This is a genomic window from Pseudoxanthomonas sacheonensis (genome assembly GCF_031455975.1).
Taxonomy (GTDB): Bacteria; Pseudomonadota; Gammaproteobacteria; order Xanthomonadales; family Xanthomonadaceae; genus Pseudoxanthomonas_A; species Pseudoxanthomonas_A sacheonensis_A.
Map to the genome: position 1 here is coordinate 682,148 of NZ_JAVDTT010000002.1, position 113,649 is coordinate 795,796.

The window sequence follows — 113,649 nt, forward strand, 5'->3', positions numbered from 1 at the left end:
TCGAAGGTGTCGCCTTCGTAGAGGAACTGCACGCGGCCGGCGGACTCGTCATAGCCTTCGTAGCCATCGTTCGGACCCGGATAGGTGTTTTCCACCCAATCGTCGCGGCGCTGGTACAGCAGTGAGGCGCGCGCCGACCAACGTTCGCTCAACGCCCCGCCCATGGCGCCTTCCACATTCCACATGTTGTCGCTGCCGTAGCCGACCTTGGCGTAACCCGTGGTTTCCTGCGATGGCTTGGCGGACTCGAACTTGACCACGCCCGCTGGCGTGTTGCGGCCGAACAGCGAACCCTGCGGCCCGCGCAGCACTTCGACCTGTTCCAGATCGAACAAGGGGAAGCCCTTCAGGATGGGGTTTTCCTGGACCACGTCGTCGTACACCAACGACACCGGTTGCGAGGTGTTGAGGCGGAAGTCGGTGTTGCCGTAACCGCGGATATAGAAGCGCGGGAAGGCGCGACCGAAGGAGGATTCGATATTGAGGCTGGGCACGCGTCCGGACAGGAAGCGGATGTCGGTGCCGCCCGAAGCCAGCACGTCCAGCTGCTCGCCGCTGACGGTGCTGATGGACACGGGCACATCCTGGATGTTCTCGACGCGGCGCTGCGCGGTGACTTCGACCGCGTCCAGCGTGGTGGCTTCGCTTTGCGTAGGCGCGGCGGGCGCGGCTTCCTGGGCGAGGGCGCTGCCGAACGGCAACAAGGCGGCAATGGCGAGGGCAAGTCGGTGCGGACGCACGGACGAAGAACGGTTCGAGGACATGGTGGCTTCCGAAGGGTGGTGGAAGAAGGGCGGGCGTCTAGCACGCGCATGTTGCAGGACAGCAACTAGCGGGGCAATGGCTCAGGTCCCATTTAGCATAACCTTCGCTTAACAAATATTTGACAAAAATAACTGAATGGATATTCTGCCGACCGCCCAATGACGGGCGGGTTTTTTCAAAATGGGGAATATCTTGATGAACAAGTCTGTATTGCTGGCCTCCGCACTGGTCCTGGCCGGCCTGTCTTCCTCCGCCGCGGCCGCCGAAGGCTGGTACGTGCGCGGCGAAGCCGGCACCACCACCCTCGAAATCGACGGTTCCGAAGGCGACGACGACACCTTTAGCGCGCGCGGCGGCTACTTCTTCACCCCCAACGTGGCGGTGGAAGGCTTCTACACCAACTACGGCGACGACTCCGGCGACGGCGTTTCCATCAAGGCTTCCGGTTACGGCGTGGGCGTGGTCGGCAAGAAGAATTTCGGTCCCGATGCGCACACCGGTTTCTTCATCAGCGGCCGCGTCGGCGCGGTGCATATCGAAACCAAACTGGGCGTCGAGGGCGTGGGCAACGCCAAGGACACCTCCACCGAAGGTTACGCCGGCGTGGGCGTGGGTTACGACTTCACCAACAACTTCGGCCTGAGCCTGAACTACGACTACGCGAAGACGGACATCTTCGATGTCGACGCCAAGCTCAAGACCGCGACTCTCGGCATCGAGTACCGCTTCTGATCTTCGCAGCTCCTGCGATACCCAACGGCCATCTTCGGATGGCCGTTTTTTTTCTGGCGCACGGCGTCAAGGCCGTGACCCTGCCTTAAGCCTCCTCCTTTGCAGCGCTTTTCAACCGCCGAATGGCTGGTCAAAAGGGGGCAAAGCAAGAGCAAAAAGCGTCGCGCGCATAAGTACGCTCCTGCCGCCCGTTACCCCAAATGCCCCAGCGGCAACGCGCGGGTCTGCTTCACCGTGCGCAGGACGAAACTGGAATTCACATCGGCCACGCCGGTGGCGTTGATCAGTTTGTCCAGCAGGAAGCGGGAGAAGTGCTCCAGGTCCTGCACGACCACCTGCAACAGGTAATCCATGTCGCCGGTGAGCGCATGGCAGGCGACCACTTCATCCCAGTCGTTCACGCCCTCGATGAAGCGGTCCAGTCCCAGCTGGCCGTGCTTCTCCAGCTGCACGCGCACGAAGGCCTGCAGGCCCAGGCCGACCCGCTTGGGATCGACCATGGCCGCGTAACCGCGGATCACGCCCGAGGATTCCAGCCGCTGGATCCTGCGCAGGCAGGCCGAGGGAGACAGGTTCACCTGAGCGGCGATATCGGCATTGGTGGCGCGCCCGTCCTGCTGCAGGAGCGCCAGCAGGCGCAGGTCGATGCGGTCCAGAGAGACGGATTCGGCCATTTCATGCTCCATTTCTTATTTTCGCGCAAGAATATTGCTCTATTCGGATAGATCCTTGCAACTTCGCAACCCTGTTGCGCGGTTGCGGCGCTAACATCGAATGCCGCTTCAACCTTCTCGGAGAACCCATGAACGAGCCACGCCGCGTCGAGCGTCAACAGACCGACAAAGGCTACGTGCCGGTCTATACGACCGCCGTGGTGGAACAGCCGTGGGAGGACTACCAGGCCGAGGACCATGCCACCTGGGGCACGCTGTACCAGCGCCAGCGCGAACTGCTGGTGGGCCGGGCCAGCGATGAGTTCCTGCATGCCCAGGACGAGATGGGCATGACTCCGCATGCGATCCCGCGCTTCGATCAGTTGAACGAAGTGCTGGGCGCGGCTACCGGCTGGACCCTGATCGGGGTGGAAGGCCTGCTGCCGGAGCTGGATTTCTTCGATCATCTGGCCAACCGCCGCTTCCCGGTGACTTGGTGGATACGCCGCCCGGAGCAAATCGACTACATCGCCGAACCCGATCTCTTCCACGATCTGTTCGGCCACGTGCCGCTGTTGATGAACCCGCTGTTCGCCGACTACATGCTGGCCTACGGTCGCGGCGGGGTGAAGGCGCACGGCATCGGCCCGGAGGCGTTGGTCAACCTGACCCGTCTGTACTGGTACACGGTGGAGTTCGGTCTGATCAACACGCCGCAGGGCCTGCGCATCTACGGCAGCGGTATCGTGTCGTCGAAGGGCGAATCGCTTTACTCGCTGGAATCGGACGCGCCCAACCGCATCGGCTTCGACCTGGAGCGGGTGATGCGCACGCGCTACCGCATCGACACGTTCCAAAAAACCTACTTTGTCATCGACAGCTTCGAGCAGCTGATCGCTGCGACCGAACCGGACTTCACGCCGATCTATGCGCGACTGGCGAAGGGCGAAGCGTACCCGGCAGGCAAGGTGCTGGAAACCGATCAGGTGTTCACTCGCGGCACGGGCGAAGGTTGGGCCATGGACGCCGACGTGTAACTGGCGGTCGGCATCCGGATGAACGTAGTCGCCGCTAAAAAATAGGTCGTCATCCCGGCGAAGGCCGGGACTCAACTTTCCGTTGCTGTGGGGCTTGGGTCCCCCGCTTTCGCCAGGAGGACGATCTTTAGTTAAGAGATGCGCGATCATGGCGCATGACCGCGAAACAACTCATCCTCGTCTCGCTCGGCCTTGTCCTATGTTGCGGCAGTGCTCATGCGCAATCGACCAGCAGCGACCCCATCACCCTCGATCGCATCCACGTGCAGGCCACGCGCCTGATCGGCGTCGACGATTTCGACACGCCGGCATCGGTGAATACCGTGGAACTGCGCGACGACGACAACGGCAACGCCGTCAACGTCTCCGATGCGTTGGGCGGCGTTCCTGGCTTGCTGGCCCGCGACCGCCAGAACTACGCCCAGGACACGCAGCTTTCGATCCGTGGCTTCGGCGCGCGCTCGACCTTCGGCGTGCGCGGCGTGCGCCTGTTTTCCGACGGCATTCCCGCCTCCATGCCGGACGGACAGGGCCAGCTCTCTCATTTCAATGCGCTAGGCGGCGAACGCATCGAAATCATGCGCGGCCCATTCTCGGCGCTGTACGGAAATTCATCAGGCGGCGTGGTGCAGTTGTGGAGCGCAGAAGGGAAGGAAGGCGACCCCTGGCGGATCCGCGCCACGGCCGGCAGCGATGACGCGTACACGCTGGGCGCGCAGTTACGGGGGGCCAGCGACGATCTGGGCTACAACATTGCCGCCTCGCGTTTCGATACTCAGGGTTATCGCGACCACAGCGCGGCGCGGCGCGATTCGCTCAACGCGCGCTTCGATTTCCGCCTGGATCCCTCGCGCAAGCTGACCTTGGTGCTGAACCATATCGACCTACCCGACGCCGACGATCCGCTGGGGCTGACGCGCACGCAGTACCGGGCCGACCCGCGCCAGGCCACGTCGGTCGCCAGCCAGTTCGATACGCGCAAATCGGTGCGCCAGAGCCAGGGCGGCTTGACCTACGAACAACAGGTAGGCGACGCGCAGAGCTGGCGCGCAATGGCCTATGCGGGGCGACGCGCGGTGGAGCAGTTCCTGGCTTTACCGGTCGCGGCGCAGGCCAATCCGCTCAACGCCGGTGGCGTGATCGACCTGGACAGCGACTATGGCGGCGCGGATCTGCGCTGGAGCTGGCAGGGCGAACTGGTTTCAAAGCCGTTCGAGTTCACCGCCGGCGCCAACTTCGACCGACAGGATCAGGCACGCCGCGGCTACGAGAATTTCATCGGCGCCACTCTGGGCGTAAAAGGCGCGCTGCGGCGCAATGAGAGCGATCGCGTACGCAACATGGACCAGTTCGCGCAGGCATGGTGGCGTTTCGCGCCGCGCTGGTCGCTGCTGGCCGGCGCGCGCCATAGCGAAGTGGAATTCGACGCCCACGATCGTTACGTCACTGCGAACAATCCCGATGACAGCGGCAGCGTCCGCTATCGCGACACCACGCCGGTGGCCGGGGTGATGTTCGAGCCGAGCGAAGCTCTGCGCTTCTACCTTTCGGCAGGCCGCGGTTTCGAGACGCCGACCTTCAACGAACTGGGATACCGCGCCGACGGCGGCGCGGGCCTGGCCTTCGATCTGCAGCCCGCGATCAGCCGCAACGTCGAGCTGGGAATGAAATGGCGCGGCGAGGGCGACGCGCGCCTGGAAGCCGCGCTGTTCCGCGCCAACACCGATGACGAGCTGGCCGTGGCGCGCAATGTCGGCGGGCGCAGCAGCTTCCGCAATGTGGGACGCGCGCGGCGGCAGGGATTCGAGACTTCGTTCGAGACCGCGTTATCCGACCGATGGCGCCTGCAGCTGGCCTACACCTGGCTGGACGCGACTTTCCGCAGCGCCTACCTGGTCTGCACTGGCGCCGGTTGCACGGTGCCGTCAACGCCGGTGGCGGCCGGTTCGCGTATCCCCGGGGTGGCGCGCCAGCAGTTGTTCGGTCGCCTGCAGTGGCGCGGAAGCGCGTGGAGCGCGGCGGCGGAAGCCGAAGGCGTGAGCGAGGTGGTGGTCAACGACGTGGGCAGCGAATCGGCGCCGGGCTATTTCCTGCTGCATCTGGAAGCGGCGCGCGAATGGAGTTTCAGCGCCGGCGGCCTGCGCGCCTTCGCCCGCATCGACAATGCGCTGGATCGGAATTACATCGGCTCGGTGATCGTCAACGAAGGCAACGGGCGCTTCTACGAACCCGGACCCGGCCGCACGTTTCTGGTCGGCGCGCAGTGGACGTGGTCGCGTTGAGGACCTCAGATTCCGAAACCGTGGCGGACAAATGGATCCGTCGACGCAAATAAATCCGTTCGTGGCGAGCCTGTCGAATAACTCCGTTCGTGGTGAGCCTGTCGAACCACGCTTTTAGCGGGAAATTTATAAATGTGCTTGTAGATCTCGCCAAGAGCTTGGTTCGACAGGCTCACCACGAGCGGGAGCGGAATAGGTCTGCTGCTCGGCTGTTCCCCAACAATCACCCCTGGTGCCGCAGAGGATTACCGACCGCTTGCAAATAAGCGTCCAGATCGCGGCCGGCGATCTCGACGAATAACTCTCCCGTCGCTTCGACGCCGACGATCCTATCCGGGCGGAAATTACGGAAGTCCGCGCGCAACCGGCACCAGGCGCCCAAGGTCCAGCTTCCGCCCCAGAACGTCAGGCACAGCGGTTCCACTTCGCGCAGGGTTTCGCTGCCCGATGGATCGCAGTACCGCAAATGCAGCACCCGGCAGGTTCCGATCGCCTCATGCAGGCGGTCGATCATGCCGTTGGCTTCGACGCGGTTGTCCAGTTCCGGCGCGAAGATGCGCGTGCGATGCGAACGTTCGCGCAGATCCGGCGGCAACACCGCTTCGATCTTCAGCAACGCCGCGCTGGCGCCCAGGCCCAGGCGCTTGCCGCCGAAGGCGCGGACGAAGCGCGTGCCCACCACCAATGCTTCCAGTTCCTCGGCGTTGAACATCAGCGGCGGGATGTCCGAACCCTTGCGCAGCACGTAACCGACCCCGGCCTCGCCTTCGATCGGCACCCCGGACTGTTGCAGATCGGCGACATCGCGGTAGATGGTGCGCAGGGAAACATGCAGGGTCTCCGCCAGAGCCTGCGCGGTCAACGCCGAACGGCGGCCGCGTAGGGCATGGACGATCAGGAACAGGCGGTCGGCGCGGCGCATCCGCGCATCATCGCGCGTGCGCGCCGCGCCGCGCAAAGGTCGGTGGTCATGGTTTCAGCTGCGCAGCCACGAACGCGGCGTCGGTTGCAGCTTCAGCACTTCCGGAGGACGCGGTGCCAGACGCGCCCACGCGGCTGAGACCTGCGGCCACTGCGCGAGCTGTTCCACGTGCCGCCGGTGCGCGGCCTCGTCGGCGTGGCGCGAGAACCACAGCAGCACATGCTCGTCGGCGCGTACCGGCAAGGCCGGATAATTGTTGTCGGCGTATTCGGTGACGAAGCTCGCCAGCACCGGCGCGCCCATGCGCGACCAGACCGCCACCATCACCAGGGCGAAGAACGACAGCGCCTCGTCGCTGATCGGCGCATCGAAATACTGCACGGTGGCGAAAATGCGTCCCTCGCCCTGCGCGTTCGCCGACGACGACAGGTCGAAATTGGAGCCCGGATACGCCGGCCGCAGCAGCAGCACGTTGTCCGAATCGATCATGGTGTCGTTGGCGGCGGCACGATGCGCCTGCCATACCGGCCCACCGTAGAAATCGGCCAGCGCGCGTTTGCGCGCGGCCATGTCGGCGAAGCCGCGCAGCCACACGAAACGGTCCGGATCGTCCAGGTCGTGGAACTGGCCGATGATGCGCATGCCGGCGGCCTGCTGGCCTGCGATCAGTTCGCTTTCGAACAATTCGACCAGCTCGTCGCGGCGGCCGGGTTTCAGGGTGTACTGGCGCAGTTCGATGACGTCTTCGCTGATGGCGTTCGCTGCATTTGTATTCATGCTTGTTCCTCTCCTTCCTGTTTCGACTCGCCACGCAAGCCGGCGATGGTGGCCGAGTCCAGTTCCAGCACCAGCGAGGTGAAGCTCTCGATCAGTTCGAGCACGGATTCGCGCGGTCCGAGTTTCCATTCGTCGCTCCCATAGAATGCGTCTTGGCGTTGTTGCCTGTCTTCGAGGTTGGCGTAGGCCCGGATCAGGAAGTAACTGTCCTGGTCGTGCTCGGAAGCTCCATGGCGGACCACCTCGGTGCCCCAGCGCACCAGCATCGGCATCACCGTCTCGGCGGCGATCCGGCCGAAGCGCTCGCGCGATCCCGGTTTGAGGTTGTAGCTGCGGATTTCCACCGTTTGCTTCATGTGGGTTCCTTCCGGTTTGTCGAAGCGGATCAATCGTCGCAACGGGTCATGTACATATGCCAGTTGGTTTCCCAGCTGCGTCCATCGTCGATCGAGAATGCTTGCTGCCAGTGCGCGCTGCGCGCGCTGATCTCGGACCACAGGAAGCGCACCCGCACCGGCTGGCCCTGATGCCGGTCGTCGCCGAAGAAGACGCCTACGCCCTCCTCGAATCGGCCGAGCACCGGCGGCTCCAGCACGCCGCTGCGGTTGCCCGCCCAGTAGATGCTCCATTGCCGGGTCTGCGGATCGAACAGACGCAGGGTCATGCCGCGGAAACCATCGCCCCAGTCGGTAGCGAACTCATCGAGGTTTCCTAGACCGCCCAGGATCGGGCGGCATTCCTGCATGGCTTCGAAGGTTTCCCATTCGTCGCTGCCGCGCAGTCGCTCGCGCAAGCGCTCGTTCCGCACCTGCCAGCGGCCGTGATAGAAATCGAAATCGTGCCGGCCATCGTCGGCGATCAGGTCGGCTGCGGTCCGCGGCCGGGCGATCCCGTTGCCGTAGACGAGCTGATCGCCGCAGACGACGCTGCGGTTCACCCGATCCAGCCAGGCGTGCCACAACCGCGGCACCAGGCCATTAGATCGAACTGCGTGCTGCTGCATGAACTTATCCGCGCCGCGTGCCGATCGCACGCCGTTAGCTTGCGCGTCCGCTGCTGACAACCTGTTGTCAGCAGTCTCGGTCTATTTCGTGCCTTGCACGGGATTTGCTTGCCGCAGCGAAGAGTTTGCCCTTCTCACTGCTCTCAGCCGACTGCGAAGTGACCGTGGAAACCCAGCGGGAACGAGTACGGCAGCCACGCCTGCGCCAGTGGACCTTCGCCGACCCGTTCGGCGTCCAGCACCGCGATGCCGCTGCGCCCGCGCGCGCTGTCCAGCAGAGTGCCGACCAGCCAGCCGTCGCCCGCCCGCGAGCTGCCGGGCCGGGGCACGAACACATGCTCTTCGGCCAATATGTCGCGACCGTAGCGATGCACTTGGCGTTCGCCGCGACGGACATCCAGGGAGGCGACTGCGTTGAAGTAAGGCGCGCTGGCTTCGCCCTCGTTGGTCGGCGCGTAGAGCACGGCCGGCCTGTCGCCCCGCGTGCGTGGATCGAACAACGGGAACTCGATGCCGTCGAACCCGGTTTCCTCCCAGCGGGCGGTGCCGCCGCGCAGGTCCAGGCGCAACTCGCGCAAGCGCCCCTGTCCGCCGTGCGCTCCCGCCTGTCCCTTCATCGCTTCCTGCATGGGAGAACGCGCTTCTTCGATGTCCGGATGCTGCACCGCACGCATCACGATCTCGCCCTTGCGCTCGTAGGCGTCGCCGAAGTGGTAGATCGCGGCGAATTCGGTTTCGAACCAGCGCGCGACGGTCGGCGTGTGCTTGGCGATCACGCCCACGCGCAGCGCCTGCTGATCCTGGAAGCGCAGGCGACGGAAGAACGCGCCCTGCCCTTCTGCGAAAGCGAACGGAATCAGAGTGCAGACCAGATGCTGGTCGGTCATGGCGAAGCTGTGCAGGTAGCCGCGCACCGGAGTCTCGATGATATCGGCCGAGATCAGCTTGCCGTCCGCGCCGATATGCCAGATCAACAGCCCGGCGCCGCCCATCAGCGCGACGGAACCGAAATTCCACACCGAACCGTCGCGGTCGACCAGCGGATGCGCCGAGAACGGCAGCGAGGCCAGATCCGGACGCCAGGTCACCGGACCCAACGTGTTCAACTGGTCGGGATCGAGTTCGAAAGCGGAGCCGGCTTCGCACAGGGCGAACAGACGGCCACCGATCGTCATCACCGAGGTGTTGGCGGTATTGGCGTCGTCGTTGTTGCGTACCGCTTGCGTCTCCGGAACCGTGGTGCCGGCGGTCGGATACAGGAAGCGACCGGCTTTCCGCTCGCGGGTGAACTTGGGCGTCGCCACCATGCGTGCGCGATGGGTGACGCGGCCTTCGCCGAAGCGCCATCCGTGGACCATGCCGTCGCCGTCGAACCAGTGCTCGTAGCGGAACCCGGCGCGCTCGGTCCAGGCCGGTCCGTTGCGGTACAAGGTGCCGGCGAAACCGGTCGGCAGGCGGCCTTCCAATTCGATCGGGGTGGGTCCCAGGGATTCGGCGCCGACGCTGCGCCAACCCGCGAGCCATGGATGCTCATGGAGTCCGCGCGCGAACTCGACCGGATCGCCGGCCAGTGCCGTCTCGCTGTGCAGCAGCGAAGGGGCGATCGCCAGCGCGGCGGCGCCGGACAGCAGGTTGCACAGGAAACGGCGGCGGCTGTTGGCACTGGTGTTCATGGCGATGCTCCTGGCGTTGCGGTGGCTGGCCTGATGCGTCTCAGCGCAGGTCGATGTCGATGGCCGCGCCGGTGGCGGTGATTTCGAAGCGCGCTTCGTCCCAGGTCGGTTTGCGCATCACCTGCGGGTTGTTGCTGAAGCCGTAGCCTTCCAGCGGCATGCCCAGGACATTGGTGTCCAGCTTGCCGTTGCCGTTTTCGTCGTGAGTGATCATCACCGCATAGCTGCCGGGCTTGAGATCCTTGAAGGTGAAGCTTGCTTCGTCGGCCTGTGCAGGAACTCCATCGGCCTGGACCGGTGCCGCCTTGCCGTTCCATGCCTCCTGCGAATCGACCACGGCCGCCTTGATCAGGCCGGTCTGCGCACGCACGCCGTGCAGCTTGACGGTCAGATCGCCGGCGAAGGCGGGGCCGCCAGCCAGCAGGGCAAGCCCTATCGCGGTACGGACGAGCGAGACGATGTGCGGGGCGCGAATGCGGTTCATGGCGGTGTCCTTCGACGGGTGGGATGACGGGACCAGTGTGCGATCGGGCCACGGACGGATCAGTTGCCGTTGGTCATCGATCGAGGGTGCCGGAAGTCACTTCCTGCACCGGACGCATTGCCAGCGCGCGACGCAACACGCAGCATGGCGGCATGCAAGAATTCTTCCGCGAGCTGCGCCAACCGATGAATCTGGCTGGGTTGTTCACCTTGGCCGCGGTCGGCTTGTCGCTGCGCTTCCTGCCGCTGCCGCAGCTCATCGTCGCCGCCGCGCTGCTGGCGGCCTTCAGCGCGCTGTTTGTGGTGATCAGCGCCGGATCGGAGCGCTGGCGGCGCACGCGCCTGGTTTCGCTGCTGCTGATGCCGGCGGTGGCGTTGACGCTGACCTGGTACACGCCGCGCCTGGGGACCGCGCAGGTGCTGCTGGTCGTGTGGACCGCAGTGGCCTTCAGCGTCTGGCCGCCGAAACTGGCCGCCCCGCTCGTGCTGCTGGCCGATGTGGTCTTCTATCTGCTGCTGCGGCAGGCGGACTTGAATTCGCCGCTGACCATGGTGCTGATCAATCTGGGCTTCCAGGCCCTGGCCGGACTGTGCGTGTACTACGCACGCAATGCCGAACTGGCGCGCGATCAGCTGGCCCTGGTCAACGCCGACCTGCTCGCCACCCGCGCCTTGCTGGCCGACAGCGCGCGCGACTCCGAACGCCTGCGCGTAGCGCGCGAACTGCACGACGTGGCCGGGCATAAACTGACCGCGATGAAACTCAATCTGCGCGCGCTGGCCGCCGAACCCGATCTGGCCGAGCGCGAAGAGGTGCGCACCGCGCAACAGCTGGCGTCCGAGCTGCTGGACGATATCCGCAACGTGGTCCAGGCCTTGCGCGACTCCCGCGGATTGGATCTGCATACCGCATTGCGTGCGCTGGCCGCGCCTTTGCCCAAACCGGTCTTGAAGTTGCATATCGACGAACAAGTGAAGATCGCCGACCCGGTGCAAGCCGAGACGATCCTGCGCCTGGTGCAGGAAGCGCTGACCAATAGCGCGCGCCACGCCGACGCCGGTACGCTGTCGGTCGACATACGCCGCGAGGGCAACGACGTGCTGTTGCGCATCGAAGACGATGGCCGCCTGCAAGGCCGGCTGCGCGAAGGCAACGGCATCGCCGGCATGCGCGAGCGCATCGACGCCGTGCGGGGTTCGTTGCGGCTGGACACCACACCGCAAGGCGGATTGCGCATCGAAGCGAGGTTGCCGGCATGAGCACGCCGTCAATGAGCATGCAGCCGATGAGCGGATCTTCATTGCGCGTCGCCCTGGCCGACGACCAGGCGCTGGTGCGCGGCGGTTTGCGCGCCCTACTCGAACGCCAAGGCATCGTGGTGGTTTTCGAGGCCCTCGATGGCGGCGATCTGCTGGACAAACTGGCCAGCGAATCCGTCGACGTGGTGCTCAGCGATATCCGCATGCCCGGCGTGGACGGCATCGACGCTCTGTTGCGCCTGCGCGAGCGCGGCGACCGCACGCCGGTGCTGCTGCTGACCACTTTCGACGACAGCGACCTGCTGCTGCGGGCGACCGATGCGGGAGCGCAGGGTTTCCTGCTGAAGGACGCCGCGCCGGAAGACCTGCGCGACGCCATCGTCCGGGTGGCGGCGGGCGAGACCCTGCTGCAGCCGGTGAGCACCGATCCGGTACGTGCGCGCTTCCGCTTCCGCGACGAATCCGCGCCCACCGAAACCTTCGGCACCCGCGAGGTGGCGATCCTGCGCTTGCTGGCCGGCGGCTATTCCAACAAGGAAATCGCGCGCAGCCTGTTCCTGGCCGAAGGCACGGTGAAGAACTACGTTTCCACCATCCTGGACAAGCTCGGCACCCGCGACCGTACGCGCGCGGTGCTGAAGGCGATCACGCTGCGCATCATCTGAAGCAGTTTCCCGGCGAGGCAAGTACGTGGGAGCGGCGTCCCGCCGCGAGTTCTTGTCCGAACCGACAAGAACTGAGCACCCGCTCGCGGCGGGACGCCGCTCCCACTTAGGTTTCCGCATTAAGACCAGCCCCTCAATGCTCGAACGGACGATTCCGCGATACAGTTGCGCGCAGGTTTTGTCCGGACTCCTAATCGCACATGGATTTCATCGAAGTCATAGACGACGCCGTCGACCGCGACACCTGCGCGGCGATCGTGTCGCGCCTGCGCGGCAGCGAAGGGCTGCAACCTGGCCGGGTGGGCGGAGGCGTGTATCCGGAACTCAAACACAGCCGCGACCTGCGCATCAGCGGAAATCCGGACTGGGCCGAAGTGGATGCGCGTCTGCAGCAAGCTGTCTTTGCCGGAGTACTAGGGTATCTGCGGAAATATCCGCAAACCCTGATCTCGCCGCTGATGCTGCAACAGCCGGACACCAATGGCGGGTTGCGCCGTCTGCAGGCCGAGGATTTCGCTGCGATGGACGACAAGGCCATCGCCGAGTTGGCGCGCGTCTGCCTGCGCCCGGGCGCGATCAACCTGCAATGGTATTCGGCCGGCGAAGGCGGTTATCCATACTGGCATTGCGAGCTGTATCCGCGCGATGCCAGTGCCGAAACCCTGCACCGGCACCTGCTATGGACGCTGTATCTCAACGACGGCTTCGAGGAAGGCGAAACCGAATTCCTGTTCCAACAACGCAAGGTGAAACCGCGCACCGGCAGCCTGCTGATCGCGCCCACCGCCTTCACCCACACTCACCGCGGCAACCGCCCGCAGAACGGCGACAAGTTCATCGCCACCAGCTGGATCCTGTTCCAGCCGGCGGATAAACTCTACGCCGAGATCCGATAGCCGCAACAACGGTGGGTATGGATCAGCGGCCGATCGAACGGCTTGTCCACGGTCCCGCGCAGTACATAGATATGCGCGCGCACCTTGGCGTCGGACTGGTGGTCGTAATCGCCACCCCAAAGCGTTTCGTGCAACTGGCGTCGGGTCACCAGGTTGGGGGCGGCCTCCAGGAGCACGCGCAGGATCCGCATGCCCGTGCGGGTGACGGCCAGACGTTGGCCTTCGCGGTGGGCTTCCAGGGTGGTGAGATCGAGCTCCAGCGTGTGGACCCGCAGGGTGGTGGTGGTGGTCGCGCGGATTCGCCGCAGCAACGCATGCAGGCGCGCCTCCAGCTCCTCGCGGGCGAAAGGCCATGCCATATAGGCATCGGCGCCCGCACGGAAGGCCGCTATCGTCGCCTCGGTGCTTTCGCCCAGCATGACCAGCGGAACATCGTGGCGGAAGTCGGACCGCATCGTCTCGCAGACCTGGAAACCGTCCAGCGCTCCGCGGACGTGCGCGCAAATGATCACTGCATCGAAGCGGTGTTCTGCCGCCAACCGCAGGCCAAGCCTGCCGCTGGCGGCGTAATCCACTTGATGTCCGCCAAGTTCGAGCGAGCTGGCGACTTCCTCTGCGAAAGACCGCGTTCCGCCGATGAGCAGCAGTTGCAGCGGCCTTGCCGCTTCGCGTTTCTTTGAAGGAGCCATGCATGGAACAGCGTTGCCTGCAGAGGCGGCCGACTATAAAGGCAATCTTTCCCGCTGACCTCTCACAATTGCAGTCCCTTAATGTGAGTTCTCATTCGCCCTCTTCGTCGGTTTCGGGTCGCTCTATTCCTGCGGCGCTACACCGAGATAACTGCCTGCCGCCGCGACCGTCGACCACAGCTCGTCTTCCCGGTTGAACGAACGATCGAATAGCGCTTCTGCTGCGGCCCGATCGCCGAGCAACAGGTAATAGGCGCCGACCTCCGCCATGCCCTTGCTGTCTTTCGGGTTCTCGCGCAGCGCACGTTCGAACAGCGCTTTGGCCCGTTCCCATTCGCCTGCCTCGCGATAGATGCGGGCGATGCGGAAGAGATCGGTTCCTTCGGGATCGTTCGCCAGCACGTCGTCGAAGATCGCCTGTCCCTCTGGCTTGAAGCCCCCCAGATAATAGATCCGGCCGACCGCGATCCGCTCCCAGCTGCCTTTTCCGGCCTGTACTTTGGCCACTTCCAGCAGCGCATGAGCGGCCTGCTTGTTTTCCTTGCCCCGGTACTGGGACGGTTCGGCTTTTTGCGCCGCATGGCCGACCGAAATGCCGGAAACGAACAGCAGGGCTGCAGTTGCAATGGAACGAAGCTTCATTTGTTTCCCCTTGATGGATGAGCCAGACGAGAAGCGTCTTGGCGCTGACTGACACGGTTCAACTCGTTCGTTTCCCCGGATACGGCGCCGTCCGCGCGCAGTGCGTGGAACTTTTTGCGGCGCCGACGCTTGGAAGGGTTCCCCGCCCTTCCGCATGCCCGGCCACGAACGACAAAGCAGCGGGTCGACCAAGCTTAGCGCGACTCGCCAATCTTCGCTTTTTTACCCTTCCCGGGAGTCAGAACAACTCGCCCTGAGGCGAGGGCGCGCGCGGTGCGACGAAGCGGCTGCAATCGAGCGGACGCGGTCGTTTGGCGGGAAAACCGTAGCGCTTGAGCGCTAGCGAGAAGCGTCGTTCCAGTAGATCGGCATACACGCCTTCGCCGCGCATGCGTTTGCCGTAAGCGGAATCGTAGTCCTTGCCGCCGCGCAGCTGCTGGATCGTGCTCATCACGTGCGCGGCACGGTCCGGCGCATGGGTCTGCAACCAATCGCGGAACAGCGGCGCCACTTCATGCGGCAGCCTCAGCAGCACGTAGCCCGCCGAGCCGGCGCCGGCTTCGCGGACGGCCTCAAGCACCGCTTCCAGCTCGCTGTCGTTCACCCACGGAATCACCGGCGCCACCATCGCGCCCACCGGCACGCCGGCATCGCGCAGCGCACGGATCGCGCGTAGGCGCGAGTGCGGTGCCGAGGCGCGCGGTTCGAGCGCTGCGGAAAGGCGGTTGTCGAGCGAGGTGACCGAAAAATGCACGCTGACCAGGTTTTCGCTCGCCAGCGGCGCCAGCAGATCGATATCGCGCGTGACCAGCGCATTCTTGGTGATCAAGGAAAACGGATGCCGGGTTTCGGCCAGGACTTCGATGATGCGCCGGGTCAATTGCAATTTGCGCTCGATCGGCTGGTAGGCGTCGGTGTTGATGCCCAGCGAGATCGGGCTGACTTGGTAACCGGGTTTGGCCAGTTCACGACGCAACAGTTCCGGCGCATTTGTCTTGGCGAAGATCTTGGTTTCGAAATCCAACCCTGGCGACAGGCCCAGGTAGGCGTGCGAGGGGCGCGCGAAACAGTACGAACATCCGTGCTCGCAGCCGCGATACGGATTGAGCGATTGCGAGAAGGGGATATCCGGCGATGTGTTGCGGCTGATGATGCTGCGCGCGGTTTCCTCGCGCACCTGGGTGCGAGGCAGGACGCCGGCGAATTCCCCCTCCTCTCCGCCATGCCAGCCGTCGTCGACGGCCTGGCTGACCGTCACTTCGAAGCGGCCCGGCAGATAGCCCGTGGAACCGCGGCCTTTGATCAACTCGCCCATGCGGCCAATCCTAGCGCCGCGACGTCTCAGGACAGGCGACACGTAGGTCGGGGCTACGCCCCCGACATGCGAGGAGTCCGGGTTCCCGTGCCTCGGGGATGTAGCCCCGACCTACGTTTGGTTGAATCGACGACAGGCCCTAGTATCCGTACATGCTAGAAACCCTCCAGCACCTGTGGCACGCGTTGTGGGCGATCCCGCATCTCAAGTTGTATCTGACCCTGGCCTGGTTGCTGTACATCGTGCTGCTGTGCGGCTGGATAGTGCTGCAGAAACGCGAGCCGGTAGCGACCCTGACCTGGGTGCTTTCGCTGGCGCTGTTGCCCTATCTGGGTTACTTGATCTACTTCCTGCTGGGCCCGCAGAAGATCCATCGCCAGCGCATGCGCCGCCACCATTCGCGCAAAGGCATGGAATCGCATACGGTTTCATGGCCGGTCGATGAGGGCTGGTCGGAACTGGCTTTGCTGGGCCAGGCCACGACCGGCCTGCCGCCGTCCAGCGCGACCTCGGCGCAGCTGCTGGTGGATGGCGGCGTCACTTATGACGCGCTGATCGACGCGATCGCCGGTGCGCGCAACCATATCCATCTCGAGTACTACATCTATATGCCCGATGCGACCGGCACGCGCTTGCGCGATGCCCTGGCCGAACGCGCGCGTGCGGGGGTCAAGGTGCGCTTGCTGCTGGATGCGGTGGGTTCGTCGAAAGTCAGCCGACGCTTCTTGCAGCCGCTGCTTGAGGCAGGCGGCGAGCTGGCCTGGTTCCACCCTACCCGCTTCCGTCCGTTCACCCGCACCTGGGTCAACATGCGTACCCACCGCAAGATCGTGGTGGTGGATGGCCGGGTCGCCTTCACCGGCGGCATCAACATCACCGACGAAGAGAACGAGCGCCTGAGCGCCAATGCCTATCGCGACCTGCATCTGCGCCTGGAGGGCGACGTGGTGCGCAGCGTGCAATTGGTCTTCGTCGAGGACTGGGCTTATGCGACCGGACAGAAGCGCAAGGATTTCGAAGGCACGGCGTTGTGGCAGGCGACCGAGCCGGAAGTCCAGGGCGGCATCGCCGCGCAGGTCCTCGTCTCGGGGCCGGATTCTTCCTGGGAGGCGATCCATCGCCTGCATGTGGCCGCCATCCATGAAGCCCGCGCGCGGGTCTGGCTGGTGACGCCGTATTTCGTTCCCGGCGAGGCCGCGCGGATGGCCCTGACCTCGGCCGCGCTAGGCGGTCTGGACGTGCGCCTGATCGTGCCCAAGCTGAGCGATTCGCGCCTGGTGACTTATGCGGCGCGGTCCTATTTCGACGAGCTGCTGGCGGCCGGCGTGAAGGTATACGAATACGGCCCGCGCCTGCTCCACACCAAGGCGCTGCTTTGCGACGACGATCTGGCCATCATCGGCAGCGCCAACTTCGACCATCGCAGTTTCCGCCTCAATTTCGAGATTTCCGTGCTGTTCCGCGACCACGTGATCGCCGCCACCCTCGCCCAGCTGGTGGAGGGGGAGATCGCCGCTTCCGGCTCCGTCCACGACCTGCGCAATCGCTCGTTCTGGCGCAACCGTCTGCCCGAGGCGCTGGCCCGCCTGATGTCGCCGCTGCTATGAACCTGCGGTTTTGAGCCTGCTGTTATGAGTCTGTTGCTGTGAACGGGTTGGCGTTTCGCCGCGGCGGAAATAGTAAACTTCGCCCACTGTCTGGAGGGGACGCACAACATGCATTGGTTATTCCTGCTGCTGGCCCTGGGGGCGATGGGGATCGCATTGAAGACCTCGTCGACGGCGTTGATGCTGGTCTGCCTGCTGGCTTCGCTGGGTCTGTTCGTTGCCTGGATCATGGGCTGGTACGCGGCGCGCGTCGGCAGCAACAGCCGCGACGAAAGCCAGATGATCGATCCGGCGGAGCTGCGTCGCCTGCGCGAAATCGCAGAAGCGCGCAAGGCGGGCATGCAGCCGCCCGTCGAGCCGCCGGCGAATTCTTGAAACCGCGAGCTCTTGAAATCAGACTCTCCCCGATAGCGGACGGCGCGCGATGACGGCGCTGAGCGTCAACGTCAACAAGATCGCGGTGCTCCGCAACTCGCGTGGCGGTAACGAGCCCGACGTGGTTCGCGCCGCCCGCACCTGCCTGCAGTCGGGAGCGCATGGCATCACCGTGCACCCGCGCCCGGACCAGCGCCATATCCGCACCGACGACGTATTGGCGCTGGCCGCGTTGACCCTGGAGCACGAGGTCGAGTTCAATCTGGAAGGCAATCCTTTCGCTCCGCCGCGCGAGGGCTATCCCGGCTTCCTGGCGCTGTGCGAGCAGGTGCGTCCGGCCCAGGCCACCCTGGTGCCCGACAGCGATGGGCAGCTCACTTCCGACCACGGCTTCGATTTCGAGCGCGACGCCGAGCGCCTTCGCCCGTTGATCGCAGAGCTGAAATCCCTGGGTTGCCGGGTCAGTCTGTTCGTCGATGCCGGCGGCGCGGGGCTGGCCCTGGCCAGGGAGATCGGTGCCGACCGCATCGAGATTTACACCGGGCCCTTCGCCCAGGCGCAGGCGTCGGGTGATGCGCGTGCCGCTCTCGCCGCCTGCGTCGATACCGCACGGGAAGCGCAGACGCTGGGCCTGGGCGTGAATGCCGGCCACGACCTCAGCCAGGCCAATCTGCCTGAATTCCTGGAGGCCGTACCTCAGCTGCTGGAGGTGTCCATCGGCCACGCTCTGATCAGCGAAGCGTTGTATGTCGGTCTGCAGCGTACGGTGCACAACTATCTGCAGATCCTTTCTTCGCCACAGTGAGGCCCGCAGCGGCCCTCCTTGCGCGTCAGTGCTGCGCGCTTATTGGGACTTTCTAAATTAAGTGACAACGCTTAAGTAGGGCGGGCATTGCCCGCCACAGGAAAATCAAGAGCGGCGGGCAGTGCCCGCCCTACTCTGGTCGCCGCATTGAGGCCGGCAGCGGCCCTCCGTACGTGTCAGTGCTGCACGCTTAGGTTGGCGATGCCGCGGTTGCGCGCCTCGGCCAGTGCCGTCACCACCTGCTGGTAATCGGCTCCCGATGAGGCGTGCACTCGCAGTACAGCACGCGGGTCGGAGATCGCTGCCTCAGCCAACCGCTCCCCTACTTCGGACTGGGTCAACAAGCGTCCATCCAGGCGATAGGAGCCGTCGTCGCCGACGTCGAGCTGCATTTGCAGCGGCTTGATCGTATCCAGGCTGGGCGGGACTATCTGCGGCAATGCGGCGTCGACTGTTTTGGTCAGCAGCGGCGCCGACACCATGAAGATCACCAGCAACACCAGCATCACGTCCACCAGCGGCGTGATGTTCATTTCGGCAACAGCGGAATCACGGGCGGTAGCGGAGAAAGCCATGGCGTACTCCTTTGCGTCGGTGGGCAAGCCCACGCTACTCCCGCCTTCGACGCCCCGCAAGCGGGCGACTCGCTGTTCCATAGCCCTCAAACGACCACGCCGCCCGTAGGCGGCGTGGAAGCTTTCTTTTTGGAGCCGTCCGCAGGCATCACTCCTGCTGGACGAAACCGATCTTCTGCATCTGCGCGTTCTTGGCCGCGGCGAGCACCTTGGCCATGACGTCGTACTGCGCATCGGGATTGGCGTCGATCTGCAGCAACGGCTGGTTGGTCGGATCGCGCTGAACCTCGTTTTCCATCATGGCCTGGACCGCGGAAACCTGGACCGGATTGTTGTTCCAGGTCACCTGGCCGGACGCGTCGATCTTCAGTTCGATCGGCGGCGGCGGCTCGCGCAGCTGCGGCGGCGGGTTGATCACGCGCTGCGGCAGATCCACGTCGATCGGATAGGTCATGACCGGCGCGGTCACGATGAAGATGATCAGCAGCACCAGCATCACGTCCACGAGGGGGGTGACGTTGATGTCCGCCATCGGCTGGCCCTTGCCGGAACCGGTTGCGAATGCCATGGCTTATTGACCCCTGTCTTTGGTGGCGACGAAGCCGATATCCAGCATGCCCTGCTCCTGCGCGATCTTGGTGACCTCGTTGATGGTGCGCATCTTGGTGGTGCGATCGCCACGCAGGTTCAACGGCGGCTGCGGAGTCAGCTGGGCCGCGCTGGACAGCCGCGACTCCAGGATTTCCTTGGTGATGCGCTCGTCGTTCCAGTACAGCGTGCCATCTTCCTTGACCGCCAGGTTGATCGGCGACACACGCTTTGTCGCATCGTCGGGCTTCTGGTTCAGATTGGCTTCGGGAAGCTTGATCTGGACCTTATGCGACATCAGCGGTGCGGTGATGATGAAGATGATCAGCAGCACCAACATCACGTCCACGAGGGGCGTGACGTTGATGTCGGCCATGGGGCCGCCGCTATCGTTACCACTACTGAAGGCCATTCTCGGGCTCCGTTATTGATCTGTTCGAATTCGACGCAGGCTTAGCGGACGCGCGAGCCGGTGGCGAAGAAGTCGTGCAGGTCGTGCGCGAAGGTATCGAACTTGGCGTTGGTGGCGCTGTTGGTGCGGTTGAAGAAGTTGTACGCCAACACCGCCGGGATTGCGACGAACAGACCGAGCGCGGTCATGATCAGCGCCTCGCCCACCGGGCCGGCGACGGCGTCGATGGAAGCCTGGCCGGTCGCGCCGATGCGGATCAGGGCGCCGTAGATGCCCCACACCGTACCCAGCAGACCCACGAACGGTGCGGTCGCGCCGACGGTCGCCAGCACGGTCATGCCGGCCTGCAACTTGGAGCTCTCACGGGTGACGGCCTGGCGCAGGGCGCGGTCGACGAACTCGGAGCGGTTCAGCGATTCGGCCAGCTTGGAGCCTTCGCTACGCTGGTGGTGAGCGGCGGCCTGGGCGGCGTCAAGCGCGATCTTGGAGAACGGCTCGTTGCGCGGCTGTTCTTCCATCAGGCGGATGGCGTCCTGGGCGTTGGCCGTGTCCCAGAAGGTTCCGGTCACGCGTTCGGCCTGGCCCTTCAGGCGCATGCTCTTGATGAAGTTGATGATCGTCCAGTACCAGGCCAGGGCGGACATGATCAGCAGCGTGATCAACACGACCCAGGAAACAACATAGGAGCCGGGGGTGGCGGTCATTTCGCTAATAAGGTGCTCAAAGCCCATGTTGTTCAGGGCCTGGGCGGCGTTGTTGCCTCCAGCAGCGGCGGTGGTTTCCTGCAGCATGACGCTTACCTTTTATTTGTGATGATGAGAATGATGCGGTTTATGGATTGGTTTGGAGCTTGTGACTAAAAGCTTGCGACTAAAAGCTAATGTGGCTTAAAGCTTGTCCGCGCTTTACATCTTGAAGTCAACCGGCACGCGTACGCGGCCGGCGACGCTTTGCGTTCCCTGCTTGCCGGGATTGAAGCGCCATTTGCGCGCCGCATCCATGGCGGCACGGTCCAGGTCGCGGTTGCGGCTGGACTTCTCGACCGACACGTTGGTGACATTGCCACTGGCGTCGACGTCGATGATCAGAATCACGGTGCCCTGGATACCTGCGCGCGCGGCGGCGGGCGGGTACTTGGGCGGATTCATGTTCTTGGACGAGATGTCGACGCTGGCGCCGATGTTCTGCACCGGTGCCGGCGGCGCGGGCGGCGCGGGCGGGGTGTAGACGTCGTTCGGGCGCGGCTCAGCGATATCGATGGGCGGCGCTTCCGGCGGCGGCGGCAGCGGAGTCTGGGTCGGCGGCGCCAGGTTCTTGACCGGCGGCGGCGGGGTCTCATCCGGCGGCGGCGGCGGCGGCGGCGGCGGCGGCGGTGGCGGCGCATCGACGATGGTCACGATCGTCTTCTGCTCCTGCTCTTTTTCCGCGGGCGGTGCCACGGCGGGAATCAGCAGCAACAAGAATGCGGCTACGTGCAGCGCGATGACGAAAGCGATACCGATGATGCGCGACCAGTTCAAGCCTGGTTGCTCTTCTTCGCGGTACCTGTTGTTAATGACCAGTTGTTCAGCCATGCGCCAGTGAACTCAGTTCTTGGGCCGACAGTGCGGCACCATCAAATTTTGGGGCCCGCAACCGTTTCCGGCGCGGGGGTGTCGAGCTTATACCAATCTTCCACGCCTGTACCATCTTTTCAGGGTGCCGGAACTCTAATTCCCGGTTCCCGCAATCAGGGCAAAGCGATGATTTTCTTTGCCTCTTCGGGCTTTTTGACGCCTTTTTCCAAGGCCGACTTGGCCGCCTGCTTGGCTTCGGGAATGCGGTCTTCCTGATACAGCACCTTGGCCAGGTTCAGATAGGCTTCGCCGTCCTTTGACATCGGCGCGGCTTTCTGCCATGCGTCGATCGCCGGCGCGATCTGGTCCGAGTAGTAGTAGGACTGGGCCAGCGCCAAGTAGGTCTGCTGATCCGGCTTGAGCACGCCCTTCTGCATGCCGTCGTTGATCACGGCGATGACTTCCTTTTCCTTGCCGTCCATATTGGCGTAGGTGGTGTAGAGCTGGCGGTATTCCTTCTCGTCCGTCATCTGGCCGGAGGCGCGCAGTTTTTCGAGGATGGCCGCGGCCTGGTCGAACTTGTCGGCCTGCAGATATACGCTGGCCAGGTTCATCTGCGCCTTCTTGTCGCCGGGCGTCTTGGCGGCGATCTTCTCGGCCAACTGGGTGGCCTCGGCCGACTGGCCCGCTTCGGCGTAAGACGCCATCAGCAACTGCTGCCAGCTGTCTTTAGGTTCCGGCGAGGCTTCGATGGCCTGTTTCAGCACCGGAATGGCTTCCGCGTATTTTTCCTGCTGATAAAAGGCTTGGCCTTTCAACACCAAATCTTCGGGATTTTGCGATTTGGTTTCAGCGAAATAGCGATCGAGCGTGGCCATGCCGTCGGCGTACTGTTCTTCCTGCAGCTGAAGGCCCGCCAGCATATGCATCAGCTGGTAATGGCTGTTGTTGTCGAGGGCGTTGAGCTGCAGCGCCTGCTTCAGGTAGGCGATGGTGGCGGCGGTGTCGTCCAGGTTGTAGGCGGCCTGCGAGGCGAGCTGCGAGGCGACGGCCTTGTCGTAATCGGTGGCTGCCGGATTGGCCAGGATTTCATCGGCCTGGCTGCGGGTATTGGCGAAGTCGTCCTTGTTGTACGCCTCCACCAGCTTCTGCAGTTTCGACTGCAGCTTGGCCGCGCCCTTCGCCTTCGGCTCCTCGCGGGTGGCGTTGGGATACATGTTTTCCTGCTTGCCCTTGCTGCTGCGCTCCGTGCGCTCGCGCGTCTGCGCGTCGACGCTGACGGCGGCCGTGCCCAACAGGCTGACGATGGCCAAGGAAAGCAAGGCTTGTTTGCAATTGCGGAACAACATGGAGATCACCTCTTGGGGACTGCAAAGACCGATTCGAATGCCGCCGGCCCAGGCACGGGGGCGGCAACGCTAACAGAAACGGCTAGCGCTCGGAAACAGGGTTGGGTGGTGCAAAGCAGCAAATTCTGCATTCACCCGCATTTTGGAACGCGCCCGGAAGCGCGCGCCTGCTGATAGGTGGGCGCAAGCGTTCCGGCGCGGCTGCGCAGTTCTTGAATACGCGATTCAGGGTTGGGGTGGGTGGACAGCCATTCGGGCGGACGGCCGCCACCCGAAGCGATCATGTTCTGCCAAAGATTGACGGCCTGGGCGGGATCGAATCCGGCTTCGGCCATCAAACGCTGCCCCACCACGTCCGCTTCGGTTTCCTGCACGCGCGAACCCGGAAGCAGAAACCCCGTCTGCGCCAACAGGCTTCCGCCTTGGGTCGCCAGGCTGCCGTAGTCGCCGGCCAGTGCGCCGAGCAGTTGCACGGCGCCGGAAGCGCCCATCTGCCGGGTGATGCGTTCGTCGTGATGGCGCTCGACCACATGACCGATCTCGTGCGCCAGCACCGCCGCCAGCTGATCCTGGTTCTTGGCCACGCTGAAAATTCCGGTGTTTACGCCGACCTTGCCGCCGGGCAACGCGAAAGCATTGGGCTCTTTATTGGCGAACAGCGCCGTTTCCCAACTCGTTCCCTGGGCCTGCGGCGGCAACTGGCGGACCAGCGCATTGACCACGCAACGCACGTAGGCGTTCTGCTTGGCGTCGTTGCTCAGCGGTCCTTTGGTTTTGGCCTCAACGAAGGCCTGCGCTCCCAGCTGGTTGAGCTGCTGTTCCGAAACGCCGCCCACGTATTGCCTGCGGCCCGTGGAAGACGTTGTCGTGGCGCAGGCCGCCAGCCCGGCAACGATCGCCGCCGATAGTATCCAGTGCTTCATTCAACGCCCCTCCTGATAAGTACAGAGTGTGGCGAGTGGCGTCTTAACTTTTCGTCAAACTTCGGGCTTTCAGCTGCCTGCGGACAGGTTCAACAGGACTAGCGCTATGGCATTGTTCAGCGCGTGGGCGCCGATCGCGGCCCACAGCGTGCGTGTCCGCCAATACACGAACGCGAAGGCGGCGCCCAGGAAGCCATAGGTCAGCCAGAGCATGCTCGTCGCCTGCCAGCTGTTGCCCGTGGTGCCAGGGATTTCATGCATCAAGGCGAAGGCGGCGCTGCTCAGCAGCACGCCCAGCCAGGGACGCCCGGACGCCCACAGCCTGCCGAATAGCACCCGGCGAAACAGCAGTTCTTCGTAAGCCGGGGCGATCAGCACGCCGAACAGCAACATGAATACCGGGCTTGCGACGTAAGCCGCTTCGATCACCGCCAGATTGGTGGGTTGGGGCCTGATGCCCAAATGCTGGCCCAGGAAGCTGATCGCCGAACTGACCACGAAGGTGGCCGTGGCGGTCGCCACCACCCAGCCCCAAGTACCGATGCGCAGGACAGCCTGTCGAGAGACGGCATGTTCTTCGCGCGTGGCCCGACGGCGCCAGTAATACACCAGCAGGGCCGCACCGCCGGTGCTGACCAGGGTCATCCAGATCACCGCGATGGCGCCGGGTTCGCCCAGCAACCGTACGACGCTGGCCGGATCGAGCGCACCTCCTTGCTGCATCGCGATCTGCGCGCCCTTGAACGCGGCCCAGACTGCGCCGCAGGCGAGCGAGAGGATCAGCAGCGCGCCGATGGCGATGGCTAGATCCAGAAAGAATCCGGCGATCGGGCGTGCGGACCGCGGTGGCGGCCGCAACGCCTGCTGCAACTCCAGTGCCGGGTCCACGCTCACTTTATCGCGCTCACTTCAGACGTCGAGGTTGGAAACCTTCAACGCATTGGCATCGATGAACTCGCGCCGCGGTTCCACCACATCGCCCATCAGCGTGCTGAAGATCTGGTCGGCGGCGACCGCATCCTCGATGCGGACCTGCAGCAAGCGACGCGTATCCGGGTTCACCGTGGTATCCCACAACTGCTCCGGATTCATTTCGCCCAGGCCCTTGAAGCGCTGGATGCTGCGTCCTTTCTTGGCCTCATCGAGCAACCACGCCTGTGCTTCGGCAAAACTCGAGATCGGCTGGGTCTTGTTGCCGCGCACGATCTGCGCGCCTGCGCGGATCAATCCATGCAGCACGGCCGCGGCTTCGCGCAGCGGACGCAGCTCGCCCACTTCGAACGCCGACAGCGGCAGCACCTGGGTCAGTTCCTCGCCCATGTGCTTGCGGGTGGACAGCAATGCGGCAGGACGATGCTCGGTGGCTTCCTGCAGGGTCAACGCGTAGCGCGCGCTGCCGATGCCGCCACGGTTGAGCTTTTTCTCCAGCGAGTCGAGCTCCTGGCGCTCGTCGACGTTCTGCGCCAGATGCGCAGCGTCCAGCGGCGAAAAGTCGATCAGCGATTCCAGCAGGATCGCGTCGTAGCGATGCGCGTTGCGCGCGATCGCTTCGCGCGCGCCGGCGAAGGACAGCAGCAATTTTTCCAGCGCTTCGCCGGTGATCGGCGGCTCGCCTTCGGCGGGAATCAGGCCTGCGTTTTCCACCGCGCTGTTGGCGAGGTAGACGTTCAACGCCGCATCGTCCTTCATGTACATCTCCTGCTTGCCCTGCTTCAACTTGTAGAGCGGCGGCAGGCCGATGTAGATGTGGCCGCGCTCGATCAGCTCCGGCATCTGCCGGTAGAAGAAGGTGAGCAGCAAGGTGCGGATGTGCGAACCGTCGACGTCGGCGTCGGTCATGATGATGATGCGGTGGTAACGCAGCTTGTCCGGGTTGTATTCGTCGCGGCCGATGCCGGTGCCCAGCGCGGTGATCAGCGTACCGACTTCGGCCGAGGCCAGCATGCGATCGAAACGCGCGCGTTCGACGTTGAGGATCTTGCCGCGCAACGGCAGCACCGCCTGGTTCTTGCGATTGCGGCCCTGCTTGGCGGAACCGCCGGCGGAGTCGCCCTCGACGATGAACAGCTCCGACAAGGCCGGATCTTTTTCCTGGCAGTCGGCGAGCTTGCCGGGCAGGCCGGCGATATCCAGCGCACCCTTGCGGCGGGTCAGGTCGCGGGCCTTGCGCGCGGCCTCGCGGGCGCGGGCGGCGTCGACGATCTTGCCGGCGATGGCGCGGGCCTCGTTGGGGTGTTCTTGCAGGAACTCCTCCAAACGTGCACCGAACGTGCTCTCAACGACCGGCCTTACTTCGGAACTGACCAGCTTTTCTTTGGTTTGCGAGGAAAAGCTCGGATCGGGCACCTTGACCGACAGCACGGCGATCATGCCTTCGCGCATGTCGTCGCCGGACAAGGCGACTTTGGCCTGCTTGGCGATGCCGTTCTGTTCGATGTAATTGGTCAGCGTGCGGGTGAGCGCGGCGCGGAAACCGATGAGGTGGGTGCCGCCGTCCTTCTGTGGAATATTGTTGGTGAAGCAGAACATCGTTTCCTGATACGCGTCGGTCCACTGCAGGGCGACGTCGACGGTGATGCCATTCTGTTCGCCCGTCACCGAGATCACGTTGGGGTGCAACGGAGTCTTCAATTGCGCCAGATGTTCGACGAAGGAAGCGATGCCGCCTTCGTACTGGAATACGTCCGAACGGCCTTCGCCGCGCTCGTCGCTGAGCGTGATCTTGACGCCCGAGTTGAGGAACGACAGCTCGCGCAAACGCTTGGCCAGAATGTCGTAGTGGAACTCGACGTCGGTGAAAATCGCGGCCGCCGGCTTGAAGCGCAGCAGGGTGCCGCGTTTGTCCGAGGCTTCAAGCTGTTTGAGCGGATACAGCGGTTCGCCCAGCGAATATTCCTGCTGCCAATGGAAACCGTCGCGCCACACGTCCAGCCACAAATGCTCGGACAAGGCGTTGACCACGGAGACGCCGACGCCGTGCAGACCGCCGGAAACCTTGTAGCTGTTGTCGTCGAACTTACCGCCGGCGTGCAGCACGGTCATGATGACCTCGGCCGCGGAAACGCCTTCTTCCTTGTGGATGTCGACCGGGATGCCGCGACCGTTGTCGTACACGGCGACCGAGCCGTCTTCCAGGATTTTCACCACCACATCGTCGGCGTGGCCGGCGAGGGCTTCGTCGATGGCGTTGTCCACCACCTCGAACACCATGTGGTGCAGGCCGGTGCCGTCGTGCACGTCGCCGATATACATGCCAGGGCGCTTGCGAACGGCCTCCAGGCCGCGCAGGACGGTGATCTTGCTGGAATCGTAGTTGCCGTTGGGGGTGGGGACTGGAGTGGTTTCTTCGGTCATGCGCTTCGTATCGCCTGCTGCGCTCCTGTGCCGGCCGGGATTCGCGGATGTTTCGCGAATCTGTTGTGCCACACATTAGCTATAGGGAGTGAAGCAGAAATTATAGCATTTCGGCCTCTTCCTCTCCATGCCGCAACGGATCAGCAGCGCTGGATTTTCCCCTGTTCCACGTGGAACAAAGTGGGCGTTACGCCGAGGGTTTCCAACGCCGCAGAGGCTTCGGTACCGGTAACGAAGATCTGCGCTCCGCTGCCCAACAGGCGTTGCAAGACACGTTGCTGATGCTTGCGGTCCAGCTCCGAGGAAAGATCGTCCAGGGCTACGATCGGCCACTCGCCACGTCGCTGCGCGTAATCCTCGGCTTGTGCGAGCAGGGCGGACAGGGCCGATAGCTTGGCCTGCCCTCGCGACAGGGCTTCGCGGTTGGGATGGCCGGCGTAGTCGATCCGCCAATCGGCGCGATGCGGGCCGACCGAGGTATAGCCCAGGCTGCGGTCGCGATCCCGCGCCAGCAACAGGGCGTCGGCCAGCGATAACTCCCCGCTGCGCCATCCGGGCTGGAATTCAATAGTGCTGGCGCCAAGCGCCGGCACCAGATCCGCGGCGACCGCGGAAAGGCGGACCTGAAGCTGTTCCAGGTACTGCCGACGATGGCGGGTCAGGGGTTCGCCGGCTTCGGCCAGCTCGTGGTCCCAGGCGTCCAGCTGCTGCCCGCCGGCACCGGACTTCAGCAAGGCGTTGCGTTGTTTCAGGGCGCGGGCGTAACGGCGCCACAGCGGCAGAAAATCAGGTTCCACGTGGAACAGCCCCCAGTCCACGAACCGGCGGCGCGGCTCCCCACCACCGGTCACCAGCGCATGGCTGCCCGGTTCGAAGCTGACCACCGCCAAGGCGGCGCAGAGTTCGCCGAGCTGGGCCACGTTTTCCCCGTCCAGACGCCCGGTCCAGGTTTGGCCGGTATGGCGCAGGCCGGCGCGGCGATGGCGGGTGTCGGGACCTTCCCGCCACTCGACGAAGACCTCGACCGCGTCTGATCCCGTCCTCACCAGCCCGTCCCGTACCCGTCCGCGGAAACTGCGCCCGTAGGCCATCAGGTGCAAGGCTTCCAGCAGGCTGGTCTTGCCGGCGCCGTTGTCGCCGGTAATCAGGTTGAGGCCCGCGGCAGGCTCGATCGCCACGCTCTCGAAGCGTCGCAAGCCGGCGGCGGTAAGGCGGATCACCTGCATTTAAGCAGTCTCCCCGCACGTCCCGATCGCCGTAGGTCGGGGCTACGTCCCCGACCTACGAATGGTCGCCAGGTGCAGCCGGGCTCTATCGGAGCGCAACAGCAACAAGCGAAAAGGGTTCCCGCAAAACCAGAACGCCCGGAGAGGTCCGGGCGTTGAGGATGTTCCACGTGAAACAAGGGTGGAATCACAGGCGCAGCGGCATCACCACATGCCGGGACTTCTCGCTGCTGGCTTCACGCACCAGAGCCGAGGAATTGGCGTCCCGCAACTGGATGATGATGTGCTCGTCGCGCAGTGCGGAGAGGGCATCGAGCAGGTAATTGACGTTGAAGCCGATGGCCAGATCGCTGACCTTGGTGTCGGCTTCGATCTCTTCCTGGGCTTCTTCCTGCTCCGGGTTGTGCGCGCTGATCTTCAGTTGGCCAGGGGACACCTCGACGCGGACGCCGCGGTATTTCTCGTTGGACAGAATGGCCGCGCGCTGCAGAGCCGCACGCAGAACCTCGCGGTCCAGCTTGACCTCGCGGTCGGCACCGATCGGGATCACCGCGGCGTAATCAGGGAAACGACCGTCGATCAACTTGGAAGTGAAAGTCACATCGTCGCGCTTGACCCGAATGTGGTTGCGGCCGATTTCCAGTTCCAACTCGCGGTCGCCGTTCTCCAGCAGGCGCTGCAGTTCGGTCACGCCCTTGCGGGGCACGATGATCTGGCGTTTGGCGCCGGCAGCGCCTTCCAGCGGGGTTTCGCACAGCGCCAAGCGATGGCCGTCGGTGGCCACACAACGCAGCAGCTTGTCGCCCAGGTCGAACAGCAAGCCGTTGAGGTAGTAGCGCACGTCCTGCTGGGCCATCGCGAACGCGGTGCGTTCGATCAGTTCCTTCAGCGCGGCTTCCGGCACGTTGACCCGTTCGGTGGCTTCGACTTCGTCCACCGAGGGAAAATCATTGGCCGGCAAGGTGGCCAGGGTGAAGCGGCTGCGTCCGGCCGAGACGGTGACCTTGTCTCCGCTTTGGCTGACGGTGATTTTGCTGCCGTCGGGCAGGGCGCGGATGATCTCGAACAGCTTGCGTGCCGGGATGGTGGTTTCACCGTCCTGGGCGTCGTCGACCGCGCTGCGCGCGATCATCTCGACTTCCAGATCGGTGCCGGTGAGCGAGAGTTGCCCGCCTTGCACCTGGACGAGGAAGTTGGCGAGGACCGGCAACGTCTGCCGGCGTTCGACCACGTTGACGACTTGCGCCAACGGCTTCAGGAATGCTTCGCGTTGCAGACTGAAACGCATGTGGTGCTGGCCCCTTATGCACTGGATCTTGAAAGAGTATTAAATCAAAAACTGGTGGTGATGGTTTCGCAGATTTCGGTGGAGAAGCTACGCAACCCTTTGAATCCTATTCGTTTTTTGACGACTCGAAAGCGTGTATCAAGAACGCTGGAGCACTGGTGCAACTTGTGGATAACTTTGGAGGCGATTTTCATCCCCAACTTATCCACAGAGCCTGAGGTTAGTTACTCACTGAGCTTACGGATCAGTTTGTCCCAGTCCTCGTGCAGCTTGCCATCGGTTTCCATCAGGTTGCGGATCTGCCGGCAGGCATGCAAAACGGTGGTGTGGTCGCGACCGGCGAAGGCATCGCCGATTTCCGGCAGGCTGTGTTCGGTCAGTTCCTTGGCCAAGGCCATCGCCACCTGCCGCGGGCGCGCCAGGGAGCGCGTGCGTCGCTTGGACAGCAAATCCTTGATCTGCAGACCGTAATAGTCTGCCACGGTCTTCTGTATGTTGGGGATGCTGATGGCTTGCTGCTGCGCGCGCAACAGATCGCGCAGCGTTTCCTGGGCGAATTCGGTGGTGATGGCGCGGCCGGTGAAGTTGGCTCGCGCGGTCAGGGTGTTCAACGCGCCTTCCAGATCGCGTACGTTGGAGCGCATCTTCTTGGCCAGCAGGAAGGCGACATCGTCGGGAATCTGCGCGCCGCGCTCGCGCGCCTTGGCCAACACGATGGCCGCGCGGGTCTCGAAATCCGGCGGCTCGATCGCCACCGACAGCCCCCAAGCCAGCCGCGACTTCAAGCGCGGCTCCAGGCCTTCCACTTCGCGCGGATAGCGGTCGCAGGTCAGGATGATCTGTTGGCGGCCGTCGAACAGCGCGTTGAAGGTGTGGAAGAACTCTTCCTGGGTACGGTCCTTGCCGGCGAAGAACTGGATGTCGTCGATCAGCAGCGCGTCCACTTGCTGGAAACGCCGCTTGAACTGGTCCATCGATTTCTCGATCAAGGCCTTGGTCATCGCGCTGAAGAATTGTTCCGAACGCAGATACAGCACACGCGCATTCGGGTTCTGCCGGCGCAGTTCGTTGCCGGCGGCGAACATCAGATGGGTCTTGCCCAGACCGGTGCCGCCGTACAGCAGCAGGGGATTATGCGAACGGTCGCCGGGTTTCTGCGCGGCCTGCCAGGCGGCGGCGCGGCCGAGCTGGTTGCTGCGGCCTTCGACGAAGTTGTCGAAGCTGTAGTGCGAATCCAGATTGCCGGCGTAGGGCTCGCTGGCGGCGAAATTCGCGGCCGCTGCCGCTGCGGAAGCCGACGGTGTGGGCTCGGCGATGCGCGCCCGCGATCCGATTTCCACCGAGACGTCGCGATGGCCGGCGAAGTGGCCCAGCAGGTCCTGGATGCGCGACAGGTAGCGTTCGCGCACCTGCTCCACGATGAAGGCGTTGGGCGCGTACAGGACCATGGCGTCGAGGCGCTGTTCGGCCTGCAAGGGCTTGAGCCAGGTATGGACATCTTCGGCCGGCAGTTCGGCTTCCAGGCGTTCGAGGCAGCGGGGCCAGGCATCCATCGAGGGCGGCGATCGGTTCTTCAAGAGGGCGTGCCCGCGGCAGTCGAACGGCGCGGAACGCGGGTGAAATACAGTCGGCCACATTATCATGCGGCAGCACCTGGCATGGTAGTTATCCACAGCGTCGAAAAACGTCGCGGACCTGAATAGCCATGCGCTTCGATACCGTCCGTTTTTGACTCAAGCCCCGCCGTAGTTGACCGCGACCGGGTCGGCCCTATAGAATTTCCGGTTCTTTCCACCGCAAACCGCCCGAGGGCCCCATGGCCACCAAGCGCACTTACCAACCCAGCAACCTCAAGCGCAAGCGCGACCATGGCTTTCGCGCCCGCATGAAGACCGCCGATGGCCGCAAGATCCTGGCCCGTCGTCGTGCCAAGGGCCGCACTCGCCTGAGCGCCTGATGGTTCTGCCGCGTCTGCGGCCGAGTCCATCGATGTCTGTCTTCTGCAAAAAGTCCGCGCAACCCTTGTGCGGACTTTTTCATGTCCGCATGTTCATGTCGGCATGAGCACGCCTTCATGAGCATGATTCCATGAACGCCCACTTCCCGCCCTCTGCGCGAGTACGCACGGGGGCCGAATACGCACGCGTGTTCGAACAGGCCCGCCGCACCTCCGACCCGATCCTGAGTCTGCATTGGCTGGCCGGCGAAACGCCGGCGAAACTGGGTCTGGCGGTCTCGCGCAAGGTCGATCCCAATGCGGTGGGCCGCAACCGCATCAAACGCGTATTCCGCGATCAATTCCGAAAGCTGCGCGCGCAACTGCCCGCCGGCGAATATGTGGTGGTCGCCCGCGTAGCCGCGCGCAAAGCCGACAATGCGCAGCTGCGCGAGACTTTTCTGCGCACGCTGGTGCGTGCCGGTGCATTGCCCGCGTCGGCCGCGCCCGGCACAATGCCGCCGGTCACGAAACCTCTTCCTTCCCTTTCCCGCAACACGCCCAAACCGGACGTTTCCGCCGGTTGAGAATGCCTGCCTGATGAACCAGACCCGTGTCTTCCTGTTTTTCGCCTGGCTGATGGTGGCGACCCTGTTGTGGATGGAGTGGGGCAAGTTCAACGCGCCCAAGCCGGCCGACCTGCCGACCGCCACGACCCAGCCGCAGCCCGCAAGCCTCGGCTCGGTGCCTTCCGCCTCGCCGGTCCCGCAGCCGGCCGCCACGGTGACGAATGCGGGCGTGCCCGTGGCGCCCGCGGTCGAAGCCGCTGCCAACAAGGCCAGCGCTACTGCGGCTCCCGCACGGCAGAGCGTGGTGGTCAGCAGCGACTTGCTGCGCCTGACCATCGACGGCGGCAACGTATTGGAAGCGGTGTTGCTGAAGTATCCGCAAACCAAGGCCGCCGGCAGTCCGCCCGTGGTGTTGTTCACCCAGGATCCGGCGCACTACTACACGGCGCAGAGCGGTTGGGCCAACGGCAAGAATCCGGCGCCCAGCCACCTGGGCGGCTTTGTCCCGGAAAACGGCGCCGGCGTGGTGAATCTCGCGCCCGGGGCAGCGTCGGTGTCGGTGCCCTTCATATGGAATGGACCGGAAGGCGTCGTGATCCGCCGCACCTACACACTCAAGCGCGACGACTACGCGGTGGGCGTGCGCGATGAAGTGGTCAACAACAGCAACGCGCCCTGGGAGGGCACGATCTACCGCCAGCTGGAACGGCAGCCGCCGGTGATCAAGACCGGCATGACCAATCCGGAATCCTTCAGCTTCAGCGGCGCCACCTGGTACAGCGTGCAGAAGCAGTACGAGCGGCTGAAGTTCGCCAAGTACATGGACGATGGCAAGTTGAATCAGGATGCGAGCGGCGGTTGGATCGCAATGCTGCAGCATCATTTCTTCAGCGCATGGATTCCCGATCAGAAAGCGGACGTCAAAATACAGACCGACGAGATCAATGGCCACGCACTGATTCGCGAACTCGGCCCGAGTTTGAGCGTCGCTCCAGGTCAGAAGCAGGTTACTGAAGCAAGACTGTTCGTGGGACCGAAATTGATAGCGCAGATGCAGGCGCAGGGCGTCAACCTGAATCGCGCAGTGGATTACAGTCAGTTTCGCATTTTCGATTTCATAGGCCAGGGACTGTTCTGGATCCTCAGCCATCTGCATTCTTTATTCGGCAACTGGGGCTGGTCGATCATCGGCCTGGTGGTGCTGGTGAAGCTGGCGCTGTATCCGCTGGCCAACAAGCAGTACGAGAGCGCCAACAAGATGCGCGCGCTGGCGCCGCGCGTGGCCCAGCTCAAGGAGCGCTACGGCGACGATCGCGCCAAGCATCAAGCGGCGATGATGGAGCTGTACAAGAAGGAGAAGGTCAATCCGATGGGCGGCTGCTTGCCGATCCTGGTGACCATGCCGATCTTCCTGGCCCTGTACTGGGTGTTGGTGGAGTCGGTGGAACTGCGCCAGGCGCCGTGGTTCCTGTGGATCCACGATCTGACCGCGCGCGATCCGTACTTCATCCTGCCCGCGCTGAACATGCTGGTGATGTGGACCACGCAGAAGATGACGCCTGCCGTGGGCATGGATCCGATGCAGCAGAAGATGATGCAGTTCATGCCGCTGGTGTTCGGCGTGATGATGGCCTTCTTCCCGTCGGGCCTGGTGCTGTACTGGGTGACCAACGGCAGCCTGGGCTTGCTGCAGCAATGGTGGGTCGGCAAGAAACACGGCAAGCCGCTGGCCGCGCCTGAAGCCAAGGGCAAGGCGATAGAGAAGGGCAAGGCGATAGAAAAGAAGACGACCGAGAAGTAATCGGTCGCATCGGCAACACTAAGGAACCCGCCGGAAGGCGGGTTCCTTTTTATTGAACGAACCCGCGTTCGGGAATATGCAAGACTTCCGCCTGATGATTGCGCCCGCACCCACGATCGATCCGAATGCCGACACCATCGCCGCCGTCGCCACTGCGCCAGGTGCGGGTGGCGTCGGCATCGTGCGCTTGTCGGGTCCGCGCGCGCGCGTCATCGCCGAAAGCATATGCGGCCGCAGCTTGCGGCCACGCCACGCGCATCACGTGCGTTTTTCCGAACACAACGGGGACACCATCGACGACGGCCTCGCGCTGTCCTTTCCGGCACCCAACAGCTTCACCGGCGAAGACGTGGTCGAATTGCAGGCGCACGGCAGTCCGGTCGTGCTGCAGCAACTGGTGATGCGCGCCTGCGCGCTGGGTGCGCGGCATGCGCGTCCGGGCGAGTTCAGCGAGCGCGCCTTCCTCAACGAGCGACTGGATCTGGCCCAGGCCGAGGCCATCGCCGACCTGATCGCCGCTTCCGACACGCGTGCCGCGCGCGCGGCGCGGCGTGCGCTGGAGGGGGTGTTCTCGCAACGCGTGGAGGCCATCGCCGACAGCTTTTCGGCCTTGCGCGTGCATGTGGAAGCGGCCATCGATTTCGCCGACGAATCCATCGACACGCTCGGCGGCCAAGCCGTGCGAAAAAAACTGGCGGCGACGCAGGTCGACCTGTCGCGATTGCTGGCCGACGCCGAACGCGGACGCAAACTCCGCGACGGCCTGCATGCGGTGATCGTGGGTCCGCCCAATGCCGGCAAGAGCTCCTTGCTGAACGCGCTGGCCGGCGGCGATCGCGCCATCGTCACCGACATTCCCGGCACCACCCGCGATGTCTTGCGCGAAACCATGCGCCTGGATGGTCTGGAACTGACGCTGGTGGACACCGCCGGCTTGCGCGAGGGCGGCGATGCCATCGAACGCGAAGGCATGCGCCGCGCACGCGCCGAACTGGAAACCGCGGACCTCGCCCTGGTGGTGCTGGATGCGCGCGACCCCGCCGCTGGGCTGTCGGCGGTGGAGGGTGTACTCGCGACGGTGCCTCTGCGCCTGTTGATCCACAACAAGAGCGACCTGCTGGCCTCGCCCCCGGCCGATACCGAGACCACGGTGCATGTCTCGGCCCTCGACGGGCGAGGCCTGGAAACACTGCACGCTCGCCTGCGAGGCCTGGCCATGGGGAACACGCAGGAGGCCAGCGCCGGGGAGTTCTCCGCGCGCGGCCGCCACGTCGACGCTTTGCGCAGAGCCCAGGAACACGCGAATACGGCAAACCGTGAACTGGATCACGAAAGGCTGGAGCTAGCCGCCGAAGAATTGAGGCTGGCTCACGAAGCCTTGGGCGAAATCACCGGGAGGATTTCGCCGGATGACATGCTGGGCCGCATTTTTTCCACTTTCTGCATCGGCAAATGAGCCCGCGGAAGCCGACAAATGCCCTGGCATGCTTCATGCTTGGCTGGTATGGGGTTTTTTCCAATTGCTGCTTGTCTGGGGAGTAAACGAATGTCTGTTGTCACGATTTCAAAGAAGTCGCGCTGGATTGCGCTGTCGCTGGTGGTCGCGTTGGCGGCCTGTTCCAAGGACGAGCAGGCCGGCACCGAAGCGACCACGACAACGCCCACCGCCGCGCCCGTAACGGCTGCGCCCGCACCGGCCGTTTCGGCTCAGGTCCAGGCGATGAGCGCCGAACAGCTGCGCGCCGCGGCCACCAAGGCGCTGGGCGAGAACCGTATCTATGCCCCAGGCGGCGACAACGCCATGGAGTACTACCTGGCGCTGCGCGACAAACTGCCCAGCGACCCGGCCGTGACCAGCGCATTGACCGATCTGATGCCCTATACGCTGATCGCCACCGAACAAAGCATTGGCCGTGAGGACTTCGTCGAAGCCCAGCGTCTCTCGGCGCTGCTCGAAAAAGCCGATCCCAAGGCGCCGGCGCTGCCGCGTCTGAAGCAAACCATCGCCAACGCGCAGTTGGCGGTGGCGGCACGCGCGGAAACCGAAAAGACCAAGGAAGTCACCGACGCCGAGGCCAAGGCGCTGGAAGAAAAGCGTCTGGCCCAGCAGGCCGAACAGCAGCGCGCCGCGGCCGCGGCTCTGGCGACCCAGCAGCAGCAGGACGCCGCGCGTGCGGCCGAAGCCGAGCGTACCGCCGCCGCCCAGCGTGAAGCCGCCGCCGCCGCTCAACGTGAAGCCGCCGCACGCACCGCTGCCGCCACACCGGCCACCACCAAACCAGCTGCCAGCAGCACCTCGCTGAAGGTAGTCAGTTCGCCGTCGCCGCGTTATCCGCCTGAAGCGTTGCGTGCCGGCACCGCCGGTGAAGTGCTGGTGGAGATCACCGTGGGTACCGATGGCTCGGTGACCAACGCGCGCGTGGTGCGCGCCACCCCGCCGCGCGTCTTCGATCGCGAAGCGTTGAATGCCGTGCGTCGCTGGAAGTTCGAGCCCATCGATGCGCCGACCACCACGCGCCGTACCCTGGCTTTCAATCCGGGTTGATACACGACGCAACAGCTACGAGAAGGCCGGCGTAAGCCGGCCTTCTTTGTTTGGGTGGGGATGAGCTAAGCGTAGGCACCGCGAGCTGGGAAGCCGGATTGCAGGCAAACAAGAATACGGCCAGTGCAAAATAAAACCGTCATCCCGGAGCATGCCGGGACCCAATTCGCAGCGCTCGGGCAGACGGGTTAGCAGTGGAAAATGAAGTGCTTCGCTGCGGGATGAAGAGACATTTCAATACGATGCATGCGCTGCCACGCATCGCTCGTATGCGTCACGGGTTGGCTTCTTATGGCGCACGTTCCGACACTGCGTCAACTGAAAGTTGGGTCCCGGCATGCGCCGGGATGACGGTTATTTCTTTTCTTCAGGGAAACCATCCAAGCGATTCGTTCCCTTCTCGGCGCAGGCTCAGTCGCAGAAGGCAACTAGGCCTGCGCCTCTGACCAATGCCGCCTCGAAGAGGCTGCGCATCGCCGCAAACGCGTCCAGCGCCCCGCGGTTGCCGCCGAGTTCGCTCACGTTGGTCGTGAATATCTTCATGAGCGTGGTGATCTGGGCAGGCTGCAGAAAAGAATCTTCGAAATACTTGAGACCTGCGCCGGCCAGGCTGCCCTTGTCGAACAGAACCGCCAGCGAGCGGTGGGCATCGAGATCGATGGAGCCCGCCAGTTCAAGACCGCTGGGATCGTCGGGCATATCGGTGGTGGATGGATCTGTGTAGTAAATGTCCAGCATGGTCAATCCAAGGTTCGAACGGTTCCATCTTCGTTGACGGTGGCGCGGTAGCGTTTGTATTGTCCGCCGTACAATCTCTCGGGTTGCTTTTGTTGGAGTGGGCTCAACCAGAGATAGCCAGCCGTTCTTGTTGATACCGCCGCGTCGCCGCGAACCACAGGATCGCCGCCAATCCGAAACCGGTCGCCAAGTAGACCGCCCATTGCTGTGCGGTGATCACTTCGCCGCGCACGACTTTCAGGATCAGCTGGTTCTGCGCAAGGAAAGGCACCGCGAACTGCCACAGCTGGGTCTTCACTGGGTTCACCATCAGCACGATGGTCGGAAGCATCGGCAGCAGCATCAGCCAGGTCATGTGGCTCTGCGCTTCCTTCATGCTCTTGGCCGCAGCGGCGAGATAGGTCAGTAGGGTGGTGCCGATGAACACCATCGGCACCAGAATCAGGAGCAGTTTGGCGATGGCCATGAAGCTGACCTCCATCTGCCGGCCTACCGACGGCGACAGCAACGCTCCCAGCTTGAACGCCAGCAAGGTGAGCAGCAGCGAGATCAACGCGATCACGCACGCCGCCGCGATCTTGCCGCTGACGATGGCGCCGCGCGGTGCCGGGGTCGCCAACAGCGGCTCCAGCGATTGACGTTCGCGCTCGCCTGCCGTCGCATCAAGGATGAGCGAGACGCCGCCGAGGAACGCGCTGATGATGAGGAAGTAAGGGAGGATGAAAGAGAGTAGGCGGCCGCGTTGCGCTTCGGGCGTGGCCAGATCGGTCTGCCGCACTTGCAAAGCCGTTGCCGTGCCGGGACTGATCCCGCGTGCCAGCAGGCGCAGCGCACCGGTCTGCCCGCCGTAAGCGTCAAGCAGTCCACGCAGACGCCGCACCGGGATCTCGGCATCCTGGCGTGTGCTGTCCTGGATGATCTCCAGCGGAGCCGGCAGACTTTTCCGCCACTGCTCGGGGAATTCCGGACCGATCCGCAGGATCACGTCCTCTTCCTGGTTGGCGATGGCCGCATTGATGTCTTTCGGCGGCGTCTTGATGACGACGTTCTGGCCTTCCAGCCAGGCGACCAGGTTGGGCGCGTGCTCGCGCCCGACTACGGGCAGTTCCAAAGGCTTCTCGGTCTGGCTGCGCGCGCGGCTTTCGCCCAGCGTGCCCAGGCCGATGATCAGCAAGGGAGTCAGCAACGGGCTGAGCCCCAGCGCGAGCAGCAGGGTGCGACGGTCGCGGAAAATGTCGCGCAATTCCTTGCGCATCACGGTCATCAGAGCGCGGAGGGATTTCATGCGTGCAGTCCTTCTTCCGAGCCGATCGCTTTCACGAATGCGTCTTCCAGGTTGTCTTCGCCGGTCTGCGCGCGCAGTTCGTCGGCGGTGCCCGAGGCCACCACTTGTCCGCGCGCGACGATCACGATGCGGTCGCACAGCGCGGCGACCTCTTGCATGATGTGGCTGGAGAAGACCACGCAGCGGCCCTCGGCACGCAGTTGCTTGAGGAATTCGCGCAGGCCTCGCGTGGTCATCACGTCCAGGCCATTGGTGGGTTCGTCCAGGATCACGTTGCCGGGATCGTGGACCAGGGCGCGGGCGATCGCGGTCTTGGTGCGCTGGCCCTGCGAGAAGCCTTCGGTGCGACGGTCGATGAAGTCCTGCATGTTCAACGCCTGCACCAGGCCCTCGGTGCGAGTCGCGATCGTGGCCGCATCCAGCCCATGCAGTTCGCCGAAATAGGCGATGTTCTCGCGCGCGGTCAAACGCTTGTACACGCCGCGCGCATCGGGCAGCACGCCTAGCGCCCGCCTTACCGCTTCGGCTTCGGTCGCCGTATCGTGCCCATCGACCAGCACGCGGCCGCTGTCGGGCTTCATCAGCGTGTACAGCATGCGCAGGGTAGTGGTCTTGCCGGCGCCATTGGGGCCGAGCAGGCCGGTGATCTCGCCGTCGCGCGCTTCGAAGCTGACGCCATCGACGGCCTTGACCACCGTTTTCGCGGAGGCGAAGGATTTATGCAGAGCTTGTACGTCGATCATGGTTCCCATCCGTAAAAGCCGGTGAACGGCGGCGTATAGGCCAGCTTGGCCAGGCATTTGGCGTCGAGTTTGCCGGCATCGGCGGTGTCGATGAACTGCCCCATCAGCTTGGGCATGCAGCCGATGCCGATCACGTTGTGGCCCTGTCCGCGCAATACCAGGTGGCGCCCATTCGGTAGCGACTTGACCACCGCATCCCCATAACGCGGCGGTGTGACCGGGTCGAATTCGCCCGACAGCAGCAGCGCCGGCACCTTGGTCTTCAATGGCGCGCGGAAACCCGCCGGGCGCGTTCCCTTCGGCCAGACCGCGCACTGCGCGGCCAGGTAACGGGAGAAGTCGTTGCCGAGCAGGGTGCCTTCGTCGGCGGGATTGGCCTTGAGCTCGCCGCCGTCCTCGCTGCAGATCACCGACAGCTGCATGCCGAGGGTGATGCTGTCGGCCATCTGGTCGCCCAGCATTTTCGAAAGCGCCATCAACGCGTCGTAGCGTCCGTTGGCGGCTTCGTTCAACTGCAGCGGCAGCAGCGACGAGGCCAGCGGCATGTAGGCGTACATGCGGACCAGACCGGCCACTAGCGCAGGGGTGAGCTTTTCCTGCTTGCTTTCGCCGGTGATGCCGTCGCGATACGTCACCAGCGGCGGATCGGTCTCCAGTTTCGCCATCAACGCCCGCAGTTTCTCGCGAGGGTTGCCCATGCGCCGCACGCAGGCTGGGGTCTTGGCGCAGAGCGCGAACTGCAGATCCAACGCGTCTTCCAGATTCCGCGAAAACTCGTTGCCCAACACCAGAGAGTTGGGCGCCACACTGTCGAGCACGAGGGTGCGCGTGCTGGCCGGATACTTGGCGGCATACTGCTGGGCCACGCGTGTGCCGTAGGAAATACCGACCAGGTTGATCTGCGCGGCGCCGATCGCCTTACGCACCGCGTCCAGATCCTGGATCGCTTCGCTGGTGGTATAGAAGCGCGGGTCGGCGCGTTTGGACAGCGAGACCAGGCAGCGCTTGGTGTAGTCGCTGGCGGCCTGCGGCGTGGGCAGTTGGGTTTCGTCGAAGGGCTCCTTGCAAGTCAGCGCATTGGAGGCGCCGGTGCCGCGCTGGTCGACCAGAATGAGGTGGCGCTTTTTACGGGTCTCGGCGAATGCGCCGGCGGTCGACGGATAGCTTTCCAGCGCCGACTGTCCGGGCCCGCCGGCGAGCATGAAGACCGGATCGGGTTCGGCCGCATCGTCCTTGTCGGCGGGTATCCAGGCGATTTTCAGGCCGATCTTGCGGCCGTTCGGGGCGGCCGGATTTTCCGGCACCTGCAACGTCGCGCACTGCGCGGCCAGCGCATCGCCGGAAAACGGCGTGCTCAGCGAGCAAGTCTTGAACTCCAGGGAACCCAACTTGCGGTTCTGCGCGTTAGCGGCGCAGGCGAGAGTCAGCAGGGCAGCAGCAATCAGTATCCGACGCATGGCGTCTCCGGTGAGCGGTCTTCCAGACCCTTATGTTGTCACGACGGAGACGGGCGGCGGATGTGACCAAAGGCAGGGCAATGGTTTTTCCTTCTCCCCTCGGGAGAAGGTGCCCGCAGAGCCTGCTCCGTACTTGATACGGGGGGAGGATGAGGGTGGGAAGTAACTTGCCGATACGGTCTCAGAAAGCGCTGACGGCTTATATTCAAAGGTCCACTACAAGCTGAGAGTCCACGCCCTCATCCGTCGCGTCGCGCCACCTTCTCCCGATGGGAGAAGGGAAGCAATCATTTCGAAGAAACGTACTTCTCCCGCCGAATCTGCGGAATCGGCAGCCCATCGGCCTTCAACGATTCGAAGCAGGCGTCCACCATATTGGGATTGCCGCACAGGTAGGCGATGTCGGTTTCCGGGTTGGGCGAAAACTCGGCCAAGAACTGCTGCACGTAACCGCGGCGCACGTCGGCGTGGGGGTTCTCCGGCAATTCCCGCGAGAAGCAGGGCACGAAGCGAAACTGCGGGTGGGCGTCGGCGAAGGCGCGGAAATCGTCGCCGTACAGCAATTCTTCCGGGGTGCGCGCGCCGAACAGCAGCACCACTTCGATGCCGCGTTCGGCGATAAGTTTCTCCACCAGCGGCAGCATCGCGCGGTAAGGCGTGACCCCGGTGCCGGTGCCGATGAAGAGATAGCGCTTGTTGGCGTCGCCCGGCATCAGGCAGAAACGTCCGTACGGGCCGCTGGCATCGATACTGCCGCCGATCTCCAGGCCTTCGAACAGGGCGGTGGCCGCGCCGCCGGCCACGTAGCTGACTGCGATTTCCACGCCTTCGCCCGGACCGATGGCGTGGTCGTGGATGGTGGCCAGCGAATAGCTGCGCTTGGCGGGGGTGCCGTCGGCGTAGCTGAAATGCACCTGGATGAACTGGCCGGGGATGAAATCCAACGGCTGGCCGTCGCCGCGCGCGAACACGTAGTGACCGACGGAGGGCGCCAGCATGCGGCGTTCTACCAACTTGAGCGGGAAATGGACGATGGCCAAGGATCGGAACCGGAACAGTCTGGTGCCGGGAGTGGCCCGACGGGACGCCTATAATAAGCGCTTGCACACTCCGGGCGCCCCGTTGGCGCCGCAAGGCCTCCTCAATGGTTTCCCAAGCTGCACCCTCCGCGGCCACGCCCGCGCTCTCCGTCACCGACCTGCGCAAGACCTACGACACCGGCGTGCAAGCGCTCAAAGGCGTGTCGCTGCAAGTCGCGCCAGGCGATTTCTTCGCTCTGCTCGGCCCCAACGGCGCGGGCAAATCCACCTTGATCGGCATCGTCAGTTCGCTGGTCAACAAGACGGCCGGGGAAGTGGAGGTGTTTGGCGTCAATCTGTCCCAGGACCGCGACGGCGCCATGCGCCTGCTCGGTTTGGTGCCGCAGGAGCTGAACTTCAACATGTTCGAAAAGCCCCTGGACATCCTGGTCAACTACGCCGGTTTCTACGGCCTGCCGCGCGCCGAGGCGCTGGTTCGCGCCGAGGAGGAACTCAAGCGGGCCCAGCTCTGGGACAAGGCCACCAGCATGTCGCGCACTTTGTCCGGAGGCATGAAACGCCGACTGATGATCGCCCGGGCCATGATGACCCGTCCCCGCCTGCTGATCCTGGACGAGCCCACCGCCGGTGTGGACATCGAGATCCGGCGCGGCATGTGGAAGACGTTGAAGGAAATCAACGCCGCGGGAACCACCATCATCCTCACCACGCACTATCTCGAGGAAGCGGAAAGCCTGTGCCGCAACGTGGCGATCATCGACCGCGGCACCATCGTCGAACAGGGGCCGATGCGTGCGCTGCTGGCCAAGCTCGATGTGGAAGGCTTCGTGTTCGATATCGATGGCCCATTGCCTGCGCAATTGCCGACGATCGAAGGAACCACGCTGGTCGCCACCGACGACCATACTCTTGATTTGGACATGCCGCGGGCGATGGATCTCAACCGCGTGTTCGCGGCGCTGGGCGAGGCGGGCATCCGCGTGCGGTCGATGCGTACGAAGAGCAATCGGTTGGAGGAGCTGTTCGTGCGGCTGACAGGCGATGAAGCGGCGGCCAAGCGGGAACAGGCGGCATAGATAGAAAATCCCCTCCCTTGCGAAGCAGGGGAGGGCTAGGGAGGGGTGCTTTTGATTTTGCTGTTGTTGTTGCTTTGAGAAAAACCAAAAGCAAGATCAAAAGCCAACCCCTCCCCAACCCTCCCCTGCTTCGCAAGGGAGGGGGCCAAAAGCAGAAGCAGAAGCAAAACGAAGAGAGCGCAATGAACCAAGCCGTCACCACCACCTCGCTGCAGAAGAACTTCATCGCCCTCGGCACCATCGTGCGCCGCGAGATCATGCGCATCCTGCGCATCTGGGGCCAGACCCTGGTGCCGCCGGCGATCACCATGACCTTGTACTTCCTGATCTTCGGCGGCCTGATCGGCTCGCGCATCGGCGATATGGGCGGCTACACCTACATGGAGTTCATCGTTCCCGGTCTGGTGATGATGAGCGTCATCCAGAACAGCTACGGCAACATCTCCTCCAGTTTCTTCGGCGCCAAGTTCGGCCGCCATATCGAGGAACTGCTGGTCAGCCCGATGCCCAATTGGGTGATCCTGGGCGGCTACGTGGCCGGCGCGGTGCTGCGCGGACTCATGGTCGGCGCCATCGTGCTGGTGATCGCCATGTTCTTCACCAAGGTGCGCGTGCCGCATCCCTTCATCACCTTGACCACGGTGCTGCTGGGCGCCACCATCTTCTCGCTGGCCGGTTTCATCAACGCGGTGTACGCGAAGAAGTTCGACGATGTTGCCATCGTGCCCACTTTCATCCTCACCCCGTTGACCTACTTGGGCGGCGTGTTCTATTCGGTCAAGCTACTGCCGCCGTGGGCTGAGGCGATGACCCATGCCAACCCGATCTTTTACATGGTCAACGCTTTCCGCTACGGGTTGCTGGGCACCAGCGACGTGCCGGTATGGGTGGCTTATGCGCTGATGCTGATTTTCGTGGCGGTGCTGGGGGCGTTGGGATTGTGGCTGTTGAAGCGCGGCGTGGGTTTGAGGAGCTGAGGTCGTGAAGCGGTGGTTGCTGCCGTTGCTGCTGACCGTCGCTCCTGCTCTGGCCGAAGTGCCGCCGGAAGCCTCCGCCGAAGCATCCAGTGAAAATCCATCGGCGACGCTGTACGACCACGCCAGGAACGATGGCTCGCTCGTAGCGACGGCGCAGATCTGCGACTTCCCCAAGGACGAAGTGGAGCAAGTGCGTTCCGGCCTGGAAAAGGAGCAGCGCTACAAAGTTGAGCAGCAAGGCGAAACTTTCGATGCGGCCGGCTACGCGGAAGCCTTTGCGGCCGGAAACCGGAGCATGCATGAGCTATTGGCCTTGGTGATTCCACAACAAAGCCCGGAGCAGTACGAGGCCAATTGCGGCGAGGTGCGGGAGCAGTTCGACACCGTGCGCTGTATGGTTTCGTCGTCGATCGAGTGCAGGTAAGTGCGGCTCGGCCACGCCTGTCCGTAAAAGCCCATCAAGCAGGGGACAGTCCCAGCAATGCGAATACTGGTTCTTGGCGCCGGCGGCACCGGCGGTTACTTCGGCGGCCGCCTCGCCCAATCCGGCGCTGACGTCACTTTCCTGGTGCGGCCGGCGCGCGCCGCGCAGCTCGAACGGCACGGCTTGCAGATCCGCAGTCCGCTCGGCGACGCGGATTTTCCGGTCGCGTATGTCGTGGCCGAAGAATTGAAGACGCTGGCTGCCGAAAAGCCCTTCGACCTCGTCCTGCTCAGCTGCAAAGCCTACGACCTGGACAGCTCGCTCGACGCTATCGCTCCGGCGGTCGGCCCGCAGACCACGGTCATGCCCATCCTCAACGGCCTGCTGCATTACGCGGCGCTGGACGCGCGCTTCGGCCGCGAACGCGTGCTCGGCGGATTGTGCTTCATCAGCGCGATGAAAGGTCCCGGCGGTGAAGTGCTGCATCTCGGCAAGCCGGCATCGATCACCTTCGGCGAGCGCGAAGGCGATCCTGACAGTGCCCGCGTACGCGACTTCGCGCAGCTATGCGAACAAGCCCGACTCGATCATCTGGCTTCACCCGATATCAACCAACAACTCTGGATCAAGTACAGCTTCCTTACCGCGCTCGCTGCCGGGACCTGCCTGATGCGCGCGAGCGTGGGACGGATCGTGGCGGGAGAGGGCGGATCCGATTTCATGCGCGCGCTGTACCGCGAATGCGTGGATGTCGCCGCAGCGGCGGGAGAGCCCATTCCCGAAGCCGCGCAGACGAACGCTCTCGGCACGCTTACCCAGACCGATTCACCGGTGAAGGCGTCGATGCTCCGCGATCTAGAAGCGGGGCAACGGGTCGAAGCGGCGCACATCGTCGGCGACATGCTGCACCGCGCCCGATCCTCCGGCGTCTCTGCTCCCTTGCTCGCCGCTGCCTGGTGCCACCTGCAGGCCTACGAAGCGGGGCGGATGGACGCGAAGGTTTCGTAGGCCGACTTACGGGATTGCAGACAGCCGGAAAAAGTCGCGCGCCGTCGCCGTCGTCATCGCCGCCGTGGTCGCCACCTCCTCGCCGCGATCGCGCGCCAATTCCTCGACGATATGCGCCAGAAATCGCGGTTCGTTGCGGTGGTGCGAGGGTTTGGGCTTGACCGTGCGCGGCAACAGGTAGGGCGCGTCGGTCTCGATCATCAGTCGGTTGGCGGGGATGCTCTTCACCAGTTCACGCAGATGCAGGCCGCGGCGCTCGTCGCACAGCCAGCCGGTGATGCCGATATGCCAGTCGCGGTCCAGATAATCGAACATCTCTTCGCGAGTGCCGGTGAAGCAATGCACCACCGCCGGCCCGATCCGTCCCTCGAAACTCTTCATCACCGCCATGAAATCGGCGTGCGCGTCGCGTTGGTGCAGGAACAGCGGCTTGCCCACGCCTTCGACGGCGAGGTCCGCCGCGATCTGCAACTGCCGCTCGAAGGCCCTGCGCTGCGCCGGGCGCGGCGAGAAATCGCGGAAGTAATCCAGCCCGCATTCGCCCACCGCGACCACTTCCGGATGCGCGTGCAGGGCGCGCATCTCGGCATCGCATTCGTCCGTGTACTCCACCGCGTGGTGCGGGTGCACGCCGGCGGTGGCGAACAGGAAACCGGGATGGGCCTGGGCCAGCGCCAGCGCCTTAGGGGAATGTTCGCGGCTGGCGCCGGTGACCATCATCTGCACGATTCCGGCATCGCGCGCGCGTTGCAGCACCGCGTCACGGTCGTGGTCGAAACTGTCGTGGGTGAGGTTGGCGCCGATATCGATGAGTTGCATACGGCGAAGTTTAGAGCGTGTGGTGAACTTTGGGTCTCTCTTCCGACGATGGGAGAGAGGTAAAGATTCAGTTCTTTGCGAAAAGCCGGATCCTCACCCTGCGCTTTGCGCGTCCCTCTCCCGCAATGCGAGAGAGGGGTTTTCGGTCAGCGGCGATCAGTTCAACTGGCAGGACGCGGGCTTGCTCGAGGTGAACAGCGCCGAGGTCGCCCACTCCGGATGGTCGATGAAGGGGTTGCGGTTGCCCTGGAAGCTGTAGATCACTTCGTTGCGCTCGCGCTCGGCCGCATCCGGCGGATCGGCCTGGTGCCAGGCCAGCAAGGTGGAAAGCAGGCCCATGTAGGCGGGCGACGCGGAAGTGATCACGATCAGGCTGCGGTTGTCGGTGAGTTCCAGATCGGGTTCGGACTGGCCGTTGCCCGGATGGGTGCCGCCTTCGTAGCGGATCGCCATGTACAGCACGGCGCGGGCGATGTCGCCGCGGCGATGGCCCCAGGTTTCGAACGAACCGCTGTTGCCGTCCGGACCCTTGAACCAGTTGCCGTTGCCCGGATAGGTGCCGCTGCCGCCGCCGAAGCCGTTGTTCGCTTCGGTGGCGCGCTCGCTGCAGCCGGACGACTGCGCGCAGGCCGCGTACGGCTTGTTGCCGCGGTCGGCGTTGTAGCCGGTGTCGCTCAGGTAAAGCATGTGGGTGTCGGTATACGGCGCATACGGCAGGCCCAGATCGCCGGTGGCGCTGCCGAAGCCGAGCGAATTGGGCCAGGTGTGCTCACGGTTGTAGGTGATGCCGGTGCCGGTGCCCGCCCGCTCGCTGCCCTTCAGATAACTGCGATTGCGGTAGACGTCGAGAATGCGGCCGGCGTTGTTGGGATCTTCGTCGGCGATTTCGAGAATGGTCCAGGTGTTGGTGGTGCCGCCGCTGTACGGATACGCGGTGTGGCCTTTGATCGTGGCGTGTAGCGAGCAGCGCAATTGCGGTGCGCTGCTGGCGTTGACGTGCGAATAGTAGCTGCCGCCGCCGCTGCCGCTGGCCACGCTGAAATCGATCGCCGTGTCCTGCGCGGGATGCGCGCCGCCGGTGTCGGACACCTTGCTGGCCACCACGCGGAAAGTGCAGCTTTCGCCGGCGTAAAGCGCGGTGTTGGTGGAAACGGGGAAAGCGCTGCCCGAGCTGGCATGCGTCAGCACCACGGTGCCCGAGGTGCCACAGACCAGGGTGAAGGCGCCGCTGGTCAGGTTCACCGTTTCGCTGAAGCCGACCGAAAGATCGCCCGCGGCGGGGAAGTCGGTCGCCCCCTGCATCGGCGTGGTGGCGGTCACCACGGGTGGTGGATTGGGGGCGGAGAAGGTTTGATTGTTGTTGCAGCCGCCGAAAGTCTGCGCCGCCGAACTGCGCCAGGTGAAGTTGGCCAGACTGCCGCTGCCGCCCAGTTGCAGCGAAGTGCCGGCGGCGGTGCTGCCGGTTTCCGATACCGGCAAGTTACTGCTGGTGAGGCCCGCGGCCGGGCCGTTGCTGGCGGTGATGGCCCCTTCGTAACTCAGGAACTGGACCACGGCGCCGCTGCCGTTCACCAGCGCCATGCCGTCGTTCGGGCCATTCTGGATGCCGTTGCTGGGGTAGCTGAGCGTGGCGATGCGCACGCTGCCACCGCAGCTCACCAGGCTGCCGGCGGGCACCAGATCGTTGTCGTAAGTGGTCGCCGCGCTCGGCGAAGAACCGTTGTACAGGTAGATGCGGTAGCTGCCGAGGCTCTCGCCGGCCGTGGCGACCACCTCGATGCGTTCGCCGACATCGCCGCTGGCGGTCGCGTCGTCGTAATGCACTTCGTTGATGAAGACTTCGGCGTGGGCGTAGCCGCACAGCGGCAGCAGGGCGAGGGCGAGCAGGCGGGAACAAGCGTGCGTAGACGACATCGGCGAATCCTTTCGAAGGGGTCTGGCCGCAATCTAGCCCATGCCGATGACAGCCGCCACCGCACTCCGTCGCACTCTGATCCTGCAATGTGCGCGTGTTCCCGTTAGCCTTTGCCGATGAATTTGCCGTCTTTTCCCATCCAGGCCCTGCTGCCGCAGATCCGCACCTCGCTCGCCGCGCATACGCGCCTGGTGCTGGAAGCACCGCCCGGCGCCGGCAAGACCACCCAGGTGCCGCTGGCTCTGCTCGACGAGGCCTGGTTGGACGGACGCAAGATCGTGATGCTGGAACCGCGCCGGGTGGCCGCGCGCGCCGCTGCCGGTTTCATGGCCGGGCAACTCGGCGAAGCGATGGGCGAAACCGTGGGCTACCGGATCCGTTTCGAAAACAAGATCTCCGCCCGCACCCGCATCGAGGTGGTCACCGAAGGCATCCTCACCCGCATGCTGCAGGACGATCCCATGCTTGAGGGCGTAGGCGCCTTGCTGTTCGACGAATTCCACGAACGCCATCTGGCGGGCGATCTGGGCCTGGCGCTGGCGCTCGATGTGCAGGCGCAGCTGCGCGAGGATCTGCGCATCGTGGTCATGTCGGCCACGCTGGATGGTGAGAAGCTCGCGCGTTTCCTGGACGCGCCCAGGTTGAGCAGCGAAGGCCGCAGTTATCCGGTGACTGTCGCGCACTTCGCGGGACGACGCGACGAATCGCTCGAATCGCAGGCCAGGCGCGCGGTGGAAGAGGCGCTGGAAAAACATCCGGGTGATGTGCTGGTTTTCTTACCGGGACAGCGGGAGATAGCTCGAGTAGAAGCAGTGTTGAGCCCCTCTCCCGCCGGGAGAGGGGTTGGGGTGAGGGTGCGGCGAAGTAGCGATGGTTCGGACATGGCTGACTTCGCCGTACCTCAGCCGCTTGAGGCGGCTTCGATATCCGCCTCTTCGGGGCACCCCGTATCAAGTACGGGGCAGGCTCTTCTCCTGGAGGGAGAAGGGAAAGAGATCGTCGTCCTCCCCCTCCACGGCGAACTCTCCATCGAACAGCAATCCCAGGCCCTACGACCCGACCCGCAAAATCGCCGCCGCGTGGTGCTGGCCACCAACGTCGCCGAATCCAGCGTGACCCTGCCCGGCGTGCGCGTGGTGATCGATAGCGGCCTGGCGCGTGAGCCGCGTTACGACCCCAGCAGCGGTTTCGCACGGCTGGAGACCGTCAACATTTCGCAGGCCTCGGCCGACCAGCGTACCGGCCGCGCGGGCCGTGTCGCCGAAGGCTGGGCTTATCGCCTGTGGCCGCAATCGCAGCGGTTGGAACCGCAACGCCGTCCCGAGATCGCGCAGGTGGAATTGGCATCGCTGGCGCTGGAGCTCGCCGCCTGGGGCATCTCCGACCCCGGATCAGGTCCGGGGCAGGTTCTGCGTTTCGTCGACGCGCCGCCCGCCGGCGCGCTGTCGGCAGCGCGCGATCTATTGCGCAGGCTGGGCGCACTGGCCGATTCGAACTCGATTACCGCACTGGGCAAACGCATGCTGACGCTCGGCACGCATCCGCGCTTGGCGGCGATGCTGCTGTCGGCGCAGGGCGAAGAAGACCGGGCGCTGGCCTGCGATCTCGCCGCGCTGGTGGAAGCGCGCGATCCGCTGCGCAGCGGCGGCGACGCGCTCGCGGCGCGTTGGCGCGCGCTGTCCGCCTTTCGTCAGGGCCGCGTTGCCGGCGATGCGCATCGTTCAGGCCTGGCCGCGCTCGACGCAGCGGCCAAACAATGGCGTCGCCGATTGCGGGTCGACGGCACGGCCCCGCGCGAGATCGAAGCGCATCGCCTCGGCGATCTGCTGGCGCATGCGTTTCCGGACCGCATCGCCCATCAGCATCCGCTCGATCCGCGTCGCTATCAGTTGGCGAATGGACGCATGGCCCGCGTGTTCGACGACAGCGCGATCTTCGGCGAACCCTGGATCGTGGCCAGCGAGCTTCGCTACGAAGCCAAGGACGCACTGATCCTGCGTGCCGCGCCGGTCGACGAGGCCCGGTTGCGCCAGGAATTCCCGCAACGTTTCGTCACCGAAGATGCGGTGCGCTGGGACGCGGCAAAGCGCGCGCTATCGGCGCAGCGCGAAACCCGCTTCGACCAGATCGTGCTGGAAACCAAACCGGCCGGTCGCATCGATCCCCAGCATGCCGCCGCCGCGCTCACCGGGGCGGCGCGCGAACTCGGCCTGGAATCGTTGCCGTGGAGCGATTCGCTGGCGCAATGGCGCGAACGCGTGCGCTGCCTTCGGGATTGGCTGCCGGGGGAAGGATTCCCCGACCTGTCGGACGAAATCCTGCTCGAGACGCTGTCCGTATGGCTGCAACCGGCTTTCGTGGGCAAGACACGATTGGAAGCGTTGAGCGAAGACGAACTGGCCGATGCCTTGAAATCCCGGGTCGAATGGTCGCAGCGGCAACGCATCGACTCGCTGGCGCCGCCGCGCATCGCCGTGCCTTCCGGCATGGAGCGCAGAATCGAATACAGCCACGGCCAGTCGCCGGTGTTGGCGGTGAAATTGCAGGAACTGTTCGGTCTGGCCGACACGCCGCGTGTGGCGGAAGGGCGCATCCCGGTGACGCTGCATCTGTTGTCGCCGGGCGGCAAGCCGCTGCAGGTCACGCAGGACTTGCGCGGCTTCTGGGAGCGCACCTATCCGGAAGTGAAGAAGGAGATGAAGGGACGCTATCCGAGGCATCCGTGGCCCGAAGATCCGTGGTCGGCGACAGCCACGCATCGCGCCAAGCCCCGCGGCACTTAGCGCATCGCATTCAGCGCCCGGTCGGTCAGCGACGCAGGCGCTAACACGTCCTGAACATCCGGCGGCGGACACTGCTGTTCTCGACATGCATCTCAAGGAGCACCCGCATGAGCAAGCTCACCACCATCACCGACCGCGCCATGGACCTGGTCAGTCAGGCCGGCACCAGCCTCAAGCACGTCGGACCCAGCGCCAGCAAGCTGCTGCAAACCGGCGCCGCGTTAGGCGCGGTGAAGACCGGCGGCCGCGTGGCGGTGAAGTTCGTCCGCCGCAACCCGATCGTGGCCGTGGCCGCCGCGCTCGGTGTTGGCGTGTTGGCCTATGCCGCACATCGCAAGCGCAAGAGGGATGAGGCGAATGCACCGATCGAGGGTCGTTCCAAGCGCATCGAAGCCAAACGTGTGAACGGCACCGGCAAGGCACGCAAGACCACGACGTCGACTACTCGCGCACCGCGCGCGCGCAAGACAACGACACCTTCCGCCGAAGCCTGACCGAAGCATTGGTAGGAGCGCCCCATGAGCGCGAGCTTTACGACGGGGCCGATTCACTCCACGTCTTTAAGAGCTCGCGCCCATGGGGCGCTCCTACGTTGGCCTCCATTCGCCGGGGGCTAAGGCGCCCAGGCGGTAATCGCCTATGGAAATCCGAATCAAGCGTAGCGTCGGCAGGCCGACCGCGGCGGTCATCCGCCGCACCTGCCGGTTGCGGCCTTCGCTGATCGTTAGCTCGATCCAGGCATCCGGGACGGTTTTACGGAACCGCACCGGCGGATCGCGCGGCCACAGTTCCGTCGGCGTTTCCAGTGCGCGAGCCCGCGCCGGCAGCGTGATGCCGTCGTTCAACTGCACGCCCTCGCACAAAGCCGAAAGCTTGTCGTCGTCGACTACGCCCTCCACTTGCACCCAATAGGTCTTGGGTTGTTTGTGCCGCGGATCGGTGAGGCGATTGGCCAGCGTGCCGTCATCGGTCAACAGCAACAGGCCTTCGCTGTCGTAATCCAGGCGGCCGGCGGCGTAGACGCCGGCCGGCAAGCCGAATTCGGCCAACGTTCGCCGCGCAGGCGCGCTGCGGTCGGTGAACTGGCAAAGCACATTGAACGGCTTGTTGAAGGCAATGAGCATGGCATGGGCTTTCCTTCTCCTTCGGGAGAAGGTGGCGCGTAGCGCCGGATGAGGGCGGGAGAACTCAAGCTCACGGAAACCAACTTACAAGCTGATATCCCATTCCCTCATCCGCCCTTCGGGCACCTTCTCCCAGAGGGAGAAGGAAGATCAACCGGCCGGTTTCACGAACCGCAACGTCATGCGGTCGCTTTCGCCGATGGCCTTGTACTTGGCATCGTCCGCGGGTTCGTGGTCGTTCACCGGCGGCAAGGTCCACACGCCGTTGGGATGGTCCTTGGTGTCGCGCGGGTTGGCGTTGACTTCGCTCTTTTCCTGCAGCTTGAAGCCGGCCGCCTCGGCCATCGCGATCACCTGCGCCTGGCCCACGTAGCCGCTTTTGTCGTCGGCGGGTACGTCGGCCTTGGCACGATGTTCGACCACGCCCAGTATTCCACCCGGCTTGAGCACCGCGAAGAAGCCCTTGAACATGCCCTCGGCCTGGCCCGCGCTGCGCCAGTTGTGTACGTTGCGGAAGGTCAGCACCAGGTCCGCCGAATCGGCAGGGCCGAACACCGGCGCCTTGGGATCGTAGCCGACGATCTTCGCCTTTGCGTACTGCGCCAACGCGGCACCGAACTTGGTTTCCAGCGTGGTCTTGTTCTTCTGCTGGTAGTCGCGGCTTTTGCCTTCGGCCACGCTGGCAGGATCGACCACCGCGGCGATGTACTGGCCATTGTCGCGCAGGTACGGCGCCAGGATCTCCGAATACCAGCCGCCGCCGGGAGTGATCTCGATCACCGTCTGCGCAGGCGAAAGGCCGAAGAACGACAACGTTTCCTTCGGGTGGCGGTAACCGTCGCGCGCCACATTGGCCGGATCGCGCCAGCTGCCCGCCAGCACGGTGTCGAGGGCAGAAGCCGCAGTGGCTTCACTCTTCGCTGCAGGGGCTGCCGCGCCCTGCGCATGGGCACCAGTCACCGCGGACAAGGCTACGGCGACACCAAGAAAAAGGGAGAGACGATTCATGCAGCGGACTCCGCGTTGAAAGTGCGGCGAGCCTAGCATGCGCTCCGGTAAACGCGCGTTGCGCGCTCAGGCCAGTCGCAAGGCGTCCGGGTACGGCGGCGTGTCCGGATAGTCGCCGGCCTTCAACCGGGTTTGGAGTTCCTTCCACCACTGCACGTCGAAGATCTCCCCGTGCGCGCTCTTCAGCGCTTCCATCAAGAGAGGAGATAAGCCGAGGAACTTGGGGAACTGCTCCGGAAAGATGTCGTTGGGCGCGGCATAGAACCAACCGTCCTCCATCTCCTCCTCATGGTGGTGCGGTTGCGGGATGGCGCGGAAGTTGCACTCGGTCATCAGGCACAGCTCGTCGTAGTCGTAGAACACCGCGCGACCGTGTCCCGACACGCCGAAGTTCTTCAGCAGCAAGTCGCCAGGAAAGATGTTGTTGCGGGCCAGGTCCTTGATCGCCTGCCCGTAGTCGATCGCGGCCAGGCGCGCGGCCTCGGGCTTCTGTTCGCGCACGTACAGGTTCAGCGGGCGCATGCGCCGCTCCACGTAGCAGAGACGCACGACGATGTCTTCGCCGTCCTCGCGGATGCCGTTGGCGCAGGTTTCGCGCAATTCCTGCAGCAGGCCAGGCGCGAAACGCGCACGCGGGAAACGCAGGAACCGGTAAGGTTGCGCGTCCACCAGCCGGCCGACGCGATCGTGGTGGAAGACCAGCGAATACTTGGCTTCCACCTGCGCACGGTTCATTTCCTTCGGGTAGGCGAAACGGTCGCGTATCACCTTGAACACCAGCGGATAGCTGGGCAGGGTGAACACCGCCATGACCATGCCGCGTTCGCCTTCGGCCTGGGTCAGCTGTTCGTGGCGCTGCGCGGCGAAGTGGCGGAAGAAGGTGCGGAAGCGTTCGGTCTTGCCCTGCTTGGCGCGGCCCAGCACGGTATAGATCTCGTCGATCGGCTTGCCCGGCAGCAGCGTGCGCAGAAACACCACCGCATCGCCCACCGTGCCCAGGTCGGCATGGAAATAGCTGCGCGAATAGCTGAAGAGATGCACCACATCGGCGCGATGGGTCAACACCGCATCCACGCGCAGGCCGGCGTCGTCGTTGACCAGCGCGATCACGAACGGGGAGAACCGGTGCTCGCCGAACACGCGGCCGATCAGATAGGCGCGGCGCTCGCGATAGAACACCGTGTCCAGCAGCTCCACCGAACGCAACGGATTGGGCCCCCAGTGCGCCAGGTCGTCCTGCAGGCGTACAACGATCGCCGCCGCGCAACGGGTGCGGTGCGCGTAAGGCACGTTGAAACGGTAGTCGCCCAGCACCCGGGTGAAGGTGTCGACAGGGCGCAGTTCCGACACCGCATAGCTATGCCTTTCCACCGGATGGGTGATGGCGTCGGTGGGCTCGATGTCCAGGGCCACGAACTCCACCGTCGAATCCACGCCCTGGGTGCTGAAGAAGCGGCGAGTCAGCGTGTTGTAGAAGGTCTTGAACAGTTCGCGGTCGATCAGGCCGCCGATCAGGCGTTCGTAGGCGTCGCGTATCGAAGACCACAAGGCATGATCGTGCGCGCGCCCCTGCAACGTCGCTTCCAGGCGCAGCATGCATTCGGCGATGCATTGGTCGTACAGCTCGATGCGCTCTACCGCGTCGATACGCGCCGCCGCCCAGTCGCGCGTCTCGAAACGCAGCTTGGCCCGCCGGCTGATATCGGCGAAGCGGGCGTGATAGTCCTCGAACGCGTCGCGGATGATCGTGGCGTAGATGTCGGCGGCTTCCATGACCGCATCGTAATCTCAATCGGTCCGCAAGCAGTCGCGCGCTTACCGGGCCTGTGTCAGCGAGCCTGCATTTACCGAGCCTGCATTTACCGAGCGATAGCCGCCTGCTCCAACAACCAGGTGCGCATGGCCTGGAATCCCGAAAGGTGCAGGCTGCGCTCCGGATACACCAGGTAGTGCGCGAACTCGGCCTTGAGCCGCTTGTTGGTCAGCCGCACCAAGCGCCCGCTATCGATCAGCGGCTGGGCCAAGGTCAGTCGCGCCAGGGCGACGCCCAGTCCTTGCGCCGCGGCCTGATGCAGGGTTTCGGTATCGTCGAAAGCCGCGACATAGCGCGCCGGCGCGCTGCCGCCGAAGGCCGCGAACCAGTCCTTCCAGCGATTGGCTGGATCGCCGAGCAATGGCAGCGTCGTGATCTTGGCCAGCGCTGGTTTGCCATGCTGCTGCACGAAGGCCGGGCTGGCCACCGGCGTGATCCATTCATCGAACAGGAATTCGGCAGCGACGCCACTCCACTTGCCGGCGCCCAGGCGCAGGGCCGCATCGACCGGCTCGCGTTCGAAATCGACCACGTGCGTGCTCGCCTGCAAGCTGAGGCCCAGTTCCGGGTGGCGCGACAGGAATCCGGGTAATCGCGGCACCAGCCATGCCGTGGCCATCGACGGAATCAGGCTGAGCGTCAGTAGGTTGTCGGTGCGTGCGCTGAGCCGGCGCAAGGCGTGCTCGATGGCATCGATGGGTTCGGCGACCGCATCGAACAGGCGCTGTCCTTGCGGGGTCAGCACCACGCCGCGCGGGCCGCGCGCCAACAGCTGCTGGCCCACGCGTTCCTCCAGCAGGCGCATGCGATGGCTGAGGGCGCTGACGGTCAGGTGCATCGCCTCGGCCGCTCGGGTCAGGTTGCCGAGACGGGCGGCGATGACGAAGGCATCTATCTGGTCCAGGGGAGGCCGGCTCATCTTGAATATACCTCAAGTCTAACTTGCTGAAGTTTCGCTTTTTCAAGGCAAAGAATGAGCCTAACTTGGCTGTCATTCAAGCCGGATAGGCCGGCGGAGGAGAAGACCATGGCTAGCAGCTTGTACAAATCCTGGTGGCGGGAAATGGGCGCCATTAGCCGCGGAATGATGTTCATCGAAGGCAATCTCGCCGATCCGGCTTCGCAGGATCGTACCGTGCCGGCCGCAAGCCAGGCCGGGGCAACGGAGGGCCGCCCGCTGACGATCTCTGCCGGGCTTCGGAAACAAGCCAATCGCGCGTACCGGAATTTCCTGCTGTTGGGCGGACGTCCGGTAACGCCCGGCCATAACGACGACATCGACGAACCCTTCCCGCAGATCGACGACGACGAACCTGCGCCGCAGCACTTGGATTACGTCCCCCCGTCTACCCCGTTCCGATACGGGAAGATCCCCCAATCGCAAACCTGCGCGACCTGCTGAGCAAGCGGCAGACCGCCATGCAGGAATGCATGGAGTCCACACCATGAATACCAACCTCGTCATTCCACTCGCCGCGTTGACGGTGCTGGCAGTGGCCACGGCCGCCGCCAGTCGCATAAGCTTCCCGACGGAGGCGCCGGTCGAAGGCCGCGTCGTCGATCTGCCTGCCGTCACCGTGCACGCGTCGCCGCAGGACGTCGCCTATTTCCGGGCGCACCGCATCGTAGACCTCCCCCGGATCACGGTGTACCCGGAATCGACCGACCTGGCGCTGTTCCTGGCGAGCAACACCGTGCGCATCGTTCACTCGCCGGTCTCTCCGCCGCAAACTTCGGCGCTGGACCGACAGCTGGCCGCTGCCTCCTTCGATGCGCTGGCAGCGCGCTGAGGTTCGGTCGTGATCGCGCGTCTCTGGCATGGCGTCACCCTCGCGGAAAAATCCGCGGAATACCTCGCCTTTCTGCAGGCACGCGCCGTTCCCGACTATCGCTCCACACCGGGCAATGTATCGGTGGAAATCCTGCATCGCAGCGCGGGCTATGTGACGCATTTTCTGGTCGTCACCCATTGGGAATCGACCGAAGCCATCGCCGCGTTCGCCGGCAGCGACATCGCCCTGGCCAAGTACTATCCCGAGGACCGCGACTTTCTGCTCGAGTTCGAGCCGCGAGTAGAGCATTACGCCCTGCACGAGTCGTAGGAGCGACGTTCCCCAAGGGGACTTCCTTCGGGGCGTGAGTCGCGAATGAAGCGACCTGCCATCGCGACTTACGTCGCTCCTACGCGCGTGGCGAACAAAAAAAGCCCGGGCATGCCCGGGCTTCTCTTTGCGACGCTGCGATCTTCAGAGGTGCTTGATGATCTCGTCGGCGAACTCGCTGCACTTCACTTCGGTGGCGCCTTCCATCAGGCGGGCGAAGTCGTAAGTGACGCGCTTGCTGGCGATGGCCTTGTTGACGCCTTCGATAATGGCGTCGGCCGCTTCAGTCCAGCCCAGGTAGCGAAGCATCATTTCGCCCGACAGGATCACCGAGCCCGGGTTGACCTTGTCCAGGTCGGCGTACTTGGGCGCGGTACCATGGGTAGCTTCGAACACCGCATGGCCGGTGACGTAGTTGATGTTGGCGCCCGGGGCGATGCCGATGCCGCCGACCTGCGCGGCCAGCGCATCGCTCAGGTAGTCGCCGTTGAGGTTCAGCGTCGCCGAAACGTCGTATTCCTTCGGACGCAGCAGGATCTGCTGCAGGAAGGCATCGGCGATGGCGTCCTTGATGATCAGGCCGGCACCCGGCTTGCCTTCCGGGATGATCATCCACGGACCGCCGTCCAGTTCCACCGCGCCGTAGAAATCGCGCGCCACCTGGTAGCCCCAGTCGCGGAAGCCGCCCTCGGTGTACTTCATGATGTTGCCCTTGTGCACCAGGGTCACCGACTTGCGCTTGTTGGCGATCGCGTAACCGATGGCGCTGTGCACCAGGCGCTCCGTACCCAGACGGCTGACCGGCTTGATGCCGATGCCGACTTCCACGGTCATGTCGCGATGCGGCGCGCCGATGCTTTCCAGCGCTTTCTGCCATTCGTCGACCTTTTCCTGGGTGCCGAAACGGATCTTGCCGAACGGTTGCGGAAATTCCTTGGCGATGAAGTCCAACACCTTCTGCGACTCGGCGCTGCCGCCGGCCCATTCGATGCCGGCGTAGATGTCCTCGGTGTTCTCGCGGAAGATCACCATGTCCACGTCGCCCGGCTTCTTCACCGGCGAAGGCACGCCTTCGAACCAGCGCACCGGCCGCAGGCACACGTACAGGTCCAGCATCTGTCGCAGCGCCACGTTGAGCGAACGGATGCCGCCGCCGACCGGCGTGGTCAGCGGACCCTTGATGCTCACCAGATAGTCGCGGCAGGCCTGCACGGTGGATTCCGGCAACCAGGTGCCGTAGTTGTTGTTAGCCTTTTCGCCGGCGAACACTTCCAGCCAGTGGATCTTCTTCGCGCCGCCGTAGGCTTTTTCTACCGCCGCATCGAGCACGCGCACCGAAGCGCGCCAGATGTCGGGGCCGGTGCCGTCGCCCTCGATGAAGGGGATGATGGGGTGGTTGGGCACATTGAGCTTGCCGCCCGATATGGTGATCGTCTCGCCGCCGGCGGGCGGGGTAAGCACTGGTTCTGCCATGGAGTTGCTCCCGGGGAGTTGGAACGGTGCGCGCCGCGTGGGTCGGCGCGCAATGCGGGTGAAAATACGTGTGAAGCGGACCGGCATTGTCGCGCTTAGCGGCGCGCAGGGCAAAGCCGACTTTTGTCGCGGACAAAAAAAGGCGCGGATTGCTCCGCGCCCGAGCTTGCCGCCCTGGAGAGAGGGCGGTTTACTTGACCTCGATTTCCTGGGTCATGCCAGCGGGCTGACCGTTGACAGTCACATCGACCTTGTACTTGCCGGCCGGCCACGGAGTAGCCTTGGTGAATTCGACATTGGTGGTGCCGGCGTCTTCTGCCTTGACGTTGGCGGTCTGCTGCCCGGCGACCTGGCCGTCCTGATAGGTCAGCTTGGCATCGATGGCGGCGTTGGCCGCTGTGGCGGCGTCGGTCTTGACCGAAACGATGATCTTGTCCTTGACGCCGAAGGTGCTGACGGCCGCAACCGACTTGTCGGCGGCGGCGGTGTTGCCGACGGTGACGCTGGTGGCGCTGACCGGAGCCGGTGCCGGCTCAACGGGGGCGGGAGCCGGTGCGGGCTCGGTCACGACCGGTGCCGGCGCGACGGCCTCTTCCTTCTTCTTGCAGCCGGCCAGGGCAACGGTGCCGGCCAAAGCGACGATCAGAGCGTAGGAGATGCGATTGAGTTTCATGAGGTCGGTCCTTGAATGGTTTGATTGGGAGAGAGAAGCAGGATCAGGCGGTCGTATCGGTGCCGGGCGGCAACTTGATCACCTGTCCCGGGAAAATGCGGTCGGGATCGTCCAGCACATCGCGGTTGGCTTCGAAGATCTGTTTCCACGCACTTGCGTGACCAAGCTGTTCCTTGGCGATCTTGGAAAGGGTGTCGCCTTTCTCGATGGTGTAGGTGCGCTCGCCGATGATCTGCTCGGTGCTGTCGACCTTGGCGGTGACATCGGAAAAATCAGCCGCTTTCTGCTCGGTGCTGTCGACCTTAGCGGTGACATCGGAAAAATCAGCTTTCTTCTCGGTGCTCATGCGGGGCTCCTCCCTGAGGGAGTTGATGTGCTGGGGACGCCAAATCTACACATGCATTGTTAAGAATTCATCGCCTGCGGGTGAAACCACAATTTCGCGGTTCATAACGCTATTGGCGGGCCTCGCGCAGAGCGATAGGCGAAGCGGAACCGTGCGTCGCGCGCCAGGGGTTTATGTCGAGTCCGCCGCGGCGCGTATAACGCGCTTCTACCGACAGCCGGTTGGGCCGGCAATGCGTCGAAACCTCTTGAAATATACGTTCCACGCACTGTTCGTGGAATCCGGCGTGTTCGCGGAAACTCACCAGGTAACGCAGCAGTCCGCTGCGTTCGATACGCGGCCCGCGGTAGGCCAGCACCACGCTGCCCCAGTCCGGCTGGCCGGTGACCGGGCAGTTGGATTTGAGCAAATGTGAGACAAGTACCTCTTCAACGATTTGCGCTTCATCCGACGAAAGGTAGGAGGGGTTCGGTGGACCGTAGTCGGTAATTTCGATGTCCTGGGCGTCGATGGATTCGCCGTCGTCCGCCGCCGACATTTCCGGCAAGCCGAATGCGACCATCACGTCCGCGCCAGCGCGCGCAGACAGATCGATGGCGATGCGTTCGCGCGCGGCCTCATCGCTGTTGAAACGTTCCGAGTTCAACGAGTTGAGGTAGAGCTTCAGCGATTTGGATTCCACCAGATTCGGCGAATCGCAAGGCACGGTGAAAGTGGCGGTGGCCACACACGGCTTGCCGCGCGCATCCAACCAGCTGAGCTCGTAGGCCTGCCAGCGGTCATGGCCGATGAAGGGCAGAGCGTCGCCGGCGATGCCGATCTCCGCGCGGCCAGCGGCGCGCGGGATCGGGAACAGCAAAGCAGCGTCGTACTGCGATGGGTAAACGACTTCCTGGCCCAGACTGGAATCTTGTGGGGTATTCATGGCTTCATTTTACGGGCGCGCCGGTAAGGTCAGGTGTATAAAACGGCGAACTCCGCCCTCCGCCACAGGATCCAGTCATGTCCTTAAAGCCGCATGCCATCGTCCTTCTCGCCTGTGCCATGGCGTTGCCCGGATGCGCCACGGAGCCGGGCGACAAGACCGAAGCCGACGGAACTTCCGAGAACGCATCGGACGCCGTCGTGGTCGACGCGCAGGCAGACGGCGAAACCCGCCTGCGGCGCGGCCAGCTGCTGGCCATCGCGCTCGACAGCAACGCCAGCACGGGCTACGCCTGGGAAATCATCGAGGATGGCCGCCCGGTGCTGGAATCGGCGCCGGTGCCCGCAAGCGCCGCACCGGCGGTTCCGCCCATGCCGGGAGCCGGCGGGATCTCGCGTTGGCGTTACCGCGCCGCGCAGACCGGAACGGCAACCCTGCGCCTGGTGTACCGGCGATCCTGGGAACAGGGAGTCGAGCCGGTTCGAACCGCGACCTACCGGGTGGTGGTGGAATAACGCCGCATCGTCAGCCGTTTTCGCCGTGCAGGTAGTCCAGCGTCACTTCCATCAGCGCGCGGAAACCTATGTCCAGCGAGGATTCGTCCAGCAGGAATTTCGGCGAATGATTGCTGGGCGCGGTGGCGGGATCGATGCCTTTGGAGGTCGAGCCGACGAAGAAGAACATCGACGGCACTTCCAGCGCGTATAGCGAGAAATCCTCCGAGCCCATCTGCAGCGGCGGCTCGTACACATTGTCCTTGCCGACCACGGCCTGCAGGCTGGGCAACATCCTTGCGGTCAGCGCGGGATCGTTGACGGTGGGTGGATTGCCGTCCTTCTCGTAGATGTCGGTCTGCGCGGTGGCGCCATGCGCGGCGGCGGTGTGCTCGGCCACGTTGCGCAGATCGGCGAAGACCTGCTGGCGCATCTTCGGGTCGAAGGTGCGGATGGTGCCGACCATTTCCACGTCGTCGGGAATGATGTTGTAACGGATGCCGCCCTTGATGGCGCCGAAGGTCACCACCGCCGGCAGCTTGGCGATATTGGTGCGGCGGCTGACGATGGTCTGCGCGGTGCCGATCATGTCGGCGGCGGCCACGATGGGATCGATGCCGTTCCACGGCGCCGAGCCGTGCGTCTGCCGGCCGGTCACCTTGATGGAGAACCGGTCCGACGCTGCCATCAGAGGCCCCTGCCGCACCGCGATCTGTCCCGCCTGCACGCTGGAGAACACGTGCAGCCCGAACACCGCTTCCGGCTTGAAGTCTTTGAACAGCCCTTCCTTCAGCATCAGCGAAGCGCCGCCTTCCTCCGGCGGCGGCGCGCCTTCCTCGGCCGGCTGGAAAATAAGCATCACCGAGCCGGGCAGGTCCTTGCGCATGGCCACCAGCGCTTCGGCCACGCCCATCAGGATGCCGGTGTGCGCGTCGTGACCGCAGGCGTGCATCACGCCGACGTTCTCGCCGCGATAAGTAGAAGTCGCTTTCGACGCGAACGGCAGGCCGGTTTGCTCGGTCACCGGCAGCGCGTCCATGTCCGCGCGCAGGGCGATCTTCGGTCCCGGCTTGCCACCGGCGATTATTGCCACCACACCGTGGCCGGCCATGATCTTCGGCTGCAAGCCAAGCGCGCGCAGGTGTTCGGCTACCTTGGCCGAAGTGCGCTCCTCGCGATTGGAAAGTTCCGGATGGGCGTGGAAGTTGCGACGCCAGGCGACGATCTTCGCATCGAGTTTACTTGCCGCGGCGGAGACCTCCGCGCGCTGGGTGGGCGACTCCTGCGCATTCGCATGGAAGGCGAAGGCCATCGCGGCAAACAGCGGGACGATCCGGGCGGGGAAGGGCATCGACATACTCCTGTGGGGTTGCGCGATGCTAACCCGCGTGGAGGGCGATGGAATATCATCGGTTTCGCATTCGGTGCCAGCACGGGCGCCAACGTCCCGTTTCCCATCGCCGGATGATCCCTTGGAAGAGCTTGGCCTGTTGATCCTGCTGTTGTTGTTCATGGCCGCCTTGCTCGCGGGATTCATCGATGCCATCGCCGGCGGCGGCGGCATGGTCACTATTCCGGCGATGCTGCTCGCCGGCATTCCGCCGCTGCAGGTGCTGGGCACCAACAAGCTGCAATCGCTATTCGGTTCCGGTTCGGCCAGTCTGTCTTATGCGCGGCACGGCCACGTCGACTTGCGCGCCCAATTGCCGATGGCGCTGACGGCGGCGTTGGGTGCGGTGGCAGGGGCGCTGCTGGCGACGGTGGTGCCGGCCGAAGCTTTGAAAACAGTCCTGCCGTTCCTTCTCATCGGCATCGCCCTCTACTTCGGGTTCAAGCCGGATGTCGGAGAACTGGATCGTCATCGGCGCTTGAGCGCCACGGCCTTCGCGCTGACCTTCGTGCCGGCGATCGGTTTCTACGACGGGGTGTTCGGCCCCGGCACCGGTTCGTTCCTGATGCTGGGCTTCATCGCACTGGCGGGTTACGGCGTGCTCAAGGCCACGGCGCACACAAAATTCTTGAACTTCGGCTCCAACGTCGGCGCCTTTGCCGTGTTCCTGGCGCACGGAGCGATCCTGTGGAAGGTCGGACTGGTCATGGGCGCTGGGCAGTTCCTCGGCGCGCAGTTGGGTTCGCGCTATGCAATGAAGAAGGGCGCCAGGATCATCAAACCGCTGCTGGTGATCGTGTCGGTCGCGCTCGCGATCCGCCTGCTCGCCGATCCCACCCATCCGTTGCGGGCGTGGCTGGGCATCTAGATTTCCAGTGGGGCTCAGATCATCTCGTCGAAGCGGATCCGGTTGCCGAACGGGTCGATGACTTCCATCTGGAGGGAGTCGTGGAAAGTGGGCTGCACGCCCGGGCGAAGGTATCCATAGCCTTTGGCGCTGATTTCGGCGTGGTAATCGCGCAGCCCCGACACGCGTACGAACACGGTGGAGCCCGGACAGGCATCGCCGTGATGCTCGGTAAGGTGCAACACCAGTCCCGCACGCGATACCTGCAGGTAGACCGGCGCGACCTCCTCGAAGCGGTGCTCCCAGTCGACGGCGAAGCCCAGGAAATCCACGTAGAACTCCTTCGCTTTCTCGACATTGAAGATGCGCAGGGTGGGAATCGTCTGCTGCACGGCAAGAGTCATGGGGCTGTCCTCACTGGGTCGGCTGATTCAGGTAATCCAGCGCCACCTGCAGCATCGCCTTGCTGCCGACCTGCAACGACTGCTCGTCGAGCAGGAACTGCGGCGAATGGTTGATCGGCGCGGTGGCGGGGTCGGTGCCGAGGGCAGTCGATCCGACGAAGAAAAAGAAAGTCGGCGCGGCGGTGGCGTACTGCGAGAAGTCCTCGGCCACGGTGACCAGCGGCATCTCCACCACGTTGCCTGCGCCCAGCGCATTCTCCAGCGAAGCGCGGCCGCGTTGCGCCAGCGCCGGGTCGTTGATGGTGGCCGGTGCGTTGTTCACCACCTGCAGTTCCGCCTTGCCGCCGCCGGCATGGGCGAAGTCTTCGGCGGTGCGGCGGAAGCGATCGATCACGTCCTGGCGCACTACCGGATCGAAGGTGCGCAGGGTGCCCACCAGCTTGGCCTCGTCGGGAATGATGTTGAAGCGCACGCCGCTCTGGAACTGTCCGGCGGTCAGCACCACCGGCGTGGCCGCGATGTTGACCTGGCGCGCGATGATCGATTGGGTGCCCAGCAGGATCTGCGCGCCGATGGTGATCGGGTCCACGCCATCCCAAGGTCGCGAACCATGGGTCTGCTTGCCGTGCACGGTCAGCGTCCACTCGTCGGCGCTGGCCATCAGCGCGCCACTGCGGGTGCCGACTTTTCCGACCGGCAGACCGGCCCAGACGTGCAGCCCGAACACCGCGTCGGGTTTGAAGTCGGCGAAGATGCCTTGTTTCAACATCAATGCGGCGCCGAACTCCTCGCCTGCGTTGGGCGGACCTTCCTCGGCGGGCTGGAACACGAACATCACCTCGCCCGGTAACTGGTCCTTCATCGCCGCCAGCGCCGAAGCCACGCCCAGCAGCATCGCCACGTGCGCGTCGTGGCCGCAGGCGTGCATGATGCCGACCAGCTGGCCGCGATACTCGCCGGTCACCTTCGACGCGAAGGGCAGACCGGTCTGCTCGGTCACCGGCAACGCGTCCATGTCGGCGCGAATGGCGATGCGCGGGCCCGGCTTGCCGCCTTTGAGGATCGCGATGACGCCGGTTTGGGCGATGCCGGTTCTCGGCTGCAGGCCCAAGGCGCGCAGCTGGTCGGCGACCAGTTTGGCGGTGCGGACTTCATGGGTGCCGAGCTCGGGATGTTCGTGCAGGTCGCGACGCCATTCGACGATCCGGGGTTGAACACGTTGCAGCTCTTTGGCGGCAGCAGAGTCCTGCGCCTGTGCGGAAACTGCGACCGTGAGCAGCAGGGAAGAGAGAAGTGCGCTTGCGGCAATACGTCCGGAAAAAGGCATGCAGGTCTCCAGGTCGAGAGAGGGCCATGGTATCGCGACCCTCGGGTCTTGTAGGAGCTGCGTAAGCTGCGACGGTAACCCTTCGGGGACGTGAGGATCGTTTCCGATAGCAGAGAATTCGCAATCGCAGCTTACGCAGCTCCTACATGACGTGATCGCATATCCATAATCCGGACACGGCTCGCAATCCCTGGGCCGGCATGCGACGCTGCGCCCGGCCCGACCGAGAATATCCATGAGCACCGATCCGAACTCCAACAAGCCGCTGGAAGGCGATGCCGCGCTGATCCGCGCGGTCGGCTCGTTCGCCTTGGCTGCCGCGGTGATGAACATCATCGTCGGCGGCGGCATTTTCCGCATGCCCGCTGCACTGTCCGCGCAGTTGGGCACCGCCGCACCGCTGGCGCTGATCGCCGGTGCGCTGGCCATCGTTCCGGTCGCCTTGTGCTTCGCCGCCATCGGCAGCCGCGCGGTCGCCACCGGCGGCCCGATCAGCTATCTGGGCGCTACCTTCGGCAGCTTCGCCGGTTTCATCGCCGGCTCGTTGATGTGGATCAGCAACGTGGCTTCGAGCGCGGGCGTGGCCGCCGCATTCGCCGTGCAGATGGCCAACCTGGTGCCGTGGTTCGCGCAACCGCTGCCGCGCGTAGGTTTGCTGACGGCCCTCTATCTGCTGCTGTTCGCCTTGAACGCGTTCGGGGTGAAGTTGGGCGCTCGCGCCATTACCACGCTGGCCGCTTTGAAACTGACGCCTTTGTTCCTGCTGGCGGGGATCGGCCTGTTCTTCGTGGATTGGACACAGGTGAGTTTCGCGGTCGGCGATCTTCCGTCATGGACCGCGCTGGGCACCGGCATGGTGCTGGTGATGTTCGCGTACTCGGGCATGGAAACCGCACTGGTGCCTTCGGGCGAAGTGCGCGATCCCTCGCGCAGCGTGCCGCGCGCGACCATGGTGGCGATCCTGCTGGTGGTGCTGCTGTACATGGGACTGCAGATCGTCAGTCAGGGCTTGCTGGGGCCGGCGTTGGCCGGCAGCGGCGTGCCCATCGCCGATACGGCCGGCGTGCTGTGGAAGACGGGCCGCATCGTGTTGCTGGTCACCGCCTGCATTTCGATGGCCGGGTTTCTGCTCGGCAACCTGCTCGGATCGTCGCGACTGTTGTTCGCATTGGGACGCGACGGGTACCTGCCGCACGCCTACGGCCGCGTCAGCGCCACCCATCGCGTGCCCTTGCTGGCGCTGGCCACGCACGCGGGATTGGCGTGGCTGCTGGCGCTGGGCGGCACCTTCGATGCGCTGGCGCTGATTTCCGGCGGCGCGATCTGTCTGGTCTATGCGTTGGTGAGCCTTGCGGCCTGGCGTGGGCAGAGCACCGGTTTGCGCGAACGCGGCGAGCCCTTCGTGTTGTGGGGCGGACCGCTGGTGCCGCTGCTGGCGGTGGTGGCGATGCTGCTGATCGTGACCACCCTGACCGGCAAGGAATGGTTGGCGATCGGCATTGCCCTGGTGGCGTTGGTCGCTACCTACGGGTTGCTTCGCGTCGTCCGTCGCTGAGACGCGCGGCACAGTTGCCTTCCAAATCCGCTGCTGCCTGCTGCAGCGCACATTGAACCGCCCCCTGGAACCCGTATAACCGGCTTTGCCATTCGGGAAGCAGGGATCTGCGGGTGTGCCCATCCACGTCGTCCAGCCGGCCGCAATTCGCCGCGCCGACCGACGTGTCCATGACCATAAGGAAGGGGAAGGCATCATGTCCAAGGCAATGAAGCTGTCGCTGTTGTTCGCGTTATCGCTGTCCGCGTCCGTGGCCCAGGCCCAGACCGCATTGATTCCCAAGCAGTTGTCCGGCCCGCCAGAAGAGTTCGCGCAGATGCGCGCGCCCGATCCGGCGCAGTCGGCGGTGATCTCCAAGAGCGCGCTGTTGCCGATCGAGTTAAGCGGCAAGAGCGGTGCGGCGATCAGCCTGCCGGTAGAGAACGGCAAATTGCGTTTCGCGCTGTTCTCCGGCGGCGCCGATTGGCAACCGGAATTGGCTTCGCCTTCCGGTCGTCCGTTGATCGCGCAGAAGATGGCCGGCGGCGCCAAGGCCACCCGCCTGGGTCTGGACGGCAACGCGTATCCCGCCACTCAATACAGCTTGGAAGGGCTGCAGCGCGGTCAATGGACGCTGACCCTGCGGCCCGCTAACCGTCTGGCCAAGAGCAGCCAAGCGCAACGCGGTTATGTGTTGATGGAAGGCGAGGCGAGTACCGAACTGGCTTCGTATCCCACGCATCGACGCCAATGGGTCGGCAACAGCCTAGGCTTCACCGCGGTGCTCAGCGGCAGCGCGCAGAAGAGCACGGTGCTGGGTGCGGCGGCCGGTCGCATTCAACGCGGCAGCCTGCGGGTGATCGCACCGGATGGAAGCGAGAGCCGGTGGCCGATGGCCGACGATGGACGTCGTGGCGATGCGGTCGCGCACGATGGGATTTATGGCGGCACGTTCACGCCGGGCGCAACCGGCACTTACATCGTCCAAGTGGTGGCGCAAGGCATCGACCGCGATGGTGCGGCGTTCGTGCGCACCGCCGAGCATGTGGTGCCGGTGATCGCGCCCGGATTGAAGCTCGGCGCAGCGAAGGTCGGCGCGGTGCCGGCCGGCGGCACGCGCATCAGCCTGGGTATTCCGGTTACGGGAAATTTGGATCCCGCGCGTCGCTACCGCGTGTTCGCCGAGGTCTGGGGTCGGGGCGCGAACGGCAGGCAGGTGCCGGTGGCTTGGATCGGCGGCATGGCTTCGACGAAGGGCCGGCAACTGCCGCTGGGTCTCGACCAGCGCTGGATCCAGCGCGCCGGCGCGCGCGCGCCGTTCTCGCTGCGTAACCTACGCGTCGAGGATGCCGATTACTTCATTCCCGTGGCCAACGCTGCAAGCCTGAGTCTCGTTCTGCCGGACAACGTCGCGACGCTGGCTAAGCGCAGCGCGATTGTCGACGAATCGATGGTAATGGGCCCGCGCCCGGCCGCCCTCGTACAGACCAAGGCAGGCACCGGCTCGCGCTTGATCCTGGTGCATGGCTATTGTTCCGGCGGGGTCTGGCCGCAATCGCAGTTCACCAATGCCTCCTCGTTCCTGGATACCAACCAGAACCGCAGCCACGACCAGTTCGCACAGCTGCTGAAAAACTACGGCAGCGCCTGGAACTCGTTCGGCACGGTGGCCCACAGCCAGGGCGGCGCGGCGGCGTTGCATCTGTACGCCTACTACTGGAGTGGCCTGGATAACGCCACCGGCAACCGTTTGATGCAGTCCGTGGGCACGCCTTATCAGGGCACCAACCTGTCCGGCATCATCGCCACGGTCGGATCGTGGTTCGGCGTGGCCTGCGGTTCCAACTACGACATGACCTACGACGGCGCCTCGGCATGGCTGGCGGGCATCCCGAGTTGGGCGCGGGCCAAGGTGAACTACTACACCACCTCGTTCAAGAGCACCAACTGGTGGACCAACGATTACTGCAATTTCGCCTCCGACCTGGTGCTCTCCGATCCGGAGGACGGCACCACCGAGAAGGCTTACGGGCAGTTGCCCGGGGCGGTGAACCAGGGGCATGTGACCGGGCAATGCCACACCACCGGCATGCGCGATCCGGCCCAGTACCTGGATGCCGGCCGCAACGGAGCGATGAATAGCAATGCCGCGCGTTAGCGTTCGCCGCATTCGCACATGAGTCGGTCGCGGGCAGGGTCATCGGCCTTGCCCGCGGCTGGGCCTCACTCCAGCCGCATCACTCCGCGCCGCGGCGGCGAGGTTCCCAGCGTTTCCGCGCTGACCGGCGCGCCCAGTTCCCTCAGCATTTTGCGCTGCTCCGGCAGCGGCGTGCGCAGCGAACGCTCTTCCAGTTCGCCAAGTTTGCCGAACGCGGGCAATGCCCAGGTTCTTTCCAACAGCGCCGCCGTCCGCGGCCAGCGCTGCGCATCCACCGCGTAGCGCACGAAGGCGGCGTTGCGGAAGAAACTGGCGATGCTGATGTCGGCCACGCTGATTTCTCCGAACAGGAAACCTTCGGCCGGCATCTGCGATTCCAGATAGTCCAGCGCAACGGGAAGTTGCTCGTCGCGCGCGCGGGCGATGACCGCTTCGTCCGGCTCTTCGCCGAACAGGTAACGCTTGACGCCCTTCTGGTAGAACATGCCCCAGATCACCACGTCGCCCAACCACGAATCGCAGTACTCCTCGAGCCACCGCGCCTGCGCGCGGTCGCCGATATCGGCCGGATACAGAGAAGGTCGCGGATGGAGTTCGTCCAGGTATTGGCAGATCACGGAAGAATCGTTGATCACGCGCTCGCCGTCGATCAGCACCGGGATGCGGCGCAGCGGGCTCAATTCGCTGAAGCGCTCGTTGCCCACGAAAGGAGCGATGGGGTCGATGGTGTAGTGCAAGCTTTTCAGCTCCATGCACACCAATACCTTACGTACGTAGGGAGAAATGTAATTGCCGATGATGTGGTAGTCGGTGGTCATATCGGTGTTCCCCACAGAGTAGTGAAATCCCCGTCCGTCATCCCAGCGAACGCTGGGATCCATCTTGACTTTTGCTTTAGCCCTTCACGCCAAGAGCAAGATCAAAATGGATCCCAGCGTTCGCTGGGATGACGACGTCTCTTTATTATTCGTCTTACCTGAACACCACCGTGCGATGCCCGTTCAAAAGAATCCGATGCTCCACATGCCGCCGCACCGCGCGCGCCAGCACCTGCGACTCGGTATCGCTGCCCACCCGCACCAGTTCCCTGGGCGTCATCGCATGATCCACCCGCGCCACGTCCTGTTCGATGATCGGGCCTTCGTCGAGATCGCGGGTCACGTAGTGCGCGGTGGCGCCGATGATCTTGACTCCGCGCTGGTGCGCTTGATGGTAGGGCTTGGCGCCCTTGAAGCTGGGCAGAAAGCTGTGATGGATGTTGATGGCGCGTCCGGCCAGCGCATCGCATAGCTCCGGCGACAGGATCTGCATGTAACGCGCCAGCACCACCAGATCGATGCCTTCGTCTTCCACCAGACTGGCGATCCGTTGCTCTTGGGTGGTCTTCGTCGCCGCGGTTACCGGCATGTAGTGGAAAGGAACGCCGTAGGACGCAGCCAGCGCCGCGAAGTCCTCGTGATTGGAGACGATGCCAGCGATATCGACCGGCAGCTGCCGGCTGTGCGCACGGAACAGCAGATCGTTGAGGCAGTGTCCCTGGCGGCTGACCAGCACCAGCAGCCGCGCGCGTCGGCGCGCGTCGTGGATCTGCCAGACCATGCCGAAACTCTCCGCCAGCGAGCGGAAATTCTCCCGCAGCAGTTCCGCATCGGCCGCCTCGGGTAGATCGAAGTGCACCCGCAGGAAGAAACGCCGGGTCTCTTCGTCGCCGAACTGCTGCGCGTCCTGGATATTGCAGCCGAGTTCGTACAACAGACCGGTGACGCGATAGACGATTCCGGTGCGGTCGGGACAGGACAGGGTGAGGATGTAGTCGGGGCGCATGGAGCAATACTACCGCTCCGTGTTCCGTGTTCCGCATCGGGCTCTCTGAAAGGCGTCCGTCGGCCCGGACTCGAGACATCGTCATCCCAGCGAAAGCTGGGATCCACTTTGATTTTGCTTCAAAGACGAGGGCGTTGCAGCCAAATCAAGATCAAGATGGATCCCAGCTTTCGCTGGGATGACGATTTTTCTGATTTGTCCCTACAGGTCGTAGGACAGCAGGTCGTACCCCGTCGCCGCGCGCACCACGCGCTGATGCACGAAAGAGCCGCTGCCGCCGTTGGTCAGCACCACGATGCCGCGTCGTCGCTGCGCATCGCCGACCGCGAAGTTCTTGAAGATGTCGCCGTTGCTGCCCGAGTGGTAGAACACCGGCCCGTCGCGGGTCGCCTCCATGTTCCAGCCCAGCCCTTTCTCCGTCCAGCGTCCCGGAATTTTGATCTGCGGAGTGAGCATCGCTTGCCGCGTGGTCTCGCTGATCTCCCAGCTCGCGCGCTGCCGGCGCGTCATCGCCAGGGCCAGGAAGGTCGCGTAGTCCTGCACCGTGGTGCGCAGACTGGCCGCCGAGTTGGCCACGATGTCGCCCGGCCAGGTCACCAGCCCGGCCGGCGCCAGCGCCATCACTTCCGGCAACGCACGCGCCGCGTCGTCGTACTTCCACGAAGAAAGCGGCTTGCCCCAGCGCTCGGCGACCTGCTCGGCGATGGTCCATTGTTCGCGGAACATCTGCGGCGGCATGTCGGTTCCGGGCTGGTCGTGTCTGCGGTGGCCGTAGACCGAACGCGCGGCCAAGTCCGCATTCCAGGTGTAGCTGCTGTCCTTCATGCCCGCCGGGCCGAACAGATGCGCCTGCATCGACTCGTCCAGGCTCTGGCCGGTGATCGTTTCCACCGCGAGCTGCAGCCAGAACAGAGCTTCTCCCGAATAGTCGATGCGCGTCCCCGGCTTGACCATCGGCGCCAGTTTTTCCGTCGCCGGCGACTTGCGCCAGTTCGGCAGACCGGTGGAATGACGCAACACGTCGCGCGTGGTGATCAGCTCGATCCAGGGATGCTCGGCCAGATAGTCCGGACGCCGGTACCGCACCAGCGGGCGATCGAGGTCGATCAGGCCCTGGTCCACCAACTGCAGCACCAGATAGGCGAAGACCGGTTTGCTGAGCGAGGCATCCTCGAACACCGTGCGCGCGTCCACGGGCGTGCGCGTGAGCGCGTTGGTCACGCCGAATGGACGGCTCCACGCAACTTTGCCCTCTTCGACTACGGCAATGCCGACACCGGGCACGGCGAACGCTTCCATGATCCGCGGCAGTTCGGCGAGGAAGTCATCCGAAGGAATCCACGCGCTGGATCGCTTCCCGCATGCGGCCGCCATGGCGCCGAATGGCGTCAGCCCCGCAATGCCCGACAGGGCGCCCATTGCGATGAAACGGCGGCGACCTGGCGAGTGAGGAGGGCTGATCGGCATCACCGGCATTGGATAGGTTTCCGGCCAGCGCATCAAGCTCGCCACTGGCGTGCGCGAGGGTATGGCTTGACGGCCCGCCGCCAGCGGCGTACTTTGCGCTTGCCTAGGTTTCCATCGCTTTATCCGGATATAGCGATGGAATTAAAAGGGAAGCCGGTGCGGACTCTGCACGAGTCCAATTCCGGCGCTGCCCCGCAGCGGTAATTGGAAACGAACCCCGTCATAGCACTGGTCCTCGCGGACCGGGAAGCGGCGGAAAGTAGGCCAGCGCACTCGTCATCCGTGCGCCCGTCCATGAGCCCGAAGACCTGCCCCGGCCGGAGGACGCGAACGTCTTCCGCATGACCTGGAACTTCCGAGGGGAGGTGGCCGGAGCGACCGACCGTGATGCAGACCATGGTCGTGTTCTCTTGCGCCTTGCCCTTGGAAGTCCGGTTCGCCCGCGGGGGCGAAGGTCGCTGGCGTGGCGAGACGGACCGCAATGCGGCCTGGCTTCCGCGCGGTTCCTTCGTTCCTCATCCGAAACCGCATGAGGAAACGCAATGAGTACAACCACGAGCAACACGATTACCGTTACCAATCTAGGCTTTCCGCGCATCGGCGCCAAACGCGAACTCAAGCGCGCGCTGGAAGCTTGCTGGCGCGGCGAGATCTCCACCGCCCAACTGCAGGACACTGCACGCGACCTGCGCCAGCGCCACTGGCGACTGCAGAAGGAGGCCGGCGCCGACGTGGTGCCCAGCAACGACTTCTCGCTGTACGACCACGTGCTGGATACCGCGTTCCTGTTCGACGCCATCCCCGACCGCTACCGGGCGCTGGCCGACCGCGATCCGCTGGCCGGCTACTTCGCGCTCGCCCGCGGCCTGCAGAAGGACGGCGTGGACCTGCACGCGCTGGAAATGACCAAATGGTTCGACACCAACTATCACTACCTGGTGCCGGAGCTGCATCGCGACCAGCGGTTCCGCCTGCGCGGCGACAAACCGGTGGCCGAATTCCTGGAGGCGAAGGCGCTGGGCTTTGCTGCGCGGCCCGTGCTGTTGGGGCCGGTCAGTTTTCTGTTGCTGTCGAAAGCCGTGGACGGCAGCGACCGCCTGGATCTGCTCGACCGCTTGTTGCCGGCGTATGCGGAACTGCTCGGCAAACTGAAAGACGCCGGCGCCGAGTGGGTGCAGATCGACGAGCCCTGCCTGGTGCTGGACCAAGACGCCGACGACCATGCCGCCTATCGCGCTGCCTATGCCGCGCTGGAAAACGTGCCGCGACCGAAGTTGTTGTTGGCTACCTACTTCGGCGCGCTCAACGACAACCTCGCCCTTGCCACCTCGTTGCCTGTGGAGGGGCTGCACGTGGATCTGGTGCGCGGCAAGGAACAGCTGGATGCGGTGCTGAAGGCGCTGCCGAAGCGGCGCGTGCTTTCGCTGGGCCTGGTCGATGGCCGCAACGTCTGGCGCAGCAATCTGGACAACGCGCTGATCCTGGCCAAATACGCCAGCGGCCATGTCGGCGCAAACAATCTGTGGTTGGCGCCTTCGTGTTCGCTGCTGCACGTGCCCGTCGACCTGAGCAACGAGAAATCGTTGCCTGGCGATCTGCATTCGTGGCTGTCGTTCGCGCGGCAGAAGATCGAGGAACTCAGGACGCTCGCCGATGCGCTGCAGGGGCTTCCCAACGCCGAGGCGGAGCTGACCGTCGCGTGCGACCGGCTGGAATCCAGACGACAGTCTTCCCGGGTGCACAAACCGGAAGTGGCCGCACGCCTGGCCGCCCTGACCGAAGCCTCCGCGCAGCGCAGCGCCGGCTATCAGGCGCGACGTTCGCTGCAACAGTTGGCCCTGAAGCTGCCGGCCTACCCCACCACCACCATCGGCTCGTTCCCGCAGACGCTGGAAGTGCGGGAGGCGCGCGCCAAGAACAAGTCCGGCACGCTTTCCGATGCCGATTACGACGCATTCCTGGCCGCGGAAACCGAAAAATGCGTGCGCTTCCAGGAAGACATCGGCATCGACGTGCTGGTGCATGGCGAATTCGAACGCAACGACATGGTCGAGTATTTCGGCGAACAGCTGGAAGGTTTCGCCTTCACCAAGCTCGGCTGGGTGCAGAGCTATGGATCGCGCTGCGTGAAACCGCCGATCATCTACGGCGACGTCACCCGTCCGCGGCCGATGACCGTGCGCTGGTCGCAGTACGCGCAGTCGCTGACCGGCAAGCCGATGAAGGGCATGTTGACCGGTCCGGTGACCGTGTTGCAGTGGTCGTTCGTGCGCGACGACCAGGCGCGCTCGCAGACCTGCAGGCAGATCGCGCTGGCGCTGCGCGATGAAGTGACCGATCTGGAGGCCGCGGGTATCGGCGTGATCCAAATCGATGAGCCGGCGATCCGCGAAGGCCTGCCGCTACGCCGCTCGGACTGGAAGGCCTACCTGGACTGGGCGGTGGAAGCGTTTCGCATCACCGCTTCGGGCGTGGCCGACGCCACCCAGATCCACACCCACATGTGCTACTCCGAGTTCAACGACATCATGGAGGCGGTCGCGGCGATGGACGCGGACGTGATCTCCATCGAGACCTCGCGTTCGCGGATGGAGTTGCTGGAGGCGTTCGTGAAGTTCCGCTATCCCAACGAGATCGGGCCGGGCGTGTACGACATCCACTCGCCGCGCGTCCCCGACGGACAGGAAATGCTGGATCTATTGAAGAAAGCGCGCGCCGTGCTGGCGCCGGAACAGATCTGGGTCAATCCCGATTGCGGGTTGAAGACGCGCAGCTGGCCGGAGACGCGCGCCGCGTTGACGGCGATGGTGGCTGCGGCAAAGGAAATGCGGGTGGGCGAGTACGTAGCGGCATAGCCGAAGTCTCATGATCCCCGCGAAGGCCAGGCTCTCTCCTCTCCCCTTGTGGGAGAGGATGCCCAAAGGGCAGGAGAGGGGGCGCGCAGCGCAGCGGAGCGTGCTTTTGCCTTTTCCTTCAGCACCGCGCGAAGAGCGCCCTCTCCCGGCCTTCGGCCACCCTCTCCCGCAAGGGGAGAGGGGAAAGCAGTCATGTCTTCAGCTTCGCACTGCGACCAAATTGAGCATTCGCTCAGAACGCGTGGTCGAAACCGACTTCGCCCTGCACGCCGACCTGGTAGGCGGAGACGCGACGCTCGAAGAAGTTGGTCAGTTCCTGCACGTCCTGCAGGTCCATGAACGGGAACGGATTGGTCGAGCCGAAGTGCTTGGGCATGCCCAGCTGGGCCATGCGTTGGTCGGCGCAATATTCCAGGTACTGGCGCATGTCCTTGATTGACAGGCCGGCGACGCCGCCGCTCAAGGTGTCCTCGGCGAAGGCGACCTCGCATTCCACCGCTTCGCTCATCATCTGCACCACCTGGGCTTTGAAGTCGTCGTCGAACAGGTCCGGCTCTTCCTCGCGCGCAGTGCGGATCACCTCGAAGGCGAAGGCCATGTGCGCGCTCTCGTCGCGGAACACCCAATTGGTGCCGCTGGCCAGTCCATGCAACAGTCCGCGCGATCGCAGGTAGTACACGTAGGCGAAGGCGCCGAAGAAGAACAGGCCCTCGATGCAACCGGCGAAGCAGACCATGTTGAGCAGGAACTGGCGACGATGTTCGCGCGTCTCGATGCGCTGGATGCCCTGCAACGAGTCTATCCACTTGAAGCAGAACTCGGCCTTTCGGTGGATCGAAGGAATGTTCTCCACTGCCGAGAAGGCCTTGGCGCGCTCGTTCGGATCCGGCAGATAAGTGTCCAGCAGGGTGAGGTAGAACTGCACGTGCAGCGCTTCTTCGTAGAGCTGCCGCGACAGGTACATGCGCGCTTCCGGCGCGTTGATGTGCTGGTATAGGTTCAGCACCAGGTTGTTGGAGACGATGGAGTCGCCGGTGGCGAAGAACGCGATCAGGCGCTCGATCAGATGCCGCTCGGCCGGACCGAACTTGTCCTTCAGGTCCTTGGTGTCCAGCGAGAAATCCACTTCCTCCACGGTCCAGGTGTTGCGGATGGCGTTGCGGTACATCTCGTAGAACTGCGGATAGCGCATGGGGCGCAGGGTTAGTTCGAAGCCGGGGTCCAGCAGGCGAGGAGTGAGCTGAGAGGAGTGAGGAGTGAGTGGGGTTATGGCTGACATGAAAGAAGGATTCCTCTGATGGAGCGAGCAAGACGGGCGAGCTAGGCTGAATGAAGGAGGCGGGCATGCATTACATGGAAACAACGCTTTGGAACAAGGCAATGAAACTGGCCGAGCTGGCATGTCAGAGCGTCACGCAACTGCCTGGCGAAGAACGCTATGGAATCCGTTTGCAGATCACGCGCGCCGCGGTATCCGTCGCCAGCAACATCGCAGAAGGTTGGACGCGCGAATCGAAAAAGGAGCGGTCGCATTTTCTCGCCGTCGCGCATGGATCCCTTTCCGAACTCCACACCCAGCTCTCGCTATGCAGCCGTCTCGGATGGCTGCCATCAGAACTTTTGGAAACGCCCTTTGGCTTGATCGACGAGATCAGCAGGATGCTGACGACGCTGCGCCAGCGATCCCGCAACGGCTAAGCAAGCTCGGCTCACTCCTCATTCCTATCAACTCACTCCTGCTTCACTGGCACGCCTCGCAACTCTCCGGATTTTCCAGCGAGCAGCTCACCGCTTCCACCGGTGTGTAGGCGGGCTTCGGCGCTTCGACGGCGGCATTGCCGACCGTGGTCTTGGCGATCTTCGTCGCCGGCCGCGAACGCAGGTAGTAAGTGGTCTTGATGCCTTTCTTCCACGCGTACATGTACATGGACGACATCGCGCCGATGTTCGGGCTTTCCATGAACAGGTTGAGCGAAGCCGACTGGTCGATGAAGGCGCCACGATCGGCGGCCATGTCGATCAGCGAACGCATCGGCACTTCCCACGTAGTGCGGTAGATGTCGCGCAAGGCTTGCGGAATGCGGGCGACGTTCTGGATAGAACCTTCGGCCTGCTTGATCTCGTCGCGCACTTCCGGCGTCCACATGCCCAGCTTCTTCAGCTCGTTGACCAGATAACGATTGACCTGCAGGAAGTCGCCCGACAGCGTCTCGCGCTTGAATAGGTTGCTGGTCTGCGGTTCTACGCATTCGTAGCAGCCGGCGATGGAGGCGATGGTCGCGGTCGGGGCGATGGCGATCAGCAGCGAATTGCGCAGACCGCTTTCTTTGATGCGCTCACGCAGGGTTTCCCAACGCTCCATGTGCTCGGGCGCCACGTTCCAGGCTTCGAACTGGAGCTCGCCGGCCGCGGCGCGCGTGTCCGCGAACGAGGGATGGCGGCCGCGTTCCTCGGCCAGTTCCACCGAGGTCTCCAGCGCGTGGTAGTAGATCGTCTCGGCGATCTTCGCCGACAGCTTGCGCGCCTCCTCGCTGTCGAACGGCAGGCGCAGTTTGAAGAACACGTCCTGCAAGCCCATCACGCCCAGCCCCACAGGACGCCAGCGCAGGTTGCCGCGGCGTGCGGTTTCGATCGGATAGAAGTTGAGGTCGATCACGCGGTCCAGCTGGCGCACGGCCAGGCGCACGGTTTCGGCCAGCTTGTCGAAATCGAAGGCGTATTGATGAGCGGCGGGGTCTTCGTCCAAGTGGTGGCTGAGGTTGACCGAGCCCAGGTTGCACACCGCCGTTTCCTCGGCGGAGGTGACCTCCAGGATTTCGGTGCACAGGTTGGACAGGTGGATGACGTTGCCGGCCTTGGCGGTCTGGTTGCTGGCGCGGTTGCACTTGTCCTTGAAGGTCATCCAGCCGTTGCCGGTCTGGGCCAGGGTACGCATCATGCGGCCGTACAGCTCGCGCGCCTTGATCGACTTCATCGCCTTGCCCTGCAGCTCGGCCTGTTCGTAGGCGCGCTCGAAATCGGCGCCGAACAGGTCGGTGAATTCCGGCACCACGCGCGGGTCGAACAGCGACCACTCGGCGTCGGCTTCCACGCGCTTCATGAAAAGATCGGGGATCCAGTTCGCAAGATTCAGGTTGTGCGTGCGCCGGGCTTCGTCGCCGGTGTTGTCGCGCAGCTCCAGGAATTCCTCCACGTCCGCATGCCACGGCTCCAGGTACACACAGGCGGCGCCTTTGCGCTTGCCGCCCTGGTTCACTGCCGCGACCGAGGAATCCAGGGTCTTCAGCCACGGCACGATGCCGTTGGAATGGCCGTTGGTGGACTTGATCAGCGAGCCGCGCGAACGCACGCGGGTGAAGCTGACGCCGATGCCGCCGCTGAACTTCGAGAGCTGGGCGATATCGCCGTACTTCTGGTAGATCGACTCCAGCGAATCCAGCGGCGAGTCCAGCAGGAAGCAGCTGGAGAGTTGCTCGTGCGTGGTGCCGGCGTTGAACAGCGTCGGCGAGCTCGGCAGGTAATCCAGGTTGCCCATCCGCCGGTACAACGCCAGCGCTTCGGGCACGTCTTCGCTCAGCGCGCAGGCGATGCGCAGGAAGAACTGCTGCGGCGTTTCGATCACCTTGCGCGTGTGCGGATGGCGCAGCAGGTAGCGGTCGTACAACGTGCGCAGACCGAAATAATCGAAGCGCAGATCCAGCGATGCATCCAGCGCGTCGTTCAACTTGCGCGCGTTGGTCTGCACGAAGCCGAGCAGACGGTCGTTGATCAGGCCGACTTCGTGGCCGCGCAGGATCGACTGCGAGAAGGCGTGGATTTCCTGGCCGGTGACTTCCTTGGCGATGTAGTTGGCCAGCAAGCGCGCGCCGAGACGGCCGTACTCCGGCTCTTCCGCCGTGAGCAAGGCGGCGGTGCGGATGGAAAGCTCGTCCAGCTCGCGCGTGGTCGCGCCGTTGTAGAGGCCGGAAATGGTGCGCGTGGCTACGCGCATCGGATCGATCGCGTGCAGGCCGTCGCAGTTGCGCTGCACCGCGCGCACGATCTTGTTGAGGTCCACCGGCTCCTGGCCGCCGTTGCGCTTGGTCACGCTCATCGCGGTGGCGGTGGGCGGCGGGGTCAGCAGGAAGGAAGTATCGTCGGTCGCTTCGGCGAGCGCCTGTTCGTTTTGTGTCACGGGTGTATCTCCCATCATGATGCACGCGGCGGCCTGTCCCTCGCAGGCAACGCAGGCCTTGTGCATCGCAGGATGGGAGCGCGGTGTCGCAAGCCTCGCGACGAAAATCGCGAGGCGTGGCGTCACCAGCCTTCTCCCCCCGGAGATTTCATGGCCGGCACCGCGCGGTGTGCTTCGCGCGGCTGTCGGCAGGTCTTCGGACTCGTGGACTTGGGGCGAGAAGTGAGCGGGGAGGAGTGAGGAGTGAGCGGCGAAGCAGAAGCTTTTGCCCTTACTCGTTCTTCACTCCTCCCCGCTCACTCCTCGCCCCGGCCTAGCCCGTCGCTTCCCGGGACAGCATCCCAGTGCATTTGACGGGTTCGTTTCCACCTACCGCTGCGGGGCAGTGCCGGGATGGGCTCGCAAGAGCCGCACCGGCTTCCCTTTTCATCCGACGGCGTGAGCCGTCGGAACCGACAACCACAACATAGTGTGGTTTCAATGATGCGTCAACGCTATATGTGGAATATCTTTATGCCGAAGACGCGCCGCCGCGGAGTCCAGCGAACGCGTTTCAGGTTTCACGCCAGCAGGATGCAAGCGACAGCGCGTGGAACATGCGATCGGCGTAATCGCGTCGACGCCGGCCGCTCACGCCTTGTGCTGCGTCGCCAGGTACTCCGCGCTCTGCATCTCGATCAATCGCGAGGCGGTGCGTTCGAACGCGCCTAGCAGACGCGCTCCGGAGTACAGGGCCGTCGGCAAGGCGACGGCGGTGCACACCAGGTTGACGTGGCGGTCGTACAACTCGTCGATCAGGTTGAGGAAGCGGCGCGCGGCGTCTTCATTGCTGCGATCGAAGGCGGGAACGCCGCCCAGCAGCACGGTGTTGAATTCGCGCGCGATCTCGATGTAGTCGCTGGTGCCGCGCGGGCCTTCGCACAGCGCGGCGAAGTCGAACCAGACGATGCTCTTGCCGCGTCCCCGCACCGGGATCTTGCGCGATTCGATTTCGATGTTGCCGCGCTTCTCCGTCAGGCCGCTCAGTTCGTGCCAACGTTCGCCCAGCCATGCGTCCGACTGCGCATCCAGCGGCGTGCGGTACACGGGCGAGCGGGTCAGGGCGCGCAAACGGTAGTCTTCCTCGCCTTCGGCGTGCAGCGCCACGCAGTATTTCTGCAGCAGGGCGATGGCGGGCAGGAAGCTCTCGCGCTGCAGGCCGTCCTTGTACAGGTTTTCCGGCGCGGTGTTGGAAGTGGTCACCAGGGTCACGCCCTCGGCGAACATGCGTTCCAGCAGGCGGCCGAGCAGCATCGCATCGCCGATATCGGTGACGAAGAATTCGTCCAGCACCAGCACGCGCAGCTCGTCGCGCCATTCCTCCACGATCTTGGCCAGCGGATCGCTCTGGCCGGCGTGTTCGCGCAGGCGTTCGTGCACGCCACGCATGAAACGATGGAAGTGGGTGCGGTATTTCTGCTGGATCGGCAGGCCGTCGTAGAACAGGTCCACCAGGAACGTCTTGCCGCGGCCCACGCCGCCCCACAGGTAGAGGCCGCGGACCGGCTCGGGCTTTTTCCAGAACGAAAGCTTCCCACGCCAACCCGCATCAGCGGCCTCCAGCAGCTGGTCCTGGATGCGGTCGAGTTCGCGTAGTGCGGCGTGTTGCGCGGGATCGTCCTGCCAATCGCCGCGCGCCGCTCCCTGGGCATAGGCTTGCGAAGGCGTCGGCACCCCGCGCGCTTCCTGGACGGCACTCACGCAGCCGGCAGCCAGTGCTTCACGCCGTGCTGCAGGGCGCCGCGCAGGTCGATCAGCTTGCGGTGGAAGAAGTGGCTGGTATCGGGCATGCGCACCAGGTCGGGCTTGCGCTTCAGCGTATCGATCCAGTCGTAGACGGCCTGCGGATCGACGATCTCGTCGTTCTCGCCCTGGATGACCAGCCAGGGGCAGACTGGCGTCACGATCTTGTCGAAGTCCCAGCGTCCGGCCGGCGGCGCGATGGAGATCAGCGCATCGGGCAACACCGTGTCGTTGGCGCGCAAGGACACATAAGCGCCGAAGCTGAAACCGGCCAGCCACAGATCGTCGTCCGGGCGTTGTTCGCGCACCCACGCCACCACCGCCAGCAGGTCCTGCAATTCGCCGTTGCCGTGGTCGAAACTGCCTGCCGATTGACCAACGCCGCGGAAGTTGAAGCGCACCGTGTTCGCGCCCAGTTCGCGCAGGCTGCGCGCGGCCATGGTGACTACCTTGTTGCTGATGCTGCCGCCTTCGGTGGAGAGCGGATGGCAGAGCACGACCGTCAGCGGCAAGGCGACGACATCGGCATCGGGACGGTCGACGGCGACTTCCAATCCGCCCGCAGGGCCGAGCAGAGCCAGCATCGACGAAGTATCGGGAAAGTCGGGAGAAGTCATGCACGAATTGTAAGCGTGGGAGCGGCGTCCCGCCGCGAGCCTTTGCCCCGCATGCTTGGCCGCTGGCAGAAAACCTGAAAAGCTCGCGGCGGGACGCCGCTCCCACGACGGCCCTGCAGCTATAGATCGAAGCCCAAGACCATCGGATCATGGTCGGAACTGCGCCATGGCCCTTCGATATCGTTGCCGGCGTAACCTTCGGCTTCCGGTTCATCGGCGTTGCTGTGCCACTCGGCGGCGCCACGCAAACGCTTGGCCAAGGCGGGGCTGAGCAGCGCATGGTCCAGGCGGCCCAGCATGCCGCCGTAGAGATAGCTGTAAGGCTGCGGGACTTTCGCCACGGTGAAGGCGTCCTTCCATCCGCGTTCGCGCAAGGTGCGCACCGGGTCTTCCATCGCGTAGGCGTTGAAATCGCCGACGACCAGCTTCTTGTCGCTGCGCTGACCGGTGGGGTCGGTCTTCAGCCATGCGTCCAGGCGCTGCGCCGAATCCAGCCGCAGCGCGTTCCAGCAACTCTGTCCGTCGCGCTGGTCCGCATCGGCGCCGGTCGCTTCGGTGCATCCTTTGGATTTGAAATGGTTGGCCACCACCACGAATACCTGACCATTCTTGCCGCGGCGGAAGGCCTGCGCCAACGGCACACGGCTGCGCGCACCGAACGGCCCTTCTTCCAATACCGCCGGTTTGCCGACCGGCGACACGCGGTTCTTGCGGTAGATCAGGCCGACGCGGATTTCGTCGCTGCCCGGACCTTTCTGCGCATCGATGTAACGCCAGTCGCCGCCGCCCGCATTCAAGGCATCGACGAATTGCGCGATGCTCGATTGCGGGCCGTAGCCATCGTTCTCCAGTTCCATCAGCGCGGCGATGTCCGCATTGAGTCCCTTCAAGGTCAGCACCAGTTTGTCCGTCTGCGCTTTCAGCTGCGCCGGCGTCTTGGCGCCACGCAGGGTGGGGAATCCGCTGCCCTGGCCGTCGCCGTTGAACAGGTTCTCCATGTTGAACACGGCCACGCGCAGGCTACCGGCTACCTTGGGCGCGGCCGGCCGCGCGGTGGGTTTGGTTTCCAGCGGAACGGTCAGCTGCAGGCGATAGCTGCCTTGGCGCTGGTCGACGATGCCTTGCGCGCCGCTGGCGATGCTGCCGCTGCGCGGCACGCCCTCGGGCATATACCAGATCGTTTTTGGATCGCGACGGTTGCTGGCGTCGTCCAGCACGATCCGCCGCCGGGCGTTGAATCTCACGACCTCCTGGAAGCGCTCGCTGCCGGGGGCGAAGATTTCGCTCGGCGTCCACAGACGGCCGCCGAAGCTGGCGCTGGTTTCGGCGTAGCGCGCATCGGTGCCGTTGAGGCTCAGCGGTGCGTCGATCATGACCAGCATGCCTTCCAGTACCTCCCAGCGATCCGGCGGCGCGGTGAGTACGGTGGGAATGACGGGGACGGGCTTGGCGGGCTTCACCGGTTCTATGCGCTCGGCCAGAACGGTGGTCGAGGTACCCACCGACTTGCCATCGCCCGCGTCCTCGAACACGCGGCCGTAGACGCGCACCGTGTCGCCGGTGCGCAATTTGGTCTTGGACGCCTTGGGAGGAACGACGAACAGGGCATCGGAAGTGAACGCATCGCCATCGCCGCCGTCCTGGAGGAAAAACCCGCCCAGGCCGTCGACGAAATTGCCGGTAATCGTGCCCTGCACGATGACCTGCTGACCTTCCAACGGGCTGCGGTCGCCGCGCCCCTGCGCCCTGCCGATGGTGATGACGCTGCGCTTGACCGCGGCGTAGGTGGAAGCGGCGCCGCAGGCGCAAACCAGCGCGAGCAGCAGGGAAGCGTGGAAGCGGGATACGGTCATGACGACTCCGAAGATAAGTTCATACGAAAACGCCGCCCGAAGGCGGCGTTTTCGGCGCATCGGCAGGGCCGAAGCTTACTTGACGTTGGCCAGCATCCAGTCGACGGTGGCGTGGATTTGTTCTTCTGTGAGGCCCGGATTACCGCCCTTGGGCGGCATCACCCCGCCGTCGGGACCGGTGAAGCCTTCGATGGCGTGCTTGTACAAGGTGTCCTTGCCCTTGGCCGCGCGCGCGCCGAAGCCGGCGGCGGTCAGGGTGGGCGCCTTGCCCACGCCATTGGTATGGCAGGCGCCGCACAGGTTCTGGTAGATCACGCCGCCGTCCAGGGTGCCGCCATAGGCCTGCTGGGCGGACGCTGCCGCCAGCGCCGCTGCCTGCGCCGCTGCCTGGGCGGCGGCGCCGGTGGCGCCGGCGTACACGGCGCCGGCCGGGGCGATGCGCGCCTCGGTCTGCTTGGCCGCGACCGGCGAGACTTCCGGCGGAATGGTGCCGTGCAGATAGAACGCACCGGCGATCAGGCCCAGGGTCACCAGCATCAGGAAGCCGATGACCATGGAGAAATGCTTGAGGAATTCGAGGTCGTAGTTACGCACTTTCCACCTTTGGCAGCACGGCCTGGGCCGTGCTTGGCTACGAAAAATCAGGGATCCCGGGGCTGCCGCATGCAGGTTAAGGGACGAATCCGGGCGCAAGCGCCGCAGGCAAGGCCTCCATTATAAGCAGGGCAGGTGCGGATGCCTCAAGCCGTCCAGTAAATCTGCACGCGGGAGCGGGCTTGTTTCAGCACGCTGCGGATGGGATAGGCGGCGCCTTGACCTTCGCCGGAAACTGCCTGTGCCAAGACCTCTTGCTTGCTTATGCCTTCGATATGCAGATACAGGCGGCGCGCGGCCAGGATCGGCGGCAGGGTCAGGGTGATGCGGGGTTCGCCGGCGGCGGGCGCGCGCATCGGCAACGCCAGCGCCGTGGTGGCCGGATCCAGGGCGGCGGCGAGGTGATCGCCGCCAGGGAAGAACGAGGCGGTGTGGCCGTCGTTGCCCATGCCCAGCACCACCACGTCGAAGGGGCGGGGCAAGATCGCCAGACCATCCTCGATTTCACCGATCGCGCTCTCCGGATCCGGCGCATCGCGATAAAGCGGAACGAAACGCGCCTGGGCGGCGGGACCATGCAGTAGGTTGCTTCTCACCAGTGCCGCATTCGAGCGTTCGCTCGATTCGGGCACCCAGCGCTCGTCCACCAGCGTCACCATCACACCGGGCCAGTCCAGCTCCTGCAAGGCGAGCGCCTGCATGAAGGCCTTGGGAGTATTGCCACCGGACAGGGCGATGCTAGCGGTGTCCCGCACGGCAAGCGCTGCGCGCAGATCCTCGGCGACCGAGTGGGCCAAGGCATTCGCCAGCGCCTGCGGATCAGCGAAGGTGTGATGCTGAATTTGAGTGGAAAGATCGGTGCTCATGGTTGCTCCTGCTTCCCCTCTCCCGGTGGAATAAGGAAAAGCACTCAGGCCGCGTCTTCATGCCAGGTGCGGCCATCGCGCTCGATCAAGGCGACGGCTGCGCTCGGGCCCCACGAACCGGCGGTGTAGGGCTTCGGTGCTTCGCGCAGGGTTTCCCAGGCGGCCAGGATCGGGTCGACCCACTTCCACGCCGCTTCCACTTCGTCGCGACGCATGAACAAAGTCGGATTGCCGCGCACGACATCCATCAGCAGGCGTTCGTAAGCTTCGGGCTGGTGCACGCCGAAGGCCTCGGCGAAGCTCATGTCCAGCGGCACGTGCTGCAGGCGCAGGCCGCCCGGGCCCGGATCCTTGATCATCAGCCACAGCTTCACGCCTTCGTCGGGCTGCAGGCGCAGCACCAGCTTGTTGGCCATCACCGGCCCGGCGGTGTGTTCGAAGATGGAATGCGGCACCGGGCGGAACGCGACCACGATCTCCGACACGCGTTCGGACAGGCGCTTGCCGGTACGCAGATAGAACGGCACCCCGGCCCAGCGCCAGTTGTCCACTTCGGCCTTGATCGCGACGAAGGTTTCGGTGCGCGAATCGTTGCGGCCCAGCTCGGTGAGATAGCCTGGCACCGCGCCGCCGTTGCTGGCGCCCGCGCGATACTGGCCGCGCACGGTCAATTGCGCGGCGTCCTCGGCGTCGATCGGGCGCAGCGAGCGCAGCACCTTCAGCTTCTCGTCGCGCACCGCATCGGCTTCCATCGCCGCCGGCGGCTCCATCGACACCATGCACAGCAACTGCAGCAGGTGGTTCTGGACCATGTCGCGCAGCGCGCCGGAGGTGTCGTAGTAGCCGGCGCGTTTTTCCAGGCCCACGGTCTCGGCCACGGTGATCTGCACATGGTCGACGTAGTTGGAGTTCCACAACGGCTCGAACAGGATGTTGGCGAAGCGCAGCGCCATCAGGTTCTGCACCGTTTCCTTGCCCAGGTAATGGTCGATGCGGAAGATCTGGCTTTCGGCGAACGCGCTGCCGACCGCATCGTTGATCACCGCCGCGCTGGCCGAATCCTTGCCGATCGGTTTTTCGATCACCACCCGCGCCTTGCCGGTGTTGAGGCCATGCGCCTTGAGCCGGGTGCAAATGTCGACGAACAGGCTGGGGCTGGTGGACAGGTAGAACACGCGGATGCGGTCGCCATGGGTCAGCAGCTCCTCGGCGAAGGCCTGCCAGCCTTCGTCCTTGGTCGCGTCGAGCGCGTGGTACCCGAGCTTCTCCAGGAAGGGGGCCAACTTCGCCTGCAGCGAAGGCTCGCCGCCCACCACCGAGGCCAGCGCCTCATTGACCTTGGCCCGGTAGTCGTCGTTGGACTGTTTGTCGCGGGCCACGCCGATGATGCGGCTGTCCTCGGGAATCTGGCCGTCGGCGTAACGGCGAAACAGACCAGGCAGCAGCTTGCGCAGCGCCAAGTCGCCGGTGCCGCCGAAAATCACGAGGTCGAAGGTGTCGACGGGAACAGTCTTGGCGGTCACATCAGGTCTCTTGGAAGGAACGGTGGTGGAACGAGGAAAATACCACCGAAATACCATGGTGGCCATCCATGCCCTTGATTAATGGAGATTGGTCACCTAGCTTGCGGGATTGGTATTTCATTGGTACTTTCTCCTTATGTCCTCCGCCCTGTCCCGCGAATACCAGCGCCTTGGCGCCGCCGAAACCACCCGCACCCTGGCCTATGTGCGGTTGCGACGGGCGGTGCACAACCTCATCGACAGCGGCGTGCTGCAGCCAGGGCAGGCGCTGCCCAGCGAGCGCGACCTGTGTACGCAGTTATCGCTGTCGCGCGTCACCGTGCGCCGGGCGCTGTCCGGACTGGTCGAGTCCGGCCTGCTGACCCAACGCCACGGGGCAGGCAGCTTCGTGGCCGAGCGCATCCAGCGTTCGTTCTCGCGCCTGACCAGCTTCACAGACGACCTGCGCGAGCGCGGACTCAACCCGCGTTCGGAGTTCTTCGAACGCAGCGTGGGCGAAGTCACTCCGGAGGAAGCCATGGCGCTGAACCTGTCGCCGGGCAGCGGGGTGATCCGGTTCCATCGTGTGCGTTATGGCGGCGACGCGCCGCTGGCGGTAGAGCGCACGCTGGTGCCGCACGCGCTGCTCCCCGATCCGCTGAGCGTGATCGATTCCCTGTACGAGGCCTTGCAGCCGCACGGCCATCGTCCGGTTCGTGCCCTGCAGCACCTGCGTGCCGTGGCCCTGGATGCGGAAACCGCCCGATTGCTGAATTTGCCGGCCGGCAGCCCCGGACTGCTGATCGAGCGGCGCGCCTTCCTCGCCGACGGCCGAGTGGTGGAATCCACCCGCTCGTTCTATCGCGGCGACGCCTACGATTTCGTCGCCGAGCTGCATAGCGATTAGCGGGGTAGTCGGTTGGCCGGGACGAACTGGGGGAGGCGCGGCGGGGAGGTTTAAATGTGAGAAATCTCACGAATTTCAGAGTAATGAGAGTTTCTTCACCCAACAGCCGATAATGTGACTAATGTCGCACCATGGCGTCTGAGGCGGCCGCAATTTGGCTACGGAAAAGGCCGGGTGCGACTACGGTGGTGCAGTAAACGTCGGAGTAGAGAGCATGGGTGCGAATAAACGTTTGGAAATCGCCGGCAAGGCGCCCGAAGCGGCCAATGCGGATGCAAGCGACAACAAGATGGATCAGATCCGCGAACTGATGTTTGGCGGCGCGAAGCCAATTGGCGTGCGCGCCAGCGGCTCAACGATGGGCAATGGGCGCGTGTGCTAGCGATACTGCCCGGGCGCATCGGCGTGCGCGCCAGCAACGGCGGCAACGCCCGCCGCTTCGTCGAAGCGGTATTGTGGATGGCGCATACCAGAGCCTACTGGTCGGACATTCCGCCAGAATACGGCGCTTGGCACGCCATCTACATCCGTTTCGGACGTTGGGCGCACGAAGATCTGTGGGAAGACGTGGCCAAGGCCATGGAGGAGCTGCCGGAAACCCAGGCGTTGCTTAGGGGCATGGTGGAGAAGTTCCAGGCCAACTACCGCATCCAACGCTTGCGCGGCACGATGAAGTAGGCACGTTGCACAAGAAGGGCATCAGCCCCTGTCGGAAGGCATGAGGGTCCCGCACGCGCTGGCGCAAGTCCCCGTTGTCGCGGTGAGTGTGGGCACCCGCTTCCCACACCGGACATGACGATGATCGATTGGCGGACGCGAACCGGGTTCGCATCTTGTTGATCGAAGATCGGACGGGCTGCGGTCGGGCATTTGCTGCGTCTGCGTGATGGCGCGCGCGTGCGCACCAGCCGGACCTGCATCGGTCCTTCGATACGCCGGTTACGCGACGATGACGTTTGATCTCCGTCCATGCCGCAACGAGGTACGGCTCGGCGCGACCCGGGCACGGACTGGCGCCCGGGGTCTGCAATGCGCGGGCGTCTCGATTACAGTGCCGAGCCCGGCAACCCACAGAGCGAAGCGCAGTGAACAGCATCAGCACGACGAACGACGACGGCGGCCCTGTTCCTGCGCCGTCGCCCGCGCACGGCGCGCATCTGCCTGGCTTGGATCTGCTGCGCGCGCTCGCCGTCGTCTGGACGATGCTGTTCCATTCTTTCCTCGTCGGCGGACTGGGCGAGGACTGGGCCTGGGCGCAGCGCTACGGCTGGATGGGCGTCGATCTCTTCTTCGTGCTCAGCGGGTTCCTGATCGGTTCGCAGGTGCTGAAGCCACTGGCGGCCGGCGGTCGGTTCTCATTCCGCGAGTTCTACGTGCGCCGCGCGTTCCGGATCCTGCCTGCGTTCTGGGCGGTGCTGGCGGTGTATCTGCTGTGGCCGGGATTCCGCGAAGCGCCGGGCATGGAACCGTGGTGGAAGTTCGCCGGCTTCTTCGTCAACCTGTCGATCGATTACGCTGAGAACGCGACCTTCTCCCACGCATGGTCGCTGTGCGTCGAGGAGCATTTCTACCTTGTGTTCCCGCTATTGGCATGGCTGCTCGCAAAACGCTCGTCGGTCGCAGGTTTCGCCGCGCTGTGCGCGGCGATCGTGCTCGGCGGGATCGCCCTGCGCAGCGCCATCTGGCTGCATTTCGACGCGCTGCAGCCCGCACGGGCCTGGTTCGTCGAGGACATCTACTACCCGACCTGGAACAGGCTCGACGGCCTGCTCGCCGGTGTGGCCCTCGCGGTGTGGAAGACTTATCGCCCGGGCGCCTGGGCGCGCCTCGCCGTGCACGCCAACCTCATGTCGGTGATCGGGCTGGCGACCATGGCGATGGCGTTCTGGCTGTTCCGCGATCGTACCGGCTTGCTCGGCAACAGCATCGGTTGGCCGGTGCTGTCGCTGGGGTTGGCCTTGCTGGTGTTCGCCGGAGCGCAGGCGGGCAGCTGGATCGGGCGCCGCGCGCTGCCCGGCGCGCGCTGGTTGGCGATGGTGTCCTTCAGCTTGTATCTCGTGCACAAGCCGATCTTCGGCCTGGTGTACGCGCATGCCGGCGATGCGCTGGAAGGCAGAGGCTATGCGGCTTTCGCGGTGTACGGCATCGCTTCGCTGCTCGCGGCCGCAGTGCTGCATTATCTGGTCGAACGCCCCGGGCTGCGGCTGCGCGAACGGATCTTGGCGCGACCACGGTCGGTGTCGCTGCCCTCGGCCATCGAGTCCACCACCAGTTAGAGTGGCCGGAGGCAGACCAGCCGAGAACCACTAGATAATGAGAATGCTCTCATTAAGTGATTGGCTGGCCGTTGCGGTTTTAGCGTGTGAAGTGGCGCGCCCGGAGGGATTCGAACCCCCGACCAATGGCTTCGGAAGCCACTACTCTATCCGGCTGAGCTACGGGCGCATGGGACGCGCATTCTAACCTACCGGCGGCGGCCGGCCTGATAATCTGGGGCATGGGTTACGAAAGATTCCAATCCGCAGGCCAGCCCCGCTGGCGCGAACGGCTGGGCCAATACTGGAAACTGGTGCGCGGCGACCGTCCGATCGGCGTGCTGCTGCTGCTGTGGCCGACCTGGTGGGCGTTGTGGATCGCCTCTGCGGGCGTGCCGTCCCTGTGGACGCTGTTCGTGTTCACCGCCGGGGTGTGGCTGACGCGCTCGGCTGGTTGCGTGATCAACGACTACGCCGATCGCTGGCTGGATCCGCAGGTGGAGCGCACGCGCGGACGGCCGCTGGCCACCGGCGCGGTGTCCGCTCGCGAGGCGTTGCTGGTGTTCGCGGTGCTGATGATCGCCGCCTTCGCGTTGGTGCTCACGCTGAACCGCCTGACCATCTACCTGAGCATCGTCGGCTTGTTCCTGGCCGCCAGCTATCCCTACCTCAAGCGCTATACCTACCTGCCGCAGGTCTATCTGGGCCTGGCCTTCGGCTGGGGCATCCCGATGGCGTTCGCGGCGGTGCAGGGCAGCGTACCGCCGGTGGCGTGGGTGCTGTACTTCGCCAACATCCTCTGGGCCACGGCCTACGACACCTGGTACGCCATGGTGGATCGCGACGACGACCTCCGCGCCGGCTCCAAGTCCACCGCCATCCTGTTCGGCGACATGGACCTCATCGCGCAGGCGGTGCTGTACGCCTTGATGTTCGCGGCGCTGTGGATGGTAGGGCGGCAGGCGCAGCTGGGCTTGTACTACTGGGCCGCGCTGGGCGTGGCGGCATTGCTGGTGGCCTACGAATTCCGCATCGCCCGCCATCGCGAACGCGAAGCCTGCTTCCGCGCGTTCCTGCACAACAACTGGGTGGGCGCAGCGGTGTTCGCGGGGATCGCCATCCACCACGTGATGCAAAGCCGCGCCGCGGAGGCCGTAATACCCTAGCCGCTCTTTTCCTGTCGGAGATTTCCGTGACGAAAATTCTGATCGGCTGCCTGCTGGCTGCGCTCGCCCATCCCTCGATGGCTGCAGAAAACCCGTCACGCGAGCATCTGGCGCCGGCGGGCTGGGAAGGCTCCTACCATCAGTTGCACTACACGCCGGTGGTCAAGATAGGCGATCGGGTGATCGTGTCGGGAATCCCGGCCGCTGAAGGCGACACCGACGAAGCCAAGATTCGCTGGATGTTCGAACAGCTCAAACTGCACCTGGAGTCGGCCGGCGCCAGCATGGAAGACGTGGTGGAACTGACCAGCTTCCACGTTTCGACCGATCACGAAGATTTCCGCCGCCGCGTCGAGCCCGTGCTGAAAGTGCATCGTGAATTCTTCAAGGACCACTACCCGGCATGGACGGCGGTGGGCACCACGGCGTTGTTCTCGTCCGATGCGCCCGTGGAAATGCGCGCTGAGGCGATCATCGGTTCGGGCCGCCGGGCCAGGGCGGACATTTCGAAGCCCGCACCGCCGCCGGCGCCGACCACGCCCTGAAGCAAACGCGTCGTCCCTGCGAAGGGGGTCCGGTCCTTTCGTACTGCCATCGGGCGTTTTTTCCAAAAAGCTTAAAGTCGCTGGATCCCCGCCTTCGTGGGGACGAGTCGTTTTTCCGTTCTTCCGTCGGTGTAGCTTGCGTTCAAGCAGGCCCGGCTACTGTGAGACGGCATGAAAGCGGAAGCCGTGGGCTTCCGTTTTCCAGGCGATCCTCCTCCCTTCGCAGGCGCCCCATGAAACGATTCGTCTTGTTGTGCATGGCCATGACCGTGGCGGGTGGCGCCGCCGCTCAAAGCGCCGCCGCTCCGCTCGATCTGCGCGTTCCCGAGCCAGCTGCGGCGCCTGCGGCAACCGAGGCGGCAGCCAAGAGCGATCCGCCGGGCACGTACTACGGCGACACCAGCGGCAGGCCCTCGTCGCGCAAAGTGGACGAGACCGCAGTCGAAGACGACGGCAAGGCCAAGGTCTGGGGCAGCTTCACCACCGGCATCGGTCATAGCAAGGGCTACGGCACTTCCCATTACAACGCGGCCGAGGTCAACGTCAGCAAATCCTTCGGCGACGGCGAACGCCCCAATGCGGTGAACCTGCAAATCCGCGTCGAACAGAGCGATGGTCCAGGTTTCGGCGGTCCCTATCCGTACCCCTACTTCGATCGTGGCGCGGGCTACCCGCCGCGCTGAAGCAATCAGCTGAGCGGATTTCTTTGCGAACACTTCGGAACAATCCGAATGTCATCCCGAGCGTAGCGAGGGATCTGCTGTTGGCGCGGCAAAAAGCAGAAGCAGATCCCTCGCTACGCTCGGGATGACAGGCAAGGAGTTGTTCGGAGCATCTCTAAACACCTACTCCTGGAATCACCTCGCACACGATGCCCTGTTGGCTGAGCCGCTGCGCAAGATTGCCGCCAACCGCGGACTGGAATGTGTTGCCGGGTTTCAGACACACCACGCACTGACCGGATTGCGCGTGCTCCAGCAACAGCGCCAGCAAGGAAGCGTCGTCGATCGGCAATGGCAGGCGCGCGGCGTCGCGGCGAGCCAGTGCCACGATGGCGGGTTGCGACTGCGCATCGCACACCAGCAGGTCGGCCCGGTTCAGCGCGCGCAGTGCTTTCAGCGTCACCAGGCTAGGGTCTCCATCACCGGCATCCACCAGCAGCACGCTGCCGGCGGAGGCGACCTCGCCAGTGCTCTCCAGCGCTGCCAGAAACGCCTGCTCGGCCGCCTGCCGCTGCCCGCTCTGGAGCAGCGTGGGCACCGGGCCCTCCATCACCTGTTCGAACCAGCGCCGGCGCAGCGCGAGTTGCGGCAGACGGGCGCGGATGGTGGCGCGGTGGCGGGCGAACAGACCGGCGAACTCGCCCAGCGAATGATCCAGCAGCGTTTCCAGCTGCTCGCGTAGCCGGCGGGCCAGCATGGGCGCCGCGCCGCCGGAAGAGATCGCCAGTAGCAGCGGGGCGCGATCGACGATGGCGGGAATCTGGAAAGTGGACAGTTCGGCGTCGTCGACGACGTTAACCAGTAATCGGCGCAGCCCGGCTTCGCGCGCCAGCTCGGCATTGAAGGCGCGATCGTCGGTGGCCGCCACCAGCAGCCAGACGCGGTCCAGCCAGGCGGGGTCGAACGCGCCTTCGAGGCGATCAATACGGTCTTCCGCCAGCCACTGCGCCAGCGCATCGTTCAGCGCCTGTGCGTACACCTGCACCTGCGCGCCGGCGTGCAGCAGGGCTTCGATCTTGCGCGTCGCGACTTCGCCGCCGCCGACCACCAGCACCTCGCGGCCACCCAAATCGGCGAACAGGGGAAACAGCGGGGAAGAGGGCATTTGGACTCCGGAAGAGGGCGGCTTGTAGAGGGTTGCTCGCCAGCGATCATGTTGCATGGCAACATGAAGTGGACTCCTCTGGCTAGCCCTCTGCCCGTCATGCTGCGTGTCTTGCTCGTCAACGATACCGAAAAGCCGATCGGCGAGCTGCGGGCGGCGTTGCAGGCGGCGGGCTATGAAGTGTTGGAAGCCGTGGTCGGCGCCGATGAGCTGCTCAAGGCGGTGGAGTCGCAACAGCCCGATGCGGTGATCATCGACGTGGATTCGCCTTCCCGCGACACGCTGGAACAACTGGCGGTGATGCACCGCCATGCGCCGCGGCCGGTGGTGATGTTTTCCGCCGACGGCGACGACCGGCTGATTCGGGACGTGGTCGCCGCCGGGGTCACCGCCTATGTGGTGGACGGCCTGACTCCGGCCAGGTTGGCGCCGATCCTGCAGGTGGCGCTGGCCCGCTTCGAACAGCAAGCCCACGTCCGTCGCCAGTTGGGCGAAGTGCAGCAACAACTGGCCGACCGCAAGTTGATCGATCGCGCCAAGGGCCTGCTGGTTGAGAAGCGCGGCATGAGCGAGCCCGAGGCCTACGCCAGCATGCGCCAGCTGGCCATGCGGCAAAACCTGAAGCTGGTGGACATCGCCCGCCAGATCATCGCCATGGCCGACCTACTGGGATGACGTTCGCATGACCCTCCATCACCCTGACGGCATCGCCGGCCCGCGGCTTCTGCGGCTGGGCTTCATGCCTCTGATCGATTGCGCGCCGCTGGTGGCCGCGGCGCGCCTGCAGCTGGATCGCAAGCATGGCCTGCAGCTGCAATTGCATCGCCAGGCCTCGTGGGCGGCGGTCCGCGACAAGTTGTTGACGGGCGAACTGGATGCGGCCCACGCGTTGAGCGGACTGGTGCACGGTGTGCAGTGGGGCATCGGCGGCGTGCAAGCCGACTTGTCGATTCTGCTGACCCTCAACCGCAACGGGCAGGGCATCGTGCTGTCGCATCCACTGGCCCAGGCGCTGAGCGCCGGCCAATCGTTGCTCGAGGCCTTCGCCGACTTGCGGCGGTCGCCGGTACTGGCGCAGACCTTTCCCACCGGCACCCATGCGATGTGGCTGTACTACTGGCTGGCGGCCCAGGGCGTGTCGCCGCTGCGTGCGATCCGCAGCGTGGTCATGCCGCCGCCGCAGATGGCCGATGCGCTGGCCCGTGGCGAACTGGACGGTTACTGCGCCGGCGAACCCTGGGCCCAGCAAGCGGAAACCTTGCAGGTGGGTCGGCGGGTGGTGACCAGTGGCGAGATCTGGCCCGACCACCCGGAAAAAGTATTGGCTTGCCGCCGCGATTTCGCTGCCTTGGAGCCGGAAACGGCGGTGGCGTTGACGGCGACGTTGCTGGAGGCCTGCCGCTGGCTGGACGAGCCCGGCAATCGCAGCCAGGCGGCGGCCTGGCTGGCCGAGCCGGACATCATCGGCCTGCCGGTGGCGCAGATCGCCGCCTGCCTGAGCGCGAGCGATGCATTCGGTCGTCATCGTTTGTCGTTCCACGAGGGGGGGGCGGTGAACTTCCCTTATCTGTCCGATGGGCTGTGGTTCCTCAGCCAGTTCCGCCGCTGGGGCTGGCTGACACAGGAGCGCACCGAGTCGGACTGGGTGCGGCAAGTAGCCGAAGTGCACGGCACCGCGCGCTATCGGGAGGCGGCGGCGAGTGTGTTGGTGCAAGTGCCGGCGGCGGAGATCCGCCGCAGCGTGCTGTGCGACGGCATCGTCTGGGACGGACACGCGCCGCAGGCTTATGCGGACGCGTTCGCCATTCGTGCGCACTAGGGTCCGTCGTCAGATCAGCCAAACCAAAGTGCACGGCCTACCGGTTATCGAAGATCCCGTTCGCGGTGAGCGTGTCGAAGATTCCGTTCGTGGTGAGTGCTGATCCTGTCGAAGCATCGAACCACGCTCTATGCGATCCGCTTCAGTGCGCAGTGGCTTGTTTTCCTCTCGAAAAGCGTGGTTAGACAGACTCACCACGAACGGATTAATTGTTAACGCTTCCCAGAACTATCGCGACTGCTGCGCCGCACAATTGGTGTGCAGTTGCACAATGGTTAGCACCGAATGCGTGCGTAAGCGCCGGTCGCAGCGCAATTCAGGTGAGCCGAGCCGCAAGCCATGCGCGCCTAACCCATTGATTGGATGACGATTCCCACGAATTTCGCGATAACGCGAAATGTTGGCACGGCGATTGCTCTTGTTATCTCATGACGGCACAACGAGGTGTCGGCACCCCACCTATCGGTAAGAGGCCAACGGCGGCCTGCTTCCCGTCCCGACAACGGCGTCTTTCCGGCGAAAGCTGGAACGGCGCCGTTTTTGTTTCCGGCTCCAGTAACCGCTCCCTCAATGCGAGGCTCTTTATGCGCAACAAATTCATCGCCAGTCTTGCTTCGACCCTGGCCGCAGCGATGTTGATAGCGTCTTGCGGTTCGGATACGGCTTCGGTGCCTGCGGCCAAGCCGGCGGCGGGCCCGGCAGTTGAAAAACCCAATCTCAAGTTGGGTTTCATCAAGCTGACCGATATGGCGCCATTGGCTATTGCCAGGGAAAAAGGCTTTTTTGCCGAAGAAGGTCTGAACGTGGCGCTAGAGCCGCAGGCCAACTGGAAGGTGCTGTTGGACGGTGTGGCCGGTGGCCAGCTCGACGGCGCGCATATGCTGGCAGGCCATCCCATCGCCTCCGCGGCGGGAATCGGTTCGAAAGTGAAGATCATCACGCCCATGGCGTTCGATATGAACGGCAAGGGGGTGACCATTTCGAACCGCGTCTACGACCAGATCGCGGCTAGCTTGCCGAAAGGAGCGGACGGCAAGATCGTTCACCCGGTTTCCGCCGCTGCGCTCAAGCCGGTGGTGGCCAAGATGAAGTCGGAAGGCAAGCCCTTCAAGATGGCTATGGTCTTTCCGGTCTCGACCCACAACTACATCCTGCGCTACTGGCTGGCGGCCGGTGGTTTGAACCCCGGCTACTACCTGCCCGGCGACACCGCCGGCACCACCGGCGCGCAAGTCCAGCTCTCAGTCACGCCGCCGCCGCAGATGCCGGCGACGCTGGAGGCGGGCACCATCGACGGCTATTCGGTGGGCGAACCTTGGAACCAAGCCTCGGTGGCGAAGAAGGTCGGCGTGCCGATCATCGTCGATCCGGACATCGCGGGGCTGACCGGCGACAAGGTCTTCGGTCTGACCGAGGATTTCGCCCGCAAGAACCCGAAGACCACCCAGGCCCTGCTGCGCGCACTGATCCGCGCGGCCAAGTGGCTCGATGCCGACAACGGCAAGAACCGGGCCGAAGCGGTCAAGATCCTGGCCCAATCGAAATATGTCGGCGCGGACGAGAAAGTGCTGATGGCGTCGATGACCGGCAAGTTCACTTTCGGCGAAGGCGATACCCGCGACACCCCGCAGTTCAATCTCTTCTTCAGCCAATACGCTAGTTATCCGTACTACTCCGACGCCATCTGGTTCCTGACCCAGATGCGCCGTTGGGGGCAGATCGCCGAGGCCAAGCCCGATCAGTGGTATTTCGACACCGCCAAGGCGGCTTACCGTCCCGATCTGTACACCCAGGCCGCTCAATCGCTGATCGCCGACGGCAAGGCCGACCCGGCCGACTTCCCCGAGACCGATGGCTTCCGGGTCTATACCCAGCCGGCGATCGATGGCGTGGCCTTCGACGCGAAGCAACCCGCCGCTTATGCCGCGGGCTTCGCCATCGGACTGAAGCCCGGCCAGACGGTTACGCCTGCTGGTGTCAAGTGAGGCCCGGCATGACGACTGCAGCGACATTGGTAAAAGAAGACGATTTTGCGGCGGGCGTCGAGGCCGAACCGCCGGTGCAGGCGGCTGTTGCAAGCACAGCCGTCGCAAGTGCGGCGGTGGTGCCTGCAGGAGATGAAGTCTTGCGCAAGCGCCTGAGGCTGAAGATGAAGCTGCCGCCGGGCAGGGAGTTGTTCGACGCCACTTGGCCGCCGATGGTGGGAGTGCTTGCCTTCCTCGGCCTTTGGACAGCGCTGGCCCCGATGGTGCAGACCTCGCTGGGCGCCCTGCCAGGCCCCGACGATGTCTGGGACGCGTTCAAGGGTCTGATGATCGAATTCTCCGCCGCGCGCGCCGATGCGGCGGCGGCGGTGGCCAGCGGTCAACTCTATTCCGGGCCGCCGACGTTCGTCGACCAGATCTTCACCTCGCTCAAGACGGTGGCGATGGGCGTCACCTTGGCCTCGCTGGTCGCCGTCCCGTTGGGTCTGGTCGCCGGCATGTCGAAGCGCTTCAACGCGGCGATCAATCCGCTCGTGCAGGTGATGCGTCCGATCAGCCCGCTGGCCTGGTTGCCGATCGTGACCATGGTGGTTTCGGCTTCGATCACCAGCGACGATCCGACCCTGCCCAAGAGCTTCGTCATCTCCGCAATCGTGGTGATGATGTGTTCGCTATGGCCGACGCTGATCAATACCGCCATCGGCACCGCCTCCATCGACAAGGATCTGCTCAACGTAGGCCGCGTCCTGCGGCTGAGCTGGCGCGCCAAGCTGACCAAACTGGTGTTGCCGTCGGCGTTGCCGTACATCTTTACCGGCATGCGCCTGTCGCTGGGCGTGGGCTGGATGGTGCTGATCGCAGCGGAAATGCTGGCCCAGAACCCCGGGCTCGGAAAATTCGTCTGGGATGAATTCCAGAACGGCAGCGAAAAATCGTTGTCCCGGATCATGGTGGCCGTCATCGTGATCGGCCTGATCGGATTCGGCCTGGACCGCATCATGTTGGGGCTGCAGAAACTGGTCGGCCGCGATGCGCGGAGTTGATCGAATGAACGCGCCGATCCTGCAGTTGCGTGACGTCAGCAAGGCCTACCCCAGCCACGGCAAGTCGCAGGCCGTGCTGGGAGGGGTGAACCTGTCGGTCAACGAAGGCGAATTCATCGCCATCCTCGGCTTCTCCGGCACCGGCAAAACCACCCTGATTTCATTGCTGGCCGGCTTGATCCAACCCGATGGCGGGCAAGTCCTGGTGAAAGGCGTTGCGTCGAACGGCCCCAGCGCCGAACGCGGCCTGGTGTTTCAGTCGTATTCGCTGATGCCGTGGCTGAGCGTGGAAGGCAACGTCCGTTTGGCGGTGGATGCGGTGCATAAAGGCCTGAATCGGGAAGAACGGCGCGCACTCACTCGCGCCACCATCGACCTGGTGGGCCTTGCCCATGCGCGTGAACGCAAGCCCGCGCAATTGTCCGGCGGCATGCGCCAGCGCGTCGCCGTCGCCCGTGCCCTGGCCATGCGCCCGGAAATCCTGTTGCTGGATGAGCCGCTTTCGGCCTTGGACGCCCTGACCCGGGCGCGTCTGCAAGACGAAATCGAACGCATTCGCGGCCAGGAAAAACGCACCATCGTCCTGGTTACCAACGACGTGGATGAAGCTTTGTTGCTGGCCGATCGCATCGCGGTGCTGCAGCCCGATCCTGAGGGCAGCCGTATCGGACACTTGTTCGAGGTGCCGTTGCAACGGCCACGCGTGCGTGCGGCGCTCAACCACGATCCGGCCTATACCGCCTTGCGTAACCGGATCGTTGCCTGTCTTGACGGCTTGAATCGCGCCCGCAACGCAACGGTCGACGCAGCCGGCGACACAATCCTGTCTAAGACGGCCCTGCCCAAGGTGCAGCCCATCCAGGTCACGCGCCTGCCCAAGGCTTACACCGAGGCAGGCCGTTCGGCGGTGCAGCGCCGCTATCTGGAACTGTTCAATGTCAGCAAGACCTATCCCACCCGCGCCGGGCCGCTGACCGTCGTACAGAACTTCAATCTGATGATGAACCGCGGCGAGTTCGTTTCCCTGATCGGCCATTCCGGCTGCGGGAAATCGACGGTGCTGAACATGGCGGCGGGATTGAGTTCCATTTCCGGCGGCGGCATCGTATTGGACGGGCATGAAATCGACAGCGCTGGGCCGGACAAAGGCGTGGTGTTCCAGGCCCCCAGCCTGATGCCTTGGTTGAGCGCCCGCCAGAACGTGGGCATCGGCGTGGAACGGGTCTACCCGCATGCCAGCGCCGCCGAGCGCAGCGACATCATCGAGTACTACCTGCAACGCGTCGGCCTGGGCGACAGCCTGCACAAGCTGGCGGCGGAGATGTCCAGCGGCATGCGTCAGCGCGTCGGCATTGCCCGCGCCTTCGCTCTGTCGCCCAAGCTGATGCTGCTGGACGAGCCGTTCGGGATGCTCGACAGCCTCACCCGCTGGGATTTGCAGAACGTGCTGATGGAGGTGTGGCAACGCACCCAGGTCACCGCTATCTGCGTCACTCACGACGTCGACGAAGCCATCCTGCTGGCAGATCGCGTAGTGATGATGAGCAATGGCCCCAACGCCACCATCGGCAAGATCCTCAAGATCGATCTGCCGCGGCCGCGCGAACGCAAGACGCTGCTGGAACATCCCAGGTTCTACGCCTATCGCGAAGAAGTCCTGCAGTTTCTTGCCGACTACGAGCATGGCGCCCACCTCGATGCCGCATAAACGCGCCCGGCAAATCACCCATCCCGCCCATGGCACCGCCACCGAGAGATCGAAATGAGACGAGCTTTTGCAATGACCAGTGGCCTGCTGCTATCCGCCCCCGCATTGGCGGCCGAAACCACGATCAAACCCATCGTCGATCTGCGTCTGCGCCACGAGGGCGTGGAGCAAGCGGGTCTTGCCCGCGATGCAGAGGCGATAACCTTGCGCGCCCGCGCAGGTGCGGAGATCAGCAATGGGGTGTTCGCGTTCCTGGCCGAAGCGGAAGGGACGGCGGCGATCGACGAGCGCTACAACAGCGGGCTCAACGGCAAGACTGCCTATCCGTTGGTGGCCGACCCCGAAAATATTGAATTGAACCGGGTGCAAGTCCAGTACAAGGGATTCGCCAACACTATGCTGAGCATAGGCCGTCAACGCATCAACCTGGACGACCAGCGCTTTGTCGGCGCGGCCGGCTGGCGCGACAACGAGCAGACTTTCGACGCGGCGCGGGTGGAATGGACCGGCCCAGGCCAGTCGAAACTAAGCAAGTTGAAGCTGGATGCCAGTTACGCCTGGAGCGTGCGCACGATCTGGGGAAAGGACGGGGTCGGTGCGCGTCAGCAGGCGATCGGTGGCGACAATTTTTTTGGGAACCTCTCCTACCCGACCGCGTGGGGAACGCTAAGCGGATTTGCCTATCTGATTGACCAGGACGAAGCCGCGGTGTCCGGGCGGCGATTGTCCAGTCAGACCTATGGCGTGCGTTTGGCGGGCGCCCGTCCGCTTGCAGCCGCCAAGCTGAACTACGCGCTCAGTTACGCTGGGCAAAGCGACTACCACAACAACCCGAACCACTATTCGGCCGAGTATTGGCTGGCCGATACCAGCGTGGACGTGGGCGCGTTCCGGCTGGGCGCCGGCTATGAGGTGCTGGGAGCGGATGCGGGATTGGCATTGACCAGCTTCCAGACACCGCTGGCCACCGCGCACAAATTCCAGGGCTGGGCCGACAAATTCCTGACCACGCCCCCCAATGGCGTGCGCGACCAGTATTTTTCGTTCGGCTGGAATCGCAAGCAGTTCGGAAAACTCAGCAACGTGAGTTTGAACGCCGTCTGGCACCGGTTCGGCAGCGATCGCCTGTCGCAGGATTACGGTGATGAGCTGAATTTGATTGCGACCGCCAAGATCGGCAAGTTCAACCTGCTGGCCAAGCACGCCGATTACCGGGCCGACCAATTCGCCACCGACACGCGCAAGACGTGGTTGCAAGTCGAGTGGTCTTACTGAAGCCATCGTCGGGCTCGCCCTTTCAAGTCACGGGGCGGGTTTCGGCAAATAGGGCATAGCGCATGAATATCCAGAAAAAGCCAAGATTGGTGGTAGTCGGCAACGGTATGGCCGGCATCCGCACGCTGGAGGAATTGTTCAAGCTGGTGCCGGACATGTACGACGTCACCGTCTTCGGCGCCGAACCGCACCCCAACTACAACCGCATCCTGCTCTCGCCGGTGCTGGCCGGCGAGCAGGAATTCGAACAGATCGTGCTCAACTCGCTGGACTGGTACGCCGAACACGGCATCCGTCTGCACCTGGGCAAGGAAGTCACCCGCATCGACCGCGCGCGCCGACGGGTGATCGCCGCCGACGGCACCGAAGCCGAGTACGACCGTCTGCTGCTGGCCACCGGCTCGCTGCCCTTCATCCTGCCGGTGCCTGGCAAGGAGCTGAAAGGCGTCATCAGTTATCGCGACATCTTCGATACCCAGACCATGATCGACACCGCCAAGGTCAAGCGCCACGCGGTGGTGATCGGCGGCGGTCTGCTGGGTCTGGAGGCTGCGAACGGCTTGAAGTTGCGCGGCATGGAAGTGACCGTGGTGCATCTGGCCGGCTGGCTGCTGGAGCGCCAGTTGGATCCGGTCGCTGCCGGGCTGTTGGAGAAATCGCTGAGCGAACGCGGGTTGGCGTTCCGCCTCAACACCTCCACCACCGAGATCCTCGGCAACGAAGCGGGCGAAGTGACCGGAGTGCGTTTTTCAGACGGCAGCGAACAGCCGGCCGACCTGGTGGTGATGGCCGCCGGCATCCGCCCCAACACGCAGCTGGCGCAGGAGGCGGGGCTGTACTGCAACCGCGGCATCGTGGTCAGCGACGGTCTGCAGACCTACGACCCGCGCGTGTACGCGGTGGGCGAATGCGCCAGCCATCGCGGCATCGCCTACGGACTGGTGGCGCCGTTGTTCGAACAGGCCAAGATCTGCGCCAACCACCTGGCCCACTACGGCATCGGCATCTACCAGGGTTCGGTGTCTTCGACCAAGCTCAAGGTCACCGGCATAGATCTGTTTTCCGCCGGCAATTTCATGGGCGGCGAAGGCACCGAGGAAATCGTGCTGTCGGATCCGGCCGGCGGTGTCTACAAGAAGCTGGTGATCCAGGACGAAAAACTGGTCGGCGCCTGCCTGTACGGCGACACCACCGACGGCGGCTGGTACTTCAAGCTGCTCAAGGACGGCCGCAAGATCGACGATCTGCGCGACCAGCTGATGTTCGGCGAAAGCGCGATCGGCGATGCCGGCCATTCCGGACAGAGCCGGGCGATGAGCATGCAGGACAGCGACGAGGTCTGCGGCTGCAACGGCGTGTGCAAGGGCACCATCGTCAAGGCGATCACCGGCAGCGGCCTGTTCACCCTGGACGAGGTGAAGAAGCACACCAAAGCCTCCAGCTCGTGCGGCTCGTGCACCGGTCTGGTCGAGCAGATCCTGATGAACACGCTGGGCTCCAGTTTCCAGCAGACACCGAAGACCAAGGCGGTGTGCGAATGCACCAGCTACGCGCATGGCGAAGTGCGCAAGGCGATCCGCGAACATCACCTGCTCACCCATCGCGAGGCGTACGACTTCCTGGAATGGCGCACGCCCAACGGCTGCGCCACCTGCCGTCCGGCGATCAACTATTACCTGCTTTCGAGCTGGCCGCGCGAAGCGGTGGACGACCCGCAATCGCGTTTCATCAACGAGCGCGCGCACGCCAACATCCAGAAGGACGGCACCTTCTCGGTGATTCCGCAGATGAAAGGCGGCGTGACCAACGCCTCCGAGTTGCGCCGTATCGCCGACGTCGCCGACAAGTACGCGGTGCCGATGCTCAAGGTCACCGGCGGCCAGCGCATCGATCTGCTGGGAATCAAGAAAGAAGATCTGGTGGAAGTGTGGAAGGACCTGGGCATGCAGTCCGGGCACGCCTACGGCAAATCCATCCGCACGGTGAAGACCTGCGTGGGCAGCGAGTTCTGCCGTTTCGGCACCCAGAACAGCACGCAGATGGGCATCGATCTGGAAACTATGCTGGCCAACATGTGGAGCCCGCACAAGGTCAAGCTGGCGGTGTCCGGCTGCCCGCGCAACTGCGCCGAATCCGGCATCAAGGACGTGGGCATCATCGCGGTGGATTCGGGTTGGGAAATCCATGTCGGCGGCAACGGCGGCATCAAGACCGAAGTGGCGCAGTTCCTGGTCAAGGTGAAAACCAGCGACGAGGTGCGCGAATACACCGGCGCCTTCCTGCAGCTGTATCGCGAGGAAGCCTATTACCTGGATCGCACCGTGCATTACATCGCCCGGGTCGGACTGGATTACATCCGCCAACGCGTGGTCGACGACGCCGACAACCGCAGGGCGCTGCACGAACGTCTGCTGTTCGCGCTGGAAGGACTGTCCGATCCGTGGGCGGCGCGCATCGCCGGTGCGCAGCGGCATGAGTTCCAGCCGCTCAAACTGAAAATGTTGCCCGACCCGGTGGAGGCCTGAGCCATGCTTGCATCGAACCAGCCTATATCGAACATGTCTACATCGAGCACGGCCGCACCCGACTGGGTCGAAGTGTGCAGGCTCGACGACATCCCCGCGCTCGGTGCGCGCGTGTTGGAAAGGGACGGTGGCGACAACATCGCTTTGTTCCGTACCGCCAGCGGCAATGTGTTCGCCTTGCGCGACCGTTGTCCGCACAAAGGCGGGCCGCTGTCGCAGGGCATCGTTGCCGGGGAAACGGTGACCTGTCCGTTGCATAGCTGGAACCTGAGCCTGGACAGCGGCGAGGCGCGCGCGCCGGACGTGGGTTGCGTGACGACCTATCCGGTGCGAGTGGAGGACGGGGTGGTATGGCTTTCGCCGGGGCTCACTCCCGCCGCAGCCCACGCCGGTTCCGGCGTGGATTGCCAGCACTCGTCATCGGCCACAGTGGCGCCAGTGCAGAGTGGTCTGGACATTCGGCTCGACAACTTGGAAGGCCCGGAGGTTCTTGCGTTGCTCCGCGAGCACCTCGGCTCGATGGAGCACACCGCTCCGGCGGAAAGTCGCCATGCCTTGGATCTGGTTGGCCTGCGCGAACCCGGCATCACTTTCTGGAGCGTTTGGGACGGTCCGGCGCTGGCTGGATTCGGCGCACTCAAGCACATGACCGAGTCGCACGCCGAGATCAAATCCATGCGCACCGCCGCCTCCCACCTGCGGCGCGGGGTGGCATCGAAAATGCTGCGGCACCTCATTCAAGAAGCCGCCACCCGCGGTTACTCCAGACTGAGCCTGGAGACGGGTTCGATGGAGTTCTTCGAGGCCGCGCGGCATTTGTACGCATCCTTCGGGTTTACTCCGTGCCCGCCTTTCGGCGACTACAGGCCAGACCCCAATAGCGTGTTCATGACCCTGGATATCGCCGGGTCGCCCGGCGATCCGTTCGATCCGAAGCCGCGGCGCGGCGTGACCTGAAGCAAACCATGGACGGCGATACGCGCGCACCCACGTCGTCTTCGCTCGCCGCCGCGCCGCGGCGCACACGCACGCGTTCCACCTGCTGCTATTGCGGGGTCGGTTGTGGTGTGCTGATCGATGCCGAACACGATGCGCAGGGCAGCCGCATCACCGGTATCGCCGGCGATCCGGAGCATCCGGCCAACTTCGGCCGCTTGTGCACCAAGGGCCTCAATCTGCCGCAGACCACGCGCGACACCACCGGCCGCGCGCTGGTCCCGCAACTACGCCGCCTGCGCGGCGATGTCCGCCGCGAGGTGGACTGGGACGTGGCGCTGGACACGGTGGCCGAGCGCTTCGCCAGCATCGTCGCCGAACACGGTCCGGACGCGGTGGCGTTCTATCTGTCCGGGCAGCTGCTGACCGAGGACTACTACGTCTTCAACAAACTGGCCAAGGGCCTGATCGGCACCAACAACATCGACACCAATTCGCGCCTGTGCATGTCCAGCGCGGTCTCCGGCTACAAACTGGCGCTGGGCGCGGACGGCCCGCCGACCTGCTACGACGATCTGGAGCAGGCGCGCACCGTGCTGTTCGCCGGCAGCAACATGGCCTATGCGCATCCGGTTTTGTTCCGGCGCCTGGAAGCCGCGCGCGAAGCGCATCCGGAGACCAAGTGGATCGTGATCGATCCGCGCCGCACCGACACCGCCGCCATGGCCGACCTGCACTTGGCCCTGCAGCCGGGCACCGACGTGGCCCTGTTCAACGGCATGCTGCATCACTTGATCTGGGAAGGGTTGATCGACCCCGATTACATCGACGCGCACACTGAAGGCTTCCAGCCGCTCAAGCTGATGCTGCGCGAATACACGCCGCGTTTCGTCGCCGATCTGTGCGGGGTGGCGGCCGAAGACATCGTCCAGGCCGCCGAGTGGTTCGGCCGCAGTCCCGCCGCGCTGTCGCTGTACTGCATGGGCTTGAACCAGTCCAGCCACGGCACCGACAAGAACCTGGCGCTGATCCAGCTGCATCTGGCCACCGCGCAGATCGGCAAACCCGGAGCCGGGCCGTTTTCGCTGACCGGACAGCCCAATGCGATGGGCGGGCGCGAAGTGGGCGGCATGGCGACCATGCTGGCGGCGCATCGCGAGATCGCCGATCCCGAACACCGCGCCGAACTCGAACGTCTATGGAAGCTGCCCACGCAGACCCTGTCCGATCGCCTCGGCTTGCCGGCGGTGGCGTTGTTCGACGCGTTGCGCAGCGGCAAGGTCAAAGCGGTGTGGATCGCCTGTACCAACCCGGTGCACTCGATGCCCGATATCAATCTGGTGCGCGAGGCCTTGGGCAAGGCCGAATTCGTGGTGGTGCAGGAAGCTTTCCTCAACACCGACACCGTGCCCTACGCCGACGTGCTGCTGCCGGCGACCAGCTGGGGCGAGAAGGAAGGCACGGTGACCAATTCCGAACGCCGCATCTCGCGAGTGCGCGCGGCGCTGCCTGCGCCGGGCGAAGCCAGAGCGGACTGGTGGATCGCCAATGAAGTGGCGCGACGCATCGAAGCGCGACTGGCGCCGCCGGGCGCCGCGCCGCTCTTCGATTTCGCCGATACCGAAGCGGTGTTCGACGAGCATCGCCGTCTGACCGTGGGTCGCGATCTCGACATCGGCGGCCTGGATTATGCGTTGCTGGAAAGCCAGGGTCCGCAGCAATGGCCGTTTCCGGCGGGCGCGAGCGAAGGTCAGGCGCGGCGCTACGGCGACGGCGTGTTCGCCACCGCCGATGGTCGTGCGCGTTTTCATGCCACCGCTTACAAACCGGTGGCCGAACCGATTTCGGCGCGTTATCCGCTGCGTCTGCTGACCGGCCGCTTGCGCGACCAATGGCATGGCATGAGCCGCAGCGGCCGGGCGCCGGGATTGTTCGCGCACGCGCCGGAGCCGACGCTGAGCATGCATCCCGACGACGCCACCCGCCGCGGCCTGAGCGCCGGCGATCTGGTGCGGGTGACCAGCAAGCGCGGCGAACTGCTGCTGCCGCTGGCGGTGTCCGATGAAGTGGGTTCGGGCACGGTGTTCGCGGCGATGCATTGGAGCGGGCAATTCCTGGCCAGCGGCGGCATCAACGAAGTCAGCAACGGCGCGGTCGATCCCAAATCGTTCCAGCCCGAACTCAAGCACGCGGCGGTGCGGGTGGAGAAAGCGGCTTTCGCTTGGAATCTGCTGGCGGCGCGGCGCGGCGACGCGCTCGCGCTGCAGATCGCGGTGCAGCCGCTGCTGCGCGAATGCGCGTTCGCTTCCCTTTCCCTGCGCGCCGATGCCGATCCGGACTCGGGACAGGCCTGGCTGGTGTTGCGTGCGGCAGCCGAGACCGCGCCGCCGCAGTGGTTGCAGCGCCTGGCCGAGGTCTTGCAACTGCAGCCCGAAGAGCACGTGCTGGAGTACCACGACGCGCGTCGTGGCCTGCTCAAGCGGGTCGGTTGGGGCCATGGCGCGCATAACGATCGGATCGAAGGACTGTTGTTGGCCGGCGGCCAGCGCGACCCGGCCAGTGAAGCCTTGTTGGATATCGCTCTGGCCGGCACGGCCTGGACCGGCTCGCGGCTGGCGGTGTTCACCCAGCGTCTGGCCGGCGCGGCGCGCGATGCGCTGGTCTGCCAGTGCATGCAGGTCAAGGAATCCTCCATCCGTGCCGCGATCGCTCAAGGCGCCGATGTGGACGCACTGAAAAAACGGCTGGGTTGCGGCAGCGTCTGCGGTTCCTGCGTGCCGCAGCTGGTGCGCATGTGCCGCGAAATTGTAGACAGCGGGTAGGTCGGGGCTATGTCCCCGATGCGCGCGGAAGGAGGGGTTCCGTGCGTCGGGGGCGTAGCCCCGACCTACCCGCGCATGACGACGATCTTTCTGGAGAACCGAACGAATGATTACGAACCACGATTCCGGTACCGCAGACCCACGCGGTGGCAAGGTCAGTCTGGTGTCGGCCGGGCCGGGAGATCTGGAACTGCTGACGATAAAAGCCGCCAGAACGCTGGCGACCGCGGACGTGCTGATGCTGGACGATCTGGTCGATCCGCAGATCGTGTCGCTGGCGCCGCGGGCGCGGGTGATCCGCGTGGGCAAGCGCGGCGGTTGCCGCTCCACCCCGCAGGCCTTCATCTGCCGGTTGATGCGCCGCTATGCGCAACGTGGCGCGCACGTGGTTCGGGTCAAAGGTGGCGATGCGCTGCTGTTCGGCCGCGCCGGCGAAGAAATCGGCTTCCTGCGCAAGTCCGGTATCGAAGTGGTCATCGTCAACGGCATCAGTTCCGGTTTCGCCGCCGCTGCGGCCTTGGGCGTTTCCCTGACCCATCGCGATCACTGCCGCGGCGTCACTTTCGTCACCGCCCACGCGCAGGACCACAGCGAACCGGACTGGGCGGCCTTGGCCGCGACCGGCACCACGCTGGCGATCTACATGGGCATGGACCGGCTGGAATCGCTGAGCGCCGCGTTGCTGCTGCAGCTGCCGGCGCACACGCCCGCCGCGGTGGTGCAAGCGGCCAGCCAGCCGGACGAGGCACGGCTGCTGACGACCCTGGGCCGATTGGCCGCCGACGCCCGCCACGCCGGGTTGGGTAGTCCGGGGGTGATCCTGATTGGAGCGGCCCTGGCCGAAGCGGCGGTTCCTGCATTGCAACCTTCGCTTTTGCTGGCGGAGGCGTGCGGCTGATTCGCTAAGGAAATTCAGAACACGTCTCAGTTCGTCATTCCAGCGAAAGCTGGAATCCATTTTGACCTTCGCTATTCGCTGAGCAAGATCAAAATGGGCCCCAGCTTTCGCTGGGGTGACGATCAAGAGCAAGTTGTTCAGAAGTTCCCTAAGGCACCCGCGCGCAAACCCACGCATCCACGCGCGCCACGCCTGCGCGCCGCAAACGCTTTGCCGCCGCTTCCAGGGTCGCGCCCGTGGTCATCACATCGTCGACCAGCGCCACGTGATCCGGCAACGCCGCGTCGGCACGGACTTCGAACGCGCGTCGCAGGTTGCGATGGCGGGCGCCGGCATCCAGTTCGGATTGCGGCGCGGTGGCGCGGGTGCGGATCAGCACCTCCGACAATAGAGGAACCTGCAATGCGCGGGCCAGAGGTTTGGCCAGTTCCAGCGCCTGGTCGTAGCCGCGTTGACGCAAACGGGCCTCGTGCAGCGGCACGGGCACCAAGGCCGAAGGCCTGGGCAGCCCGGAGACGCCTTCGAGCATGAGCTCGGAGAGCAATCGTCCCGCGGCCAGATCGTTATGGAACTTGAAACGCGGCACCAGCCGGTCCAGCGGAAACCCGTACACGAACACGGCATGGGTCTCGGCCAGCGGCGGCGGACGCTGCAGACAGGCGCCGCAGGTGCCCGGCGCGTGCAGCGGCAAGGCGCAGCGCAGGCAGGCGCTGCGATTCCAGGGCAGCGCTTCGGCGCAGGCCCGGCACAGATCCCGACCGCTCACGCCGCTTTCGCCGCACAGCAGGCAGCGCGGCGCAAAGACCGCGCGGGCGGCCTTGCGCAGCCACTCGTCAACTTTCAAAGCATCCATGCGGTTGACAGCCTTGCTTCCGGTTTTCAGACTGCCCGGACTTTAACGCCGCGAGGCCCTGATGTCCGCACAAGCCCCGATCACCGCCAGTCCCGCTTCCATCAGCATGCTCCGCCACGACTGGCAACAGTCCGAATTGCTGGCCCTGTTCGACCTGCCGTTCCCGGAACTGCTGCACCGCGCCGCCAGCGTGCACCGGCAGCACTTCGACCCGGCCGAGGTCCAGGTTTCCACCCTGCTGTCGGTCAAGACCGGCGGCTGCCCGGAAGACTGCGCCTACTGCCCGCAAGCCCAGCGCTACCACACCGGCGTCGATGCGCAGAAGCTGATGAGCACCGAGGCGGTGCTGGAAAAAGCCAGGCAGGCCAAGGCCGCCGGCGCCTCGCGCTTCTGTATGGGCGCGGCCTGGCGCTCGCCCAAGGACCGCGACATCCCCAAGGTCGCGGCCATGATCCGCGAAGTGAAGGCGCTGGGGCTGGAGACCTGCGCCACCCTGGGCATGCTCAGCGCCCCGCAGGCCGATGCGCTGAAGTCGGCGGGGCTGGACTACTACAACCACAACCTGGACACCGCGCCGGACTTCTACGGCGAAATCATCCACACCCGCGAATACCAGGATCGCCTGGACACGTTGGAACACGTCCGCGACGCCGGCATGAAGACCTGTTGCGGCGGCATCGTCGGCATGGGCGAATCGCGGGCCCAGCGCGCCGGCCTGCTGCTGGCGCTGGCCAACTTGCCGGCGCATCCGGATTCGGTGCCGATCAACCGCCTGGTCCAGGTGGAAGGCACGCCGCTGCACGGTATCGCCGAACTGGATCCCTTCGAATTCGTGCGCACCATCGCAATCGCGCGCATCACCATGCCTCACTCTATGGTCAGATTGTCGGCTGGTCGCGAATCCATGAGCGACGAGCTGCAGGCGCTATGCTTCGCCGCCGGCGCCAATTCGATCTTCTACGGGGAAAAACTGTTGACCACCGGCAACCCGGACGTGGAACGCGACCAGGCGCTGTTCGCGCGCCTCGGTCTGCGGCCCATGCCGGTGGAGCCAGCCATGCCAGCGCCAGGGGGAACCGTGCATGCCGATATCGTCGAAACCACCATCAACAACCACGCCGACCACGCCTGCGGACGCGCCGCCTAAATCCATGCGGCCCAATCTGCACGAACGCGTCCACTCTTTGCGCAAACTGCGCATCGCCCAGGGCCGCGTGCGCGTGCGCCGCACCATCACCCGCCGCGACGGCGTGCGCGTGGAGGTCGACGGCCGCTGGCTGACCGAGTTCTGCGGCAACGACTACCTGGGCCTGTCGCAACAGTTCGAAGTGGTCAGCGCGCTGCAGGATGGCGCCGCGCGCGACGGCGTCGGCGCGGGCGCTTCGCATCTGGTCAGCGGCCACCACGCCGCGCACGAAGCGCTGGAGCGCGAAATCGCGCAGTGGCTGGGCTATTCGCGCGGGCTGCTGTTCGGCAGCGGATTCCTGGCCAATCTGGCCGTGCAACAGGCTTTGCTGCAGGAAGACGGCGATGTCTGCGTGCAGGACCGGCTCAACCACGCCAGCTTGCTGGATGCGTCGCTGCTGGCCGGGTGCAGGCTGCGGCGCTATCCGCATGCCGACGCCGAAGGCGCGCTGCGGCAACTCAAGCACGCGCCGGAAGGCGCGGCGATGCTGGCCACCGACGGCGTCTTCAGCATGGACGGCGACGTGGCGCCGCTGCGCGCGCTGACCCTGGTCGCGCGCATGCAACAGGCCTTGTTGTACGTGGACGATGCGCATGGCGTCGGCGTGCGTGGGCCGGAAGGGCGCGGCAGTGTGGCCGAAGCCAACCTCGGCATGGCCGAAGTGCCGTTGCAGCTGGTCACCCTGGGCAAGGCGCTGGGCGGTTACGGTGCGGTGGTGGTGGGCGACGATGCCCTCATCCAGCACTTGTACGAAACCGCGCGTCCCTACATCTACACCACGGCGCTGCCGCCGGCGCAGGCCGCGGCCACGCTGGCGGCGGTCAAGCATGCGCGCCGCGATCAATGGCGGCGCGAGAAACTGCAGGGGCTGGTCAGCCGTTTCCGTACCGGCGCGCAGCGCTATGGACTGGGATTGCTGCCCTCCGATTCGCCGATCCAGCCGGTGATGTGCGGCGACGACGCCAGCGCGGTCGCCCTGTCGTCCGCGCTCGAGAACGCCGGCTATCTGGTCACCGCCATCCGTCCGCCCACCGTGCCCGAAGGCAAGGCGCGTCTGCGGGTGACGCTATCGGCCTTGCACATGCCGGCCGAAGTGGATGCCATGGTCGAAGTTCTCGCGCGTTCACGCGATGCCATACAACGCGTGCGCGGCGCCGCCTGATTCGATGGCGTTGCATATGGAAATCGTGGGCGATGGCCCGCCCTTGGTATTGATTCATGGTTGGGGATTGCACGGCGGGGTGTTCGCGCCGCTAGTCGATCGTTTGTCCGATCGTTTCCGCATGCATCTGGTCGATCTGCCGGGTCACGGCTACAGCCGCGAAGACGCCACGCCGCTGACCCTGCAAGCCGCCGTCGCCGAAATCCTGGCGCACACGCCGCCTGCTGCCTGGCTGGCGTGGTCGCTGGGCGGGCTGTTCGCCTTGCACGCCGCATCGGTCTCCCCGCAGGTGCGCGCGCTGGCGCTGGTCGCGGTCACGCCGCGGTTCGTGCGTGGCGGGGATTGGCCGCATGCGGTGGAAGCTTCGGTGTTCGAGCAATTCGGCAAAGATTTGCAACAGGACTACCGCGGTACGCTCGAGCGGTTCCTGGCTCTGGATACCATCGGTTCCGAACATGCGCGTGCCGAGCTTCGTACGCTGAAGGAAAATCTGTATGCCCGCGGCGAACCGTCGCCGCATGCTTTGCAACAGGGCCTCACCTTGCTGGAGCAAAGCGATCTGCGCGGGTCGTTACCGGCACTGTCGATTCCCAGTCTGTGGATCTCAGGACGTCGCGACCGCCTGGTATCTCCAAGCGCCATGCAGGCTGCCGCCGCACTGACGCCGGACAGCCGCTACCTGGACATTCGAGGCGGTGGGCATGCCCCCTTCCTCGGCCATGCCGACCAGGTTGCCGACGAAGTGCGCAACTTCATGGCGACCCTTCCCCCGTCGTAAGAGCGACGTAAGTCGCGAATAGACGCTATTCGCGCCAGCCTCGTTCGCGACTCACGTCGCTCCTACGATTTGCATTCGAGATTGCATCAGAATCCCCTCAATGAGCACTCCTTTCGACCATCGCCAGATCCGCCGCGCTTTCTCGCGATCCGCTTCCAGTTACGACGCGGCGGCGGCCCTGCAACACGAAGTCGAAAAGCGCCTGCTCGAATCGCTGGACTATCTGGGCGAGCGCACGCCGCAAGTGGTCCTGGATGTCGGCAGCGGCCCGGCGCACGCGGCCGCGGCGATGCGCAAGCGTTGGCCGCGTGCGCAGGTGGTGGCGCTGGACATGGCCCTGCCGATGCTGCGCGAGGCGAAGAAGCATGCGGGCTGGTGGAAACCTTTCGCGCGCGTGTGCGCCGACGCGCGCGCGCTGCCGCTCGCCGATGGCAGCGTCGATGTGTTGTTCAGCAATTTGTGCCTGCAGTGGGTGGAAGATTTGCCGGCGGTGTTCGCCGGCTTCCGGCGCGTGCTCAAACCCGGCGGCCTGCTGCTGTGCTCCACCTTCGGCCCGGAAACGCTGATCGAATTGCGCGACGCCTTCGCACAAGCCGATGCGGCGCCGCACGTCAGCCGTTTTCCGCCCATCGCCCAGTTCGGCGATGCGTTGCTGATGTCCGGTTTCCGCGACCCGGTGCTGGACCGCGACCGCTTCACCCTGACCTACGACGATCTGCCCGCGCTGATGCGCGAGCTGCGTGCGATGGGCGCGACCAATGCCTTGCAATCGCGCAGGCATACCTTGACCGGACGTTCGCGCTTCGCCGCGGCCAGCGCCGCCTACGACGCCTTTCGCCGCGAAGACGGAAAACTGCCGAGTACCTGGGAAGTGATCTACGCCCATGCCTGGGCGCCGCCGCCGGGCGCGCCGATCCGCGGGCAAGGGGAGGAAATCGCTGCGGTGCCGCTCTCGGCGATACCGATCCGCCGCCGGGAGTGATTGATCCCCTCTCCCTTGAGGGGAGAGGGTGGCCGAAGGCCGGGAGAGGGAGCCGGAGCCAGCGATGGCGAACAATCCCTGCATGTCGAGTGTATGAAGAGCCAAAGCACGCATCGCTACGCTCGCGCACCCCTCTCCTGCCCTGCGGGCATCCTCTCCCACAAGGGGAGAGGAAAAAATTTAGCTATCGAGTTCTACGAACAAACGTGCAGTTTCCCCAGCCGAACAAGCTCGGCTCTACCTCGATCGGTCAGGCCGAAACCTGCGCGATCCAGTCCGGCAGGTTGTAGTAGTTGGTCACCCGCGCGATACGGTCTTCACGGATATCGAAGAAGGCGCCACCGGGCAGCACGTACTTCTGCCCGCTGGCGGGCGGCAGGCCCTCATCGGTGCTGTGGTATTCGCCGTGCACCACGTATTCGGCCGCTGCGCGGTCGCCATCGATCGTGGCCAGCACGATGATGTCGCGCAGTTGTTCGCGGTAGCTGGAATTCATGCGCGCCAGAAACACCGCGAACGCATCGCGCCCCAATTCGCGCCCGCCCTGGTTGAGGTCGTGCACCACATCGTCGGTCAACAGCGCCAGCATGCCGTCCCAGTCGCCGCGGTTGAAGGCGGAATAGTAGGTCAGCACCAGTTCGGTAGCGCGGTCCTGTTTGCGGTTGCCATCGATCTTCATGGACGGGATCCCCCTGGATGCGTAATCGGCGATTCATCATAGCGCCGACTCCCAAGCGACGGCATTGGCCGGTTATCGGGATTCCAGGAACAGGTCGCGGTGGAAGAAATACACCTCCTGCAGAAGGAAGCGTTTGCGCGTCTCGAAGCTGCGAAAGCGGCTGGTAGGCGTGGACGAC

104 protein-coding genes, 1 tRNA gene, 3 pseudogenes and 2 riboswitches (2 of these 110 only partly in view) are annotated in these 113,649 nt (G+C 64.5%); of the genes and pseudogenes, 51 read left to right on the top strand and 57 right to left on the bottom strand.

Annotated elements, in window-relative coordinates:
* Positions 1-764 carry the beginning of a TonB-dependent receptor gene (locus J2W94_RS10260; RefSeq protein ID WP_310092858.1) on the bottom strand. The gene continues 1,516 nt to the left of window position 1, outside the view, so only the first 764 of its 2,280 coding nucleotides appear in the window; the start codon lies at positions 762-764; its stop codon lies beyond the left edge, outside the window.
* Positions 765-960: 196 nt separating this feature from the next.
* On the opposite strand from J2W94_RS10260, the gene J2W94_RS10265 reads away from it, so the two are divergent.
* Entirely contained in the window at positions 961-1,497 is a 537-nt protein-coding gene (locus tag J2W94_RS10265) for a porin family protein (protein ID WP_310092860.1), read from the top strand.
* Positions 1,498-1,688: 191 nt separating this feature from the next.
* On the opposite strand, the gene J2W94_RS10270 is transcribed toward J2W94_RS10265, so the two are convergent.
* On the bottom strand, positions 1,689-2,171 hold the full coding sequence (locus J2W94_RS10270) for an Lrp/AsnC family transcriptional regulator (protein WP_310092862.1): 483 nt from the start codon (positions 2,169-2,171) through the stop codon (positions 1,689-1,691).
* A 128-nt stretch (positions 2,172-2,299) separates the two neighbouring features.
* Between J2W94_RS10270 and phhA the strand changes: the two genes are divergently transcribed.
* Both phhA and J2W94_RS10280 read left to right on the top strand, forming a co-directional pair.
* The gene (gene phhA / locus J2W94_RS10275; protein ID WP_310092864.1) at positions 2,300-3,187 is read left to right on the top strand and encodes a phenylalanine 4-monooxygenase; all 888 of its coding nucleotides are present in this window, start codon (positions 2,300-2,302) and stop codon (positions 3,185-3,187) included.
* A 155-nt stretch (positions 3,188-3,342) separates the two neighbouring features.
* Positions 3,343-5,469 (top strand): TonB-dependent receptor family protein, encoded by a 2,127-nt coding sequence (locus J2W94_RS10280; RefSeq protein ID WP_310092866.1) that lies wholly within the window; start codon positions 3,343-3,345, stop codon positions 5,467-5,469.
* A 223-nt stretch (positions 5,470-5,692) separates the two neighbouring features.
* On the opposite strand, the gene J2W94_RS10285 is transcribed toward J2W94_RS10280, so the two are convergent.
* The 6 genes from J2W94_RS10285 to J2W94_RS10310 all read right to left on the bottom strand — a co-directional run bounded on the left by J2W94_RS10285 (position 5,693) and on the right by J2W94_RS10310 (position 10,328).
* Positions 5,693-6,391, bottom strand: a complete 699-nt coding sequence (locus J2W94_RS10285; protein WP_310092868.1) for a helix-turn-helix transcriptional regulator — start codon at positions 6,389-6,391, stop codon at positions 5,693-5,695.
* 54 nt (positions 6,392-6,445) lie between these two features.
* Positions 6,446-7,168: an NIPSNAP family protein gene (locus J2W94_RS10290; protein ID WP_310092870.1), complete on the bottom strand. Its 723-nt coding sequence runs from the start codon at positions 7,166-7,168 to the stop codon at positions 6,446-6,448.
* A complete protein-coding gene (locus tag J2W94_RS10295; RefSeq protein WP_310092873.1) occupies positions 7,165-7,524 on the bottom strand; it encodes an NIPSNAP family protein in 360 nt (119 codons plus the stop codon). The genes J2W94_RS10290 and J2W94_RS10295 overlap by 4 nt, the downstream gene beginning before the upstream one ends.
* Before the next feature lie 29 nt (positions 7,525-7,553).
* Positions 7,554-8,171, bottom strand: coding sequence for a hypothetical protein (locus J2W94_RS10300; protein ID WP_310092874.1), 618 nt, complete (start codon positions 8,169-8,171; stop codon positions 7,554-7,556).
* A gap of 143 nt (positions 8,172-8,314) precedes the next feature.
* A complete protein-coding gene (locus tag J2W94_RS10305; protein WP_310092877.1) occupies positions 8,315-9,844 on the bottom strand; it encodes a carotenoid oxygenase family protein in 1,530 nt (509 codons plus the stop codon).
* 40 nt (positions 9,845-9,884) lie between these two features.
* Positions 9,885-10,328 carry a DUF2141 domain-containing protein gene (locus J2W94_RS10310; RefSeq protein ID WP_310092878.1) on the bottom strand — a complete coding sequence of 148 codons (444 nt, stop codon included), beginning with the start codon at positions 10,326-10,328 and terminating at the stop codon, positions 9,885-9,887.
* Positions 10,329-10,351: 23 nt separating this feature from the next.
* Here J2W94_RS10310 and J2W94_RS10315 point away from each other — a divergent pair, with 23 nt between their 5' ends.
* The 3 genes from J2W94_RS10315 (at position 10,352) to J2W94_RS10325 (ending at position 13,148) form a co-directional block, all read left to right on the top strand.
* Entirely contained in the window at positions 10,352-11,587 is a 1,236-nt protein-coding gene (locus tag J2W94_RS10315; RefSeq protein ID WP_310092880.1) for a sensor histidine kinase, read from the top strand.
* Between the two features lie 26 nt (positions 11,588-11,613).
* Positions 11,614-12,252 carry a response regulator transcription factor gene (locus tag J2W94_RS10320; protein ID WP_310093691.1) on the top strand — a complete coding sequence of 213 codons (639 nt, stop codon included), beginning with the start codon at positions 11,614-11,616 and terminating at the stop codon, positions 12,250-12,252.
* Between the two features lie 200 nt (positions 12,253-12,452).
* Entirely contained in the window at positions 12,453-13,148 is a 696-nt protein-coding gene (locus J2W94_RS10325; protein ID WP_310092882.1) for a 2OG-Fe(II) oxygenase, read from the top strand.
* Here J2W94_RS10325 and J2W94_RS10330 read toward each other — a convergent pair.
* The 3 genes from J2W94_RS10330 to J2W94_RS10340 form a co-directional block, all read right to left on the bottom strand.
* The gene (locus J2W94_RS10330; RefSeq protein WP_310092884.1) at positions 13,130-13,837 is read right to left on the bottom strand and encodes a response regulator transcription factor; all 708 of its coding nucleotides are present in this window, start codon (positions 13,835-13,837) and stop codon (positions 13,130-13,132) included. The genes J2W94_RS10325 and J2W94_RS10330 overlap by 19 nt on opposite strands.
* A gap of 123 nt (positions 13,838-13,960) precedes the next feature.
* Positions 13,961-14,479: a tetratricopeptide repeat protein gene (locus J2W94_RS10335; RefSeq protein ID WP_310092886.1), complete on the bottom strand. Its 519-nt coding sequence runs from the start codon at positions 14,477-14,479 to the stop codon at positions 13,961-13,963.
* A 238-nt stretch (positions 14,480-14,717) separates the two neighbouring features.
* Positions 14,718-15,794, bottom strand: a complete 1,077-nt coding sequence (locus J2W94_RS10340) for a PA0069 family radical SAM protein (protein WP_310092888.1) — start codon at positions 15,792-15,794, stop codon at positions 14,718-14,720.
* 152 nt (positions 15,795-15,946) lie between these two features.
* Here J2W94_RS10340 and cls point away from each other — a divergent pair, with 152 nt between their 5' ends.
* From cls to J2W94_RS10355, 3 genes are all read left to right on the top strand, one after another.
* A complete protein-coding gene (gene cls, locus J2W94_RS10345; protein WP_310092890.1) occupies positions 15,947-17,401 on the top strand; it encodes a cardiolipin synthase in 1,455 nt (484 codons plus the stop codon).
* Positions 17,402-17,509: 108 nt separating this feature from the next.
* Entirely contained in the window at positions 17,510-17,776 is a 267-nt protein-coding gene (locus tag J2W94_RS10350) for a hypothetical protein (RefSeq protein WP_310092892.1), read from the top strand.
* Positions 17,777-17,825: 49 nt separating this feature from the next.
* The gene (locus J2W94_RS10355) at positions 17,826-18,581 is read left to right on the top strand and encodes a pyridoxine 5'-phosphate synthase (protein ID WP_310092894.1); all 756 of its coding nucleotides are present in this window, start codon (positions 17,826-17,828) and stop codon (positions 18,579-18,581) included.
* A gap of 176 nt (positions 18,582-18,757) precedes the next feature.
* On the opposite strand, the gene J2W94_RS10360 is transcribed toward J2W94_RS10355, so the two are convergent.
* The 12 genes from J2W94_RS10360 to dnaA all read right to left on the bottom strand — a co-directional run bounded on the left by J2W94_RS10360 (position 18,758) and on the right by dnaA (position 31,405).
* On the bottom strand, positions 18,758-19,156 hold the full coding sequence (locus J2W94_RS10360) for an ExbD/TolR family protein (protein ID WP_310092896.1): 399 nt from the start codon (positions 19,154-19,156) through the stop codon (positions 18,758-18,760).
* A 148-nt stretch (positions 19,157-19,304) separates the two neighbouring features.
* Positions 19,305-19,724, bottom strand: a complete 420-nt coding sequence (locus J2W94_RS10365; protein WP_093289455.1) for an ExbD/TolR family protein — start codon at positions 19,722-19,724, stop codon at positions 19,305-19,307.
* Between the two features lie 3 nt (positions 19,725-19,727).
* Entirely contained in the window at positions 19,728-20,156 is a 429-nt protein-coding gene (locus tag J2W94_RS10370) for an ExbD/TolR family protein (RefSeq protein ID WP_310092902.1), read from the bottom strand.
* Between the two features lie 41 nt (positions 20,157-20,197).
* Positions 20,198-20,947 carry a MotA/TolQ/ExbB proton channel family protein gene (locus tag J2W94_RS10375; RefSeq protein WP_310092904.1) on the bottom strand — a complete coding sequence of 250 codons (750 nt, stop codon included), beginning with the start codon at positions 20,945-20,947 and terminating at the stop codon, positions 20,198-20,200.
* A 114-nt stretch (positions 20,948-21,061) separates the two neighbouring features.
* Positions 21,062-21,730 carry an energy transducer TonB gene (locus J2W94_RS10380; protein WP_430540585.1) on the bottom strand — a complete coding sequence of 223 codons (669 nt, stop codon included), beginning with the start codon at positions 21,728-21,730 and terminating at the stop codon, positions 21,062-21,064.
* A 155-nt stretch (positions 21,731-21,885) separates the two neighbouring features.
* The gene (locus J2W94_RS10385) at positions 21,886-23,061 is read right to left on the bottom strand and encodes a tetratricopeptide repeat protein (protein WP_310092906.1); all 1,176 of its coding nucleotides are present in this window, start codon (positions 23,059-23,061) and stop codon (positions 21,886-21,888) included.
* Between the two features lie 131 nt (positions 23,062-23,192).
* Positions 23,193-23,984 carry a M48 family metallopeptidase gene (locus J2W94_RS10390; protein ID WP_310092907.1) on the bottom strand — a complete coding sequence of 264 codons (792 nt, stop codon included), beginning with the start codon at positions 23,982-23,984 and terminating at the stop codon, positions 23,193-23,195.
* Between the two features lie 69 nt (positions 23,985-24,053).
* Positions 24,054-24,872, bottom strand: coding sequence for a CPBP family intramembrane glutamic endopeptidase (locus J2W94_RS10395; protein WP_310093695.1), 819 nt, complete (start codon positions 24,870-24,872; stop codon positions 24,054-24,056).
* Between the two features lie 21 nt (positions 24,873-24,893).
* Positions 24,894-27,338: a DNA topoisomerase (ATP-hydrolyzing) subunit B gene (gene gyrB / locus J2W94_RS10400; protein WP_310092909.1), complete on the bottom strand. Its 2,445-nt coding sequence runs from the start codon at positions 27,336-27,338 to the stop codon at positions 24,894-24,896.
* Positions 27,339-27,478: 140 nt separating this feature from the next.
* Complete coding sequence (gene recF / locus J2W94_RS10405) at positions 27,479-28,564, bottom strand: DNA replication/repair protein RecF (RefSeq protein ID WP_310092911.1); 1,086 nt, start codon at positions 28,562-28,564, stop codon at positions 27,479-27,481.
* A gap of 187 nt (positions 28,565-28,751) precedes the next feature.
* Positions 28,752-29,852, bottom strand: a complete 1,101-nt coding sequence (gene dnaN / locus J2W94_RS10410; RefSeq protein ID WP_310092914.1) for a DNA polymerase III subunit beta — start codon at positions 29,850-29,852, stop codon at positions 28,752-28,754.
* Between the two features lie 224 nt (positions 29,853-30,076).
* Positions 30,077-31,405, bottom strand: a complete 1,329-nt coding sequence (dnaA, locus tag J2W94_RS10415; RefSeq protein WP_310092916.1) for a chromosomal replication initiator protein DnaA — start codon at positions 31,403-31,405, stop codon at positions 30,077-30,079.
* 263 nt (positions 31,406-31,668) lie between these two features.
* Between dnaA and rpmH the strand changes: the two genes are divergently transcribed.
* The 5 genes from rpmH (at position 31,669) to J2W94_RS10440 (ending at position 36,703) form a co-directional block, all read left to right on the top strand.
* Positions 31,669-31,809 (top strand): 50S ribosomal protein L34, encoded by a 141-nt coding sequence (rpmH, locus tag J2W94_RS10420; RefSeq protein WP_133323779.1) that lies wholly within the window; start codon positions 31,669-31,671, stop codon positions 31,807-31,809.
* Between the two features lie 131 nt (positions 31,810-31,940).
* Complete coding sequence (gene rnpA, locus J2W94_RS10425; RefSeq protein WP_310092920.1) at positions 31,941-32,375, top strand: ribonuclease P protein component; 435 nt, start codon at positions 31,941-31,943, stop codon at positions 32,373-32,375.
* 13 nt (positions 32,376-32,388) lie between these two features.
* Positions 32,389-34,158: a membrane protein insertase YidC gene (gene yidC / locus J2W94_RS10430; RefSeq protein WP_310092922.1), complete on the top strand. Its 1,770-nt coding sequence runs from the start codon at positions 32,389-32,391 to the stop codon at positions 34,156-34,158.
* Between the two features lie 115 nt (positions 34,159-34,273).
* Positions 34,274-35,614: a tRNA uridine-5-carboxymethylaminomethyl(34) synthesis GTPase MnmE gene (gene mnmE / locus J2W94_RS10435; RefSeq protein ID WP_310093697.1), complete on the top strand. Its 1,341-nt coding sequence runs from the start codon at positions 34,274-34,276 to the stop codon at positions 35,612-35,614.
* Between the two features lie 90 nt (positions 35,615-35,704).
* Complete coding sequence (locus J2W94_RS10440; protein WP_310092924.1) at positions 35,705-36,703, top strand: energy transducer TonB; 999 nt, start codon at positions 35,705-35,707, stop codon at positions 36,701-36,703.
* A 411-nt stretch (positions 36,704-37,114) separates the two neighbouring features.
* Here J2W94_RS10440 and J2W94_RS10445 read toward each other — a convergent pair whose 3' ends face one another.
* From J2W94_RS10445 to J2W94_RS10465, 5 genes and pseudogenes are all read right to left on the bottom strand, one after another.
* The gene (locus J2W94_RS10445) at positions 37,115-37,441 is read right to left on the bottom strand and encodes a hypothetical protein (protein ID WP_310092926.1); all 327 of its coding nucleotides are present in this window, start codon (positions 37,439-37,441) and stop codon (positions 37,115-37,117) included.
* A 103-nt stretch (positions 37,442-37,544) separates the two neighbouring features.
* Positions 37,545-38,726, bottom strand: a complete 1,182-nt coding sequence (locus J2W94_RS10450; RefSeq protein ID WP_310092928.1) for an ABC transporter permease — start codon at positions 38,724-38,726, stop codon at positions 37,545-37,547.
* Positions 38,723-39,469, bottom strand: a complete 747-nt coding sequence (locus J2W94_RS10455) for an ATP-binding cassette domain-containing protein (RefSeq protein WP_310092931.1) — start codon at positions 39,467-39,469, stop codon at positions 38,723-38,725. The genes J2W94_RS10450 and J2W94_RS10455 overlap by 4 nt, the downstream gene beginning before the upstream one ends.
* A complete protein-coding gene (locus J2W94_RS10460) occupies positions 39,466-40,926 on the bottom strand; it encodes an alpha/beta hydrolase (protein ID WP_310092934.1) in 1,461 nt (486 codons plus the stop codon). The genes J2W94_RS10455 and J2W94_RS10460 overlap by 4 nt, the downstream gene beginning before the upstream one ends.
* 287 nt (positions 40,927-41,213) lie before the next feature.
* Positions 41,214-42,033, bottom strand: a pseudogene (locus J2W94_RS10465) (FAD-binding oxidoreductase).
* Positions 42,034-42,070: 37 nt separating this feature from the next.
* On the opposite strand from J2W94_RS10465, the gene J2W94_RS10470 reads away from it, so the two are divergent.
* The 4 genes from J2W94_RS10470 to panE all read left to right on the top strand — a co-directional run bounded on the left by J2W94_RS10470 (position 42,071) and on the right by panE (position 45,451).
* Positions 42,071-43,042: an ABC transporter ATP-binding protein gene (locus J2W94_RS10470; protein WP_310092936.1), complete on the top strand. Its 972-nt coding sequence runs from the start codon at positions 42,071-42,073 to the stop codon at positions 43,040-43,042.
* 182 nt (positions 43,043-43,224) lie between these two features.
* On the top strand, positions 43,225-44,019 hold the full coding sequence (locus J2W94_RS10475; RefSeq protein WP_310092938.1) for an ABC transporter permease: 795 nt from the start codon (positions 43,225-43,227) through the stop codon (positions 44,017-44,019).
* Positions 44,020-44,035: 16 nt separating this feature from the next.
* A complete protein-coding gene (locus J2W94_RS10480; protein WP_310092940.1) occupies positions 44,036-44,443 on the top strand; it encodes a hypothetical protein in 408 nt (135 codons plus the stop codon).
* Positions 44,444-44,500: 57 nt separating this feature from the next.
* Complete coding sequence (gene panE, locus J2W94_RS10485; RefSeq protein ID WP_310092942.1) at positions 44,501-45,451, top strand: 2-dehydropantoate 2-reductase; 951 nt, start codon at positions 44,501-44,503, stop codon at positions 45,449-45,451.
* Positions 45,452-45,457: 6 nt separating this feature from the next.
* Here the strand turns inward: panE and J2W94_RS10490 are convergent, their stop codons facing one another.
* Positions 45,458-46,270: a TatD family hydrolase gene (locus J2W94_RS10490; protein ID WP_310092944.1), complete on the bottom strand. Its 813-nt coding sequence runs from the start codon at positions 46,268-46,270 to the stop codon at positions 45,458-45,460.
* 156 nt (positions 46,271-46,426) lie between these two features.
* Complete coding sequence (locus J2W94_RS10495) at positions 46,427-48,184, bottom strand: endonuclease (RefSeq protein ID WP_310092946.1); 1,758 nt, start codon at positions 48,182-48,184, stop codon at positions 46,427-46,429.
* Positions 48,185-48,301: 117 nt separating this feature from the next.
* Between J2W94_RS10495 and hrpB the strand changes: the two genes are divergently transcribed.
* Together hrpB and J2W94_RS10505 are read left to right on the top strand one after the other, a co-directional pair.
* Complete coding sequence (gene hrpB, locus J2W94_RS10500; RefSeq protein WP_310092948.1) at positions 48,302-50,968, top strand: ATP-dependent helicase HrpB; 2,667 nt, start codon at positions 48,302-48,304, stop codon at positions 50,966-50,968.
* Between the two features lie 107 nt (positions 50,969-51,075).
* Positions 51,076-51,462 carry a hypothetical protein gene (locus J2W94_RS10505; protein WP_310092950.1) on the top strand — a complete coding sequence of 129 codons (387 nt, stop codon included), beginning with the start codon at positions 51,076-51,078 and terminating at the stop codon, positions 51,460-51,462.
* Between the two features lie 93 nt (positions 51,463-51,555).
* Here the strand turns inward: J2W94_RS10505 and J2W94_RS10510 are convergent, their stop codons facing one another.
* The 4 genes from J2W94_RS10510 to J2W94_RS10525 all read right to left on the bottom strand — a co-directional run bounded on the left by J2W94_RS10510 (position 51,556) and on the right by J2W94_RS10525 (position 55,832).
* Positions 51,556-52,092, bottom strand: coding sequence for a pseudouridine synthase (locus J2W94_RS10510; protein ID WP_310092952.1), 537 nt, complete (start codon positions 52,090-52,092; stop codon positions 51,556-51,558).
* Positions 52,093-52,242: 150 nt separating this feature from the next.
* Complete coding sequence (locus J2W94_RS10515) at positions 52,243-53,139, bottom strand: class I SAM-dependent methyltransferase (protein ID WP_310092954.1); 897 nt, start codon at positions 53,137-53,139, stop codon at positions 52,243-52,245.
* A 27-nt stretch (positions 53,140-53,166) separates the two neighbouring features.
* Entirely contained in the window at positions 53,167-54,873 is a 1,707-nt protein-coding gene (gene aceK / locus J2W94_RS10520; protein WP_310092956.1) for a bifunctional isocitrate dehydrogenase kinase/phosphatase, read from the bottom strand.
* A gap of 86 nt (positions 54,874-54,959) precedes the next feature.
* Entirely contained in the window at positions 54,960-55,832 is an 873-nt protein-coding gene (locus J2W94_RS10525) for a LysR substrate-binding domain-containing protein (RefSeq protein ID WP_310092958.1), read from the bottom strand.
* Positions 55,833-55,940: 108 nt separating this feature from the next.
* On the opposite strand from J2W94_RS10525, the gene J2W94_RS10530 reads away from it, so the two are divergent.
* The 3 genes from J2W94_RS10530 to J2W94_RS10540 are packed head-to-tail and all read left to right on the top strand — an operon-like array spanning position 55,941 to position 57,015.
* Positions 55,941-56,315, top strand: coding sequence for a hypothetical protein (locus tag J2W94_RS10530; RefSeq protein ID WP_310092960.1), 375 nt, complete (start codon positions 55,941-55,943; stop codon positions 56,313-56,315).
* A 43-nt stretch (positions 56,316-56,358) separates the two neighbouring features.
* A complete protein-coding gene (locus tag J2W94_RS10535) occupies positions 56,359-56,703 on the top strand; it encodes a hypothetical protein (protein ID WP_310092962.1) in 345 nt (114 codons plus the stop codon).
* A gap of 9 nt (positions 56,704-56,712) precedes the next feature.
* Complete coding sequence (locus tag J2W94_RS10540; protein ID WP_310092965.1) at positions 56,713-57,015, top strand: antibiotic biosynthesis monooxygenase family protein; 303 nt, start codon at positions 56,713-56,715, stop codon at positions 57,013-57,015.
* A 144-nt stretch (positions 57,016-57,159) separates the two neighbouring features.
* On the opposite strand, the gene icd is transcribed toward J2W94_RS10540, so the two are convergent.
* From icd to queF, 4 genes are all read right to left on the bottom strand, one after another.
* Entirely contained in the window at positions 57,160-58,488 is a 1,329-nt protein-coding gene (gene icd, locus J2W94_RS10545) for an isocitrate dehydrogenase (NADP(+)) (RefSeq protein ID WP_310092967.1), read from the bottom strand.
* 190 nt (positions 58,489-58,678) lie between these two features.
* Positions 58,679-59,161, bottom strand: coding sequence for a hypothetical protein (locus tag J2W94_RS10550; protein ID WP_310092969.1), 483 nt, complete (start codon positions 59,159-59,161; stop codon positions 58,679-58,681).
* Positions 59,162-59,204: 43 nt separating this feature from the next.
* Positions 59,205-59,507, bottom strand: coding sequence for a LysM peptidoglycan-binding domain-containing protein (locus J2W94_RS10555; protein ID WP_310092971.1), 303 nt, complete (start codon positions 59,505-59,507; stop codon positions 59,205-59,207).
* Positions 59,508-59,616: 109 nt separating this feature from the next.
* A complete protein-coding gene (queF, locus tag J2W94_RS10560; RefSeq protein ID WP_310092973.1) occupies positions 59,617-60,432 on the bottom strand; it encodes an NADPH-dependent 7-cyano-7-deazaguanine reductase QueF in 816 nt (271 codons plus the stop codon).
* Between the two features lie 77 nt (positions 60,433-60,509).
* On the opposite strand from queF, the gene J2W94_RS10565 reads away from it, so the two are divergent.
* The gene (locus J2W94_RS10565) at positions 60,510-60,947 is read left to right on the top strand and encodes a protease inhibitor I42 family protein (RefSeq protein ID WP_310092976.1); all 438 of its coding nucleotides are present in this window, start codon (positions 60,510-60,512) and stop codon (positions 60,945-60,947) included.
* 10 nt (positions 60,948-60,957) lie between these two features.
* Here J2W94_RS10565 and J2W94_RS10570 read toward each other — a convergent pair.
* Positions 60,958-62,196, bottom strand: a pseudogene (locus J2W94_RS10570) (amidohydrolase); the annotation flags it as partial.
* A gap of 202 nt (positions 62,197-62,398) precedes the next feature.
* On the opposite strand from J2W94_RS10570, the gene J2W94_RS10575 reads away from it, so the two are divergent.
* Positions 62,399-63,184, top strand: a complete 786-nt coding sequence (locus J2W94_RS10575; RefSeq protein WP_310092978.1) for a TSUP family transporter — start codon at positions 62,399-62,401, stop codon at positions 63,182-63,184.
* 14 nt (positions 63,185-63,198) lie between these two features.
* Here the strand turns inward: J2W94_RS10575 and J2W94_RS10580 are convergent, their stop codons facing one another.
* The gene (locus J2W94_RS10580; protein ID WP_310092980.1) at positions 63,199-63,567 is read right to left on the bottom strand and encodes a glyoxalase superfamily protein; all 369 of its coding nucleotides are present in this window, start codon (positions 63,565-63,567) and stop codon (positions 63,199-63,201) included.
* Positions 63,568-63,577: 10 nt separating this feature from the next.
* On the bottom strand, positions 63,578-64,876 hold the full coding sequence (locus tag J2W94_RS10585; protein WP_430540599.1) for an amidohydrolase: 1,299 nt from the start codon (positions 64,874-64,876) through the stop codon (positions 63,578-63,580).
* A 253-nt stretch (positions 64,877-65,129) separates the two neighbouring features.
* Between J2W94_RS10585 and J2W94_RS10590 the strand changes: the two genes are divergently transcribed.
* The gene (locus tag J2W94_RS10590; protein WP_310092984.1) at positions 65,130-66,449 is read left to right on the top strand and encodes an APC family permease; all 1,320 of its coding nucleotides are present in this window, start codon (positions 65,130-65,132) and stop codon (positions 66,447-66,449) included.
* Between the two features lie 196 nt (positions 66,450-66,645).
* Positions 66,646-68,586 (top strand): choice-of-anchor X domain-containing protein, encoded by a 1,941-nt coding sequence (locus J2W94_RS10595; RefSeq protein WP_310092987.1) that lies wholly within the window; start codon positions 66,646-66,648, stop codon positions 68,584-68,586.
* Positions 68,587-68,651: 65 nt separating this feature from the next.
* Here the strand turns inward: J2W94_RS10595 and J2W94_RS10600 are convergent, their stop codons facing one another.
* From J2W94_RS10600 to J2W94_RS10610, 3 genes are all read right to left on the bottom strand, one after another.
* Positions 68,652-69,404, bottom strand: a complete 753-nt coding sequence (locus tag J2W94_RS10600) for a glutathione S-transferase family protein (RefSeq protein ID WP_310092989.1) — start codon at positions 69,402-69,404, stop codon at positions 68,652-68,654.
* Positions 69,405-69,558: 154 nt separating this feature from the next.
* On the bottom strand, positions 69,559-70,410 hold the full coding sequence (gene purU, locus J2W94_RS10605) for a formyltetrahydrofolate deformylase (RefSeq protein ID WP_310092991.1): 852 nt from the start codon (positions 70,408-70,410) through the stop codon (positions 69,559-69,561).
* Positions 70,411-70,611: 201 nt separating this feature from the next.
* A complete protein-coding gene (locus J2W94_RS10610) occupies positions 70,612-71,910 on the bottom strand; it encodes a serine hydrolase domain-containing protein (RefSeq protein ID WP_310092994.1) in 1,299 nt (432 codons plus the stop codon).
* Positions 71,911-71,965: 55 nt separating this feature from the next.
* Positions 71,966-72,207: riboswitch (cobalamin riboswitch) on the top strand.
* Between the two features lie 212 nt (positions 72,208-72,419).
* Here J2W94_RS10610 and metE point away from each other — a divergent pair.
* Positions 72,420-74,732 carry a 5-methyltetrahydropteroyltriglutamate--homocysteine S-methyltransferase gene (gene metE / locus J2W94_RS10615; RefSeq protein ID WP_310092997.1) on the top strand — a complete coding sequence of 771 codons (2,313 nt, stop codon included), beginning with the start codon at positions 72,420-72,422 and terminating at the stop codon, positions 74,730-74,732.
* A gap of 232 nt (positions 74,733-74,964) precedes the next feature.
* Here the strand turns inward: metE and J2W94_RS10620 are convergent, their stop codons facing one another.
* Complete coding sequence (locus J2W94_RS10620; RefSeq protein WP_310092999.1) at positions 74,965-76,011, bottom strand: ribonucleotide-diphosphate reductase subunit beta; 1,047 nt, start codon at positions 76,009-76,011, stop codon at positions 74,965-74,967.
* Positions 76,012-76,076: 65 nt separating this feature from the next.
* Between J2W94_RS10620 and J2W94_RS10625 the strand changes: the two genes are divergently transcribed.
* A complete protein-coding gene (locus tag J2W94_RS10625; RefSeq protein ID WP_310093002.1) occupies positions 76,077-76,430 on the top strand; it encodes a four helix bundle protein in 354 nt (117 codons plus the stop codon).
* Positions 76,431-76,473: 43 nt separating this feature from the next.
* Here the strand turns inward: J2W94_RS10625 and J2W94_RS10630 are convergent, their stop codons facing one another.
* From J2W94_RS10630 to zwf, 7 genes are all read right to left on the bottom strand, one after another.
* Entirely contained in the window at positions 76,474-78,921 is a 2,448-nt protein-coding gene (locus tag J2W94_RS10630; protein WP_310093703.1) for a ribonucleoside-diphosphate reductase subunit alpha, read from the bottom strand.
* 155 nt (positions 78,922-79,076) lie between these two features.
* Positions 79,077-79,378: riboswitch (cobalamin riboswitch) on the bottom strand.
* Positions 79,379-79,536: 158 nt separating this feature from the next.
* Entirely contained in the window at positions 79,537-80,619 is a 1,083-nt protein-coding gene (gene zapE / locus J2W94_RS10635) for a cell division protein ZapE (RefSeq protein WP_310093705.1), read from the bottom strand.
* 23 nt (positions 80,620-80,642) lie between these two features.
* Positions 80,643-81,305, bottom strand: coding sequence for an alpha/beta hydrolase (locus tag J2W94_RS10640; RefSeq protein ID WP_310093005.1), 663 nt, complete (start codon positions 81,303-81,305; stop codon positions 80,643-80,645).
* A 119-nt stretch (positions 81,306-81,424) separates the two neighbouring features.
* Positions 81,425-83,158, bottom strand: a complete 1,734-nt coding sequence (locus J2W94_RS10645; RefSeq protein ID WP_310093007.1) for an ExeM/NucH family extracellular endonuclease — start codon at positions 83,156-83,158, stop codon at positions 81,425-81,427.
* A gap of 75 nt (positions 83,159-83,233) precedes the next feature.
* Positions 83,234-83,752 (bottom strand): c-type cytochrome, encoded by a 519-nt coding sequence (locus J2W94_RS10650; RefSeq protein ID WP_310093009.1) that lies wholly within the window; start codon positions 83,750-83,752, stop codon positions 83,234-83,236.
* A gap of 146 nt (positions 83,753-83,898) precedes the next feature.
* Positions 83,899-84,618 carry a 6-phosphogluconolactonase gene (gene pgl, locus J2W94_RS10655; protein WP_310093011.1) on the bottom strand — a complete coding sequence of 240 codons (720 nt, stop codon included), beginning with the start codon at positions 84,616-84,618 and terminating at the stop codon, positions 83,899-83,901.
* 44 nt (positions 84,619-84,662) lie between these two features.
* On the bottom strand, positions 84,663-86,141 hold the full coding sequence (gene zwf, locus J2W94_RS10660) for a glucose-6-phosphate dehydrogenase (RefSeq protein ID WP_310093013.1): 1,479 nt from the start codon (positions 86,139-86,141) through the stop codon (positions 84,663-84,665).
* Between the two features lie 136 nt (positions 86,142-86,277).
* Between zwf and J2W94_RS10665 the strand changes: the two genes are divergently transcribed.
* The 4 genes from J2W94_RS10665 (at position 86,278) to J2W94_RS10680 (ending at position 89,303) form a co-directional block, all read left to right on the top strand.
* Positions 86,278-87,027, top strand: coding sequence for a GntR family transcriptional regulator (locus J2W94_RS10665; protein ID WP_310093015.1), 750 nt, complete (start codon positions 86,278-86,280; stop codon positions 87,025-87,027).
* 214 nt (positions 87,028-87,241) lie between these two features.
* Positions 87,242-87,409: a hypothetical protein gene (locus J2W94_RS10670; protein WP_310093017.1), complete on the top strand. Its 168-nt coding sequence runs from the start codon at positions 87,242-87,244 to the stop codon at positions 87,407-87,409.
* Complete coding sequence (locus tag J2W94_RS10675; RefSeq protein ID WP_310093020.1) at positions 87,403-87,705, top strand: transposase; 303 nt, start codon at positions 87,403-87,405, stop codon at positions 87,703-87,705. Before J2W94_RS10670 ends, J2W94_RS10675 begins: the two co-directional genes overlap by 7 nt.
* Positions 87,706-88,184: 479 nt before the next feature.
* On the top strand, positions 88,185-89,303 hold the full coding sequence (locus J2W94_RS10680; protein WP_310093708.1) for an acyltransferase family protein: 1,119 nt from the start codon (positions 88,185-88,187) through the stop codon (positions 89,301-89,303).
* A 92-nt stretch (positions 89,304-89,395) separates the two neighbouring features.
* On the opposite strand, the gene J2W94_RS10685 is transcribed toward J2W94_RS10680, so the two are convergent.
* Positions 89,396-89,472, bottom strand: a tRNA-Arg gene (locus tag J2W94_RS10685).
* Positions 89,473-89,524: 52 nt separating this feature from the next.
* On the opposite strand from J2W94_RS10685, the gene ubiA reads away from it, so the two are divergent.
* The 3 genes from ubiA to J2W94_RS10700 all read left to right on the top strand — a co-directional run bounded on the left by ubiA (position 89,525) and on the right by J2W94_RS10700 (position 91,676).
* Complete coding sequence (ubiA, locus tag J2W94_RS10690; RefSeq protein WP_310093023.1) at positions 89,525-90,448, top strand: 4-hydroxybenzoate octaprenyltransferase; 924 nt, start codon at positions 89,525-89,527, stop codon at positions 90,446-90,448.
* A gap of 26 nt (positions 90,449-90,474) precedes the next feature.
* Positions 90,475-90,993 carry a Rid family hydrolase gene (locus J2W94_RS10695; protein ID WP_310093025.1) on the top strand — a complete coding sequence of 173 codons (519 nt, stop codon included), beginning with the start codon at positions 90,475-90,477 and terminating at the stop codon, positions 90,991-90,993.
* Positions 90,994-91,226: 233 nt separating this feature from the next.
* A complete protein-coding gene (locus J2W94_RS10700; RefSeq protein ID WP_310093027.1) occupies positions 91,227-91,676 on the top strand; it encodes a hypothetical protein in 450 nt (149 codons plus the stop codon).
* Between the two features lie 154 nt (positions 91,677-91,830).
* Here the strand turns inward: J2W94_RS10700 and J2W94_RS10705 are convergent, their stop codons facing one another.
* On the bottom strand, positions 91,831-92,820 hold the full coding sequence (locus J2W94_RS10705; RefSeq protein WP_310093029.1) for an NAD(P)-dependent oxidoreductase: 990 nt from the start codon (positions 92,818-92,820) through the stop codon (positions 91,831-91,833).
* Between the two features lie 102 nt (positions 92,821-92,922).
* On the opposite strand from J2W94_RS10705, the gene J2W94_RS10710 reads away from it, so the two are divergent.
* The 11 genes and pseudogenes from J2W94_RS10710 (at position 92,923) to cobA (ending at position 107,831) form a co-directional block, all read left to right on the top strand.
* Positions 92,923-93,495 (top strand): ANTAR domain-containing response regulator, encoded by a 573-nt coding sequence (locus J2W94_RS10710; protein WP_310093710.1) that lies wholly within the window; start codon positions 92,923-92,925, stop codon positions 93,493-93,495.
* A gap of 7 nt (positions 93,496-93,502) precedes the next feature.
* The gene (locus tag J2W94_RS10715; RefSeq protein WP_310093031.1) at positions 93,503-94,639 is read left to right on the top strand and encodes a CmpA/NrtA family ABC transporter substrate-binding protein; all 1,137 of its coding nucleotides are present in this window, start codon (positions 93,503-93,505) and stop codon (positions 94,637-94,639) included.
* A 584-nt stretch (positions 94,640-95,223) separates the two neighbouring features.
* The gene (locus J2W94_RS10720) at positions 95,224-96,624 is read left to right on the top strand and encodes a CmpA/NrtA family ABC transporter substrate-binding protein (RefSeq protein WP_310093032.1); all 1,401 of its coding nucleotides are present in this window, start codon (positions 95,224-95,226) and stop codon (positions 96,622-96,624) included.
* An 8-nt stretch (positions 96,625-96,632) separates the two neighbouring features.
* Complete coding sequence (locus J2W94_RS10725) at positions 96,633-97,667, top strand: ABC transporter permease (protein ID WP_310093034.1); 1,035 nt, start codon at positions 96,633-96,635, stop codon at positions 97,665-97,667.
* Positions 97,668-97,671: 4 nt separating this feature from the next.
* Complete coding sequence (locus J2W94_RS10730) at positions 97,672-99,375, top strand: ABC transporter ATP-binding protein (protein ID WP_310093036.1); 1,704 nt, start codon at positions 97,672-97,674, stop codon at positions 99,373-99,375.
* A gap of 72 nt (positions 99,376-99,447) precedes the next feature.
* Positions 99,448-100,650: an alginate export family protein gene (locus tag J2W94_RS10735; protein WP_310093037.1), complete on the top strand. Its 1,203-nt coding sequence runs from the start codon at positions 99,448-99,450 to the stop codon at positions 100,648-100,650.
* Positions 100,651-100,712: 62 nt separating this feature from the next.
* Positions 100,713-103,175, top strand: coding sequence for a nitrite reductase large subunit NirB (gene nirB / locus J2W94_RS10740; RefSeq protein WP_310093041.1), 2,463 nt, complete (start codon positions 100,713-100,715; stop codon positions 103,173-103,175).
* A gap of 33 nt (positions 103,176-103,208) precedes the next feature.
* Positions 103,209-103,556, top strand: a pseudogene (gene nirD / locus J2W94_RS10745) (nitrite reductase small subunit NirD); the annotation flags it as partial.
* 138 nt (positions 103,557-103,694) lie between these two features.
* Positions 103,695-104,132, top strand: a complete 438-nt coding sequence (locus J2W94_RS10750) for a GNAT family N-acetyltransferase (protein WP_310093712.1) — start codon at positions 103,695-103,697, stop codon at positions 104,130-104,132.
* Positions 104,133-104,140: 8 nt separating this feature from the next.
* Entirely contained in the window at positions 104,141-106,933 is a 2,793-nt protein-coding gene (locus J2W94_RS10755) for a molybdopterin-dependent oxidoreductase (protein WP_310093042.1), read from the top strand.
* A gap of 106 nt (positions 106,934-107,039) precedes the next feature.
* Positions 107,040-107,831, top strand: a complete 792-nt coding sequence (cobA, locus tag J2W94_RS10760; RefSeq protein WP_310093044.1) for a uroporphyrinogen-III C-methyltransferase — start codon at positions 107,040-107,042, stop codon at positions 107,829-107,831.
* A 148-nt stretch (positions 107,832-107,979) separates the two neighbouring features.
* Here the strand turns inward: cobA and J2W94_RS10765 are convergent, their stop codons facing one another.
* The gene (locus J2W94_RS10765) at positions 107,980-108,684 is read right to left on the bottom strand and encodes a ComF family protein (protein ID WP_310093046.1); all 705 of its coding nucleotides are present in this window, start codon (positions 108,682-108,684) and stop codon (positions 107,980-107,982) included.
* 106 nt (positions 108,685-108,790) lie between these two features.
* Between J2W94_RS10765 and bioB the strand changes: the two genes are divergently transcribed.
* From bioB to bioC, 4 genes are all read left to right on the top strand, one after another.
* Positions 108,791-109,831 carry a biotin synthase BioB gene (gene bioB / locus J2W94_RS10770; RefSeq protein WP_310093714.1) on the top strand — a complete coding sequence of 347 codons (1,041 nt, stop codon included), beginning with the start codon at positions 108,791-108,793 and terminating at the stop codon, positions 109,829-109,831.
* A 4-nt stretch (positions 109,832-109,835) separates the two neighbouring features.
* Entirely contained in the window at positions 109,836-111,032 is a 1,197-nt protein-coding gene (gene bioF / locus J2W94_RS10775; RefSeq protein ID WP_310093716.1) for an 8-amino-7-oxononanoate synthase, read from the top strand.
* 10 nt (positions 111,033-111,042) lie between these two features.
* Positions 111,043-111,810 carry a pimeloyl-ACP methyl ester esterase BioH gene (gene bioH / locus J2W94_RS10780; RefSeq protein ID WP_310093719.1) on the top strand — a complete coding sequence of 256 codons (768 nt, stop codon included), beginning with the start codon at positions 111,043-111,045 and terminating at the stop codon, positions 111,808-111,810.
* Positions 111,811-111,910: 100 nt separating this feature from the next.
* A complete protein-coding gene (gene bioC / locus J2W94_RS10785; RefSeq protein WP_310093048.1) occupies positions 111,911-112,792 on the top strand; it encodes a malonyl-ACP O-methyltransferase BioC in 882 nt (293 codons plus the stop codon).
* A gap of 250 nt (positions 112,793-113,042) precedes the next feature.
* Here the strand turns inward: bioC and J2W94_RS10790 are convergent, their stop codons facing one another.
* Both J2W94_RS10790 and J2W94_RS10795 read right to left on the bottom strand, forming a co-directional pair.
* Positions 113,043-113,471: a ketosteroid isomerase-related protein gene (locus J2W94_RS10790; protein ID WP_310093050.1), complete on the bottom strand. Its 429-nt coding sequence runs from the start codon at positions 113,469-113,471 to the stop codon at positions 113,043-113,045.
* Between the two features lie 72 nt (positions 113,472-113,543).
* On the bottom strand, positions 113,544-113,649 hold the 3' portion of the coding sequence (locus J2W94_RS10795) for a YdcF family protein (protein WP_430540600.1). 521 nt of this gene lie beyond the right edge of the window; the window shows 106 of its 627 coding nt (coding positions 522-627); the start codon falls outside the window, past its right edge — the gene reads right to left on this strand; its stop codon occupies positions 113,544-113,546.

Bases quoted from the DNA above. Each gene is read 5' to 3' on its own strand.
- J2W94_RS10610 (WP_310092994.1), bottom strand. From the start codon at position 71,910: ATGCGCTGGCCGGAAACCTATCCAATGCCGGTGATGCCGATCAGCCCT.
- J2W94_RS10640 (WP_310093005.1), bottom strand. From the start codon at position 81,305: ATGACTTCTCCCGACTTTCCCGATACTTCGTCGATGCTGGCTCTGCTC.
- J2W94_RS10505 (WP_310092950.1), top strand. From the start codon at position 51,076: ATGAGCAAGCTCACCACCATCACCGACCGCGCCATGGACCTGGTCAGT.
- J2W94_RS10665 (WP_310093015.1), top strand. From the start codon at position 86,278: ATGTCCTCCGCCCTGTCCCGCGAATACCAGCGCCTTGGCGCCGCCGAA.
- J2W94_RS10470 (WP_310092936.1), top strand. From the start codon at position 42,071: ATGGTTTCCCAAGCTGCACCCTCCGCGGCCACGCCCGCGCTCTCCGTC.
- J2W94_RS10715 (WP_310093031.1), top strand. From the start codon at position 93,503: ATGACCCTCCATCACCCTGACGGCATCGCCGGCCCGCGGCTTCTGCGG.
- J2W94_RS10475 (WP_310092938.1), top strand. From the start codon at position 43,225: ATGAACCAAGCCGTCACCACCACCTCGCTGCAGAAGAACTTCATCGCC.
- aceK (WP_310092956.1), bottom strand. From the start codon at position 54,873: ATGGAAGCCGCCGACATCTACGCCACGATCATCCGCGACGCGTTCGAG.
- J2W94_RS10280 (WP_310092866.1), top strand. From the start codon at position 3,343: ATGACCGCGAAACAACTCATCCTCGTCTCGCTCGGCCTTGTCCTATGT.
- J2W94_RS10535 (WP_310092962.1), top strand. From the start codon at position 56,359: ATGAATACCAACCTCGTCATTCCACTCGCCGCGTTGACGGTGCTGGCA.
- J2W94_RS10600 (WP_310092989.1), bottom strand. From the start codon at position 69,404: ATGACCACCGACTACCACATCATCGGCAATTACATTTCTCCCTACGTA.
- rnpA (WP_310092920.1), top strand. From the start codon at position 31,941: ATGAACGCCCACTTCCCGCCCTCTGCGCGAGTACGCACGGGGGCCGAA.
- J2W94_RS10320 (WP_310093691.1), top strand. From the start codon at position 11,614: ATGAGCGGATCTTCATTGCGCGTCGCCCTGGCCGACGACCAGGCGCTG.
- J2W94_RS10765 (WP_310093046.1), bottom strand. From the start codon at position 108,684: ATGGATGCTTTGAAAGTTGACGAGTGGCTGCGCAAGGCCGCCCGCGCG.
- J2W94_RS10755 (WP_310093042.1), top strand. From the start codon at position 104,141: ATGGACGGCGATACGCGCGCACCCACGTCGTCTTCGCTCGCCGCCGCG.
- J2W94_RS10355 (WP_310092894.1), top strand. From the start codon at position 17,826: ATGACGGCGCTGAGCGTCAACGTCAACAAGATCGCGGTGCTCCGCAAC.
- recF (WP_310092911.1), bottom strand. From the start codon at position 28,564: ATGCAGGTGATCCGCCTTACCGCCGCCGGCTTGCGACGCTTCGAGAGC.
- J2W94_RS10700 (WP_310093027.1), top strand. From the start codon at position 91,227: ATGAAACGATTCGTCTTGTTGTGCATGGCCATGACCGTGGCGGGTGGC.
- J2W94_RS10270 (WP_310092862.1), bottom strand. From the start codon at position 2,171: ATGGCCGAATCCGTCTCTCTGGACCGCATCGACCTGCGCCTGCTGGCG.
- J2W94_RS10440 (WP_310092924.1), top strand. From the start codon at position 35,705: ATGTCTGTTGTCACGATTTCAAAGAAGTCGCGCTGGATTGCGCTGTCG.
- J2W94_RS10620 (WP_310092999.1), bottom strand. From the start codon at position 76,011: ATGTCAGCCATAACCCCACTCACTCCTCACTCCTCTCAGCTCACTCCT.
- J2W94_RS10460 (WP_310092934.1), bottom strand. From the start codon at position 40,926: ATGCGTCGGATACTGATTGCTGCTGCCCTGCTGACTCTCGCCTGCGCC.
- dnaA (WP_310092916.1), bottom strand. From the start codon at position 31,405: ATGGATGCCTGGCCCCGCTGCCTCGAACGCCTGGAAGCCGAACTGCCG.
- J2W94_RS10730 (WP_310093036.1), top strand. From the start codon at position 97,672: ATGAACGCGCCGATCCTGCAGTTGCGTGACGTCAGCAAGGCCTACCCC.
- panE (WP_310092942.1), top strand. From the start codon at position 44,501: ATGCGAATACTGGTTCTTGGCGCCGGCGGCACCGGCGGTTACTTCGGC.
- J2W94_RS10625 (WP_310093002.1), top strand. From the start codon at position 76,077: ATGCATTACATGGAAACAACGCTTTGGAACAAGGCAATGAAACTGGCC.
- J2W94_RS10305 (WP_310092877.1), bottom strand. From the start codon at position 9,844: ATGAACACCAGTGCCAACAGCCGCCGCCGTTTCCTGTGCAACCTGCTG.
- J2W94_RS10670 (WP_310093017.1), top strand. From the start codon at position 87,242: ATGGGTGCGAATAAACGTTTGGAAATCGCCGGCAAGGCGCCCGAAGCG.
- cobA (WP_310093044.1), top strand. From the start codon at position 107,040: ATGATTACGAACCACGATTCCGGTACCGCAGACCCACGCGGTGGCAAG.
- J2W94_RS10720 (WP_310093032.1), top strand. From the start codon at position 95,224: ATGCGCAACAAATTCATCGCCAGTCTTGCTTCGACCCTGGCCGCAGCG.
- J2W94_RS10325 (WP_310092882.1), top strand. From the start codon at position 12,453: ATGGATTTCATCGAAGTCATAGACGACGCCGTCGACCGCGACACCTGC.
- bioC (WP_310093048.1), top strand. From the start codon at position 111,911: ATGAGCACTCCTTTCGACCATCGCCAGATCCGCCGCGCTTTCTCGCGA.
- J2W94_RS10265 (WP_310092860.1), top strand. From the start codon at position 961: ATGAACAAGTCTGTATTGCTGGCCTCCGCACTGGTCCTGGCCGGCCTG.
- J2W94_RS10360 (WP_310092896.1), bottom strand. From the start codon at position 19,156: ATGGCTTTCTCCGCTACCGCCCGTGATTCCGCTGTTGCCGAAATGAAC.
- J2W94_RS10515 (WP_310092954.1), bottom strand. From the start codon at position 53,139: ATGCTAGGCTCGCCGCACTTTCAACGCGGAGTCCGCTGCATGAATCGT.
- J2W94_RS10565 (WP_310092976.1), top strand. From the start codon at position 60,510: ATGTCCTTAAAGCCGCATGCCATCGTCCTTCTCGCCTGTGCCATGGCG.
- nirB (WP_310093041.1), top strand. From the start codon at position 100,713: ATGAATATCCAGAAAAAGCCAAGATTGGTGGTAGTCGGCAACGGTATG.
- J2W94_RS10490 (WP_310092944.1), bottom strand. From the start codon at position 46,270: ATGCAACTCATCGATATCGGCGCCAACCTCACCCACGACAGTTTCGAC.
- J2W94_RS10525 (WP_310092958.1), bottom strand. From the start codon at position 55,832: ATGAGCCGGCCTCCCCTGGACCAGATAGATGCCTTCGTCATCGCCGCC.
- dnaN (WP_310092914.1), bottom strand. From the start codon at position 29,852: ATGCGTTTCAGTCTGCAACGCGAAGCATTCCTGAAGCCGTTGGCGCAA.
- J2W94_RS10555 (WP_310092971.1), bottom strand. From the start codon at position 59,507: ATGAGCACCGAGAAGAAAGCTGATTTTTCCGATGTCACCGCTAAGGTC.
- J2W94_RS10295 (WP_310092873.1), bottom strand. From the start codon at position 7,524: ATGAAGCAAACGGTGGAAATCCGCAGCTACAACCTCAAACCGGGATCG.
- J2W94_RS10350 (WP_310092892.1), top strand. From the start codon at position 17,510: ATGCATTGGTTATTCCTGCTGCTGGCCCTGGGGGCGATGGGGATCGCA.
- J2W94_RS10630 (WP_310093703.1), bottom strand. From the start codon at position 78,921: ATGGGAGATACACCCGTGACACAAAACGAACAGGCGCTCGCCGAAGCG.
- J2W94_RS10290 (WP_310092870.1), bottom strand. From the start codon at position 7,168: ATGAATACAAATGCAGCGAACGCCATCAGCGAAGACGTCATCGAACTG.
- J2W94_RS10790 (WP_310093050.1), bottom strand. From the start codon at position 113,471: ATGAAGATCGATGGCAACCGCAAACAGGACCGCGCTACCGAACTGGTG.
- icd (WP_310092967.1), bottom strand. From the start codon at position 58,488: ATGGCAGAACCAGTGCTTACCCCGCCCGCCGGCGGCGAGACGATCACC.
- J2W94_RS10390 (WP_310092907.1), bottom strand. From the start codon at position 23,984: ATGAAGCACTGGATACTATCGGCGGCGATCGTTGCCGGGCTGGCGGCC.
- J2W94_RS10590 (WP_310092984.1), top strand. From the start codon at position 65,130: ATGAGCACCGATCCGAACTCCAACAAGCCGCTGGAAGGCGATGCCGCG.
- purU (WP_310092991.1), bottom strand. From the start codon at position 70,410: ATGCGCCCCGACTACATCCTCACCCTGTCCTGTCCCGACCGCACCGGA.
- J2W94_RS10330 (WP_310092884.1), bottom strand. From the start codon at position 13,837: ATGGCTCCTTCAAAGAAACGCGAAGCGGCAAGGCCGCTGCAACTGCTG.
- ubiA (WP_310093023.1), top strand. From the start codon at position 89,525: ATGGGTTACGAAAGATTCCAATCCGCAGGCCAGCCCCGCTGGCGCGAA.
- bioF (WP_310093716.1), top strand. From the start codon at position 109,836: ATGCGGCCCAATCTGCACGAACGCGTCCACTCTTTGCGCAAACTGCGC.
- J2W94_RS10370 (WP_310092902.1), bottom strand. From the start codon at position 20,156: ATGGCCTTCAGTAGTGGTAACGATAGCGGCGGCCCCATGGCCGACATC.
- J2W94_RS10335 (WP_310092886.1), bottom strand. From the start codon at position 14,479: ATGAAGCTTCGTTCCATTGCAACTGCAGCCCTGCTGTTCGTTTCCGGC.
- queF (WP_310092973.1), bottom strand. From the start codon at position 60,432: ATGAATACCCCACAAGATTCCAGTCTGGGCCAGGAAGTCGTTTACCCA.
- J2W94_RS10300 (WP_310092874.1), bottom strand. From the start codon at position 8,171: ATGCAGCAGCACGCAGTTCGATCTAATGGCCTGGTGCCGCGGTTGTGG.
- cls (WP_310092890.1), top strand. From the start codon at position 15,947: ATGCTAGAAACCCTCCAGCACCTGTGGCACGCGTTGTGGGCGATCCCG.
- yidC (WP_310092922.1), top strand. From the start codon at position 32,389: ATGAACCAGACCCGTGTCTTCCTGTTTTTCGCCTGGCTGATGGTGGCG.
- pgl (WP_310093011.1), bottom strand. From the start codon at position 84,618: ATGAGCACCGATCTTTCCACTCAAATTCAGCATCACACCTTCGCTGAT.
- J2W94_RS10375 (WP_310092904.1), bottom strand. From the start codon at position 20,947: ATGCTGCAGGAAACCACCGCCGCTGCTGGAGGCAACAACGCCGCCCAG.
- bioB (WP_310093714.1), top strand. From the start codon at position 108,791: ATGCTCCGCCACGACTGGCAACAGTCCGAATTGCTGGCCCTGTTCGAC.
- J2W94_RS10495 (WP_310092946.1), bottom strand. From the start codon at position 48,184: ATGTCGTCTACGCACGCTTGTTCCCGCCTGCTCGCCCTCGCCCTGCTG.
- J2W94_RS10365 (WP_093289455.1), bottom strand. From the start codon at position 19,724: ATGGCATTCGCAACCGGTTCCGGCAAGGGCCAGCCGATGGCGGACATC.
- phhA (WP_310092864.1), top strand. From the start codon at position 2,300: ATGAACGAGCCACGCCGCGTCGAGCGTCAACAGACCGACAAAGGCTAC.
- J2W94_RS10315 (WP_310092880.1), top strand. From the start codon at position 10,352: ATGACGGGACCAGTGTGCGATCGGGCCACGGACGGATCAGTTGCCGTT.
- J2W94_RS10595 (WP_310092987.1), top strand. From the start codon at position 66,646: ATGTCCAAGGCAATGAAGCTGTCGCTGTTGTTCGCGTTATCGCTGTCC.
- gyrB (WP_310092909.1), bottom strand. From the start codon at position 27,338: ATGACCGAAGAAACCACTCCAGTCCCCACCCCCAACGGCAACTACGAT.
- J2W94_RS10310 (WP_310092878.1), bottom strand. From the start codon at position 10,328: ATGAACCGCATTCGCGCCCCGCACATCGTCTCGCTCGTCCGTACCGCG.
- J2W94_RS10725 (WP_310093034.1), top strand. From the start codon at position 96,633: ATGACGACTGCAGCGACATTGGTAAAAGAAGACGATTTTGCGGCGGGC.
- J2W94_RS10705 (WP_310093029.1), bottom strand. From the start codon at position 92,820: ATGCCCTCTTCCCCGCTGTTTCCCCTGTTCGCCGATTTGGGTGGCCGC.
- J2W94_RS10645 (WP_310093007.1), bottom strand. From the start codon at position 83,158: ATGACCGTATCCCGCTTCCACGCTTCCCTGCTGCTCGCGCTGGTTTGC.
- J2W94_RS10750 (WP_310093712.1), top strand. From the start codon at position 103,695: ATGGAGCACACCGCTCCGGCGGAAAGTCGCCATGCCTTGGATCTGGTT.
- J2W94_RS10385 (WP_310092906.1), bottom strand. From the start codon at position 23,061: ATGTTGTTCCGCAATTGCAAACAAGCCTTGCTTTCCTTGGCCATCGTC.
- rpmH (WP_133323779.1), top strand. From the start codon at position 31,669: ATGGCCACCAAGCGCACTTACCAACCCAGCAACCTCAAGCGCAAGCGC.
- J2W94_RS10455 (WP_310092931.1), bottom strand. From the start codon at position 39,469: ATGATCGACGTACAAGCTCTGCATAAATCCTTCGCCTCCGCGAAAACG.
- metE (WP_310092997.1), top strand. From the start codon at position 72,420: ATGAGTACAACCACGAGCAACACGATTACCGTTACCAATCTAGGCTTT.
- J2W94_RS10340 (WP_310092888.1), bottom strand. From the start codon at position 15,794: ATGGGCGAGTTGATCAAAGGCCGCGGTTCCACGGGCTATCTGCCGGGC.
- J2W94_RS10380 (WP_430540585.1), bottom strand. From the start codon at position 21,730: ATGGCTGAACAACTGGTCATTAACAACAGGTACCGCGAAGAAGAGCAA.
- J2W94_RS10285 (WP_310092868.1), bottom strand. From the start codon at position 6,391: ATGCGCCGCGCCGACCGCCTGTTCCTGATCGTCCATGCCCTACGCGGC.
- J2W94_RS10550 (WP_310092969.1), bottom strand. From the start codon at position 59,161: ATGAAACTCAATCGCATCTCCTACGCTCTGATCGTCGCTTTGGCCGGC.
- hrpB (WP_310092948.1), top strand. From the start codon at position 48,302: ATGAATTTGCCGTCTTTTCCCATCCAGGCCCTGCTGCCGCAGATCCGC.
- J2W94_RS10530 (WP_310092960.1), top strand. From the start codon at position 55,941: ATGGCTAGCAGCTTGTACAAATCCTGGTGGCGGGAAATGGGCGCCATT.
- J2W94_RS10450 (WP_310092928.1), bottom strand. From the start codon at position 38,726: ATGAAATCCCTCCGCGCTCTGATGACCGTGATGCGCAAGGAATTGCGC.
- J2W94_RS10735 (WP_310093037.1), top strand. From the start codon at position 99,448: ATGACCAGTGGCCTGCTGCTATCCGCCCCCGCATTGGCGGCCGAAACC.
- J2W94_RS10510 (WP_310092952.1), bottom strand. From the start codon at position 52,092: ATGCTCATTGCCTTCAACAAGCCGTTCAATGTGCTTTGCCAGTTCACC.
- J2W94_RS10445 (WP_310092926.1), bottom strand. From the start codon at position 37,441: ATGCTGGACATTTACTACACAGATCCATCCACCACCGATATGCCCGAC.
- J2W94_RS10580 (WP_310092980.1), bottom strand. From the start codon at position 63,567: ATGACTCTTGCCGTGCAGCAGACGATTCCCACCCTGCGCATCTTCAAT.